This window comes from Salegentibacter echinorum, assembly GCF_900129445.1.
Lineage (GTDB): Bacteria > Bacteroidota > Bacteroidia > Flavobacteriales > Flavobacteriaceae > Salegentibacter > Salegentibacter echinorum.
In genome coordinates this window covers 1-115,343 of record NZ_FQVT01000004.1, presented here as the reverse complement: position 1 = coordinate 115,343, position 115,343 = coordinate 1, and the positions used below count along the sequence as shown (strand labels likewise).

Annotated in this window: 114 protein-coding genes, 1 pseudogene and 1 riboswitch (1 of these 116 running past the window's edge); of the genes and pseudogenes, 38 read left to right on the top strand and 77 right to left on the bottom strand. The window is 37.8% G+C overall.

Going from position 1 to position 115,343, the window contains the following annotated elements:
- The 11 genes from aroA to BUA71_RS08355 form a co-directional block, all read right to left on the bottom strand.
- A protein-coding gene (aroA, locus tag BUA71_RS08405; protein ID WP_072878617.1) for a 3-phosphoshikimate 1-carboxyvinyltransferase crosses the window boundary here: on the bottom strand, positions 1–278 show its 5' portion. 952 nt of this gene lie to the left of the window's left edge; the window shows 278 of its 1,230 coding nt (coding positions 1–278); it begins with the start codon at positions 276–278; its stop codon lies off the left edge, out of view.
- Positions 279–284: 6 nt separating this feature from the next.
- On the bottom strand, positions 285–551 hold the full coding sequence (locus tag BUA71_RS08400) for a hypothetical protein (RefSeq protein ID WP_072878615.1): 267 nt from the start codon (positions 549–551) through the stop codon (positions 285–287).
- A complete protein-coding gene (locus BUA71_RS08395) occupies positions 551–877 on the bottom strand; it encodes a nucleotide pyrophosphohydrolase (protein WP_072878613.1) in 327 nt (108 codons plus the stop codon). The genes BUA71_RS08400 and BUA71_RS08395 overlap by 1 nt, the downstream gene beginning before the upstream one ends.
- Position 878: 1 nt before the next feature.
- Positions 879–1,331: a D-aminoacyl-tRNA deacylase gene (gene dtd / locus BUA71_RS08390; RefSeq protein WP_072878611.1), complete on the bottom strand. Its 453-nt coding sequence runs from the start codon at positions 1,329–1,331 to the stop codon at positions 879–881.
- Positions 1,328–2,278: a ribosome small subunit-dependent GTPase A gene (gene rsgA, locus BUA71_RS08385; RefSeq protein WP_072878610.1), complete on the bottom strand. Its 951-nt coding sequence runs from the start codon at positions 2,276–2,278 to the stop codon at positions 1,328–1,330. Before rsgA ends, dtd begins: the two co-directional genes overlap by 4 nt.
- 137 nt (positions 2,279–2,415) lie before the next feature.
- A complete protein-coding gene (locus BUA71_RS08380; RefSeq protein WP_072878609.1) occupies positions 2,416–2,826 on the bottom strand; it encodes a putative toxin-antitoxin system toxin component, PIN family in 411 nt (136 codons plus the stop codon).
- The gene (locus BUA71_RS08375) at positions 2,807–3,034 is read right to left on the bottom strand and encodes a hypothetical protein (protein WP_072878608.1); all 228 of its coding nucleotides are present in this window, start codon (positions 3,032–3,034) and stop codon (positions 2,807–2,809) included. The genes BUA71_RS08380 and BUA71_RS08375 overlap by 20 nt, the downstream gene beginning before the upstream one ends.
- A gap of 163 nt (positions 3,035–3,197) precedes the next feature.
- Positions 3,198–4,280, bottom strand: coding sequence for a bifunctional 3-deoxy-7-phosphoheptulonate synthase/chorismate mutase type II (locus BUA71_RS08370; protein WP_072878607.1), 1,083 nt, complete (start codon positions 4,278–4,280; stop codon positions 3,198–3,200).
- 20 nt (positions 4,281–4,300) lie between these two features.
- Positions 4,301–5,149, bottom strand: coding sequence for a prephenate dehydrogenase (locus BUA71_RS08365; RefSeq protein ID WP_072878606.1), 849 nt, complete (start codon positions 5,147–5,149; stop codon positions 4,301–4,303).
- Positions 5,146–6,294 carry a pyridoxal phosphate-dependent aminotransferase gene (locus BUA71_RS08360; protein WP_072878605.1) on the bottom strand — a complete coding sequence of 383 codons (1,149 nt, stop codon included), beginning with the start codon at positions 6,292–6,294 and terminating at the stop codon, positions 5,146–5,148. Before BUA71_RS08360 ends, BUA71_RS08365 begins: the two co-directional genes overlap by 4 nt.
- Complete coding sequence (locus tag BUA71_RS08355; RefSeq protein ID WP_072878604.1) at positions 6,294–7,118, bottom strand: prephenate dehydratase; 825 nt, start codon at positions 7,116–7,118, stop codon at positions 6,294–6,296. Before BUA71_RS08355 ends, BUA71_RS08360 begins: the two co-directional genes overlap by 1 nt.
- Before the next feature lie 540 nt (positions 7,119–7,658).
- Here BUA71_RS08355 and gldA point away from each other — a divergent pair.
- Positions 7,659–8,576 carry a gliding motility-associated ABC transporter ATP-binding subunit GldA gene (gene gldA, locus BUA71_RS08350; protein WP_072878603.1) on the top strand — a complete coding sequence of 306 codons (918 nt, stop codon included), beginning with the start codon at positions 7,659–7,661 and terminating at the stop codon, positions 8,574–8,576.
- A 68-nt stretch (positions 8,577–8,644) separates the two neighbouring features.
- Here gldA and BUA71_RS17800 read toward each other — a convergent pair.
- The 8 genes and pseudogenes from BUA71_RS17800 to BUA71_RS08310 form a co-directional block, all read right to left on the bottom strand.
- A pseudogene (locus BUA71_RS17800) lies at positions 8,645–8,779 on the bottom strand (type II toxin-antitoxin system mRNA interferase toxin, RelE/StbE family); the annotation flags it as partial.
- 106 nt (positions 8,780–8,885) lie between these two features.
- Positions 8,886–9,140, bottom strand: a complete 255-nt coding sequence (locus BUA71_RS08340) for a hypothetical protein (protein WP_072878602.1) — start codon at positions 9,138–9,140, stop codon at positions 8,886–8,888.
- Positions 9,141–9,204: 64 nt separating this feature from the next.
- A complete protein-coding gene (locus BUA71_RS08335; RefSeq protein WP_245812557.1) occupies positions 9,205–9,966 on the bottom strand; it encodes a head GIN domain-containing protein in 762 nt (253 codons plus the stop codon).
- Between the two features lie 5 nt (positions 9,967–9,971).
- Positions 9,972–11,075, bottom strand: coding sequence for an acyloxyacyl hydrolase (locus BUA71_RS08330; RefSeq protein WP_072878601.1), 1,104 nt, complete (start codon positions 11,073–11,075; stop codon positions 9,972–9,974).
- A gap of 66 nt (positions 11,076–11,141) precedes the next feature.
- A complete protein-coding gene (gene metF, locus BUA71_RS08325; RefSeq protein ID WP_072878600.1) occupies positions 11,142–12,095 on the bottom strand; it encodes a methylenetetrahydrofolate reductase [NAD(P)H] in 954 nt (317 codons plus the stop codon).
- A 92-nt stretch (positions 12,096–12,187) separates the two neighbouring features.
- Positions 12,188–15,331, bottom strand: a complete 3,144-nt coding sequence (locus BUA71_RS08320; RefSeq protein ID WP_072878599.1) for a vitamin B12 dependent-methionine synthase activation domain-containing protein — start codon at positions 15,329–15,331, stop codon at positions 12,188–12,190.
- Entirely contained in the window at positions 15,328–16,344 is a 1,017-nt protein-coding gene (locus BUA71_RS08315; RefSeq protein ID WP_072878598.1) for a homocysteine S-methyltransferase family protein, read from the bottom strand. The genes BUA71_RS08320 and BUA71_RS08315 overlap by 4 nt, the downstream gene beginning before the upstream one ends.
- Positions 16,345–16,397: 53 nt before the next feature.
- Positions 16,398–16,505, bottom strand: a riboswitch (SAM riboswitch).
- A gap of 362 nt (positions 16,506–16,867) precedes the next feature.
- Positions 16,868–17,290 (bottom strand): OsmC family protein, encoded by a 423-nt coding sequence (locus tag BUA71_RS08310; protein ID WP_072878597.1) that lies wholly within the window; start codon positions 17,288–17,290, stop codon positions 16,868–16,870.
- A gap of 346 nt (positions 17,291–17,636) precedes the next feature.
- On the opposite strand from BUA71_RS08310, the gene BUA71_RS08305 reads away from it, so the two are divergent.
- Genes BUA71_RS08305 through BUA71_RS08295 form a run of 3 tightly spaced genes read left to right on the top strand, consistent with a single transcriptional unit; the run spans position 17,637 to position 20,274 of the window.
- The gene (locus tag BUA71_RS08305) at positions 17,637–18,449 is read left to right on the top strand and encodes a DNA adenine methylase (protein ID WP_072878596.1); all 813 of its coding nucleotides are present in this window, start codon (positions 17,637–17,639) and stop codon (positions 18,447–18,449) included.
- Positions 18,446–19,039: a hypothetical protein gene (locus tag BUA71_RS08300; protein WP_072878595.1), complete on the top strand. Its 594-nt coding sequence runs from the start codon at positions 18,446–18,448 to the stop codon at positions 19,037–19,039. Before BUA71_RS08305 ends, BUA71_RS08300 begins: the two co-directional genes overlap by 4 nt.
- Positions 19,036–20,274: a DGQHR domain-containing protein gene (locus BUA71_RS08295; RefSeq protein ID WP_072878594.1), complete on the top strand. Its 1,239-nt coding sequence runs from the start codon at positions 19,036–19,038 to the stop codon at positions 20,272–20,274. Before BUA71_RS08300 ends, BUA71_RS08295 begins: the two co-directional genes overlap by 4 nt.
- A gap of 217 nt (positions 20,275–20,491) precedes the next feature.
- On the opposite strand, the gene BUA71_RS08290 is transcribed toward BUA71_RS08295, so the two are convergent.
- The 14 genes from BUA71_RS08290 to BUA71_RS08225 all read right to left on the bottom strand — a co-directional run bounded on the left by BUA71_RS08290 (position 20,492) and on the right by BUA71_RS08225 (position 34,200).
- Positions 20,492–21,553 (bottom strand): NAD(P)/FAD-dependent oxidoreductase, encoded by a 1,062-nt coding sequence (locus BUA71_RS08290; protein ID WP_072878593.1) that lies wholly within the window; start codon positions 21,551–21,553, stop codon positions 20,492–20,494.
- Complete coding sequence (locus BUA71_RS08285; protein WP_072878592.1) at positions 21,546–22,139, bottom strand: precorrin-2 dehydrogenase/sirohydrochlorin ferrochelatase family protein; 594 nt, start codon at positions 22,137–22,139, stop codon at positions 21,546–21,548. Before BUA71_RS08285 ends, BUA71_RS08290 begins: the two co-directional genes overlap by 8 nt.
- Before the next feature lie 9 nt (positions 22,140–22,148).
- Complete coding sequence (gene cobA / locus BUA71_RS08280) at positions 22,149–22,961, bottom strand: uroporphyrinogen-III C-methyltransferase (protein WP_245812556.1); 813 nt, start codon at positions 22,959–22,961, stop codon at positions 22,149–22,151.
- Entirely contained in the window at positions 22,927–25,020 is a 2,094-nt protein-coding gene (locus tag BUA71_RS08275; protein ID WP_072878590.1) for a HEPN domain-containing protein, read from the bottom strand. The genes cobA and BUA71_RS08275 overlap by 35 nt, the downstream gene beginning before the upstream one ends.
- Positions 25,021–25,173: 153 nt before the next feature.
- Positions 25,174–26,418, bottom strand: a complete 1,245-nt coding sequence (locus BUA71_RS08270) for a sulfate adenylyltransferase subunit 1 (RefSeq protein ID WP_072878588.1) — start codon at positions 26,416–26,418, stop codon at positions 25,174–25,176.
- A 12-nt stretch (positions 26,419–26,430) separates the two neighbouring features.
- On the bottom strand, positions 26,431–27,330 hold the full coding sequence (gene cysD / locus BUA71_RS08265) for a sulfate adenylyltransferase subunit CysD (RefSeq protein ID WP_072878587.1): 900 nt from the start codon (positions 27,328–27,330) through the stop codon (positions 26,431–26,433).
- An 11-nt stretch (positions 27,331–27,341) separates the two neighbouring features.
- Positions 27,342–27,971, bottom strand: coding sequence for a phosphoadenosine phosphosulfate reductase domain-containing protein (locus BUA71_RS08260; RefSeq protein ID WP_072878585.1), 630 nt, complete (start codon positions 27,969–27,971; stop codon positions 27,342–27,344).
- Between the two features lie 28 nt (positions 27,972–27,999).
- Positions 28,000–28,248: a DUF2061 domain-containing protein gene (locus BUA71_RS08255; protein ID WP_072878583.1), complete on the bottom strand. Its 249-nt coding sequence runs from the start codon at positions 28,246–28,248 to the stop codon at positions 28,000–28,002.
- A 126-nt stretch (positions 28,249–28,374) separates the two neighbouring features.
- On the bottom strand, positions 28,375–28,791 hold the full coding sequence (locus tag BUA71_RS08250; RefSeq protein WP_072878581.1) for an RrF2 family transcriptional regulator: 417 nt from the start codon (positions 28,789–28,791) through the stop codon (positions 28,375–28,377).
- Positions 28,792–28,884: 93 nt separating this feature from the next.
- Positions 28,885–30,048, bottom strand: coding sequence for a trans-sulfuration enzyme family protein (locus BUA71_RS08245; RefSeq protein WP_072878579.1), 1,164 nt, complete (start codon positions 30,046–30,048; stop codon positions 28,885–28,887).
- A gap of 14 nt (positions 30,049–30,062) precedes the next feature.
- Positions 30,063–31,133: a homoserine dehydrogenase family protein gene (locus BUA71_RS08240; RefSeq protein WP_072878577.1), complete on the bottom strand. Its 1,071-nt coding sequence runs from the start codon at positions 31,131–31,133 to the stop codon at positions 30,063–30,065.
- Positions 31,134–31,277: 144 nt separating this feature from the next.
- Complete coding sequence (locus BUA71_RS08235; RefSeq protein ID WP_072878573.1) at positions 31,278–32,318, bottom strand: alpha/beta fold hydrolase; 1,041 nt, start codon at positions 32,316–32,318, stop codon at positions 31,278–31,280.
- 126 nt (positions 32,319–32,444) lie between these two features.
- Positions 32,445–32,903 (bottom strand): OsmC family protein, encoded by a 459-nt coding sequence (locus tag BUA71_RS08230; RefSeq protein ID WP_072878571.1) that lies wholly within the window; start codon positions 32,901–32,903, stop codon positions 32,445–32,447.
- 4 nt (positions 32,904–32,907) lie between these two features.
- Positions 32,908–34,200 (bottom strand): O-acetylhomoserine aminocarboxypropyltransferase/cysteine synthase family protein, encoded by a 1,293-nt coding sequence (locus BUA71_RS08225; RefSeq protein ID WP_072878569.1) that lies wholly within the window; start codon positions 34,198–34,200, stop codon positions 32,908–32,910.
- A gap of 942 nt (positions 34,201–35,142) precedes the next feature.
- Here BUA71_RS08225 and metK point away from each other — a divergent pair.
- From metK to BUA71_RS08210, 3 genes are all read left to right on the top strand, one after another.
- Positions 35,143–36,399 carry a methionine adenosyltransferase gene (gene metK / locus BUA71_RS08220; protein WP_072878567.1) on the top strand — a complete coding sequence of 419 codons (1,257 nt, stop codon included), beginning with the start codon at positions 35,143–35,145 and terminating at the stop codon, positions 36,397–36,399.
- Between the two features lie 53 nt (positions 36,400–36,452).
- Positions 36,453–36,677 carry a putative signal transducing protein gene (locus tag BUA71_RS08215; protein WP_072878564.1) on the top strand — a complete coding sequence of 75 codons (225 nt, stop codon included), beginning with the start codon at positions 36,453–36,455 and terminating at the stop codon, positions 36,675–36,677.
- 190 nt (positions 36,678–36,867) lie between these two features.
- Entirely contained in the window at positions 36,868–37,347 is a 480-nt protein-coding gene (locus BUA71_RS08210) for a regulatory protein RecX (RefSeq protein WP_072878563.1), read from the top strand.
- A gap of 262 nt (positions 37,348–37,609) precedes the next feature.
- Here BUA71_RS08210 and BUA71_RS08205 read toward each other — a convergent pair whose 3' ends face one another.
- Positions 37,610–38,494, bottom strand: coding sequence for a cupin-like domain-containing protein (locus BUA71_RS08205; RefSeq protein WP_072878562.1), 885 nt, complete (start codon positions 38,492–38,494; stop codon positions 37,610–37,612).
- A 2-nt stretch (positions 38,495–38,496) separates the two neighbouring features.
- Positions 38,497–39,363 (bottom strand): cupin-like domain-containing protein, encoded by an 867-nt coding sequence (locus BUA71_RS08200; protein WP_072878560.1) that lies wholly within the window; start codon positions 39,361–39,363, stop codon positions 38,497–38,499.
- Between the two features lie 505 nt (positions 39,364–39,868).
- Here BUA71_RS08200 and BUA71_RS08195 point away from each other — a divergent pair.
- Both BUA71_RS08195 and BUA71_RS08190 read left to right on the top strand, forming a co-directional pair.
- Positions 39,869–40,126 (top strand): UPF0175 family protein, encoded by a 258-nt coding sequence (locus BUA71_RS08195; RefSeq protein ID WP_072878559.1) that lies wholly within the window; start codon positions 39,869–39,871, stop codon positions 40,124–40,126.
- Complete coding sequence (locus BUA71_RS08190) at positions 40,119–40,598, top strand: PIN domain-containing protein (RefSeq protein WP_072878558.1); 480 nt, start codon at positions 40,119–40,121, stop codon at positions 40,596–40,598. Before BUA71_RS08195 ends, BUA71_RS08190 begins: the two co-directional genes overlap by 8 nt.
- Before the next feature lie 38 nt (positions 40,599–40,636).
- Here BUA71_RS08190 and BUA71_RS08185 read toward each other — a convergent pair whose 3' ends face one another.
- On the bottom strand, positions 40,637–41,056 hold the full coding sequence (locus BUA71_RS08185; protein ID WP_072878556.1) for a putative signal transducing protein: 420 nt from the start codon (positions 41,054–41,056) through the stop codon (positions 40,637–40,639).
- A gap of 155 nt (positions 41,057–41,211) precedes the next feature.
- Here BUA71_RS08185 and BUA71_RS08180 point away from each other — a divergent pair, with 155 nt between their 5' ends.
- Positions 41,212–41,646 carry an MgtC/SapB family protein gene (locus BUA71_RS08180; protein ID WP_072878554.1) on the top strand — a complete coding sequence of 145 codons (435 nt, stop codon included), beginning with the start codon at positions 41,212–41,214 and terminating at the stop codon, positions 41,644–41,646.
- A gap of 6 nt (positions 41,647–41,652) precedes the next feature.
- Here the strand turns inward: BUA71_RS08180 and mnhG are convergent, their stop codons facing one another.
- The 7 genes from mnhG to BUA71_RS08145 form a co-directional block, all read right to left on the bottom strand.
- Complete coding sequence (mnhG, locus tag BUA71_RS08175) at positions 41,653–42,081, bottom strand: monovalent cation/H(+) antiporter subunit G (protein WP_072878552.1); 429 nt, start codon at positions 42,079–42,081, stop codon at positions 41,653–41,655.
- Complete coding sequence (locus BUA71_RS08170) at positions 42,078–42,353, bottom strand: cation:proton antiporter (RefSeq protein ID WP_072878550.1); 276 nt, start codon at positions 42,351–42,353, stop codon at positions 42,078–42,080. Before BUA71_RS08170 ends, mnhG begins: the two co-directional genes overlap by 4 nt.
- The gene (locus tag BUA71_RS08165) at positions 42,350–42,826 is read right to left on the bottom strand and encodes a Na+/H+ antiporter subunit E (protein WP_072878548.1); all 477 of its coding nucleotides are present in this window, start codon (positions 42,824–42,826) and stop codon (positions 42,350–42,352) included. The genes BUA71_RS08170 and BUA71_RS08165 overlap by 4 nt, the downstream gene beginning before the upstream one ends.
- Positions 42,826–44,349, bottom strand: a complete 1,524-nt coding sequence (locus tag BUA71_RS08160) for a proton-conducting transporter transmembrane domain-containing protein (RefSeq protein ID WP_072878547.1) — start codon at positions 44,347–44,349, stop codon at positions 42,826–42,828. Before BUA71_RS08160 ends, BUA71_RS08165 begins: the two co-directional genes overlap by 1 nt.
- The gene (locus tag BUA71_RS08155) at positions 44,346–44,699 is read right to left on the bottom strand and encodes a Na+/H+ antiporter subunit C (protein WP_072878545.1); all 354 of its coding nucleotides are present in this window, start codon (positions 44,697–44,699) and stop codon (positions 44,346–44,348) included. The genes BUA71_RS08160 and BUA71_RS08155 overlap by 4 nt, the downstream gene beginning before the upstream one ends.
- A gap of 3 nt (positions 44,700–44,702) precedes the next feature.
- Positions 44,703–45,116: a Na+/H+ antiporter subunit B gene (locus tag BUA71_RS08150; protein ID WP_072878544.1), complete on the bottom strand. Its 414-nt coding sequence runs from the start codon at positions 45,114–45,116 to the stop codon at positions 44,703–44,705.
- Positions 45,117–45,202: 86 nt separating this feature from the next.
- Positions 45,203–47,512 carry a putative monovalent cation/H+ antiporter subunit A gene (locus tag BUA71_RS08145; protein WP_072878542.1) on the bottom strand — a complete coding sequence of 770 codons (2,310 nt, stop codon included), beginning with the start codon at positions 47,510–47,512 and terminating at the stop codon, positions 45,203–45,205.
- Between the two features lie 249 nt (positions 47,513–47,761).
- On the opposite strand from BUA71_RS08145, the gene BUA71_RS08140 reads away from it, so the two are divergent.
- Together BUA71_RS08140 and BUA71_RS08135 are read left to right on the top strand one after the other, a co-directional pair.
- Positions 47,762–48,331: a DUF2975 domain-containing protein gene (locus BUA71_RS08140; RefSeq protein ID WP_175545947.1), complete on the top strand. Its 570-nt coding sequence runs from the start codon at positions 47,762–47,764 to the stop codon at positions 48,329–48,331.
- Between the two features lie 2 nt (positions 48,332–48,333).
- On the top strand, positions 48,334–48,537 hold the full coding sequence (locus BUA71_RS08135; protein ID WP_072878540.1) for a helix-turn-helix domain-containing protein: 204 nt from the start codon (positions 48,334–48,336) through the stop codon (positions 48,535–48,537).
- On the opposite strand, the gene BUA71_RS08130 is transcribed toward BUA71_RS08135, so the two are convergent.
- From BUA71_RS08130 to BUA71_RS08105, 6 genes are all read right to left on the bottom strand, one after another.
- The gene (locus tag BUA71_RS08130) at positions 48,534–49,463 is read right to left on the bottom strand and encodes a DMT family transporter (protein ID WP_072878538.1); all 930 of its coding nucleotides are present in this window, start codon (positions 49,461–49,463) and stop codon (positions 48,534–48,536) included. The genes BUA71_RS08135 and BUA71_RS08130 overlap by 4 nt on opposite strands.
- A gap of 227 nt (positions 49,464–49,690) precedes the next feature.
- The gene (locus BUA71_RS08125) at positions 49,691–49,987 is read right to left on the bottom strand and encodes a FoF1 ATP synthase subunit delta/epsilon (protein ID WP_072878537.1); all 297 of its coding nucleotides are present in this window, start codon (positions 49,985–49,987) and stop codon (positions 49,691–49,693) included.
- A 69-nt stretch (positions 49,988–50,056) separates the two neighbouring features.
- On the bottom strand, positions 50,057–51,577 hold the full coding sequence (atpD, locus tag BUA71_RS08120) for a F0F1 ATP synthase subunit beta (RefSeq protein ID WP_072878536.1): 1,521 nt from the start codon (positions 51,575–51,577) through the stop codon (positions 50,057–50,059).
- 483 nt (positions 51,578–52,060) lie between these two features.
- Positions 52,061–53,908 (bottom strand): glutamine--fructose-6-phosphate transaminase (isomerizing), encoded by a 1,848-nt coding sequence (gene glmS, locus BUA71_RS08115; protein WP_072878534.1) that lies wholly within the window; start codon positions 53,906–53,908, stop codon positions 52,061–52,063.
- A gap of 43 nt (positions 53,909–53,951) precedes the next feature.
- Positions 53,952–55,547, bottom strand: coding sequence for a BamH family beta-barrel-assembly machinery protein (locus tag BUA71_RS08110; protein ID WP_072878533.1), 1,596 nt, complete (start codon positions 55,545–55,547; stop codon positions 53,952–53,954).
- 13 nt (positions 55,548–55,560) lie between these two features.
- Positions 55,561–56,373 (bottom strand): glycogen/starch synthase, encoded by an 813-nt coding sequence (locus tag BUA71_RS08105; RefSeq protein WP_072878531.1) that lies wholly within the window; start codon positions 56,371–56,373, stop codon positions 55,561–55,563.
- Positions 56,374–56,484: 111 nt separating this feature from the next.
- Here BUA71_RS08105 and panC point away from each other — a divergent pair, with 111 nt between their 5' ends.
- From panC to radA, 5 genes are read left to right on the top strand one after another with little or no spacing between them, the layout of a single operon-like run.
- Positions 56,485–57,336: a pantoate--beta-alanine ligase gene (gene panC / locus BUA71_RS08100; RefSeq protein WP_072878530.1), complete on the top strand. Its 852-nt coding sequence runs from the start codon at positions 56,485–56,487 to the stop codon at positions 57,334–57,336.
- Positions 57,337–57,346: 10 nt separating this feature from the next.
- Positions 57,347–57,697: an aspartate 1-decarboxylase gene (gene panD / locus BUA71_RS08095; protein ID WP_072878528.1), complete on the top strand. Its 351-nt coding sequence runs from the start codon at positions 57,347–57,349 to the stop codon at positions 57,695–57,697.
- A gap of 37 nt (positions 57,698–57,734) precedes the next feature.
- Complete coding sequence (locus BUA71_RS08090) at positions 57,735–58,700, top strand: lysylphosphatidylglycerol synthase transmembrane domain-containing protein (protein ID WP_072878525.1); 966 nt, start codon at positions 57,735–57,737, stop codon at positions 58,698–58,700.
- Positions 58,701–58,734: 34 nt separating this feature from the next.
- Positions 58,735–59,883 (top strand): alpha/beta hydrolase, encoded by a 1,149-nt coding sequence (locus BUA71_RS08085; RefSeq protein ID WP_072878524.1) that lies wholly within the window; start codon positions 58,735–58,737, stop codon positions 59,881–59,883.
- Between the two features lie 47 nt (positions 59,884–59,930).
- Positions 59,931–61,295, top strand: a complete 1,365-nt coding sequence (radA, locus tag BUA71_RS08080; protein ID WP_072878522.1) for a DNA repair protein RadA — start codon at positions 59,931–59,933, stop codon at positions 61,293–61,295.
- A gap of 9 nt (positions 61,296–61,304) precedes the next feature.
- Here radA and BUA71_RS08075 read toward each other — a convergent pair whose 3' ends face one another.
- Positions 61,305–62,339, bottom strand: coding sequence for an AI-2E family transporter (locus tag BUA71_RS08075; protein WP_072878521.1), 1,035 nt, complete (start codon positions 62,337–62,339; stop codon positions 61,305–61,307).
- A 410-nt stretch (positions 62,340–62,749) separates the two neighbouring features.
- Between BUA71_RS08075 and BUA71_RS08070 the strand changes: the two genes are divergently transcribed.
- Positions 62,750–63,910: a M23 family metallopeptidase gene (locus BUA71_RS08070; protein ID WP_072878520.1), complete on the top strand. Its 1,161-nt coding sequence runs from the start codon at positions 62,750–62,752 to the stop codon at positions 63,908–63,910.
- On the opposite strand, the gene BUA71_RS08065 is transcribed toward BUA71_RS08070, so the two are convergent.
- From BUA71_RS08065 to BUA71_RS08035, 7 genes are all read right to left on the bottom strand, one after another.
- The gene (locus BUA71_RS08065) at positions 63,907–64,944 is read right to left on the bottom strand and encodes an NADP(H)-dependent aldo-keto reductase (protein ID WP_072878518.1); all 1,038 of its coding nucleotides are present in this window, start codon (positions 64,942–64,944) and stop codon (positions 63,907–63,909) included. The two genes, BUA71_RS08070 and BUA71_RS08065, sit on opposite strands and share 4 nt — an antisense overlap.
- A gap of 26 nt (positions 64,945–64,970) precedes the next feature.
- Positions 64,971–65,927, bottom strand: a complete 957-nt coding sequence (locus BUA71_RS08060; protein ID WP_072878517.1) for an OmpA/MotB family protein — start codon at positions 65,925–65,927, stop codon at positions 64,971–64,973.
- Between the two features lie 74 nt (positions 65,928–66,001).
- Positions 66,002–66,772, bottom strand: a complete 771-nt coding sequence (locus BUA71_RS08055; RefSeq protein WP_072878515.1) for an exodeoxyribonuclease III — start codon at positions 66,770–66,772, stop codon at positions 66,002–66,004.
- 41 nt (positions 66,773–66,813) lie between these two features.
- Positions 66,814–67,365, bottom strand: a complete 552-nt coding sequence (locus BUA71_RS08050) for a DinB family protein (RefSeq protein ID WP_072878513.1) — start codon at positions 67,363–67,365, stop codon at positions 66,814–66,816.
- 5 nt (positions 67,366–67,370) lie between these two features.
- Entirely contained in the window at positions 67,371–70,346 is a 2,976-nt protein-coding gene (locus BUA71_RS08045; protein ID WP_072878511.1) for a T9SS type A sorting domain-containing protein, read from the bottom strand.
- A gap of 274 nt (positions 70,347–70,620) precedes the next feature.
- Positions 70,621–72,159 (bottom strand): glycine--tRNA ligase, encoded by a 1,539-nt coding sequence (locus tag BUA71_RS08040; protein ID WP_072878509.1) that lies wholly within the window; start codon positions 72,157–72,159, stop codon positions 70,621–70,623.
- Between the two features lie 159 nt (positions 72,160–72,318).
- On the bottom strand, positions 72,319–73,203 hold the full coding sequence (locus BUA71_RS08035; RefSeq protein ID WP_083572060.1) for a hypothetical protein: 885 nt from the start codon (positions 73,201–73,203) through the stop codon (positions 72,319–72,321).
- 59 nt (positions 73,204–73,262) lie between these two features.
- On the opposite strand from BUA71_RS08035, the gene BUA71_RS08030 reads away from it, so the two are divergent.
- Positions 73,263–73,943, top strand: a complete 681-nt coding sequence (locus BUA71_RS08030) for a ComF family protein (protein ID WP_072878505.1) — start codon at positions 73,263–73,265, stop codon at positions 73,941–73,943.
- Positions 73,944–74,148: 205 nt separating this feature from the next.
- Positions 74,149–75,762: an Ig-like domain-containing domain gene (locus BUA71_RS08025; protein WP_072878503.1), complete on the top strand. Its 1,614-nt coding sequence runs from the start codon at positions 74,149–74,151 to the stop codon at positions 75,760–75,762.
- Here BUA71_RS08025 and BUA71_RS08020 read toward each other — a convergent pair.
- Positions 75,749–76,528, bottom strand: a complete 780-nt coding sequence (locus BUA71_RS08020; protein WP_072878501.1) for an amidohydrolase — start codon at positions 76,526–76,528, stop codon at positions 75,749–75,751. The two genes, BUA71_RS08025 and BUA71_RS08020, sit on opposite strands and share 14 nt — an antisense overlap.
- A 136-nt stretch (positions 76,529–76,664) precedes the next feature.
- Between BUA71_RS08020 and BUA71_RS08015 the strand changes: the two genes are divergently transcribed.
- The gene (locus BUA71_RS08015; protein ID WP_072878499.1) at positions 76,665–77,174 is read left to right on the top strand and encodes a DUF1440 domain-containing protein; all 510 of its coding nucleotides are present in this window, start codon (positions 76,665–76,667) and stop codon (positions 77,172–77,174) included.
- Between the two features lie 126 nt (positions 77,175–77,300).
- Here the strand turns inward: BUA71_RS08015 and BUA71_RS08010 are convergent, their stop codons facing one another.
- From BUA71_RS08010 to BUA71_RS07995, 4 genes are all read right to left on the bottom strand, one after another.
- Positions 77,301–79,781 (bottom strand): ligase-associated DNA damage response DEXH box helicase, encoded by a 2,481-nt coding sequence (locus tag BUA71_RS08010; protein WP_072878498.1) that lies wholly within the window; start codon positions 79,779–79,781, stop codon positions 77,301–77,303.
- Positions 79,782–80,069: 288 nt separating this feature from the next.
- Positions 80,070–80,444, bottom strand: a complete 375-nt coding sequence (locus BUA71_RS08005) for an endonuclease domain-containing protein (RefSeq protein ID WP_175545946.1) — start codon at positions 80,442–80,444, stop codon at positions 80,070–80,072.
- Between the two features lie 232 nt (positions 80,445–80,676).
- Positions 80,677–82,272 (bottom strand): ATP-dependent DNA ligase, encoded by a 1,596-nt coding sequence (locus tag BUA71_RS08000; protein WP_072879063.1) that lies wholly within the window; start codon positions 82,270–82,272, stop codon positions 80,677–80,679.
- 74 nt (positions 82,273–82,346) lie between these two features.
- Positions 82,347–83,375: a ligase-associated DNA damage response exonuclease gene (locus tag BUA71_RS07995; protein ID WP_072878496.1), complete on the bottom strand. Its 1,029-nt coding sequence runs from the start codon at positions 83,373–83,375 to the stop codon at positions 82,347–82,349.
- 245 nt (positions 83,376–83,620) lie between these two features.
- Between BUA71_RS07995 and BUA71_RS07990 the strand changes: the two genes are divergently transcribed.
- Positions 83,621–84,049: a TerB family tellurite resistance protein gene (locus BUA71_RS07990; protein WP_072878494.1), complete on the top strand. Its 429-nt coding sequence runs from the start codon at positions 83,621–83,623 to the stop codon at positions 84,047–84,049.
- A gap of 368 nt (positions 84,050–84,417) precedes the next feature.
- Here BUA71_RS07990 and fbp read toward each other — a convergent pair whose 3' ends face one another.
- Entirely contained in the window at positions 84,418–85,428 is a 1,011-nt protein-coding gene (fbp, locus tag BUA71_RS07985) for a class 1 fructose-bisphosphatase (RefSeq protein WP_072878492.1), read from the bottom strand.
- A 212-nt stretch (positions 85,429–85,640) separates the two neighbouring features.
- On the opposite strand from fbp, the gene BUA71_RS07980 reads away from it, so the two are divergent.
- The 5 genes from BUA71_RS07980 to BUA71_RS07960 all read left to right on the top strand — a co-directional run bounded on the left by BUA71_RS07980 (position 85,641) and on the right by BUA71_RS07960 (position 90,665).
- Positions 85,641–86,123, top strand: a complete 483-nt coding sequence (locus BUA71_RS07980; protein WP_175545945.1) for a GNAT family N-acetyltransferase — start codon at positions 85,641–85,643, stop codon at positions 86,121–86,123.
- 70 nt (positions 86,124–86,193) lie between these two features.
- Positions 86,194–86,664 (top strand): GNAT family N-acetyltransferase, encoded by a 471-nt coding sequence (locus BUA71_RS07975; RefSeq protein ID WP_072878490.1) that lies wholly within the window; start codon positions 86,194–86,196, stop codon positions 86,662–86,664.
- 6 nt (positions 86,665–86,670) lie between these two features.
- A complete protein-coding gene (locus BUA71_RS07970) occupies positions 86,671–87,921 on the top strand; it encodes an aspartate kinase (protein WP_072878488.1) in 1,251 nt (416 codons plus the stop codon).
- Positions 87,922–88,117: 196 nt separating this feature from the next.
- Positions 88,118–89,923 carry a GNAT family N-acyltransferase gene (locus BUA71_RS07965; protein ID WP_072878486.1) on the top strand — a complete coding sequence of 602 codons (1,806 nt, stop codon included), beginning with the start codon at positions 88,118–88,120 and terminating at the stop codon, positions 89,921–89,923.
- Between the two features lie 91 nt (positions 89,924–90,014).
- On the top strand, positions 90,015–90,665 hold the full coding sequence (locus tag BUA71_RS07960; RefSeq protein ID WP_072878484.1) for an SDR family oxidoreductase: 651 nt from the start codon (positions 90,015–90,017) through the stop codon (positions 90,663–90,665).
- Positions 90,666–90,890: 225 nt separating this feature from the next.
- On the opposite strand, the gene BUA71_RS07955 is transcribed toward BUA71_RS07960, so the two are convergent.
- The 9 genes from BUA71_RS07955 to BUA71_RS07915 form a co-directional block, all read right to left on the bottom strand.
- Complete coding sequence (locus tag BUA71_RS07955) at positions 90,891–91,871, bottom strand: 2-hydroxyacid dehydrogenase (RefSeq protein WP_072878482.1); 981 nt, start codon at positions 91,869–91,871, stop codon at positions 90,891–90,893.
- A gap of 482 nt (positions 91,872–92,353) precedes the next feature.
- The gene (gene mgtE / locus BUA71_RS07950; RefSeq protein WP_072878480.1) at positions 92,354–93,706 is read right to left on the bottom strand and encodes a magnesium transporter; all 1,353 of its coding nucleotides are present in this window, start codon (positions 93,704–93,706) and stop codon (positions 92,354–92,356) included.
- Positions 93,696–94,517, bottom strand: a complete 822-nt coding sequence (rsmA, locus tag BUA71_RS07945; RefSeq protein WP_072878478.1) for a 16S rRNA (adenine(1518)-N(6)/adenine(1519)-N(6))-dimethyltransferase RsmA — start codon at positions 94,515–94,517, stop codon at positions 93,696–93,698. The genes mgtE and rsmA overlap by 11 nt, the downstream gene beginning before the upstream one ends.
- Entirely contained in the window at positions 94,514–94,828 is a 315-nt protein-coding gene (locus BUA71_RS07940) for a DUF4286 family protein (protein ID WP_072878476.1), read from the bottom strand. The genes rsmA and BUA71_RS07940 overlap by 4 nt, the downstream gene beginning before the upstream one ends.
- A gap of 21 nt (positions 94,829–94,849) precedes the next feature.
- Positions 94,850–96,628, bottom strand: a complete 1,779-nt coding sequence (locus BUA71_RS07935) for a tetratricopeptide repeat protein (protein WP_072878474.1) — start codon at positions 96,626–96,628, stop codon at positions 94,850–94,852.
- Positions 96,629–96,707: 79 nt separating this feature from the next.
- Positions 96,708–97,052: a putative signal transducing protein gene (locus BUA71_RS07930; RefSeq protein WP_072878472.1), complete on the bottom strand. Its 345-nt coding sequence runs from the start codon at positions 97,050–97,052 to the stop codon at positions 96,708–96,710.
- Positions 97,053–97,153: 101 nt separating this feature from the next.
- Positions 97,154–97,414: a 50S ribosomal protein L27 gene (rpmA, locus tag BUA71_RS07925; RefSeq protein ID WP_072878470.1), complete on the bottom strand. Its 261-nt coding sequence runs from the start codon at positions 97,412–97,414 to the stop codon at positions 97,154–97,156.
- A 30-nt stretch (positions 97,415–97,444) separates the two neighbouring features.
- Complete coding sequence (gene rplU, locus BUA71_RS07920; protein ID WP_072878469.1) at positions 97,445–97,954, bottom strand: 50S ribosomal protein L21; 510 nt, start codon at positions 97,952–97,954, stop codon at positions 97,445–97,447.
- Positions 97,955–98,259: 305 nt separating this feature from the next.
- On the bottom strand, positions 98,260–98,724 hold the full coding sequence (locus BUA71_RS07915; RefSeq protein ID WP_072878467.1) for a DUF4199 domain-containing protein: 465 nt from the start codon (positions 98,722–98,724) through the stop codon (positions 98,260–98,262).
- A 267-nt stretch (positions 98,725–98,991) separates the two neighbouring features.
- On the opposite strand from BUA71_RS07915, the gene BUA71_RS07910 reads away from it, so the two are divergent.
- The 3 genes from BUA71_RS07910 to BUA71_RS07900 all read left to right on the top strand — a co-directional run bounded on the left by BUA71_RS07910 (position 98,992) and on the right by BUA71_RS07900 (position 102,959).
- Positions 98,992–100,320, top strand: a complete 1,329-nt coding sequence (locus tag BUA71_RS07910) for a M16 family metallopeptidase (protein ID WP_072878466.1) — start codon at positions 98,992–98,994, stop codon at positions 100,318–100,320.
- A gap of 68 nt (positions 100,321–100,388) precedes the next feature.
- Complete coding sequence (locus tag BUA71_RS07905; protein WP_072878465.1) at positions 100,389–102,455, top strand: M16 family metallopeptidase; 2,067 nt, start codon at positions 100,389–100,391, stop codon at positions 102,453–102,455.
- Between the two features lie 66 nt (positions 102,456–102,521).
- Complete coding sequence (locus BUA71_RS07900; RefSeq protein WP_072878464.1) at positions 102,522–102,959, top strand: hypothetical protein; 438 nt, start codon at positions 102,522–102,524, stop codon at positions 102,957–102,959.
- A 29-nt stretch (positions 102,960–102,988) separates the two neighbouring features.
- Here BUA71_RS07900 and gldD read toward each other — a convergent pair whose 3' ends face one another.
- Both gldD and BUA71_RS07890 read right to left on the bottom strand, forming a co-directional pair.
- On the bottom strand, positions 102,989–103,564 hold the full coding sequence (gene gldD / locus BUA71_RS07895) for a gliding motility lipoprotein GldD (RefSeq protein WP_072878462.1): 576 nt from the start codon (positions 103,562–103,564) through the stop codon (positions 102,989–102,991).
- 315 nt (positions 103,565–103,879) lie between these two features.
- On the bottom strand, positions 103,880–105,202 hold the full coding sequence (locus BUA71_RS07890; protein WP_072878460.1) for a gliding motility-associated protein GldE: 1,323 nt from the start codon (positions 105,200–105,202) through the stop codon (positions 103,880–103,882).
- Between the two features lie 149 nt (positions 105,203–105,351).
- Here BUA71_RS07890 and BUA71_RS17710 point away from each other — a divergent pair, with 149 nt between their 5' ends.
- Together BUA71_RS17710 and BUA71_RS07885 are read left to right on the top strand one after the other, a co-directional pair.
- Entirely contained in the window at positions 105,352–105,729 is a 378-nt protein-coding gene (locus BUA71_RS17710) for a DUF4372 domain-containing protein (protein ID WP_217653610.1), read from the top strand.
- Positions 105,692–106,516, top strand: coding sequence for an IS4 family transposase (locus tag BUA71_RS07885; protein ID WP_245812563.1), 825 nt, complete (start codon positions 105,692–105,694; stop codon positions 106,514–106,516). The genes BUA71_RS17710 and BUA71_RS07885 overlap by 38 nt, the downstream gene beginning before the upstream one ends.
- 15 nt (positions 106,517–106,531) lie before the next feature.
- Here the strand turns inward: BUA71_RS07885 and BUA71_RS07880 are convergent, their stop codons facing one another.
- Positions 106,532–107,005, bottom strand: coding sequence for a single-stranded DNA-binding protein (locus BUA71_RS07880; RefSeq protein ID WP_072878459.1), 474 nt, complete (start codon positions 107,003–107,005; stop codon positions 106,532–106,534).
- Between the two features lie 98 nt (positions 107,006–107,103).
- Positions 107,104–108,159 carry an A/G-specific adenine glycosylase gene (mutY, locus tag BUA71_RS07875; protein ID WP_072878457.1) on the bottom strand — a complete coding sequence of 352 codons (1,056 nt, stop codon included), beginning with the start codon at positions 108,157–108,159 and terminating at the stop codon, positions 107,104–107,106.
- A 126-nt stretch (positions 108,160–108,285) separates the two neighbouring features.
- Between mutY and BUA71_RS07870 the strand changes: the two genes are divergently transcribed.
- From BUA71_RS07870 to BUA71_RS07845, 6 genes are all read left to right on the top strand, one after another.
- Entirely contained in the window at positions 108,286–108,594 is a 309-nt protein-coding gene (locus BUA71_RS07870; protein WP_262506751.1) for an HU family DNA-binding protein, read from the top strand.
- A 297-nt stretch (positions 108,595–108,891) separates the two neighbouring features.
- Positions 108,892–110,430, top strand: a complete 1,539-nt coding sequence (locus BUA71_RS07865) for an Rne/Rng family ribonuclease (protein ID WP_072879059.1) — start codon at positions 108,892–108,894, stop codon at positions 110,428–110,430.
- A gap of 222 nt (positions 110,431–110,652) precedes the next feature.
- A complete protein-coding gene (locus BUA71_RS07860) occupies positions 110,653–112,017 on the top strand; it encodes an acyl-CoA dehydrogenase family protein (RefSeq protein ID WP_072878453.1) in 1,365 nt (454 codons plus the stop codon).
- Between the two features lie 28 nt (positions 112,018–112,045).
- The gene (locus tag BUA71_RS07855) at positions 112,046–112,975 is read left to right on the top strand and encodes a 2-hydroxyacid dehydrogenase (RefSeq protein ID WP_072878451.1); all 930 of its coding nucleotides are present in this window, start codon (positions 112,046–112,048) and stop codon (positions 112,973–112,975) included.
- A gap of 87 nt (positions 112,976–113,062) precedes the next feature.
- Positions 113,063–113,512: a universal stress protein gene (locus BUA71_RS07850; protein ID WP_072878449.1), complete on the top strand. Its 450-nt coding sequence runs from the start codon at positions 113,063–113,065 to the stop codon at positions 113,510–113,512.
- A 185-nt stretch (positions 113,513–113,697) separates the two neighbouring features.
- Positions 113,698–114,636: a pyridoxal-phosphate dependent enzyme gene (locus BUA71_RS07845; protein ID WP_072878447.1), complete on the top strand. Its 939-nt coding sequence runs from the start codon at positions 113,698–113,700 to the stop codon at positions 114,634–114,636.
- On the opposite strand, the gene BUA71_RS07840 is transcribed toward BUA71_RS07845, so the two are convergent.
- Positions 114,617–115,150: a DinB family protein gene (locus tag BUA71_RS07840; protein ID WP_072878445.1), complete on the bottom strand. Its 534-nt coding sequence runs from the start codon at positions 115,148–115,150 to the stop codon at positions 114,617–114,619. The genes BUA71_RS07845 and BUA71_RS07840 overlap by 20 nt on opposite strands.
- Between the last annotated feature and the right edge of the window lie 193 nt (positions 115,151–115,343).

The window sequence follows — 115,343 nt, the reverse complement described above, 5'->3', positions numbered from 1 at the left end:
TTACTTCCTGTGAGCACAACTTCCCGGCCTTCAGCAATTGCATAATAGGCCGTGAGGAAACGCATCGCGGTACCGGCGTGATGAATATCTATAAGCTCTGCTTCACTTTGTAGCGCTTGTTGCAGGTATTTTGTATCATCGCTATTAGAAAGATTACTAATTCTTAAAGTAGGATATAATGCCTGTAAAATAAGCAATCTATTTGATTCACTTTTAGAACCGGTAATTTTAATATTTCCGGAAAGATTTTTTTCAGCATTTGAAATCTTCACATTCATTACAGACTATTTTTTATCTTTATCTTTCTTGCCCCTCATTCTAAATTGACCAAACGCAATGATAAATCCGTAGGAAAAAGCTGCTAAAAGTTGTCCCAGGATAAAACGGAAAAGTTTTCCATTTTCAGTACGTTCGGTGAAAAAGCGGTTAAAATCAAACCCCCCATATTCAAACAGCATACTTACCAAATTATAAACGATAAGAAACCCCACTCCCAGGAGCACCACCGATTTCCAAAAAGCTTTTTTAGCAATCATTTCTTTGAACTTCATTACTTTAACTTTTCGTTATTATGATGCCTGTCGTGATCCCTTTTTGTTTTAATATCCAGCTTTTTATCAAAAGCTTCCTGTAGGTTTACCCCGGTTTGATTTGCCAGGCAAAGCACTACAAACATAACATCTGCCAACTCCTCTCCCAGGTCTTTGTTTTTATCTGATTCTTTTTCACTCTGTTCTCCATAACGTCTTGCGATAATACGCGCAACTTCACCCACTTCTTCGGTGAGTTGTGCCATATTGGTTAACTCATTAAAATAACGAACGCCGTGTTCATTTATCCAGTCATCAACCGCTTGCTGGGCATTTTCTATTTTCATTTTATTCTCTTTGTTTTGAATCTATAATGATTGTCACGGGGCCATCATTGATTAATTCTACATTCATATGGGCACCAAATTTCCCGGTTCCCACTTCTTTTCCCAGGCATTCTTTTAACTTCTTTGCAAAATCTTCATAGAGAGAAAATGCCATATCTGGTTTTGCAGCTTTTATAAAACTTGGCCTGTTCCCTTTTTTTGTGGAAGCGTGTAATGTAAATTGACTCACTACAATGGCATCGCCCTCAACATCTAATAAACTAAGGTTCATAGCATCGTCGTCATCATTAAAAATACGCATTTTTACAATCTTGTTGCACAGCCAATCGATGTCCTCTTGCGTATCTTCTGCTTCTATACCCAATAAAATCAACAAGCCCTGGCGCATGACCGCATTAATTTCCTGGTTTACACTTACCGATGCTTTTGAAACTCTTTGTAAAACTACTCTCATTTTTTTGGATAAATATCTGTTCTATAATTGTCTTCTTCTCCTTCCAGAATCTGCAAATAACTTTTATACCTGCTCCAGGCGATCTCCCCGGCTTCCAGGTCTTCTTTAACCGCACATTTAGGCTCTTCCAGGTGCAGACAATTATTAAATTTACAATTTTGCTTTCTACTAAAAAATTCCGGAAAATAATCTCCCAGCTCATCACGGTCTATCTCTACTACACCAAAACCTTTAATTCCCGGGGTGTCAATAATCCTTGCATCAAATTTTAAATCGAACATTTCTGCAAAAGTAGTAGTATGCTGCCCTTGTTTATGCTGCTCTGAAAGCGCCGAAGTCTTTAAATTTAACCCCGGTGCAATGGCATTGATGAGTGTAGATTTTCCCGTGCCACTATGCCCGGCAAACATACTGGTTTGCCCTAGCATCAATTCTTTGACCTTAGCTACATTTTTGCCATTTTTTGCTGAGATCCCTATACATTCATAACCGGCATTTCTGTAGATTGCCGCGAGGTATTTAACCTCTATCAACTCTTCTTCGTTATATGTATCTGTTTTATTAAACAGAATTACAGCTTTTACACCATAGGCTTCCGCAGTGACTAAAAACCGGTCTATAAATGTGGTTAAAGTAGGCGGATTGTTCAATGTTACCAACAGGAAAACCTGGTCTATATTGGCTGCGATAATATGCACTTGCTTAGAAAGATTTACCGATTTACGAATTATATAATTCTCACGGGCCTCAATTTCTTTGATCACTCCCTGGGCCTCGGCATCTTTATCTTCAAGATCAAATTCTACGCGATCGCCTACAGCCACGGGATTGGTACTTTTAATACCCTGAATTCTAAACTTACCTTTAATTCGGCAATTATAAAATTTTCCTTCCTCACTTTTTACCTGATACCAACTGCCGGTAGATTTGTACACGGTTCCTTTCATTCACAATGTGGGTTTTATTAAACCTCACAGGCCCAATAACTAATCGAGACTGTGAGATTTGCTAAAATAGCAAAAGCAAGAATTAATGTTCAGCCAATTCCGATAAAATTATTATACAATTTAACTTCCTTATAGATTTATTTATACTTAAACCAATATGTCCTGGGAGTGACAATTCTTGTAGCGTGATAAGATTCAAAGTTGAAATCCCTAGTGTTTCCCGTTATAATAAAACTGGCTTTAGAAATATGTGCCAATTCTAAAAACCTATTATCGGGATCATCTTTTATGAGTTGTATTCGTTTCTTAGGTTTATATATCTCAGCAATCTCACTTAAACGCATCAATAAAAATTCAGCATTATTTTTAAAATCAGGAAATCTGGCAAACTTTGGTCTTTGGAGCACTTCAAAATATTCCTTTAAAATCGCTTCCGAAAGACAAATAATTGCGTTTTTGTCAAAACAATGTTCAACAATCAAATGAGGATAATTCTTTTGAATGAGGGACGAGATCAATACGTTAGTATCAAGAATGATCCTCTGCATGTCGATAAGCTCTTACTTCCTCACTAATTTCTTGCATAGTCATATTGGAAAGTTCGTATTTATCGGCTAATCGAATACTATTTTTTAAAGTTCGCTTGTTAATTTTTCGCTCTATAAGCTCCACAAGTTCAGAAAAAGAAACTTCCGTCTTATCCAAACCTAATTGATCGAATTCCGCTTCTGAAATTTGAATATTTAAAGATTTCATAGTTTTAAAATTTGGTTTAACTTCCAAAGCAAGTATTCTCTATGTAAACCCACCCGTTGTAAGGCGGGCAGGTTTAACCTTATCCATACGATTTTTGCGGATAAACTTCATTAATTCCTTATCAATTTACAAAATCTTAAGCTGATATTCCGGTTTTGATACCTTAAGACTTCATAATTTTTTCCTGGTGATTAATAGATTCCTGGTGAACGGCTTTAAACAAACGTAAAATAAACTCCTCACTTAAACCGTGTTGTTCCCCTTCCAGTACCATTTTTCCAAGAATCTCATTCCATCTTTTGGTTTGTAACACCGATACATTTTGAGATTTTTTAACCCGACCAATCTCATCTGAAATTTTCATTCGTTTAGCCATTAACTCAATAAGTGTATTATCGGCTACATCGATTCTCGCTCTTAGATTGCTTAATTTATTCTGAAACTCTTCACTTTCTGAAACTTCCTTTCTAATCTTTAAATCTTTCATGATTTGGATAAGTCTGGCCGGCGTGATTTGCTGTGCAGCATCGCTCCAGGCATCATCTGGCGTATGATGTGTTTCTACCATTAGGCCGTCATAATTAAGGTCTAAAGCGGTTTGACAGAGATCAAAAATAATATCTCTGCGACCGGCAATATGTGACGGATCCAGGATTAGCGGAAGATCTGGAAATTTATTTTGCAGTTCTATCGCAATTTGCCATTCCGGGTTGTTTCTGTATTTGGTCTTTTCGTAAGCAGAAAATCCGCGGTGAATTACCCCCAAGTTCTTGATATCGGCCGTGTATAATCGCTCTACAGCGCCCAACCACAAGGAAAGGTCTGGGTTTACGGGGTTTTTAACCAATACCGTTTTATCTGTGCCTTTCAGCGCATCGGCGATTTCCTGTACAATAAAAGGAGAAACCGTGGTCCTGGCGCCCAACCAAAGAATATCTATATCATTTTCTAAAGCCAGGTCAACGTGATGCGGATTTGCTACTTCGGTAGTGGTTAACATACCGGTTTCTTCTTTCGCTTTTTTAAGCCATTTTAACCCAAGGGCACCTACGCCTTCAAAGTTTCCGGGCCTGGTTCTGGGTTTCCAAATTCCTGCTCTTAATACCGTAGCATCGCTGTCTTTTAATTGATGAGCAATTTTTAATACCTGTTCTTCGGTTTCTGCGCTACAAGGTCCCGCGATTACCAAAGGATGGTCTAATTTAAAATCGTCCAGCCAGTTTCTAAGTTCTTTCTTGTTTTCCATAATTTAAAATTTAATCCTGATTAGTTAATTCCGTTTAAAATTGATTTTATATGATTGGTTCTTTGCATCTCATTGTAAACCTCCTGAAAATCTTCATTTTCTATCAGCTCTTTAAAATGCGTGAGGTTATTTATGTATTCATTTAAAGTTTCTAAAACATTTTCTTTATTTTCTTCAAAAATGGGAGACCACATCGCGGGGGAACTTTTTGCCAGCCGTACGGTAGATTCAAATCCACTGCCGGCCAGGTCGAAAATATCCCGTTCGTTTCGCTCTTTATCCAGTACCGTTTTCCCTAGCATAAAGGAGCTAATATGCGAAAGATGTGAAACATACGCGATATGCCTGTCGTGAGATACAGGATCCATATAGCGAATTCTCATTCCAAGATTTTGAAAAATATTAAGGGCCCTTTCCTGTAACCTAAAAGCAGTTTTTTCAACTTCACAAATAATGTTTGTTTTATTCCTGTAAAGATCTGGTATTGCTGCCTGGGGACCAGAAAACTCTGTTCCGGCAATAGGATGCGCTGCTAAAAAATTGCGCCTGTTTTTATGATTTGCAATAGCTTTACAAAGTCCAGATTTTGTAGATCCTGCATCGAGCACCAGGCTTTGATCCCCAACCTTATCCAGCGTTTCGCTAACAACCTTGGTTGCAACATTCACAGGTACCGCTATAAAAACAACATCTGCATCCTGTAATTCTTTAGTGGTAGAAAATTGATCTATCAACTTAAGCTCTTTCGCTTTTTGGAGATTTTCTTCACTGGCATCGCTGCCATAAATTTCTGTTTCGGGAAATGCCGCTCTCATGGCCAGTGCAAACGAGCCACCAATAAGTCCTATTCCAATTATATGAACTTTCATTTTTCTATTCTTTTAATTGCCCGCTCAATATTCTCTTCGGTGGCACACAGGGAAAATCTAATATAATCTTCTCCATTACTTCCAAAAATAAACCCTGGTGCGGTAAAAATGTGATATTTGTTCAGTAGAAAATCTACAAATCCTTCTGCCGTTTTTCCCTGCGGAATTTTAGCCCAAACGAACATACCAATTTGGTCTTTTTCTGGCACACAATCTAAAGCTTTCGCTAGTTCTAAAACTTTATTTTTTCGTTGTTGATAGATTTCATTTTGAGAACTAAACCAATTACCATTAAGCCGTAGCGCTGAAGCCGCCCCCGCCTGCAATGGATAAAACATACCGCTATCCATATTGGTCTTTACTTTTAAAACGGTGTTTAGGTTTTTCTCACTTCCGCAGAGCATCCCTATTCGCCAGCCAGCCATATTAAAACTTTTGCTCAAAGAATTGAGCTCCAGTACCACTTCTTTTGCTCCCTTAGCCTTCAAAATACTTTTAGGATTATCGTTAAGGATAAAACTATATGGATTGTCGTTTACAATGAGAATTTCATGCGCTTTGGCAAAAGCCACCAATTCTTCAAAAAGTGAATCGTTTCCAGAAGCCCCGGTAGGCATATTCGGGTAATTTACCCACATGATTTTTACCTTGCTTAAATCTTTTTGCGCCAGGTCTTTTAGATTGGGCATCCAATTACCTTCGGCATTCAAATCGTAATAAACAGCCTTCGCACCAACCAGTTCGGTAACCGAGGAATAAGTAGGATACCCGGGATTGGGGATCAATACCTCGTCGCCTTCATTTAGAAAAGCCATAGAAATATGGGTAATCCCCTCTTTACTTCCCATTAAAGGTAAAATTTCTTTGTCTGGATCTAATTGTACCTGATAATGATTTTGGTAAAATTCGGCAATGGCCTCACGAAAATCCGCAGTTCCTTTATAGGGTTGATATTGATGGGCGCCGTTATTTACCAATGCTTCGTTTAAAGCCGAAATCACTTGTGGCGGTGGCGGTAGGTCTGGACTACCAATGCCCAGGTTAATTATATCTTTTCCGGCGGCTGCCATAGCACGTACTTCTCTTAGTTTTGAAGAAAAATAGTACTCTTTTACCTGGTTTAACCTGTTGGCCTGTGCTATCATTACAAACTATTTTTGTAGGTTCCTAATATTGTTAATCGTTCGGTCATCACTTCCAGAATCTTCATTGCCTTTTCAAATTCGGTGTAATCATCAAAGGTCACATCTATAAAAAATGAATATTTCCAGGGAAATTCTATAATAGGCATACTCTGGATCTTGGACATATCGAGATTAAAATCCCTTAAAATGTTTAATACTGAAACCAGGCTGCCTCGCTTACTTTCCAATTCAAATTTTAAAGAAGCTTTATCTATTTTTTCACCATTAGGCTCTTTTTTCTGCTTGCTAATTATTAAAAATCGAGTTGCATTGCTCTTTTTGGTGTGAATACTTTCAGCAAGAATCTCCAAATCAAAGAGATGTGCCGCGGCTTTACTCGCTACTGCCGCTACTTTGGTACTTCCTTTTTCGGCAATTCTACGGGCCACTTCTGCAGTATCGGCGTCCTCAATTAATTTGATATGCGGGTGTTTTTTAAAAAACTCCTTACATTGCAATAAGGCCATAGGGTGTGAATACACTTTTTTGATCTCTGAAATGTTTTGTCCCGGCACTGCCATAAGATTCATATCGATGGGAATGTAGTGTTCGCCTACCACCTTTAACTTATTTTCATCTATAAGCGCATAATTTGGTAAAATAGAGCCGGCGATCGAGTTTTCTATAGCCATCACCCCTTCTGCTGCTTTGTTTTCCATAAGGCTTTTAGTGAGTTCTGAAAAAGACATACATTCTAAAACCGGAATTTCCCTGCCATAGTATTGCTGGGCTACCAGATGATGAAATGAGCCTTGCACTCCCTGAATTGCGATAATTTTTTCCATTTAATTCTTTTATAAATCTCACTTAGTGCTAAAAAAAAAGTCCCGATTTCACATCGGGACTCTTAAATATAATTTCTTAATTAATTACATAGCATTCCCGTTCCTATTCCAGAAATAGAAATAAAAAAAATAAAATGCGTTCCAATTAATTAAGCTGTTCATTACTTCTTTGTTACAGGGCTAAATTAGAATATAATTTCCTAATGAAAAACCATTTCTCTTACTTTTTTAAATTTTTAGTGAAGTATTTTGTTTTTGACTATAAAATTAAGGATTATATAATTTTAGCTAAAAATATAGGGGATGGATTCTGAAAATTACAATAAAGCTTCGAACCAAAATTGAAACTGTCAATCGAATTTAAAGTATTGAAAACAATATAGTAGCGATTTAAACCAAAATAAATATTCTAGACAGCAGATTGCGTTAACCAAATAAATTAGATTACTTTATTTAGTCTTAAAAAATGATTTGATATTTATGAAAATAAGCTTTGTCTTTAATAGCAACAAAAATCCTTACTTTTGAAAAAAATGTTTTATGTCTATTTCTGTTGAAGCGATTTCTAAATTTTATGGCGAGCAAAAGGCGCTTGATTCAGTTTCTTTTAAGCTGAATAAAGGAGAAATAGTTGGTTTTTTGGGACCCAACGGTGCCGGAAAATCAACTTTAATGAAAATCTTAACCGGATACCTCTCTGCTTCAGAAGGAAAAGCAATTGTAAACGGAATTTCCCTGGAAGAAGATTTACATAAAATTCAGCAGCAAATTGGTTATTTACCCGAGCACAATCCCTTATACACCGAAATGTATGTGCGGGAATATTTAAATTTTAATGCGAAAGTTTATAAAACCGATACTTCCAGAATCGAAGAAGTGATTGAGCTTACCGGATTAAAACCAGAGGCCAATAAAAAAATAGAACAACTTTCTAAAGGTTATCGGCAACGAGTTGGCCTAACTACCGCACTTCTTCACGATCCCCAGGTTTTAATCCTGGACGAACCCACAACGGGATTAGATCCTAACCAACTCGTGGAAATTAGAAACCTTATTAAAAATATTGGAAAAGAAAAATCGGGCAAAACCATTTTTCTTTCTACCCATATTATGCAAGAAGTAGAGGCGCTTTGTGACCGGGTGATTATTATTAATAAAGGAAAAGTAGTTGCCGACAAAAAATTAGAAGAGCTACGGCAAAATAACGAGCAGGTAATTCTTGTAGAGTTTGATTATCGCATTGAGCAAATTGCCTTAAATAGGTTACCTAACCTTGTAAATTCTAAAAATGTTGGCGGCTTTGCTTATGAACTCACCTTCAACACACAAAAGGATATGCGTCCTGTTGTCTTCGATTTTGCTCACGATAACGGATTAAAAACCCTTCAGCTAAATCAAAAAACTAAAAACCTCGAAAGCCTTTTTGCCGAATTGACTAAAGCAACAATAGCCCCCTAACCCCCAAAGGGGGAATCACTGCAATGCTTACTTCTACTTAAAAAGGTCGCTGTGTGTGTCGGTGCGCACTAAGGTAATTTCTTTGTTTCATCATCCTGTAACCAAATTAACAGCCAGTCTGGTTTAATATGGCATTCCCAGTACCCTTTATAATTTCCGCTTAATTTATGTGGCTTGTAGCTGTTTGGCAGTTTACCTTTTTCAGCTAGTTTTAAAACCGTTTTTCTTAATAGGGCATACTCATACCCTCTTTTTTTTACAAATTTTTAGATCCTTTTTTAAAACGATTTTGATTTGTAATTTTATACATTACCAACTATCCATTTCTTTTAGGAACTCATCTACCTCTTTTGGTTCAGAGACCCCAATCCCTTTTTCAGCTTCCTTCATTCCTTTGCGCGTTATGGCATTCGGGGTATTTTTAGAAACGGGGTATTCTTTCGCGCTGGGATTATTTACCGGTTCAACAATTTTCACTCCTTTTTCTTTATCAGAAAAAAGCTTTACCAGTTCTAAAATAGCTTTTCCGGCCTTTGTTCTTTCGTTTACTTCTATCGTCACCATATCGCTCCTTATTTTTCCTTAGTTCATAAATATAAACAAAACTACGAACAAATCCTGAACTAAGTTATGGCGTCTCAAAAATAAGCTTTCCGGTATAAAAACTTTCTACGGAAACTTCAGTAGGGCGGTTTATACTAATTACATCACCACTACTTCTAATTTCCCCGGAAAGCGTTTTTATTGGATTCAGAAACATTTTATTAGTGCCACGGTGAAAAATATCGTAATGCTGAACCGCAAGTTCCCTTGCTTCCAACCTACCATCTCCGGCGGCGAAAAAAACATTAAAATTCTCCACGACTCCCTTCAGAAAATAATTGGAATAGTTATCGTTGGTAATCCTTAAATTCCCTACATCCAGGCTCAGTTTGAAATCGCCATCGGTATGAATGGATAAATCGTCTTCCTGGTTTACCGATCGCAACCACAAATTTTCCTGCTTTAAAGTATTTAAAGTTTCTATGGCACTACCGCTGCTATTTTGCAACCAGGTTAAATTGGTTACCGTCACATACACTTTGGTCACTTCATAATCCCTAAACAGGTTACAGGCATTATTGTTGCGAATATTCAAGCGGGAGTCTGTTACTTCCACTGAAACTTCTTCTTTTAAATTTTTCCCGGTCTCTATTTTTATCTTTTGTTTGTCTCCCTGTTCAATAAAAAGTTTTACCCGCTCATAAACCATGATTTCATTAAACGGTGCTACCTCAACTTCATAGGTTACAATATCCCCTGCACCTTTTAAACAAGTCCCGGCTTCATCTGGACTACATCCCAGCACAAAACTTAAAATAATTCCTATGGAAAAAATCTTTTTTATCATACTTCTTACAATCTATAGCCTAAAGAAAGTTCTACCGCTTCGGCATTCGCGCCGTGGGACCTTACCGTAATCGAAGTCCACCAATTTTCTGTAAGTTTCCTTCTTAATCCTACTCGATTATACAATTGATCTACGTATTCTGTATATGGATAATACACATAAAAACCAAGCTGGGTAATTAGGGACATTTTATTAAAATTTAATTGATGCCCTACAAAAATTCCAACTCTATTTGCATCCTCATCGCCACTGGTATGACCGGAAGGAAATGCTACCGATTGGTAATAAATATACTCTTCTAAAGCCCGGGAGTAAAAGAATTCTGCCCCCGCCTGTAAAGTACTTTTTTTATTGATCACCTTATCTGCAAAAGCGGCAGCTGTAAAAAATGGATACTGCGCAGAACCAATAACCCCGGTAGTATTTATTCCTCCCCGCAATACAAAATTGTAATGTATGGGTTCGGTATATCTTTTTTCTTTAGGGTCTTTTGGAACATAAGCCGGTTCATTTTCGTGCTCTAAAAGATAATTCACCCCCAGGTTAAAAGTAAAAGTATTAGTACTATTATTGGGCGATTTAAAATCGGCGTTAGAGTAATGGATCACCGAAACCCCGGCCTGTAAGCCAAAACCTTTAAATATATTCTTTTTATAATAATTGGCCATTAAATAGGTGGAACTCAAAATGCGTGAACCATAGGCATTGTTAATGTAATTCTTATCGGGATGATAAGGATTGGTAGCATAAGCCAGTCCCTGACCTATGCGCAGCATTAATTTTCGATTTAGAGCATAGAAGTTAAAATGCGCGTATAGACCATAATTCTCTCCCAGGTATTTATTTTTCATATCCTGATACGTAAAGGAGTAACCAAAATCGGGGTAATTATAGCGACGCTCCCAAGCTTTGAGCCCATAAGTTTTTTGCTGAAAACCAAGGATCACCCCGGTAGGATGACCAGTAATAAGATGGGCTATATCTGGATTGTGTTCCAGAATGCTTCCGTAGAAATAATTGGCATCGAAAGCATAATATTTCCTGGATTTTTCTTGCCCAAAATTTATAAAACAGGAAAATAAGAAAAGGAGCAGTAAAAGTTTTTTCATACGGGGAGCAAATCTACTATAATTACGCTAAAAATAACGATATGGTTTATTTCTCCCCGGTATTTTTTAAAATACTTCCTTTGCAATTTTCTGGATATTACTACTTTTTCCCATAGAATAATAATGTAGTACCGGCGCACCAAATTCCATTAGTTCTTTAGATTGCTGAATGCACCATTCAACCCCCACCTGTCGCACTTCGGCATTTGACTTGCATTTTTCGACTTCAAAGATGAGTTCCTCCGGTAGGTCTATTTTAAAAACCTGTGGTAATATTTGAAGGTGACGTTTAACGGCTATTGGTTTGATCCCCGGAATAATAGGTACGCTAATCCCCGCCTCTCTCGCATCTTCTACAAACTTGAAAAACTTTGAATTGTCAAAAAACATTTGTGTCACAATATAATCTGCCCCCTCTTCAACCTTCTCTTTTAAACGTTTCATATCTGTCTTTAAGGAAGGTGCCTCCAAATGTTTTTCGGGATATCCGGCCACCCCAACACAAAAATCTGATTTATGATCTACTTCCACTACATCGTGCAGGTATTTTCCATTATTAATCCCCCTTATTTGGCGTACCAATTCGCAGGCATAATTATGCCCGCCTTTAGACGGTTCAAAATATTTTTGATGGCTCATCGCGTCTCCTCTTAAGGCCATCACATTTTCTATCCCCAGGTAATGACAATCTACCAGGAGGTACTCGGTTTCCTCTTTGCTAAATCCACCACATAAAACATGTGGCACGGTATCTACATTATATTTATGTTTAATAGCCGCACAAATCCCCACCGTACCGGGTCGCATCCTCGTAATATGCCTATCTAACAAACCATCTTTCTCCAGGTAAACATACTCTTCCCGAGAGGTGGTAACATCTATAAACGGCGGTTTGAATTCCATTAACGGATCTATATTATCATATAATTCCTGAATATTCTTACCTTTTTTTGGCGGAATGATCTCGAAGGAAAACAAGGTTTTCCCATTTGCTTTTTCTATATGCTCGGTAACTTTCATATATTGTGGTAAACTGAATACTATATAGTGTAAACTATAATTTAATTATACTATTTTCATTCCTCCCCTTTGGGGAGGTTAGGTGGGGCTTTTTAATCTGCAATATTAGGGTTTAACCACTTTTCGGCCTTTTTTAAGGAAATGCCTTTTCGCGTTGCGTAATCTTTAACCTGGTCCTCCTTAATTTTTCCGAGGCCAAAATACCTGGCTTCAGGGTTTGCAAAATAATAACCACTCACGCTGGCTGCTGGCCACATGGCAAGACTTTCGGTGATTTCAACACCTATTTTCTCCTTTACCTTTAACACTTCCCAAATGCTTATTTTCTCCAAATGATCTGGACAGGCAGGATAGCCGGGCGCCGGGCGAATGCCTTTATAACTTTCTTTGATTAATTCTTCATTGCTTAAATTTTCTTCGGAAGCATACCCCCACTCTTCTATTCTTACTTGCTTATGAAGATACTCAGCGAAAGCTTCTGCCAGCCTATCGGCAAGGGCTTTAATCATTATGGCATTATAATCGTCCAGATCCTCTTCAAATTTTTTGGCCAATTCTGCAGTACCAAAACCTGTTGTTACACAAAAACAACCCATATAATCCTGAAGTTCATTTCCCTTTGGAGCAATAAAATCTGCTAATGCGAAATTTGGTTTTTCACCATATTTCTTTAGTTGCTGCCGCAGGGTTCTAAAAACCATTACTTTTTCTTCAGACCCCTCCTGATACTTTATTTCAATATCATCATTATTAATGGTATTCGCCTCAAAAAGCCCAAATATAGCCTTTGCTTTTAACAGCTTTTCATCCAAAACTTTTTGCAATAGCTTTTTCACATCTTCAAACAACAAAGTTGCCTGTTCCCCAACAACCTCATCTTCCAAAATATTTGGGTACTTACCGTGTAAATCCCAACTTCTAAAAAATGGGCTCCAATCAATAAAATCCAGTAATTTATATAAGTCGAAATCATCAATTACCTGGATTCCTAACTTATTAGGCTTCTTAATAGAAGTTTCTTCCCAATTAATTTGATACCTGTTTTTTCGGGCTTCTTCAATTGGCAGGTAAGATTTTACTTTACTTCGTTTTTTAAAATTAACCCTGAATTTATCATATTCGGCTTTAAGATCGCTCATGTATTTCTTGCGGGTATCTTCTTTTAAAAGATCGCCAATTACCGTAACCGCGCGGGAAGCATCATTTACATGGGCCACGGCATTTCCATATTGCGGGTCTATCTTTACCGCAGTATGTGCCCGTGAAGTTGTTGCCCCGCCAATTAAAAGCGGAACATCAAATTCCTGTCGCTGCATTTCTTTGGCCAAAAACACCATTTCATCCAAAGAAGGTGTAATTAGTCCACTTAAACCAATCGCATCTACATTTTCGGCTTTGGCAGTATCAATAATTTTTTCAGGAGGTACCATTACGCCCAAATCGATGATTTCATAATTATTACAGCCCAAAACTACGCTCACAATATTTTTTCCAATATCGTGTACATCTCCTTTTACGGTGGCCATTAGAACTTTGCCTGCCCCCCCCGCCCCCGAAGGGGGAGCCTTTTTCAGTGTGCGAAAAATCTTACTCAATACATCATCCAAATTGGAAAGCACCTCATTCCTGCTAAATTTGATTACCCTGAATTCCTGTTGTCTTAACCAATCCGCTCTTTCTTTATCACTTTTTTTATTCTCTGGTAATTGATGAATTAGACCTTCTATTTCAATGATAAGCTTCTCTTCCAGACAGACGAAATCGGCAATATAGCTTCCAATTATTTGTTGTTTTTTAAACGAATATCCTTCCAGTTGTTTATTACTTAAAGCATTCCAAAGTACAGTTTCCGCATCTGTAGGATTATTATTTCTTCTATCCTGGGCAAACCTCTTCATCGTTTCGTGCAATTCCGGGTCAGTCTTTTGCCAGTATTGCTCCCCCTTTGGGGGCTGGGGGGCTTCTTTCGCTTCTTCAATATAAGGAAGTAGGTAAGCCACTGCTTTTTTCATTACCCGCGCCGATTTCACTACCTGGGGTAAGAACATTTTTCCACTTCCAAATAGATCGCCCACTACATTCATTCCAATCATCAAATTACCTTCAATAACTTCTATGGGTTTGGTAGCAGCCAGCCTCGCTTCTTCTATATCCTCAATTATATAAGAATCAATACCCTTCACCAGGGCGTGGGTAATTCTATCCTGAAGCGGATTTTCCCTCCAGGAAAGATCGGCTTTCTTAGCTTTTTTAGAACCTACTACAGTTTCCGCAAAATTCAATAAGCGCTCGGTAGCATCTTCGCGTCTGTCCAGGATCACATCTTCTACATGTTCTAAAAGATCTTTTGGGATATTATCATAAACCTCCAACAAGGCAGGATTTACAATTCCCATATTCATCCCGGCCTTAATCGCATGGTACAGAAAAACAGAATGCATAGCTTCCCGCACGGGATTATTTCCGCGGAAAGAAAAAGAAACATTGCTCACGCCCCCGCTTATACTACAATGCGGTAAATTTTCTTTTACCCAGCGCGTACCTTCAATAAAATCTATAGCATTTCTCTTATGCTCATCCATCCCGGTTCCTACCGGGAAAATATTAAGATCGAAAATGATGTCTTCGGGAGGGAAATTCACTTTGTTGACCAAAATATCATAAGAACGTTTAGCAATTTCTACCCGGCGTTCATAATTATCGGCTTGCCCCACTTCGTCGAAGGCCATGACAATAACTGCAGCGCCATAACGCTTTATTTTTTTGGCATGCTCCAGGAATTCAGCTTCTCCTTCTTTTAAACTAATGGAATTTACAATGCATTTTCCCTGTACCACCTGTAGCCCGGCTTCTATAATTTCCCATTTCGAACTATCTATCATAATAGGAACACGGGCAATATCGGGTTCAGAAACAATAAGGTTTAGGAACTTTACCATGACCTCTCTTCCCTCAATAAGGCCATCGTCCATATTGATATCTATAATCTGGGCGCCTCCTTCTACCTGGTCTCTGGCTACCTCCAGGGCTTCTTCAAACTTTTCTTCTTTAATTAACCGAAGGAATTTCTTAGACCCCGCCACATTGGTTCGTTCTCCAACATTTACAAAATTACTATCTGGCGTAATTACCAGGGGTTCCAATCCAGATAATTTTAGCGGACGAATATCTGCTTTCAATTTTTTGGAAGAAATAATTTCTTCAGAGGTCTTATTTTTATCTTTTTCAACAATCATAAAACGGTAGAGTAATCTGGTTCATGTAATTTTCTTGGCTCATACTGTTCGGCGAGTTTTGAAATTTCGGCTATATGCTCTGGCGTGGTACCACAACAGCCGCCTAAAATATTCACCAGGCCTTTTTCTAAATATTCTTTTACCTGGCTCGCCATTTCTTGCGCATCCTGGTCGTATTCCCCAAAGGCATTTGGCAATCCTGCATTGGGATAGGCCGAAACGCCCGAGCTGGCAAACCGGTTTAAAACTTCAAGATGAGGGGTGAGTTGTTTCGCCCCCAAAGCACAATTAAAACCAATACTCAATAGTGGAATATGGGAAACCGAAATTAAAAAGGCTTCGGCGGTTTGCCCGGAAAGCGTACGTCCCGAAGCATCTGTAATTGTACCGCTTACCATAATGGGAATATCTAACTGAAGTTCCTCTTTTAGCTCGTCTATGGCAAAAAGGGCAGCTTTGGCGTTTAAAGTATCAAAAACAGTTTCTACCAATAAGATATCCACGCCCCCTTTAATTAGGGCACGGGCCTGCTGTTTATAAGCCTTACGCAATTCATTAAAAGAAATAGCTCTGAAGCCGGGATCGTTCACATCTGGGCTCATACTGGCCGTTTTATTGGTTGGTCCCATGGCGCCGGCGACAAAACGGGGTTTATCGGGGTTTTGTGCAGTGAGTTCTAAGGCTACTTTTTTTGCAATTTTAGCCGACTCGTAGTTAAGTTCATCTACCAACTCCTGCATTTCATAATCGGCCATTGCGATAGTGGTAGCAGAAAAAGTATTGGTTTCTACAATATCGGCCCCTGCGGCAAAGAATTTACGGTGTATTTCCTCAATCGCTTCGGGCTGGGTAAGGGATAACAAATCGTTATTTCCTTTAACTGAAACCGGCCAGTCTGTAAAACGTTTTCCACGGAAATCTTCTTCAGAAAATTTAAAATCCTGAAGCATGGTACCCATAGCACCGTCTAAAATGAGTATTTTTTTATGAAGTTGTTCTTCTAATTTCGACATATAATTACAATTATATTCACTATCAAAAAAAGAAGAAAGGAAAGTATTCTTTTCTGTTATCTATCTTCGCCAAAACGAAGTAGAAGGTAGCACCTTCTCCCATTACAGGAGGGTTGCCAAGGCTTCATTGGGTCCAATCCCTCAACCTTTCTTGATAACGATATTATAAAAATGAACTGAATTTTCAAAGATAAGACTAAGCTCCTAATTTGCAAGTTATTCAACAGAACTTTTAGAAAGAATAAGTCTTATACTTTTTATATTGAATTTTTACTGAATATCTGCGAATGGCAATAAAACTTATAAAGTTTTTCTATTCTAAAGCCGCTACAAAAGACCTGAGTATGAGAGTCCTCACAGTCCCGATAGCTATGGGAGACTGTAAGGGCTAATGTAATGCGGTTTCGTTTATTTTATAAATGAAAAAGCAAAATTCTCAGTAAGTAATACTTTAGGCTTTGCTCTTTTGTCTTGCAGCGTCCCCGAAGGCTATCGGGATTGCTCTAACCAGACAATACTAATTTTAATTTATAAACTCGTCGTTAAGAATAATCGCGTAATTAATTTCGGCCGATTTTTCGAGCATTTTAGAAACCGAACAGTACTTTTCCATAGAAAGATCTACAGCCCGTTTTACTTTGGCTGATGGTAAATCTCCTTTTAACACAAAATTAAGTTGAATCTTCTTAAAAACATTGGGAATAGCACCGTCTTCTCTAAAGCCCTCCACCTCTACCTGGAGATCGTCTAATTCTAGATGTTGCTTTCTTAAAATCATTACAATATCGATACTACTGCACCCGGCAATAGCGCGAAGCAACAGGTCCATAGGACTGGCTCCTTTTGGTTCGGCATCGGTTTTATTGTCTAATTGAACAATATCTCCGCGTTCGTTTACAGTTTCAAAATGATAATCTTTATTGAGTCTTTTAAGTGTAACTTTCATAGGAATCGTGTTTTAAACAAATTTAAGTAAAGCAAATTAGAAAACCTCATAGTTCTAAAGCTTATACCCATTTAGGGTTTTCTATAAAGGCCATTAACAAATTTTTAATAGATTTACAGAAAGCTTAGAATAAAAACTTTTATTCTGAATACGAACTTTTCTATAGTTTGGAAAAGCTGGGGATAAAAGAAATTGTTAATAATTTGAACTATTGTAGAAACGGTGCCATTGAACAAAGTTTTACTTTTAGAATAATTAATCTAACTTTGAGGTCGTCTAAAAATAATTTTTAAAAATTGATATTAACCCTGATATGAATGGAAGACTTCTAAACCTATAGTTCAATATGACAAAACCTATTTTAAGATGGGCAGGAGGTAAAAGGTGGCTTATCAAACAAATTAACGATTATCTCCCAGGGAATATCAATAATTATTATGAACCATTTGCTGGAGGATTATCTATACTAATTTATTTGTTAAATAATCAAAAAATTAGAAATATATCAACTGCATCTGATACCAATCCACATCTTATCAATTTTTATAATACTCTTAAACAGGATCCTGAGAGATTAATAAATTCACTCAAATCCTTTAAAAATACAGAAGATAATTATTACAAAGAGAGGGCAAAAAATAGAAGAACAAATCATACTAGAGCTGCAAAATTTTTGTATCTAAATAGAACATCCTTCAATGGAATTTATCGTGAAAATTTAAAAGGTGAATATAATGTGCCTTACGGTAAAAAGTCATACGATCAATTATTTGATTACGATCAAATCTATTATTTGAGCGAAATATTTCAAAATACACTTTTTGAAAATGAAGATTTCGCTCACATCGATAATTTTGCAGAAAGAGATGATCTTGTGTTTCTTGATCCTCCCTATACCGTAGCACACGAGAATAATGGCTTTGTAAAATACAACCAAAAAATCTTCTCATGGGAGGATCAAATTAGATTAAAAGATATGGTTGAAAGACTTGATAATAGAGGTGTAAACTACATCCTCACAAACGCAAAACATATCTCTATTGAGCACTTATATCAAGGAATAGGGAACATTCACAATGTTAGTCGTTCTAGCCTAATTGGTGGTAAGGGTGCAAAAAGGTCAAAGTATAATGAGATTATAATTACAAATGCGATATGAGTAATACTTGGGAATCTATTTTATATACAACCGTTAGTGTCATTGGTAGTATCATACCATTCCTTCTTCTAGCTGCTCTAATTTACTTTAATGGACAGGATATTCCAGAATATAGAAAATTGATTGGTAATGGAGAATTAGCAATCGTTTGTATTAGTCTCGGAATTGGAGTGATTTATACATTAATTGGTAACGCCTACAAAATTGGAAGTGCAGTTTATAAAACAGCTTCTTATTTTGGACTTCATTTAATTTTTTGGCCAACATTATTACTATTTATAATTGGAGTTTCAATTTACACATCCTCACTTATGGATATATATATTGCTAATTCCCATAATAACACAGAGTATTCTCAAGGTTATGAATCTGGTAGATATAATACTTCCTTCACAAGAGAAGAAAAAGCGGAAAATGAAATTTCTGCAGCCGAAAAAGGTCAAAATAGAATTGTTACCTTTTCAATAGGATTTTTTATTTGGATTGTTGTTGCCGTATTTGTCTCAAGAATATTTGACAAAATGGACATAAGATTTGTTGAGGAAAGATCTAAAGCCGTAAATAACCTACAAAAAAGAGTAGAAAAATGAACAACTCAGAATACATCGAAGTTCCTTTTATAAAAATCCAACAACCAATAGGTACATTTTACGTCTGCAAAATGTCATGGCAACAATTGATAGATATATCCTACGCGGATATAAGGGATATTGACGAATCAAGTAAGAATAGTGAATTTGACGACTACCTAGGTATTCAAAGGAAAGTCTCAAAAGGCAGAATAAAAGAGATTTCCAGCTATGTCACGAATTTGGACGCAACTTTTCCTACTTCAATTATTTTACATATTAGATCAACCTCATTATTCCACAAAGGTGAACTCCTTGAAAACTATGATGATCAATTTATTCAAGATAATGAAAGCGAAATTGAAGAAATGACTAATGTGAAAATTGAGGATAACAAAATTTACATTAGACGGAGTGAGCAAATAGCAAAAATTTTAGATGGCCAGCATCGAATTGAGGGATTTCGAAACGCAATTGATAATGGTGAGACAATAGAAGATTTTGACTTTAACGTTACTGTTTTTGTCGACTTAGACTTAGATGATCAAGCTCAAATATTTTCTGTTATCAACAAAGCTCAAACTAAAGTTAACAAATCTCTAGTTTATGATCTGTATGAATATGCAAAGCACAGAAGTCCACAGAAAACAGCTCACGATATAGTTCGAGTTTTAAATAAATCCGAAAAGAGTGCTTTATATAAAAGTGTGAAAATTTTAGGAACAGCAAAGGACAAGGAACTTGAAACTATAGCTCAAGCAACATTAGCAGAATTAATCATTGATAGTATTTCAAAACAGCCAATGGTTGATAGAAATTTGTTAAGGAAAAAATCAATTTTTAATTCTTCCGGATTAAAAAAGGAGACAGATAGAAAGGAGTTAGAAAGAAGAATTTTTAGAAATTTATTTATTGAAGAGGATGATGACACGATATATTTTATTATTAACAACTTCTACAATGCTGTTTCAAGAAAATGGTCCAGAGCTTGGAAAAATTATCCAATTATTGAAAAGAATATTTTAAAAAAATCAACCGGAATAGTAGCTTTATTTAGATTTATGAGATATTTATATAACTACAAAAATAAAGTTGACGAAAATATGTCGGAAAGTGAATTTTCGGAACAATTAGAACTTATCGACATTCCCGATACACAATTCACAACAGAATTTTACAAACCTGGTTCTAGTGGGCAAAGTCAGTTATTTAAAGATTTGGTATATCAGCATAAGGAAAACTATATGTTGGATTAATATCTTTTCAAAACTGCTTACATCGGTTAATAGCAAATAGCCGGAACCGTTAGAAAGAAAATAATTAAACTGACTAATTGAAAGGCTTAAACACCCCGGCCTATCGACAACCCCTTCTTAAAAAGAAGGGGAGCTAATAAGCTTTAAAAAAATCTTACTTATTTAATTAATTCCCCCTTCGGAGCCTGTCCCGAATTTACTTCGGGAGGCCAGGGGCCTATCCAATACTCTGCACCACTTCTTTTTTGGCTTCTTTTTTAGAGCCGTCAAATCCGGTTACGCCACCCACGGTGGTATATTTAAGTACATATTTTTTATCTGGAAAAATTCGCTGATAAGCACTTTGGCACATAATCGCAGCTTCATGGAAACCGGAAAGGATAAGTTTAAGTTTTCCTTTATACGTGTTTACATCCCCAATGGCATAAACTCCCGGGATATTAGTTTGGTAATCGTAAGAATTATCAACTTTTATGGCATTCTTTTCAATCTCCAGCCCCCAACTTCCCAGCGGACCAAGCTTAGGAGAAAGTCCGAAGAGCGGGATAAAATCATCTATTTCACGAAACTCTTCCCCACGTGCTTCATCTTTATGCCTAATTACTACTTGCTCCAGTTTATCCTCCCCTCTTAAACCAACCACCTCGGCATTGGTAATCATTTCTATTTTCCCAAGTTTAGACAGTTCAGAAACCTGTTCTACAGAATCCAATGCACCGCGAAACTCTGCCCTGCGGTGTACCAGGGCAACCTCTGCAGCAACATCGGCCAGGTAAATCGCCCAATCTAAGGCCGAATCCCCGCCACCGGCAATCACTACTTTTTTATCGCGGTAAACTTCCGGGTCTTTTATAAAATAAGACACGCCTTTGTCTTCAAAATCGGTGATATTTGAAATTGGGGGTTTTCTGGGTTCAAAAGAACCTAAACCTCCTGCAATGGCCACTACTTTAGAGTGATGTTGGGTTCCTTTATTGGTGGTCACGATAAAAGTACCATCATCTAATTTTTCTAAAGTTTCGGCGCGTTCACCCAAAGTAAATCCCGGTTCAAAAGGCTTTATCTGTTCCATAAGGTTTCCTACCAAATCCCCCGCCAGAATTTCGGGAAAAGCGGGAATATCGTAAATTGGTTTTTTGGGATAAATTTCAGAACATTGTCCGCCCGGCTGTGGCAGGGCGTCTATCAAATGAGTTTTTAATTTTAGTAAACCCGCTTCAAAAACGGTAAATAATCCGGTTGGACCGGCTCCTATTATTAGAATATCAGTTTTAATCATCACGCTTATTTTTAACTTTTAAAGTTTCGGTTATATTATTCATTTGTTCTACTTTGGCTTCAAAATCGCCTTTTATGGTACTTCGGTATTCATTGAGGTTTTCTACCATCTCGTTTACATTTTCCGGAATCACCTCCTCAAAAAACTGACGCAACCGTTTGGCTGCCGTTGGGGATTTTCCATTGGTAGAAATACCAATTTTCACATGCCCTTTATTTACAATCCCACCCATATAAAAATCACAAAGCTCTGGCGTATCTGCGATATTGGCCAGCAAATAACGCTTTTTAGCATGGCGGTGTACCTTTTTGTTCAGTTTAGCATCATTGGTGGCCGCAATGACAAAGTGTTTTTTCTTTAGATATTTCTTTTTATAACGACCTTTAACGAGTTTTGCGCCGTGCTTTTTTGCCAGTTCTTCGGTTTCCGGTAAAAAGTGTTTTGCTACAACTTCCACCTTCGCATTGGGGCTGGATTTAAACAAGAAATGAAGCTTTTCCTGTCCTACATTTCCGCCGCCAACTACCAGGATATTCAACTTGTTTACCTTTAAAAAAACCGGGTATAATTCGTTTCTATCTTCCATAAGCCACCCCTAGCCCCCAAAGGGGGAATTTATAATTACTGATTCCTGAATTGCGTTCTGCATTACCGCCTCTAATTTTCCGCTTTCCCGAACTACTTCGCCAATAACGATAATTGACGGCGCGGTAAGTTGTTTTTCAGCAACTACTTTTTCTATACTTTTAATCGTTCCAAAACCCGACTTCTCATTATCGGTAGTGCCATTTTGAATAATGCCTACCGGAATATTTTCCTTTCCGAAGTGGTTAAAAACCTTTACAATCTCTCCCAGTTTTCCCATTCCCATGAGGATTACCACCGTTGCGGTTGACTGTGCAGCCAGCTTAACATCATTAGACAATTTACGTCGTGAAGTAGTTCCCGTGATTACCCAGAAACTTTCTGAAACTCCTCGTTGCGTAAGCGGAATTCCAACATTTGCCGGTACTGCAATTGAAGAAGTAATCCCCGAGATTACTGCGGTTTCCAAACCTTTGCGTTTAGCAAAAGCTAACTCTTCAGAACCCCTTCCGAAGACAAAAGGATCACCACCTTTTAATCTTACCACGTGACCTCTTTCCAAAGCATATTTCACGATAAGTTTGTTGATCTCATCCTGGGAATACCTGTGTTTATCCTTTCGTTTTCCAACAAAAATATGCTCGGCTTGAGGCGCGTATTCTAGTAATTCGCGATTAATAAGCGCATCATAAAGCACCACTTTGGCATCTTTTAAAGTATTTAGTGCTTTAATCGTGATCAATTCCGGGTCTCCAGGCCCTGCGCCTACTACGCTTAATTTTGGAATATTAAGCATCCTGTACCTCCTTTGTTCTATAAGCATCTACCCTTTTCAAAAATAAATGCGCGTCTTCTAAATATTTGTTTGCGAAAGTTTCGCCGGGTTCATTTTCGTTCATTTGATAAGCAAATTCTTTAAAGGAAGTTGATAATTCTATTTTACCGGTTTGCACAAATAACTCGTCGAACTGAGAAATGATTCCGGCCTGTGTATTGGTCTTTACATCTTCGGCCAACAATAAAGCCTTGGCTGAATTCACAATAGAAGTGTAGGAATGGTAAATACTGTCTGCCCAGGATTTTCTTTGCAAGGCTGTTTTGGCATTATCTATCTTTTCTTCACTTTCAAAAAGCAATGTTGCGATAAGATCTATTACCACACCGGCACATTCGCCAACCCCAATAGCTTTTATATAAGGCGCATCGTGTCCCCAGTCTATAAATTCATCCTGACTTAACTTAGAAGTATCGGACAGGTCCTTTAATAAATCGTAAAAATAAGTTTTGCCCTGTCTTTCGTAATATTCGGTAAAACGTTCACCTTCTCCAGACTCCTTTTCAAAATCGTTAAGCAATCTCCTAAACGCATGGGGGCCACGTTTACTGGGTATTTTTATTACTTTGTCGGCAAAGCGTCCTTTTCCGTCTCCAAATTGTCCGCCACCCAACAAGACTTGAAGTGCAGGCGCCACGCTCTTGCCCGATTTCACTGTCATTCCCTGAAAACCAATTTCGGCCATATTATGCTGGCCACAGGCATTCATACAACCGCTTATTTTTATGGTAATGTCCCGTCCATTTACAAAATGCGGATATTCCTCTTTTAAGAGATCTTCTAAAACAGCGGCAATCCCGGTGCTACTTGCAATTCCCAAATTACAGGTATCGGTACCCGGGCAGGCGGTAATATCTACGGTTTTATTATAACCGGCTTCTGCAAATCCCAGTTTTTTAAGCTCGGTATAAAAAAAAGGCAGAAATTCTTCCCGCACATGGCGCAAGAGAATATCCTGGCGCAGGGTAAACCGCATCTCATTCCCTGCATATTTTTTAATTAAATCGGCCAACTTTCTAGCTTCGGGGGTGTAAAAATCGCCCAGGGAAACCCTAATTCCAATAGCAAACAAGCCTTGCTGTTTTTGCGGAATTACATTAGTGCTTTTCCAGGTTTTAAATGCTTCGTCGTCATCTATTTTCACTGCGGGTACCGTCACATCCTGCAGAGGCGGTGCAGCTTCATATTTTTCGGTTTCAAATTTTGGCACTACCCCCGAAAGGGCTGTTTTCTGCTCTTCCACCAATTTCATAAAAGCATCTTTCCCAATTTCTTTGATAAGGAATTTCATTCTTGCTTTCATACGCTTAGAACGTTCTCCATAACGATCAAAAACCCTTATTACCCCTTCTATTAATTCAATTATTTTTTTGGCTTCTATAAAATCATAAAGCTCATCGGCGTGTCTTGGTTGCGAGCCGAGTCCGCCACCCAAAACCACTTTAAAGCCGCGTTTTCCATCTTTTAGCTTAGCAATAAAACCTAAATCGTGAATATAACTTAGCGCTGTATCCTCTTCAGAAGAAGAAAAGGAAATTTTAAATTTCCTGCCCATTTCCTGGCAAATGGGATTTCTTAGAAAAAACTGAAAAGTAGCCCGGGCATAGGCCGAAACATCAAATGGTTCGTTCACATCTATCCCAGCGGTAGGAGAAGCGGTTACATTTCTTACCGTGTTGCCGCAGGCTTCCCTTATTGTCACATCGTCTTTAGCAAGTTCTTCCCACAGTTGCGGGGTTCGTTCCAAACTCACGTGATGTATTTGAATATCCTGGCGGGTGGTAATGTGCAACCGTCCCCGCGAATACTCATCAGATACATTGCATATTTTATGAAGCTGCTCTGAAGTTACCCTTCCAAACGGCAATTTTATGCGCACCATTTGCACCCCGGCCTGGCGTTGACCGTAAACGCCTCGTGCCAACCGTAGGCTCTTAAATTTGTCGTCGCTTTCTTTTCCTTCTTTAAAAGCTCTAATCCTTTTTTCCAGTTCCAGGATTTCTTCTTCTACAATTGGGTTTTCCAATTCAGTTCTAAAGCTTTGCATAATATTTATGATTTAAAAAAAAGCCCTTTTTAGAAATTTCTTAAAAGGGCTTTTATAATTGAATTTATAAAATGGACTTTTAAGTGTTAGATAAATAACACATACGCATGTAAGACAAAATGTTCATCATTATTATTTTCATTTTTATCTAAACTATTTAATAAAACCTACTCCGGCAGTGGTGTTGGTTTGGGTATCTACTAAAATAAATCTTCCGTTGGCGCGATTTGAATTATAACTATCAGCAAAAATACATTTGCTTAATTTTAGCCTTACATTGCCAATATCATTCAATTTAAGATTAGGTTCCTGGCTTACTACTTCTGGATTTGTATTTACATTTCCTTCAACCTTATCAATCTTTGCAAGAACGCTATTAGTATTGTGCTGTATTACATATTTTGCACCTGGGATTAGCGGTTTGTTATCCATCCAGCAAACGGTGGCATCCAGTAATTTCTTTTCATTGGGAACTTCTGAAGTTTTCACTAACATATCTCCCCTGGCGACATTAATATCGTCTGTAAGACTAATGGTTACCGAGCTTCCTGCAGGAGCTTCCTTAAAGGATTCGTTGAAGAAATGAATTTCTTTTATTGTAGATTTAGTCCCGGAAGGCAGTACAGTTACCTCATCACCAATATGAAAACTGTTTCCACTAATTTTCCCGGCGTAGCCTCGATAATCGTGAAATTCGTCGGTTTTTGGTCTAACTACTGTTTGCACCGGAAATCTTGCCTGGGTTTGCTCTACAAAATCTTCTGTTTTTAGATCTTCTAAATGTTCAAGAATGGTTTGACCATCGTACCATGACATCGCATTAGATTTTTCAGCAATATTTTCTCCCCATAATGCACTTACCGGTATGAAAGTAAGCTTCTGATCTTTAAAATCACTCCTGGCCTTCAATTCCTCAAAATCCTGAATAATGTTATTAAAAACCTCTTCGGAATAGTTAACAAGATCCATCTTGTTAATAGCCACAATCACCTCTTTAACCCTCAACAAATTATTGATATAAAAATGCCTATAGGTTTGTTCAATTACTCCCTTTCTCGCATCTATGAGAATAATAGAGGCTTGAGAGGTAGATGCTCCCGTCACCATGTTTCGGGTATATTCAATATGTCCCGGGGTATCTGCAATTATGTAGCTTTTTTTTGGGGTAGAAAAGTAAATATGGGCGACATCTATGGTAATTCCCTGCTCTCTTTCGGCTACCAGGCCATCTGTTGCCAAAGAGAAGTCTAAATAATCCAGACCATTCTTTTTGCTTAGCCTATCTATGGCTTCAATTTTATCTAAAGTTAATGATTTAGTATCGTAAAGCAGTCTTCCTATTAAAGTGCTTTTACCATCATCTACACTGCCTGCTGTTGCTATTTTTAAAACTTCCATATCAATTTTTTTTTAGAAATAACCTTGTTGTTTTCTGGTTTCCATTGCGGCTTCAGATCTTTTATCATCTATCCTGGCACCGCGTTCTGATATTGCTGAATCCCTTATCTCTTCAATTATTTTCTCGATGGAATCTGCATTGGATTCTACAGCAGCGGTACAACTAATATCCCCCACAGTTCGAAATCTCACCCTTTTGGTTTTTGTAATTTCATCTTCATCTTTATACACATATTTAGAAGCGGTCCATATCAATCCATCCCTTTCGAAAACCTCCCTATCATGGGCAAAATAAATTGAAGGTATCTCAATATTTTCCCGTTTTATGTACTCCCAAACATCTAATTCGGTCCAGTTTGAAATTGGAAACACCCTAACATTCTGTCCTATATCTATCTTTCCATTTAGCATATCAAAAACTTCCGGACGTTGATTCTTTTCATCCCACTCTCCAAAATCATTTCTTATGGAAAAAATTCGCTCTTTTGCCCTTGCCTTTTCCTCATCGCGGCGTGCTCCCCCAATGCAAGCATCAAACTTAAATTCGTCTATAGCATTTAATAGTGTATTGGTTTGAAGTAAATTCCTGCTGGAGTATTTTCCTTTTTCCTCCACAGAAATACCTCGATCTATATCATCCTGAACGCTGCGAACAATAAGTCGCAACCCCAGCTCTTCAACAAGCTGATCCCGAAACTTGATAGTTTCTGGAAAATTATGTCCCGTGTCTATATGCATAAGAGGAAAAGGAATTTTTGCCGGATAAAAAGCTTTTTGAGCCAACCTTACCAGGCTAATAGAATCTTTCCCTCCCGAAAATAATAAGACAGGATTGTCAAATTGTGCCACTACTTCCCGAAGGATATAAATCGCCTCGCTTTCAAGTGAATTTTGATTTAAAATTGAATTCATATATCTTTAATTTATGCGTGTAAACCACATTCTCTATTATCTAATACTTTGGTAGGATCAAAATATTTAAACTCGTTGGGTAAGCTGTACTGCTCCAGGTATTTATCCAATTTCTCATCACTCCAGTGATAAAATGGACTCACTTTTAAAATACCGTCTTTGCTATAGCTTAAAATATCTATGCTATCCCTAAAATTGGTCTGCCCCTTTCTTAGGTTGGTAAACCAAACATCGGGATCTTGTTGACGCATGGCACGTTGAAAAGGTTCTAGTTTTACCTGTCTCGTAAACTCTTCGTGTTGCGGATTATTAATATCTGGGATACCTCCAAATAGTGCATCCCGGTAGGCAGCCGTTTGCTTTGGGGTGTAAAGTTTTACATTTAAACCTAACTGATCAATCAACTGCCTGGCGTGTTTATAGGTTTGCGGGGTATTATAACCGGTGTCACACCAAATTACTTTTATAGCCTCATCTATTTCTGAAACCGCGTGCAGAAGTGCCGCTTCATAAGGTCTAAAATTTGTGGTTACCACTGGCTTTGCCGCATTAGATATCACCCACTGTACAATTTCTGCCGGAGTAATCCCTTTAAATTGCTGATTTAAAACCTTTAACTCTTTCTCGTTATATCGTTTCATTTTTCTAGTTTTCTTAAATGGATAATTTTTATTTTCCAAAAGGAATTAAATTCCAAACCCGCTCGTGCGCAAAATACAGGATCATTTTAGTCACCAATTCTACCGAACCAATGGCTAGCGCAGTTTCAATTTGCCCGGTAAGCACCCACGATATCACAACAGTATCTATAGTCCCTATAATTCTCCAACTCACCGTTTTTAAAATACTGCGCAGTGGTTTTTCTGAAGTGCGGTCCTTTTTATAAGTGCTTTTCGTTTTTAGGTGATCCAATATCATTATTATTCTATTTAATTCTATTAACCTATAGGTTTACTAGGAATTAGACTCAAAAGTAATTTTGTTTTTTTAGTACACCAATTAATTTTTAGGTTAATTTATAAATTTAACATCTTTCCCGCTGGCTTATTTTGTAGCAGCAACATCGGCTAAAGTGTTATCGCCCAGCACTTTTAAAGTACTATCTCTAACCTGCACCATCAACTTATTTACAGAGCAGGCTTTTTCATCGGGACAGTCGTCACACTTTTCATAGTAATTAAGACTCACACAAGGTACCATCGCTATTGGTCCTTCCAGCACCCTTATCACCGCTGTCATACCGATATCTTCGGGCTCTTGTATAAGATAATATCCTCCACCTTTTCCTTTTTTAGAGCCTAGAAATCCAGATTTTCTCAATTCTAATAAAATACTCTCCAAAAACTTTTGAGAAATATTCTCACTTTTAGCAATTTCTGAAGTCTGTACTGGTTTTCTATCTTTTTTCCTGGCAATAAACGCCAGGGCTTTAATTCCGTATTTAGTCTTTTTTGAAAGCATACAGCGAATATACTTAAAGTTTGACTTTTCAGCATTTTAAAATACATTCTCACCGCAATTATATCAAAACCGGGATCGCTACAATTCTCTCACTCAAATTAATTTTAAAGCCTGCTGTAAATCTGCAATAATATCATCTACGTGCTCCAGCCCTACCGAAACTCTCACTAAACCCGGTTTGATCCCGGCCTCCAACCTATCTTCTTCACTAAGCCTGCCGTGGGTTGTCGAAGCAGGATGCGTCACTATACTGCGGGTATCTCCCAGGTTAGCCGATCTCGAGCAAAGCTTTATCGCATTTATAAACTTTCTGCCTGCTTCAATTCCACCTTTAATTTCAAATGAAACCACATTCCCACCTTTTTTCATTTGTTTTTTAGCAATTTTATATTGTGGATGCGACTTTAAAAAAGGATATTTTATATTTTCAGCATTCGGTTCGGTTTCCAGAAACTCTGCAACTTTTAAAGCATTATCACAATGCTTGTCTAATCGCACCGGCAAAGTCTCCAGACTCTTGGATAAAACCCAGGCATTAAACGGCGACAAAGCCGGCCCGGTATTTCTTGAAAACAGGTAAATCTCCCTAATTAATTCTGCATTCCCCACGGTAACGCCGCCAAGCACCCTGCCCTGCCCATCGATTAATTTTGTAGCCGAATGAATCACTAAATCTGCACCAAATTTTATAGGATTTTGCAACCAAGGCGTAGCGAAACAATTATCTATAATCAAAATAAGTTGATGTTTTTTAGCAATTTCTCCCAGCCGCTCCAAATCCAATACATCTACCCCGGGATTCGTTGGGGTTTCAGCAAAAATAATCTTTGTTTTTGGCGTAATTAAGCTTTCAATCTTATCGACCTCATCTACCTTAAAATAGTCGTGTGAGATATTCCATTTAGGAAAAAACTTAGTAAACAAGCTATGGGTAGATCCAAAAATAGAACGTGCAGAAATGATATGATCATCACTATTTAAAAGAGCTGCCAGGGTAGAAAACACCGCACTCATTCCTGTAGCAAAAGCAAAACCGGCCTGCGCACCTTCCATCTTTGCCATCTTTTCAACAAATTCTGAAGTATTGGGATTTGTAAAGCGGCTGTAAATATTACGTTCTTTTTCTTCAGAAAATGAAGCCCTCATCTCTTCGGCATCCTCAAAAACATAGCTGGATGTTAAAAATAAGGGCGTAGAATGCTCCTGGAACTGGGTGCGTTCACTTTGTGTTCTTATGGCTTCGGTTTCAAAATGCATTGATTTTCTAAATTTTATAGTTGTTGTGCGATTTTCAATACATCACTTACCACGCCTCTTGCCGTCACAGCTGCGCCGGCGCCCGCTCCCTGGATTACCAGCGGCTGGTCACCATAAGATTCAGTATAAATTTCAAAAATATTATCGGCGCCTTTAATTTGTCCCAGTGCAGTATTCTTTGGCTCTGAAATTAATTTGGCTTCCAAAGCCGCCTTTTTCACTTCTATTTCGCCAATATAACGCAGCACGTGATCTGTATCCTGATCTTTTTTTCGCTGTTGGAATATTTCATCCAAATCCCCTAAATTCTCCTGAAATTCTTCTGCGGAAGTCTCCCCGTTTAAGTGCTCTGGAATAAGCGATTGGATCTCCACTTCTTCAAATTCTTTTTCCAGCTGAAGCTCCCGGGCCAAAATTAAAAGTTTTCTTCCCACATCATTTCCCGAAAGATCTTCCCGTGGGTCTGGCTCGGTGTAACCCAGCTTATCGGCTTTCTGCAGAACTTCAGAAAAACGCTCTTTATTGGTAGAAAAAGTATTGAAAATATAGCTTAAAGAACCAGAGAAAACCCCGCGTACTTTAGTGATTTTTTCTCCTGCCTGGTGCAATCCCTGTATAGTTTGTACAATAGGTAAACCGGCGCCAACATTTGTTTCATAAAGAAAATGTTTGCCGTGATACTCCAATTCTTTGCGTAATTTCTTATAAAAATCGGCCGATAATGTATTCGCCACTTTATTGGCAGCCACAAGGCTAAAGCCATTTTGCACCAACCGAATGTAGATCTCTACAAACTCTTTACTCGCTGTAGCATCTATAGCGATGAGATGCTCAAAATCATTTTCTTTGGTAAAGTCCAGGATATCTTCCAGTTTGTAAGCTTCGGCAGATTTTTTGAAATCCTTTTCCCAGTTTTCATTAATTCCTTCAGCTTTAAATAGAGCCTTCGTAGAATTTGCGATTACCGGGATATTTATAGAAGCTCCAAAATGTTCCTCCCATTGTTTTTTTGTGTCAAATAATTGCTCAATTAAGGTACTACCTACATTACCTATTCCAAACAAGATGATGTTTACTTTCTTCATTAATTTAAAATTTAACCCCAAATTTGGGAATTTGTAACAAAACTATTTACAGAAACCTGTTTAAACAACAACCTCGAACCAGGATACAAGGTATGCTTCCGGAAAAAATCTTATATTTCGAGGCCAGCCCCGGGGAATTAAACCCTAGGCTATTGCCCCGCGATTAAAACTTTTTGCTCCCAGCTTTAGACCGGATTCATTTGCTTTAGTATTGTTATTATTGTTTATAAAAATTGGCTTTAAAAACCTGGCCAGCTGCGAAGCTTCTATTAAAAAGGCATCGTGCCCGTGAATAGAACGTATTTCATGAATACTCACATTCTCTTTTATTAAAGATAAGTTTACATAAGTATCCCAGTTTTCATCTGCCAGGAAAAACCAGTCTGAATTTACAGTAACTATATGGATATCCCCTTCAATTTTCTTTGCAGTTTCCAGGTATTTCCCGCTGCCTTTGCTAATATCGATTGTCGTTAAAAGGTGGTTCATAAATTTGTAGGAAGCCAATTGAAAACGTTCTTCTAACTTATCCCCGTGATATTGTAACCAGCCTTCAACTTTATAGCAGGGCTTAACATCTTCCTTAGTCCTGTTAAATTTCTTACTTAACGACTGTGGGGTGCGATAAAAAGTCATTGCGTGCATCCTGGCATCTTTCACCGGCGTGGTAGAGTTATTTAAAATTTGCGCCTGCACCTGGCAATTAGCCAGAACCCAGTCTGTAGCCTTATAATCTGTCGCGATTGGGATAATATGAGTAGCAAGCTCTGGTTTTAAAGCAGCCAATTCCCAGGCCAGGGCACCGCCAATAGATCCACCAATAATAGCGAACAATTTTTCTATTTTAAGTTTTTCTAAAGCCAGGGCCTGTATCCTCGCAATATCACCTAAAGTAAATTCTTTGTAATTATCTATTAGATTCTCTTTTTTTCCGTTAAAACCATTTCCCGGAATATTAAAAGCCAGAATACTAAATTCTTTGGTATTAATGGCTTTTTTAGGCCCTACCAGGTTAGACCACCAACCGAGTTTCCCGGTAACCTGTGAGTTTCCGGTAAGAGCGTGGTTCACTAAAACCACCGGCGCATCATGGGGATCCCTTCCAAATTGCTGAAAACTTAAAGAGATATCCTGTACCGTTCCCGCAGCGTTTTTAAAGTTTGTAATATAGAGTTCCTGAAGCATTTTATTATTTTTTGGAAGTTGTTTTTAGCAGGCAATTAGTGTGATAATCGCCTGCTATAACAACCGGAAAAAAATCCTTTTCTTTTCCTATTTATTTTCACAAAACGAATAAGACCCGGCAAAGCTTTACGCTAATGCAGGTTCTTTTGGTTGGCGCCCAAGTTTAAGGGAGATTGGCGTTGCATTTAAAAGATTATCCTGAACAGGACATCTACTTTCAACAATCTCTATCCACTCATTTATCGCTTCACTGGAAGCGTTTGAAACGGGTTGCACATTAACCTCGATTTTCTGAAAACCGGCACGTTCTTTAGATCCCAAACCAAGGTATTTATCTGTATTTAAATCTCCCGATATCGAAATCTTTAATGATTCAATTTCAATATTGAGTTCTTTGGCAACTATCCCACCAACTATGTTTAGGCAACCCGCGAGGCCGGCTAGGATATACTCAACAGGACAGGGTGCATCCAGGTCTGCATTTTCCCGGTTTTCCCCAATTCTAATTTCAAAATTTTGTGCATTTACAACCAATTGCTCATTTGGCTTTGCATTTGCCGATATATTTATATTTGTAAGTCCCATTTTTTTAAACAGTTTTTAGATTTTTAATACTTTTAAATGCTTCTTTAAGATCATCTTTTAAATCTTCAATATCCTCCAGTCCCACAGAAAGCCTAACCAGATCCTGGGTTACGCCGGTAGATGCCTGTTGTTGTTCATCTAATTGTTGGTGGGTAGTACTGGCGGGATGGATTATTAGCGATTTGGTGTCACCAATATTGGCCAGTAAGGAAAAGATTTTAGTTTCATCGGCAACCGTTTTCGCCGACTCAAAGCCACCTTCCAGTCCAAAGGTTACAATCCCACTTTGGCCTTTAGGAAGATATTCCTGCGCCAGGCTATTGTATTTACTACTTTTTAAACCGGGGTAATTAACCCACTTCACCTGCTCCTGCTGTTCAAGCCATTCTGCCAGCTCCAGGGCGTTCTCACTGTGTTGTTTTACCCGTACACTTAAAGTTTCCAGCCCCTGTATAATTTGAAAAGCATTAAACGGACTTAAAGCTGCGCCGTGATCTCTTAAGCCTTCTACCCTCACTTTTGCAATAAAAGCTGCTTCTTTTAATGCATCGTGATATATCAGGCCGTGGTAACCGGGAGAGGGTTCGGTGAACTCCGGGAACTTGCCATTAGCCCAGTCGAAATTACCGGCGTCAATAATAGCTCCTCCCAGGGCAGTACCGTTTCCATTAATATACTTAGTAAGGGATTCTATAACAATATCTGCCCCGTGTTCTATTGGCTTCAATAATGCCGGGGTCGCTACGGTATTGTCAACAATAAAAGGTACTTTAAAGGCTTTGGCTTCCGCAGAAATCGCTTTAAGGTCTAGCACATCCAGCTTGGGGTTCCCAAGTGATTCTACGAAAAAAGCGCGGGTATTTTCCTTTGCAGCTTTTTTGAAATTCTCAGGATTTTCGGGGTTTACAAAAGTTGTAGTAATTCCAAACCTGGGCAGGGTTACATTAAGCAGGTTGTAAGTACCACCGTATAAACTGTTAGAAGCCACAATATGATCACCGGCTTTTAATAGCGTTAACAATGTGGTATTTATGGCAGCCATTCCCGAGGCAGTAACTACTGCACCTATTCCTTTTTCTAAAGCTGCGAGACGTTGTTCTAAAATATCGTTGGTAGGATTGTTTAAGCGCGTGTAAATATAACCGGGCTCGGCCAGGGAAAACACATTTGCGGCGTGATCGGCATTCTTAAAAACATAAGAAGTGGTGAGGTATAATGGTACCGCACGGGTGCCGGCGTGGGCGTTAAAATCGTGACCGGCGTGAAGGGCATCTGTTGAAAAATTTGGCTTACTCATAATTTCTATTTTTTTTAAGTTTTGCTTCTATTTTAAAGAAGCTTGATTCTTTTTTTTTGATTTCCGCATTTGCGAAAGTGAAAATTTGCTAAATAAAAAAGTCCCCTTAAGTAGCTATTACCAAGGGGACTTAAAATCAAACTCTAAACAAAGTAAGTTAGATCCTGTTTTGGCAATAGCGCGTCATTTGCATACACATCATCATAGTGTTGCGCATCATCATATTTTGCATTGCCATTATATTTTTCATTTTTTAATTTTTAATTTTTAATTTTTAAATCTTACTCGATTTTATTTCACTTTAGATTTTCTCTATAAAAATCTACTTTTAACTTTTACTCATAAAAAAACCGCTGCGGTAGGCAGCGGCTTTTTGCAATTTATATCGTTTCAGGATTAAGCAATAGAGCGCGCTGCGGAAGTCATCCACATCATCATTCGCATCATATTGTTAATTACCTGGTACATTTTTCGTTTTGTTTGACACAAAGATAAGGGTAGATTTTTTTAATATCCAAACCGGAAGTGCATTTTTACGAATAATTTTATTTGAAATCATTTTATTTGCATTTTAATACTCAAACAGCCTTCTTAATGAGAATTATGTATTCTTTGCAGCTTCATATTCTTCAGCTTACTAACAACAGGCTTTAATTTTTGTCCAACAGCTATAAAAAACCTGGTCGCATTTTGAATCTAATCCCAACTATCTCTCTAGAGAAGCTAGCCAACCTTATCAAAATAAAAAATAACGTTAAAGCAAGTTTGGGTTCTGCTTATTTTCATACATTTGCAAATGAATTATTTAAGGGAAGGATTTGACTGATTGCAACCCTGAAATATGCATAAATGCGTATTAAAAATGCTAAAGCAGTAATAACTTCAGCTTTGCTTTTCCCGTCAAATTCAGCCCGTATTTTTAAATCAATTATAATTTAAAATATGGCTTACTTATTTACTTCAGAAAGTGTTTCTGAAGGACACCCAGATAAAATCGCCGATCAAATAAGCGATACACTACTCGATAATTTTCTTGCGTTTGACACTAACTCTAAAGTTGCCTGTGAAACCCTTGTAACTACCGGCCAGGTAGTACTTGCCGGGGAGGTGCGTAGTGACACCTATATAGATGTACAACACATTGCCCGCGAGGTAATAAATGACATAGGCTACACTAAAGGAGCTTATAAATTTAGTGGGGATTCCTGTGGCGTGATCTCTTTAATCCACGAACAATCTGATGATATTTACCAGGGAGTAGATAAAAAGGAGAAACAGGAACAGGGAGCCGGCGACCAGGGCATGATGTTTGGCTACGCCACTAATGAGACCGAAAACTATATGCCCCTGGCTTTAGATATTTCTCACAAGATTTTAATAGAATTGGCCAAATTGAGACGGGAAGGTAAAGAAATCCCTTATCTAAGACCAGACTCTAAAAGCCAGGTAACCATTGAATACAGCGATGAAAATGTACCGCAAAAGATCGTAGCCATTGTTGTCTCTACCCAGCATGACGAATTTGATGAGGATGATGAGGTTATGCTGAAACAAATTAGAAAAGACGTTGAAGAGATTCTTATTCCTCGGGTTAAAGATCAATTCCCGGAATACGTTCAGAAATTATTTAATGACGATATCACTTTTCATATCAACCCAACCGGAAAATTTGTAATTGGCGGCCCCCATGGGGACGCGGGGCTTACGGGAAGAAAAATTATTGTTGATACCTACGGCGGAAAAGGCGCCCACGGCGGAGGAGCTTTCTCTGGAAAAGACCCAAGTAAAGTAGATAGATCTGCCGCTTATGCCTCCAGGCATATTGCAAAAAACCTTGTAGCTGCAGGACTTGCCGATGAGGTACTGGTGCAGGTTTCTTATGCGATTGGCGTGGTAGAACCCACTTCAATTTCAGTGGAAACCAACGGCACTTCTAACGTAAAACTGAAAGACGGAGAGATCGCCAAAAAGGTTACCGAAATCTTTGATATGCGCCCCGCTGCGATTGAGGAACGCTTAAAACTTAGGAATCCTATCTACCGTGAGACAGCGGCATATGGCCATATGGGTAAAGACCCGAGAACTGTTACAAAGATTTTTAAAAGCCCTTACTCTGGGGAAGTTAAAAAGGAAGTGGAATTATTTACCTGGGAAAAACTGGATTACGTAGATAAAATAAAAGAGGTTTTTGAGTTGTAAAATTTAAAGACACTTTACGTTGACACAAATATTCCTGTTAAACCCTTAATGAAATGAGCGGATCAAACAATTACATCAACTTTTATTCTGGAACCGAAATCGAGGTACTCCGAATAAAAGACCTTTTGGAGGGAGAAGAAATTCCATCCATTATTCAGAATGATTTCCAGTCGGGGAATATTGGCGGGTTCATTGGAGGAACTCCAAGCACAATACGTCTAAAAGTAAGGGAATCTGATGTGAACAAGGCTAACACTTTATTAAAAAACCTGGGATAATAGCAGATTAGGAAAGGTAAAAAAACACTGAGAGAGCTATCGATGAAATAAACACGCTAAATCAGTTTCCCATAGAAAGTTTGTGTTCGCTGCTTACAGGGTATTATGGTTCTGCGTGCAATCAAGCCCGCAAGTTTTCACTATTTTTAGACGACACGTTGGCAAACTTGTGTTATAATCAAATTTAGCTTTGAAGGAAAACCAAAAATCTTATAGTGTAAAAGAAGCTACTGTAAAATTAATGCAATATTGCGCTTACAGGGATAGATGCCACAAAGAAGTTGAAGAAAAGCTAACCGAACTGCGTATGATTCCCGCAGCTAAGGAGCAAATTATCATTCAGCTCATGCAGGAAGATTTTTTAAATGAAGAGCGTTTTGCCCGAAGCTTTGTGCGAGGAAAGTTCAGGATAAAAAAATGGGGAAAAATAAAGATTACACAAGAGCTTAAATCTAAGGAGGTTTCCGCGCCTATTATTAAGTTAGGTCTTACTGAAATTGATAAGCAAAAATATATTGCAACGCTTTATGATATTGCCGAAAAGAAATTGGAACAGCTTAAAGAACCGAACCCCTACAAGAAAAAGCGCAAATTAATAGAATTCCTGCTGCGCCGGGGTTATGAAAGCGCATTGGTTTATGATGTTGTAAATGAGGTTTTAAAATCATAGCTTTATAGAACCATATTCATTGTTACGAAGACTCCACGACACTAAAAAATACCAAAGCAACTTGGTACATCTTTGAGCTTTCCTCTCATGGCATTAAACAAGTCTGGCATTTACTAATAATAAAAAAATTCGTGTATTAGTGGCAACTTTTTTACGCTTCCAACTTCCATCCTCGCCCATTGGGATACAAAGAAAGTTTTTAGTTTAATGTTCTATATTTTAAAACTATAAATCCTAACGCCAAAAGGGCTTTATCTCTAAGTTAAACCTGAATATTATTCTTTTTATGTGTGGCTTTTACAGCCCGCTCATTTTTATAATCTATCCACTTTTGTCCTTTCCATTTACGCATAAAATTATCGAAATTGCGCATCACCACCAGGTTATAAACTGCTTTGGAAAAATTGGTGAGATTACGCGGCGTTGCCCTAAGGCTCATTGAAAACCCCGGCGTTAGGTAGGTCATTTGGTGCCAATAACCTTCTGGCATATACAGCGCTTCTCCGTGATTAAGCTCGGTTATAAAACCTTTTGCATTTTTTAGTGCCGGAAATTTTTCAAAATCGGGGTTATTAAAATCGATGTCTTCGCGGGAAATTAACGCGTGCGGCACTTTGTATAAGTATTTACTTTCTGAAGGCGGATAAATAATACATTGCTTTTTTCCGTGGAAATGAAAGTGCATAATATTGGCATAATCGATATCGTAATGCATAAAGACTTTCGCATTTTCACCTCCAAAGAATAAGGTTGGTAGTTGTTTTAAAAACCGGATCCCGAGATCTGGAAAGTCAAAATCCTTCTGTAATTCTGGAACTTCTTTTAGTAAATGATAGAGGAATATACGATAATTGGTAGGACCAGCTTCCAGCAAATCTATGTACTGGGCCATCTTCATTTTAGTGTGTGGTTCGTTAAACTTTTGCTTTGAAGTAATAGGCCTGTCGTCATAAAGAGGCACCACTTTATCTCCAGCAAGTTTTTTTATATAATCCAAATCCCACTTTTGCGTAGCCGGCCAATCATCTACCAAATGCTTTATCACAACCGGCTTTTGTGGCTTCACATAATTCTCCTTAAAATCTTCTTTCGAGATATTCTCCAACCTTGGAATTGGCGCCAATTGTAATTTATTCTTCGTTTTCATGATTAAATTCCCGCATTTTTATGTGTGTCTCTCACCGCTTTTTCGTTTTTATAATCTATCCAGTCCTGTCCCTTTATTTTTCGCATTAAATTGTCATAGTTACGTGTAAGCAAAAGGTTTTTGAGCACCTCGACTATCCTTCCCGGCTTTTTTGGTAACGATCTTAAAGTCATGGACAGGCTGGCTGACTCATATTTTATGTAATGCCACCATTTACTGGGGATGTAGAGTGCTTCTCCGTGTCCCAGATAGGTTTCAAACCCCCGGGCTTTTGCCAGTGCCGGATATTTTTCGAAATTAGGATTATCCATATTTATAACTTCCATACTCACAATAGAATGAGGAACGTGATATAAATATTTTGTTTGGGAAGGTGGATATAAAATCACCCGCTTTTTGCCAACAAAATTAAAGTGAAAGTTGTTGGCCAGGTCCATATCATAATGCATCACCACACTACTGCCCTCACCGCCAACAAATAAAACCGGAAGTTTTTTAAAGAATTTCACGCCCAAATCTGGATATTCAAAATCGTTAATTAATTCGGGGCAGTTTTGAAGCAAGTTAAAGAAGAACATTCTTAAATCTGTAGGGCCTTTTTCTAGCATATCAATATACTCTTTCATAGGCACCTTCATCACAGGACCATGGGAGTTTTCGTTTGCTTTGGCAGGTTTTCCGTCGTAGAGTGGGACTACCACCTCACCCGCTTTTTCTCCAAAGTAATCAAAATCCCATTTTTGAACCGCAGGCCAATCTTTGGAAAGATTTTCAAAAACCACTGGTTTTTCGGGGATAAAATAGTCTTCCTGGAACGCTTCCTTTGAAAGGCTCTTTACTCGTGGAATATCCTCTAATACTAATTTCAAAATTATAGGAATTTAAATAAAAACGGTAAAAACATTTCAACATTTTAAAGACTTCCCGGAACTATCCTGCTATTAAGAAACTCTTTAATTATTTCGGTTATACTGAAAGTTATTACCAACAAATCTTTATCTTCAAAATTAATGAAAACTAGACGGTAAAGGGAAGTTTTACCGCGAAAAGTTCACGATCTCTTGTAGTTTTGACATTGCTTTACAACAGCTAACCATTAATAAAGAATCACTATCGTCCGCTTATAGAGCCAATCCGATATTATAGGGACGCTTTGCTGTAAGAAAAAAGACTAAGCTGTAATTAACTGAAAACTTCTGTTTTTCAGAAATAATATTTCTCAACTAACTTTTTTTGAAGATATCAAATAGCAAGAGGAATATTATGAAATCCCCTTGAGAGATTCCTATAAGAGAAATTTTGTTAATTAATCTTGTTTTTACCGGATATAAGTAACTTTATATTTTAAAAATTGTAATTTTATTAAAAAGTATTATGGAAAAAAACATATCCATCACTTATCCCAGGTCACTGGCTTCTTCCTTAAAACTAGCAAAAAAGGAATTTGAGAATGAGATGAAAATTGTATCCTTGGTAAAACTCTATGAATTAGGGAAGGTTTCATCTGGAAAGGCTTCAAAAGTTTTAGGAATTAATCGCATTGAATTTCTAGAGTTAATTGGTAAATATCAAGTTTCTATTTTTAATTTTCAGAATGAAAAGGAACTAAATGACGAAATTTCCAATGCCTGATATAATATCTGATACTACCCCGATCATTTCATTATTAAAAATTAATGAATTGGAAATTTTGCATAAAGCTTACCAATCTATTATTATTCCCGAAGCAGTTTTTAAAGAAATAGAAAGAGGTAAAAATAAAGACTATTATACTGATATTTCTAAACTCGACTGGATTAAGGTTATGGAAATAAAAAACAAAAATGCAGTTACTAACTTAAACTATTTAGATTCTGGGGAAGCTGAAGTTATTATTCTTGCCAGGGAAATTAGAGCTGATTTAGTGATAATTGATGAAATTCTAGGCAGAAAATTCGCAAAAAACGCAGGTTTAATAGTTACCGGAACTATTGGTGTTTTAATCAAAGCAAAAAAGATGAAATTAATAAATAATGTTTTACCACTTTTGGAAGAAATGCAAAATAAAGGAATATGGATCGATAAAGGTTTGAAGGAAAAAATCTTAATTATGCTGAATGAATAGATTCAATTCACAACACTTTATATCTTCAGACCATGCTTTTAATCCCGGTCTAAATTAAAATTTTCTCCGCAGTTTTCACAATGGTAATCGTAGCTGGTATGAATAGGAAGCGTAAAGGTTAAGAAAGAAAATAAAAACGGCAGGAAAGATCGCATATCCCTTATGTGGGTATAAACTTTAACCTCATCACTATTACAATTGGGACAAACAAGGCTATTACCGGCATCGTCAATCGAGTAGTTTTGGATGTCTTCCAAAATAGCACTAGCCCTGGCAGCATCTTCCTGTCGTACGTCTAATTTTATTCCCCCAATCGCCTGACTTACTAAAGGGTCTGTATCTATTAAAACCTGATCTACAAGAAAAACCGGAATTCCTTCGGACTGTAATTTCCCCTTTACAATTTGTGCTTCAGAGGAATATTGATACCTGGCCAGGGTTACAAAAGTATTTTTCATTCTTAAAGATAGAAATTCTTTTTAGTTTTTACCTTTTGAGTCTTAATTTAAAACGAAAGCAATGTTTATTTCCCACTTAAAAATATGGATAAATTATTCATCCATATTTTGTAAATTTATTTAAAAAAATAGCTTTGTAATTCTAAAACTGAAATATGGAACTCGCAGAATTTAGCCTAAGAATAGGTTTAGCCGCTATTGCCGGACTTTTTATAGGTATGGAACGAGAATTTAGTGGAAAAAGCGCAGGTTTAAAAACCAATGCTCTAGTAGCCCTTGGATCTTGCGTGTTCATACTGCTTTCTCTTAGGTTTGAAGGCGAAGAGTTTGTAGATTCAACCCGGGTAATAGGCCAGGTGGTCACAGGAATTGGTTTTATTGGCGCGGGTACTATATTACAACACGGTAAAAATGTAAAAGGATTAACTACAGCCGCAACCATTTGGTGCAGTGCCGGGGCCGGCGGGCTTGCTGCTCTTGGATTATACTGGGAGTTATTAATAGTGGGTGGTACTATCGTGTTGATAAATATTATCTTCAGTTTAATTCAAAAAAAGATGATTAAAGGAAAAAAGCACCAGGAAGATTAATTATAGCTATTTCACATCTTCATCTATGCGGGTATGAATATCATTCTTGGTGTGATCTATATTATCGTGTGGCGTATCATCGGTTTTACTTTTTAAAACGTACGAATGTTTTTGATATTTCCCCCTTAGATCATCCATCACAGATTTATCCCATAATTTCACTCCCATAAAATAAGAAGCCCTGCCTATTAAATGTGCACTCACTGGCGCAGTTAAAAACACGAAAAGAATAATTACCAGAGCCCGGGAGGTTGTGGAAAGATCGTTAAAAAAGATTGCCGTCCCTACTAGAACCAACCCAACCCCAAGGGTTGCCGCTTTGGTATTCACCGATATCCTCAAATAAGTATCGGGCATACGCAATAAGCCTATAGCTGAAAGTAGGATAAACAATGTTCCCAGGGTTACCAATATTCCTATAATTATTGAAGTCATTTTTTTCTATTTCTTTTTTCCAGGTAATATGAAAATGCAACCGTACTCAAAAAGGCAATTAGAGCCAGTATTAAAGCAGTATCTAAAAACGTAGATCTACCGTGAGTGATGCTATAAACGCCTATAATACCAATTCCCGTAGTAATTAATACATCCAGGGCAATAATTTTATCGGCCATACTGGGGCCTTTAATAAAGCGGTAAACAATAAGCAAGACCGCGATACCAAGCACCGGCAAAATAATATATGATAAGTATTCGTTTAATGTCATTTCAATATATCCAAAATACGTTTCTCAAATCCATTTTTTATTCCGTCTATAAACTCCTCCTTATCAGTTATATACATCGCGTGTACATATAAGACTTTTTTATCATTAGAGACGTCTAAACTAAGCGTCCCAGGGGTTAAGGATATCATATTTCCTAACATGGTAATACCCAAATCACTTTGTATGGTAAGTGGCACTTTCACAATCCCCGGAGTCATCTTGAGATTTGGTGTAACCACCTCGTATGCCACCTGTAAATTCGCTTTAAAAAGTTCCCAAAGAAAGAAGAAAAACAATGCTATTAATTTTGGAATGATCGTAAAATATTTTGCATCGCTATCTCCCCGGGTAATTACCCATAATATAAAAAAACTAAGTACAAAGCCGAAAAAATAATTAGCAAACGTAAAGTTTCCTGTAAGGGCTACCCAAACAAAGGTGAGTAATAAATTTGATACAAATCTGCTCTTCATTATTCGGTTATTTGTGAGTTGTTGAGTACCGCATCTATATATTGCTGACTATCCATTAATTCTGAAGCAATTCGTGCTGAAAGTGTTTGTACATGTTCTGCTCCAAATCCTATATACAGTGTTACTAAGCTAAGAAATATGATGGGCACTACCATCTCTACTCTTTTTATATTTTTAACTTTATGAAAATAACGAAACCTGGGACGTTCGGGAATTTCCTGAGCATCTTTCCAAAATACTTCGGCCCAAAGTTTTGCAATAACCACCAAGGTAAGAAAACTTGCAAAGATAATTGCTGCCAGACTCCAGTAACTTTCAGAATTAAAAGTAGCAGTTATCAAGGATATTTTAGGCCAAAAACCAGATAAAGGCGGAATTCCAATAAGGGAAAACAGGGGGATAAATATCAACAAACTAAGTTTAGGATAATTGGCATAAAAACCGCCCAACGCCCGCATACTGTTAGATCCTTTAATTCGGTATATGAGTCCGCTTACCATAAACAGGTTAGTTTTAATCATAATATCGTGAATTAGATAAAAAACACCCCCGGCAATCGCAACTTCGGTGTACATTCCCAAGCCTATAATCATATAACCTATATGAGAAATGATAAGGTAAGAGAAAATCTTTCTAATATTGTTTTGTACCAGGGCGCCCAATGCACCGCTAAACAGCGTAAAAATAGCCAGCACTAAAAGGATTTGATCTAAAAATACATCTTCCACAAAAATTAGCGTGAAGACACGTATTAGGGCATAAACGCCAACTTTAGTCAACAAACCTCCAAAAATGGCTGAAACGGCAGACGGTGGAGTGTGATAAGAAGCCGGCAACCAATAATACAAGGGAAACAATGCCGATTTAATTCCGAAGCCAATAAGAAATAAAATCGCAGTAATCTCTACCAAAGCCCTATTTTCTACCGCGGCCACTTTATTGGCAAGATCGGCCATATTTAAACTTCCGGTTAGGCCATAAAGTACGGCAATTGCCGTGAGGAAAATCATTGAAGCCAGGAAATTGAGCGTAAAATATTTCACAGCTCCTTCCAGCTGGGCTTTTTCCCCACCAATAGTAATTAAAACAAAAGAGCTAATAATAATAATTTCAAACCATACATAGAGGTTAAAAATATCACCCGTAAGGAAAGCCCCGGTTAGTCCTAATAATAAAAAATGATAAATGGGAAAATACCCAAATTTTAAACGACCACTAATTACCGAGCCGGCAGAAAAGACCGAAACCGCAAAACCGGCAATAGAAGTTAACAGCACCATAGTTATCGCAAAAGTATCGGCAATAAACGTAATCCCAAATGGAGCTTCCCAGCTACCCGCCTGTAAGGTCTGGGTGCCATTGTTCCAAATATAAGCGAACACCACAATACTCACCACTAAGTGAATGGCACTACCTACCATACTTATTACACGCTGGGCTTTAATTTTGTTCCAGAAGAACATGAGCAAAATAGCCAGTAGTAATTGCAGCAGTAAAGGATATAAAATAATTTGTTGTGTCATGAATCTTCGTCTGTTGCGTTCATTTCATCTAGATCGTCGGTTTTCACTACTTTGTGAGCTCTTTTCACCAGGATTATGGCAAAAGATTGTAAACCAAAACTAATCACGATTGCGGTTAATATTAATGCCTGCGGAACAGGATCTGCATAAGCTTCGGTGAAAACACTGGAATCTTCAGGAATAATAGGTGGTGCCCCTTCGGTAATCCTTCCGAGGAGAAAAATAAGAAGGTTCGCCCCATTCCCCAGCAAAATAATCCCGATAATAAGCTTCACTAAACTTCTTCGCAGAATCATATATACACCGGCGGCATAGAGAATTCCAATAATTATCGCTAAAAGAACTTCCATAGTTTAAGCTGATTCTGAAATTGTAAATATTATAGTAAGCGTAACTCCTATCACCACGAAATAGACTCCTATATCAAAAAATAATGCAGACCCCACGCTTCCAAGCACTGGCACATCATAAGGTAGCCAAAGCCCGGTCATAAAAGGATCATCAAACCCAAGTACCGGGGCGAGACCGCTTAAAAATGCGAGCCCTAAACCTACCGGCATTAAAAATCCCGGGTGAAACTGAAGTAAACCTTTAGTGTTTTTTAAGCCATTGGCAAAAGCGTGAAGCACAAAGGCGATCGCCGCTATAAGTCCGCCTACAAATCCACCACCGGGCAGATAATGTCCCCGCAATAAAATAAATACGGAAAACACCAATAGCACCGGTAAGAGATAAGCAGAAGCGGTTTTTAATATTAAGGTTTTCATAATTTTAAAAATTTACTCACTTAGTGAGACATAATCTTAATTCTGGATTTTTTTAGCCGATCAGGCCATTCTAAGCTTGCCTATTTTTATTGCGTTCTATCTGTACTTTTTAACCGCAATTTTAAAAGTCCGAATACGCCTATGGCAGCAATTGCCAATACCGAAATTTCTATTAAAGTATCAGTACCCCTAAAATCTACCAGGATCACATTTACCACATTTTTTCCGTGTGCCAGTAAGTAAGCGTTTTTAGCATAGAAATCCCCAATTTCATTATTCGCCGGTTCTGCCAATACCTGTAGCGCCAGGACACATATTATAGTACCAAGAGCCAGGGAAAGTACTCCATCCCGAAGCCGCATTTTATAATCTGACAAGCTTAAATATTTTGGCAGTCTATACAGCACTAGCACAAACAGGATTACCGTTAAGGTATCTATTGAAAATTGCGTCATCGCCAAATCTGGCGCACTATAGAAAACAAAAATTAGACAGATAGACAAACCTACCACGCCCATTGCTGCCACGGCAGCCAATCTTGATTTTGTAAAAACTGTGTAAAGCACCCCAGCTACAAGAATCAATGCAACTACAAGCTCATAAGCCGTTATCTCGGCAAGCTGGGAATGATCTATCACCAACCTTTGGTGCCCAAATAAAATGTAACCTACAAGAATTACCAAAAACAATATAATGCTGGTCACATAATTTCTTAAATATCCATTCTGAAAAACATTGGTCCAGAAACGCGAAAATATTACAAAATAATAATTTCCTTTCTCCATAATACTACGCGGAGAAATGAACTCTAATTTGGCAACTTTTTGTTCTAATTTATTAGAAGGTCTCACTAGAAAATAAAGCAACAAACCAACTCCTATGGTAACAGCACTTAATAACAATACGGTATTAAAGCCGTGCCATAAGGCCAGGTGGTCTTCTGAAGCATCTGCACCAAGGGCAAAAACCATTGGTTTAACGATTGCCGATTCAATTAAGGAAGGAAATATACCAAAAAGAATACTTAATACTGCCAGGATTATAGGTGGGAACCACATTAATAAACCAGGCATTTTTGTTTCCTTTTGTGCTTCGGGGAGTTTTCCCATAAAAGGTTTTATCCCGGCTGCAAAGCCGGCCCAAAGTAAAAATATTTTTGTAAGCACTATGGCAATCACGATAATGATCGTCCCCGTGCCAAAGTTTAAACTCGCTTCATACGTGAGTTCTTTTCCCAGGAATCCAATAGTAGGTGGAATCCCGGCACTGGAAATAGCCGCCAGAAACCCGGCGATTGCCACCGGCATCATAACTTTTCGAAGTCCCGCAAGTTTGGTCACATCACGCGTACCGGCTTGATGGTCTATAATACCGGCAACTAAAAACAATGTCGCTTTATAAAGCGCGTGAACCATAATAAAAACAGCTGCAGCCAAAAAAGCCGCTTTTGTACCCAGCCCAATTAAGAACACTAAAATCCCAAGGGCTGAAATAGTAGAATAAGCCAATATGCCTTTAAGATCTGTTCTAAACAGCGAATGTATGGCTGTGTAAACCATAGTAATACCTCCAACAATGATAAGGGTATTATTCCAAAAAGGATGATCTCCTAAAATTGGAGTGAAACGCATAAGTAAATAGACTCCCGCTTTAACCATAGTTGCAGAGTGCAAATAAGTAGAAACCGGCGTTGGTGCTTTCATCGCTGCGGGCAACCAAAAATGGAAAGGAAATTGTGCCGATTTAGTAAACGCAGCAACAAAAAATAAGCTGGCAGCCAGAATATAATACTCGCTCCCCGCAATAGCTTCCTGCATGCTAAGCATTTCGGTAATATTATAGGTACCGGTCATGCTACCCAGGAGCAAAACACCCGATAATAAGAAAAAACCACCCAGCCCGGTAATGCCCAGCGCAGTTAAAGCCGACTTCCTGGAAGCTGCGCTATCGTTATTAAAGCCTATTAGAAAAAAGGAGCTAATACTGGTTAATTCCCAAAAAACAAAAAGCGAAATAATATTATTTGAAAGCACCAGGCCAAGCATTGCCGCCATAAAAACACTAAGGTACCCATAGAAACGATCTAAGTATTTATGTCCTTTAAGATAGGAAGCGGTATAACTAAAAACCAGAAAACCAATCCCGGTGATCATCAATGAAAAAAGTAAAGAGAGTCCGTCTAATTTAAAACTTAAATTCACCCCAAAGGCCGGCACCCATTCATAAGTTTTTGTAATAATTTCGCCGGCACTAATTTTTGAAATAAAACTTGCAAAATAAGCGAACAATCCGGCAGGAATTAATGCAGAGAGAACAGCTAGTTTTCCTCTAAAAAATTTCCCTGTAAAGACCAGGAATAATGCGAATAAAAAACCTAATAGTATTGCTGTTAGCATATATTTTCTCTCAAAAAGTCCGTTTCCAGCAAATATAAGAGATATTATTTAAGTTTAATACTCCAAACATCACTTTAGAGCACTAAAATGCCGGATTTCAAAACTTCACATATTTCTGGATTTTTGCTGACTTAATTTTAATTTTTCTCTTAAAGGATTAAAAGAAAAATATTCTAATTTAATAGACAATTACTGTTTTTCGATAATTTTAAATATATTTGTTATTGATAAACGATAATAATGGTGATTATGAATAAAAACTCCCTATTGAGCATCGTTAATTTTTTCTGTAATTTCTTCAAATTATTAATTGGAATTTTGATTATTGCTATTACTATAGCTTTTATTCATTTTCAATTTGATAGGGATTTTTATAATGAATGGAGTATGGAAAAACCAGAGAACGATTCTGTGATACGTTTTGAAACAGAAGCATTTTTAGGACAAAATGCTCAAGATTTTGAAAAGTTAAAAGTAACAGAGTGGAAAACTATCTCTTTATATTTCACCTATTTTAAATTCACAGCTACTTTAATCTTGTTTTTCTTAGCGATACATCAATTTGGTAAGGTATTGCAATCGGTGCGGAGATTAAAGACTTTCAAAGCTATAAATGTATGCGCCTTTAGAAAAATTGGCCACTATTGCCTGGGCATTGCCGTACTTTCCTTTTTTAATTACTGGAATTTTGAAAAATACACTAAAAGTAGCATTGCGGCTCCCCTGGATGTTATACTTATTGCTCTAATTGCTTTTATTCTTGCAGAAATTTTTAAAGAAGGAAATACTTTAATGGAAGAAAACCAATTAACCGTTTAATTATGCCAATTCTAATAAATCTAGATCTAATTTTAGAAGAAAAAGGTATGCAAAGTAATGAACTTGCCGCAAAAATAGGTATTACTACGGCAAACCTTTCAATCCTAAAAACAGGTAAAGCAAAGGCAGTAAGATTCTCTACTTTAGAAGCGATATGCGAAGCTTTAAATTGCCAACCGGGAGATATTTTAGCGTATCAACCTTAATTCAACTTTCGCTTTAGCTTACTTTTCTTTTTAATTTTCGTTAATAATTTGGAGAAATTAATATTATCAAAAATCAAACCTGTAACTATAAATACAAGCCCTATAACGGTAGAAAGGAGGATATTTTCACCCAACACAAAATAGATTACTATTAATGAGAGAAAAGGCACCAGGTAAATAAACTTGCTGACCTTCGCTGTATGAGAAGATTTTTTTAATGCTAAAGACCATATCGCAAAGGTAATACCCATCTCAAAAAGACCCACGTAGGCCGCTGCACCAAAATATTTAGGCGAGAATTCAGGAAAATCGGAAAATATAAATAGAGATATGCTGATGTAAAACATTCCGAAGAGAAAGTTAAGAAACAACTTACTTATCTCATCCCGTTTATCTTTAATGTTGAAGATCCAAAACAAAGCCCAGATTATTGCTGAAGCCAAACCTAAAAGTGCCCCAATAGGGTTACTAAAAGAGAAGCCCAGGATGTCACCTTTTGTAGATATTACTGCTACCCCCAGGAAACTAATCACAATGGCAATAAAATTCTTGATGGTGATCTTTTGCTTTAAAATTGGAATAGACAATAAGGTTATCATTATGGGCCAGGTGTAATTTAATGGCTGGGCTTCCTGGGCCGGTAATAAAGAATAAGCCTTAAATAACACGACATAATAAACAAAGGGATTCACCAACCCAAATACTGCCGATCTCAAATAAGCTTTACGCTTAAACCTAAAAATCTCTTTTAGTTTATTTTGCGAAACTAAAATGAAAAACAAAGCTATTAGCGATGCAAATACTGCAAGAAAGAGGAGTTGCAAATAATCAAAATAACCCAACGCCAATTTCATTGCTGCAGCAACCGTACTCCATAGTATCACCGCAATAATGGCATATAAATAAGCTTTATTTTGTTCTTTCATAACTCAAGACATTTAGTTCGCGGGTAAAATTCTTATTCAAAATAATTATGATTTAGAGAAAAACTTTTTCCGAAGAAATAAAAAGCTGAAATTAATTTTAAACCAGACTTCTCCGGTTTCTCTTTAGTGGCAAAAATTGCTATTTCTTTAAACCTTTTTAAAATACATAAACTAAAAAACCGGGCGATTGCCCGGCTTATATTTATTATGATAATGCTTTCAAAAAGCTAATCGGCCAGAATAATTGCTTTATTATCCTTCATCTCTAATACTCCACCTTTAATAGTGTAATAATAGACATTGCCCTTGCCAGATTCTTTTCTAAAAGCATCAGAAAGTTCTTCTTCAAATTCTGCATTCGCGGCAGCAGCTAATTGAATTTTCACATCACCTTTAGTTAATGTTGAGACTATAGGTGCGTGATCGTTAAGCATTTGAAACTCTCCTTCATTTCCGGGAACCTTTACCGCATCAACTTCAGCTTTAAAGACTACTGCTTCAGGAGTAACAATTTCTAAATACATATTTTCTGGTTTAGAGTTTGCAATTTGCAGTTAGCATATGCTAATGCCACTAACAATTTCCTTTATTTTTTAGTTTTCTTCAGCTTCAGCCAACATTTTCTCTCCGGCTTCAATAGCATCTTCAATAGTACCTTTAAGGTTAAAGGCAGATTCTGGCAGGTGATCTAACTCACCATCCATAATCATATTAAAACCTTTAATAGTATCCTTAATATCTACCAAAACTCCTTGAAGACCGGTAAACTGCTCTGCCACGTGGAAAGGCTGAGAAAGGAAACGTTGCACCCGTCTTGCACGGGATACAGCCAATTTATCTTCCTCAGAAAGTTCTTCCATCCCAAGAATAGCAATAATATCCTGTAGCTCCTTATAATGCTGTAATAGCTCTTTTACACGTTGCGCACAGTCGTAATGTTCTTGCCCTAAAGTTTCGGCATTTAAAATTCTGGAAGTAGATTCTAAAGGATCTACCGCAGGGTAAATACCAAGCTCGGCAATTTTACGGGAAAGTACCGTAGTGGCATCTAAGTGAGCAAAAGTTGTCGCTGGAGCGGGGTCTGTCAAGTCATCGGCAGGTACATAAACAGCCTGTACCGAAGTAATAGATCCATTTTTAGTGGAAGTAATTCGCTCCTGCATCGCCCCCATTTCTGTGGCCAAAGTAGGTTGATATCCTACCGCAGACGGCATACGCCCAAGTAGTGCAGAAACCTCTGAACCGGCCTGGGTAAACCTAAATATATTATCCACAAAGAAAAGTACATCTTTCCCCTGGCCTTCCCCGGCTCCATCCCTAAAATACTCAGCAATGGTCAATCCAGAAAGTGCCACACGAGCACGAGCTCCCGGTGGTTCGTTCATTTGTCCAAATACGAAAGTTGCCTTAGAATCTTTCATGGCTTCTTTATCTACCTTTTTAAGGTCCCAGCCACCTTTTTCCATAGATTTTGTGAAATCCTCACCGTATTTTATAATACCAGATTCCAACATCTCTCTAAGCAGGTCATTTCCTTCACGGGTACGCTCTCCCACCCCGGCAAATACAGATAATCCACCATGGCCTTTCGCAATGTTATTAATTAATTCCTGAATAAGTACAGTTTTACCAACCCCGGCACCACCAAAGAGACCAATCTTACCACCTTTTGCATAAGGCTCAACGAGGTCAATCACTTTAATACCGGTAAATAAAACTTCAGTAGAAACAGATAAATCCTGAAATTTTGGAGCTTCCCGGTGAATCGGCGATCCGTGTTCTCCAGTTTTTGGCAATTCGCCAAGACCATCTATAGCGCTTCCCACTACGTTAAACAAACGCCCATAAATATCTTTACCAATTGGCATTTGTATAGGAGCACCGGTTGCGACTACTTCTACCCCACGACTTAAACCATCTGTAGAGTCCATGGAAACTGTTCGTACGGTTTCTTCTCCTACGTGCGATTGCACTTCTAAAACCAAGATGGAACCGTCTTTTCTGGTAATTTCCAAAGAGTCGTAAATCTTTGGTAATTCAGCATTCTCTGAGTCGAAAACAACATCAACTACAGGGCCAATAATTTGGGAAACTTTACCTGTTACTTTAGACATTATCTAATTCTTTAATGTTTCTTATTTTAAAATATCTTAAAACCCCAAATGAATAATTCACAACAAATTAAATTCATGAAATGGCATTTTAAGGCTGCAAAGATAGTTTTTTCTTTATAAAATCACCCCTCTGTGAAATAAGTTTTTTATGCTTTCTAAAAAGTGCTTTATTTCGTGCTTTTCAGGACAATATATACCTGAATATTTTAATCAAAATAGGCTTAAAATGAAGACGGATTTTTACTAAAAAGCTTATGCTAACAAGTTTAAAAATTGAGGACGGCCGGGGAAGAATCTTTATTTTAAAAGAAAGGATTCTTCCTACCTCGGGATGAGAGCTGATTGCAGCTATAATAGCTCATTCAAACTACAGCTATTCGCATAAACAAAAAAGGCTGAACCAGAATTAAAAAAATACCCGGCTCAACCTTTAAATTTATCCAACAATCGAAAAATAATTTCCCAATGATTATTGCTGAAATATTACTCTACCGTAACCGATTTTGCCAAATTCCGTGGCTGATCTACGTTTTTCCCTAGCATTACCGCAATATGATAGGATAATAATTGAAGCGGAATGGTAGTCACTAACGGGGTAAGCGGCTCTATAGTTTCCGGCACCTCGATCACGTGATCTGCAAGTTCTCTCACTTCAGTATCACCTTCAGTAACAATGGCGATGATTTTACCTTTTCTAGATTTAATTTCCTGGATATTACTTACCACTTTTTCATAATGACCTTTCTTGGTTGCAATTACCACCACCGGCATTTCTTCGTCAATAAGCGCAATAGGACCATGTTTCATTTCGGCTGCCGGGTAACCCTCGGCGTGGATATAAGAAATTTCTTTTAGCTTAAGTGCGCCTTCTAAAGCTACCGGAAAGTTAAAACCTCTACCTAAATACAGGCAATTCCTGGCATCTTTATAAATATCAGAAATATATTTTATGTGTTCATCGGCTTCCAGGGCTTTCTCAATTTTCCCTGGCACTAACTCCAATTCCTGTAAATAAGTTCGAAAATCTGTATTTGAAATCGTACCGTTATGTTTTGCCAACTTTAGTGCCATTAAAGTAAGCACTGTGATTTGTGTGGTAAAAGCCTTGGTAGAAGCCACTCCAATCTCTGGACCAGCGTGGGTATAGGCACCCGCATTTGTCTCTCTGGAAATAGAAGAACCAACTACGTTACAAACGCCAAAGGCAAAAGCACCTTTTTCTTTAGCCAACTTTATAGCCGCCATAGTATCTGCCGTTTCTCCACTTTGTGAAATGGCAATAATCACATCTTTTTCTGAAATAATGGGATTACGATACCTAAATTCAGAAGCATATTCTACCTCAACCGGAATCCTCGCTAATTCCTCAAAAATATATTCGGCCACAAGCCCGGCATGCCAACTGGTACCACAAGCTACAATAAGAATACGCTTGGCATTGGCAATACGCTCCAGGTTATCATCTACCCCGGCCATTCTAATTAGGCCTTCATCTGGCAACATTCTTCCGCGGTAAGTATCTTTTATAGCTGTAGGCTGTTCGTGGATTTCCTTTAGCATAAAATGATCGTACCCCCCTTTTTCTATCTGCTCCAGGTTCAATTGTAATTCCTGAAGATAAGGATCTACCAAAGTATCATCCTGAATTTTACGCACTTTAACCTCCTTATTTCTTCTAATCACCGCCATTTCCCCGTCTTCCAGATAAATCGCGTTTTTAGTGAACTCAATAAATGGAGAAGCATCAGAAGCGATAAAAAACTCGTCTTCCCCTACTCCAATAGCCAGGGGACTACCCAAACGGGCAACTACGATCTCGTCTGGTTTGCTCTTATTGTAAACCGCAATCGCGTAGGCCCCAATAGTTTGGTTTAAAGCAATTTGCACTGCTTTTCCCAGCTTGACATTCTCTTTTAAGATCACATCTTCGATAAGATTGACCAAAACCTCGGTATCGGTATCACTTTTAAAAGTATAGCCCCGGGTTTGTAACTCTTTTTTTAAGGCATCATAATTTTCAATAATTCCATTATGAATTATTACAAGATCGCCCGAGTTAGAATAATGAGGATGGCTGTTTACATCGTTAGGAACACCGTGAGTTGCCCACCTGGTATGGCCTATTGCCACATTACCATGGGTAGTTATGGTGTTTTCCAATTTTTCTTTTAAATCGGCTACTTTACCTTGTGTTTTACAAAGTTTTAGCTCTTCGCCATCGTAAATAGCGATTCCGGCACTATCATAGCCGCGATACTCCAGTCTTTGGAGTCCTTTTAAGACAACGGGATAAGCATCCCTATGTCCAATATAACCTACAATTCCGCACATAATGTAGTTCTATTAGATTAAGTTAAATTAGTTATGGTTTGTTCTATTCTGTCTCTGTATAGTAAATTCTTAATTTTAAACGTTTTTCTTCATCATTTGCCAGGTTACCGTAAAGCACCGTACCCTCTGGTGTTAACACTGTCTCAACAGGCAAGGTCTCGACAGAATCAACACCTTTCACCCCAGTTTGAATGGGCAATATAGTACCATCCTGGTTCTGGGTAGCTACATTATTAATATTATCGACAATTACTAATCCCAATTTCACGTTATCTGCATCATTTTCAATGATATTTGCTACGTGTTGGGTGATATTCACGGTGTAACTATAATCGCCAGATTCTTCATCTTCCTTTATTGGAGCCGAGAAAGATTTTAGTGAATTTAAAGGTTCTCCAGCGATGTAGTCGCCTACAAAATTCCTAGCGAAACCATAATCTGCAAGGAAAGTCCCATTGGTAAGATCATATAAATACAACCTGTTGTTTTCATTCACATTATTAACAAAATCACGATTTACGTGAAAAATGAGGTTCGCTTCATTAATTAACCAATTATTTTCCTTTAAATCTTCAATTTGCGTCTTAGAATCAAATAATTCTATTACAGCCATACTACCTTCTCCTCCTTTTAAGAAGAGGTTTTCTGCACCTGTTTCTTCATTAGAATCGTTGATCGCCTGTAGAATATCGCTGGGGTAATCCCCTTCAAAAGTATTTACAATGCTATTCCCAAAACCTAAGGTGTAATCGCGCTTTTCCCGAGTGGTCTCCTCTTCACCGTCATCGTTTGTTCCTTTTACTTCAGAAGTATAATAAAGCTTAATATCGCCGTTTTGTCTTAAGTTTTCCAAAAGCATCATAGTACCGTTTTCTCCGGTAGCTTCAGCTTTTATAAAAAGTCCCCTTAAATAATTTCTAAAGTTGTTATTGTTACTCAGCACATTAGAGCCTTCCCTATCGATAATCTTTTCTTTAAAGTAAGCCGTTGGCAATTTTATTCTTAGAGCAGGAGCTTTGGTAATAGTATCTTCCACGCCATCTTCATTCTTCTCATAAGAAACTATAGCTTTTTCAGAAGGTACAAAATTAGCATCTTCATAAATCACATTCCCAACCAGGTTTTGCTCAAAAAGTTCCTGTTGATTGGAATAGTACTTACTATTATCAAAACCAGCATCGGGATCCAAATCGTTTAGGAAATAATTTGATTCCTGAACAGTGATTTTAATAGGCTCGCTTCCGTAAATTGAATCTAAGCTATATTCCAAATTACCGTCTTCATCCAATTCTCCTTTTGTACTAAAGTATGGAATAGTCATGACCACGCTATCCAATTCTGGCTCTATTCCAAAAGTGGGGTTTTTAGTACTTAGTGAAATTTGTGAAAGAATACTCGCCGTAGATTGCCCATACACAGGGTGGCTATATACTCCTAATAAACTATTATTAAGGGTATTGGTTTGTACCGCATTAAGCTTTTTATTATAAGCGAGAACTTCTACCTCTTTTACTTCCAGGTCGCTGGGGTTTTCTATAATATCACCCCCAACATTACTAAACTCGTCATCACATGCCGCAAAAACAAAAACAACACCAAGTATAGCTGTTGCTTTAGACATTACTTTCTTAAAATTCATTCGGTATTTTTTACTATTCAGATAAAACTTTATCGGTATAAAAATCCTGATAAGCCTGGTTAAATTCTTCTTTGTTTTTATAAGGAAGTACTGGTTTCTTAAGCTTCTTCACATAATCTGTAATTTCGTCTGGCAAATCTTCACTAGCCATAATAATAGCATCGGAATGCAGGGAAGCAAGCTTCATTAGATTTTCGAAATTAGGCGTTTTTAAATGTTTAACGTCGGAATTTTCCATCCCGTCAAACAAGACTTTCTCCTGCATCTCCTCATCTAACGTTCCTTCAAAGCCTTCATTGTAAATAGAAGTCACAATTTTTGCTTTATTAAATAATGGCTCATTACCGTAATATCGTCTTAGGTATAATGGCAACAGGGAAGCCAGCCAACCATTCACGTGAATAATATCTGGCGACCAATTTAATTTCTTTACGGTTTCTATTACTCCTTTGGCAAAGAAAATAGCTCTTTCGTCATTATCGTCAAATAAATTCCCATCTTCATCGGTCAATGTGGCTTTTCTTTTAAAATAATCTTCATTATCTATAAAATAGACCTGCATGCGCTCTTTGGGAATGGATGCTACTTTAATAATTAAAGGCATATCCAAATCGTTGATTACAAGGTTCATCCCAGAGAGCCTTATCACTTCGTGCAATTGGTGACGACGTTCATTAATGTTACCAAACCGGGGCATAAAAATCCGAATTTGCCCACCAAGATTGTTTACCATTTTAGCAGCTTCAAAAGAAGTAGATGAAATTTCGGTTTCAGGTAGGTAAGGAATAACTTCAGATGATACGTATAATATCCTCTTGTCTTTCATATAATTGATTACTTTAATTGCGGTTGCGAACAAAAATCAAGCAAAATTACAAAATTTTATGCAGATTGCTGGTAATATATTAAGTTTGCACGCTGTTAATTTTATAATAAAATGAAGGTTTTCAAGGAAAAAACCCCATTACAATCGGCTGTAAAAGCCGAGAAATCTCAAGGAAAAACACTGGGTTTAGTGCCCACAATGGGTGCATTACATCACGGCCATATTTCGTTGGTTAAACAAGCTCTAAAAGAATGTGACCGCGTGATAATCAGTATCTTCGTGAATCCAACTCAGTTTGACAACCCAGAAGATCTTGAACGATATCCTCGCACTTTAGAGCAGGATATCCAGATGTTAAAACAAACCCACGAAAACCTTTGGGTTTTCGCTCCTACTGCGAACGAATTATACGGGGAAAATATCGCTTCAGAACACTTTAATTTTGACGGTTTGGAAGGTGTAATGGAAGGAAAACACAGAAACGGACATTTTGACGGAGTAGGAACCATTGTTAAAAGACTGTTTACCATTATAAAACCTGATAAGGCATTTTTTGGAGAAAAAGATTTTCAGCAATTACAAATTGTAAAAAAGTTAACCGAAAAAAACAACCTGCCGGTAGAAATAATAGGCTGTCCCATTTTAAGGGAAGAGAATGGTTTAGCGCGCAGTTCTCGCAATGAAAGATTAACTGCCAGCCAAAGAAACCAGGCAGCCTTTATTTATAAGACTTTGCTTAAAACCAGGGAATTATTTGGCACAAAAAGTGCAGAATATATTGAAGATTGGGTGATTAGCGAATTCAAAAAACAACCGGACCTGGTTCTGGAATATTTTGAAATAGCCAGCACCCGAACCTTAAAGAAAACAGTTAGTAAAGAAAAAGACGAGGATTATAGGGCTTTTATTGCTGCTTATGCCGGCGAAATAAGACTTATAGACAATATCGCCTTAACAAATTAAATACTATAACATGCAAGTTCACGTAGTAAAATCTAAAATACATCGTGTAAAAGTTACCGGCGCCGATCTCAATTATATAGGCAGCATTACCATAGATGAAGATCTCATGGAAGCTGCCAACATTATTGAAGGCGAAAAAGTTCAAATTGTAAATAATAATAATGGCGAACGTTTGGAAACCTACGTTATACCCGGGCCAAGAAATTCTGGAGAAATCACTTTAAATGGTGCGGCAGCCAGGAAAGTAGCCAAAGGAGATATATTGATTCTTATCGCCTATGCAATTATGGACTTTGAAGAGGCCAAAGCATTTAAACCTTCACTGGTTTTTCCAAATGAAGAAACCAACCTAATAAGCTAATTATAATAGCTTAATTATATAAACCCGCTTCAGGTCCTTGAAAAAAAAAACGCTTAAAATACTTAAAATTGCACTCCCACTATCCCTGGGAGTTTTTTTAATATGGTATTCTCTAAGCAGCGCCACCCCTGAAGAAAGAGCTCAACTTTGGCAAAATATTTCTAATGCCAATTGGTGGTTTTTAATCTTATCTTTCACTTTTGGCGGGCTTTCACATCTTTCCCGTGCCTATCGTTGGAAATTTTTACTGGAACCACTAGGCTATAAACCAAAGCTTGCAAATAGCTTTATGGCAGTAATGGCCGGTTACCTAGCTAATCTTGGGATTCCAAGATCTGGTGAAGTACTTAGAGCGGCCAGTTTATCCAGCTATGAAGAAATCCCTTTTGAAAAAACCTTTGGTACTATTATTTCTGAAAGGGTAGCCGATGTTGTAGTGATGCTTACAGTAACGGCGATCACATTTCTTATGCAAACCGAACACCTCCTGGCTTATTTTAAAAGCCACGATATAAACCCCTTATTAAGTGCAGGAATTCTAGCTATATTATTGCTATTTGGCCTTCTAATTCTACAATTTATAAAAAGATCTAAGCTTTCTTTCCTGGTTAAGATCAAAAAAATGGCAAAAGGTCTTCTGGAAGGAATGCGAAGCATTTTTAAAATGAAACAAAAATGGGCATTTATCTTCCATACTCTCTTTATTTGGATCATGTACATTCTTATGTTTTACGTAGTGATCTTTGCCGTACCCGGAATGGAAAAAACCAACCTTTCTGTAATAATGGGTGCCTTTGTAGTTGGTTCTTTTGTGGTCTCGGCAACCAATGGCGGGATTGGTGTTTATCCCGTTAGTATTGGCGCATTTATGCTTTTGTTTGATATATCAAAAGAACACGGGGAAGCCTTTGGCTGGCTTACCTGGGGCACTCAAACTCTATTGGTAATTCTTCTCGGCGGACTCTCTTTCATATTTCTTCCCATTTTCAATAGAAAAAAATAATAACTACCTTGTCTGGGTTAAAACAGAAACACCTATGATAAAAAAACTACTCCTATTTGTGATACTTAACATTCCCTTGTTGAGTTTTTCACAAACTATTTATGAAACAATTTCTTCTGAAAAATTAGACGAAACGCGAGAGTTAAAAATCCAACTTCCACGTAATTATGAAGAAAACACCGAGAAAACCTACCCAATAATGCTGGTTTTAGATGGGGATTACCTTTTTGAGCCTATGGCGGGAAATGTAGATTACTATTCTTATTGGGAAGATGCCCCAGAAATGATCGTAGTAGGCATTAATCAAAGCAGAACTCGTATGGACGATGCTTATTATGAAGATATGAATTTTCTTCCGGCAGATAAAGGCGCTGCATTTTTTGAGTTTCTAGGCATGGAATTAATGACCTATCTCGACGAGAAATATCGCACGGCAAATTTTAGGGTAATAGTTGGCCACGATTATACCGCCAATTTTATTAATTACTACCTACTGAAATCACACCCTATTTTTGATGGGTACATAAACTTAAGCCCAGATCTCGCCCCAAAAATGGCCGATCGCATAAGCAGTTCCCTGGCAAAATCTGAAACTAAAAAGTGGTTTTACCTTGCTACCGGCAGCAATGATATCCCAGGATTAAAGGAGAATATTAAAAACTTCAATAACCAATTGGCTGCAATAGATAATGAACTGGTAAGTTATAAATTCGATGATTTTCAACACGCTACCCATTATACTTTAGTTGGAAAAGCGATTCCTTCTGCCCTGGAGAGCATGTTTACGGTATTTAGGCCCATAAGTGAAAAAGATTACAATGAAATCTTGTTGCAAACTTCTTTGTCGCCTTTAAGCTTTTTGCAAGATAAATATGAAAGTATTTTACAGCTGTACGGCATAGAAAAACAAATTAGGGTGAAAGATTTTATGGCCATCTACAACGCTATTGAAAAAACCAGGCGCTGGGATGATTACAAAGGCTTAAGTAAACTTGCTTACGATAATTATCCCGAAACCATGTTGGGCACTTTTTTTGAAGCCCGGTATGAAGAAGAAACCGGAAATCCCAAAAAAGCCATGCGTATTTACCAAAATGCCTACGGACAGCAAAAGATTGCTTTCCTGAACACCGATTTCATGTTGGAAAAAGCTGAAGCGATTAAAAGGGATTTTGGTTATTAGTCTGGTTCAAGGTTCAAGATTTAAAACAAAAAATAGATTTATAGAAGATGGCGAAGGTTAAAACAACTTTTTACTGTCAAAACTGTGGCAGCCAATATTCAAAATGGCAGGGAAAATGCAGCGCTTGCGGGGAATGGAATACCATTGCAGAAGATATTATAGAAAAACCAGATAAAAAAGACTGGAAATCTCCGGCTGCAAAAGAAGCAAAGCGCACCGCAAAGCCATTGAAAATTGCTGAAATTGAGAATAGTCCGCAAAATCGATGGAATACCGGCAATAATGAATTAGACCGGGTGCTGGGCGGCGGCCTCGTACCGGGTTCCCTCACTCTACTCGGCGGGGAGCCGGGAATTGGAAAAAGTACATTGCTGTTACAAATCTCGCTTCAGTTAAATTACAAAGTCTTATATGTTTCAGGAGAGGAAAGTCAGCAGCAAATAAAAATGCGGGCTGAGCGTATTAATCCTGTTGCTGCCAATTGTTATATTCTTACCGAGACTAAAACTCAAAATATTTTCAGGCAAATTGAAGCGATTGAGCCCGAGGTGATTATTATAGATTCCATACAAACCCTGCACAGCGATTATATTGAAAGCGCGCCGGGTAGTATTTCTCAAATTAGGGAATGCACTGCAGAACTGATAAAATTTGCCAAAGAAACCAATACCCCGGTGATTTTAATTGGTCATATCACAAAAGAAGGCAGCATCGCCGGCCCCAAAGTTCTGGAGCATATGGTAGATACTGTTTTACAGTTTGAAGGCGATAGAAATCACGTATATAGAATTTTGCGGGCGCACAAAAACCGCTTTGGCTCTACCCACGAACTTGGCATTTATGAAATGCAGGGCAGCGGACTTAGGGAAGTGAGCAATCCTTCCGAAATACTTATCTCTAAAAATGATGAAGATTTAAGCGGCACGGCAATTTCGGCGACTTTAGAAGGAATGCGCCCATTAATGATAGAAATCCAGGCATTGGTAAGTACGGCCGTTTATGGTACGCCCCAACGTTCGGCTACCGGTTATAATGTAAAACGACTTAATATGTTGTTGGCTGTTTTAGAAAAACGGGCAGGTTTTAGATTGGGGGCTAAAGACGTTTTTTTGAATATTACCGGCGGGATCAGTGTTGATGATCCCGCGATAGACCTGGCAGTTATCGCCGCCATCCTTTCCTCCAACGAAGATATTGCTATTGAAAAAGATATTTGTTTTGCTGCTGAAGTTGGCCTGGCGGGAGAAATTAGACCCGTTACCCGCGTAGAACAACGAATTACTGAAGCAGAGAAACTGGGCTTTGCTGCTATCCTGGTTTCAAAACAAAGTAAAATCTCAAAAGCCAATTTTAATATTAAAGTGGTAAAAGTGGCTAAAATTGAAGATGTGGTAAGTCATTTGTTTGATTAGATTTTATTATTATTTTTTTGGCTTTTTTAATAGATAAGCATAGGCTTCTAAGCCTTCGGTATGTTGAAACACAACTTTTAAAACCCCCACAATAGGCAAGGCGATGATAGCCCCAACTATTCCCCATAGGCTGGAAAATAAAATAACGCCAAAAACGGTAATAAACGGATTCAAATCTATCTCGTCCCCAATAATCCAGGGGGTTAAAATGTAATTTTCTATTAATTGAGTGGCAGAAATCACTGCAACTACAATTAAGGCAGGAGTGGCGCCGGCATATAGATAAGACAAAATAACTGCAACCCCACCACCAATAATATTCCCCACATACGGAATAATAGAAAATAAGGCCGCAAATAGCGCTAAAAACAAGGCATAAGGAACTTGTCCTACTTTAAATCCTATAAAATAGATTACAAACAGAAAAAACATAATTTTCACCTTACCCAGGAGGTATCCGCTAATAATTTGAGCCGAATCTTTTAAAATATTAGCGGCGCCGCTGTTATTTTTAACAAGTTTTTTAAAAAACCGGATGAAAAAATCTTTCTGCATTAAGAACAAAATGGTATAGATTAAAACAAGAAGGGAACTTGTAAAAATGTTTGTAACCGAAGACAAAAAACCTTGCGCGAGGGTTCGCAATTGGTTAAAGAAATCTACATTTTTATTAAAAACCTTTCTGGGATTTACCTGAAAATTACTTTGCATCCAGGAGCTGAAAAGCTCAAATTTCTCCATCGCCTTTTCCCGTATTACCGACCAATCGTTTGCAATATTATTTACCTGCGAGCTAATTAACCAAAATAATAAAATAAAGATTATAGCAGTAATAAGGATAGAAATACTAATGGCCAGCCAGGAAGGGAATTTCCACTTTTTCATCATCTTCGTGGGCTTATCCAATAAGGTAGCGATGATGACCGATACCAAAATTGGCAAAATAAGAGCAGAAGCATAAGTGAGTATTACCCAAACTAAACTTATAATTCCTAAAAATTTAATGACGTATTCCCCGGATATATTAATTTTTGAATTTGTCATATTTTTATCAGTATTATTAATTTAAACCTAACCTTATTACAGAATTAAAATTACTAATCTACAATTTATGGGTTCAACACCATTCATTTTTAAAAAACTTAACAAAAAGATTTTTCCAAAACTGAATTCTCTTCACTTCAAAGCATAATATGTAAAAATTGCCTGCTTAGACTAACAAACTTCCCTACTTGCTCAACGATCATGTGAAGACCAAACTTAGTTTGTTGTATATAAGTGCATTAAAAAAAATCCGATTATGAAATATTAGTAGGCTCTAGAAAATAAAAATTGGTAATCAAAAGCGTGCTTTTGAAGCTGTAAAAAATAAACCTGAAAACTATTATTGCGTACTGAAATTTTGAAAATATCTGGTATAATTTCTGCTTTATATTCCCTGGAAACGAATTTCTATGAAGCAGTTGAAAACCTTAAGCTTATTATTTACCCTGATTATCTGCGGCTGTTCGCACTTGGATAAAGCATCAGATTTTATAACTAATCCAACCGCAAAAGAACAGTATAAACGCAATTTTAATATTTCAAATGAATTGTTTGAGATTTGGGAGAATTCGGCTAAAACCGCTTTTCAGGATAGTGTTAGTGTAACGCTTCCTTATGCTGAAACCGGTAAATTCTTTCCCAAAAGTTTCCCGGTTTATTCTTATGAAATTCATTTACAGCCTGGCGAAGTGCTCGATCTTAGTATAAAAACCGATTCCGTAAACCAACTAATTTTTGCTGAACTTTTTGAAAAAACCAATGACAGCATTCCTGAATTTAAGAAAGTTACCGGCACCGATTTTCAGAAGAAAAATTTAAAATTTGAAGCAGAAAAATCGGCGACTTACAAACTAGTCATTCAACCTGAAATTGAAGCACATACCAGGTTTGTCATAGAAATAGAGAAAAAACCTGCTTATCTCTTTCCGGTAAGTGGAGCGAACAATGCCAATATTCAAAGTTATTGGGGTGCAAATCGTGACGGTGGCGCCAGGAGCCACGAGGGAATAGATATTTTTGCCAGGCGCGGCACTCCCGTATTAGCCGCCACCGACGGTCGAATTGGTTTTACCGGGGAAAAAGGATTGGGAGGCAAACAGGTTTGGCTACGCGACCGCAAACGCAGGCAATTGCTTTATTATGCCCATTTAGATAGTATTGCCAATGTTTCAGGAAATGTAAAACGGGGCGACACCTTAGGTTTTGTTGGGAACACGGGAAACGCAAAAACCACCGCTCCTCATCTCCACTTTGGTATTTATAAAGGCTATGGCGGTGCTATAAACCCCTTGTACTTTGTTTACAAAACTGAAAAAAGCGAGACTAATCAGTCTATTTCAGAAATTACAGCTCTCCACTTAATTGTGGGCAGTAGTAAGGCTAATCTTAGAAACCGACCAACAACTGCTGGTTCGGTAATTTTAAACACCGCGAAGGCCGGTGACACCTTACAGCTTCTCGGAAAATCTAAGAATTGGTTTCATATTAGAACTTCAAACAATCAAGCTTCTTTTATTCATGAGAGTTTGGTGAGATTCCAAAATCCACTGTCACAGGAATCTATAAATTAGGGTGCTGGATTAGGATAAGTTTCGTGTATGCTATTGATCTCTTTTAATATTTCTTCGGAAAGCTCTAAATTTATACTGTCAATATTTTCTTTAAGTTGTTCTAAAGAAGTCGCTCCAATAATATTGCTGGTCACAAAAGGACGCGTATTCACAAACGCCAAAGACATTTGGGCAAAATTTAGATTGTGCTTTTTTGCAATTTCACTATACGCCCTGGTTGCTTTTACCGCCTGTTCACCAGAGTATCTCTTATACTGCGGAAACAAACCTAATCTCGAGTTTTCCACAACCCCGTTTAAGTGCTTTCCACTTAAAGTGCCCATTCCCAGCGGGGAATAGGGAAACAAACCTATCTTCTCGCGGTGTAAGACTTCGGTAAGACCAATTTCATCCTTTCTGTTAATTAAATTATAGGGATTCTGTACGGTAATCATTTTTGGAAGATTGTGTTTTCTCGCCTCTTCCAGAAACCGCATCACTCCAAAGGGAGATTCATTAGAAAGTCCAACTTGTCGTATTTTTCCCTGTTTTATAAAATGATCTAAAGTTTCCAAAACTTCTTTAAAATTGTCTTCCCAGGCTTCATCTGGCTTGTGCTCATAACCTCTTTTTCCAAAGAAATTACTATTTCGCTCGGGCCAGTGCAATTGATACAGGTCAATATAATTGGTTTGTAGTCGCTTTAAACTTTTATGCAAGGCATCCCTAATGCCTTCTTTCGTGAAGCCCAGGTTCTCGCGAATATGCTTCATTCCTTCACTGGGACCGGCCACTTTTGAAGCCAACACTACATCTTCCCTTTTCCCTGTTCTCTTAAACCAGGTGCCAATAATTTCTTCGGTGCGGCCCTGGGTTTCGGCTTTAGCCGGCACGGCATACATCTCTGCCGTATCTAAAAAATTTATTCCTTTTTCGCGGGCAAAATCTATTTGTGCATGACCTTCGGCTTCAGTATTCTGTTGTCCCCAGGTCATGGTTCCCAGGCAAATTTTACTAACTTTAATATCGGTGTTGGGAAGGCTGGTGTATTTCATTAATTTTTCTTCAGCAATTATTAATATTATTCTTCGTTTAGCAATTTAGTAACCTCATCCAATTTTGGTGTTAAAATCACCTCAATTCTTCGGTTTTTTGCCCGTCCCGCAGCTGTTTCATTAGTTGCCACCGGTGCATATTCCCCGCGACCGGCGGCGGTAAGGTTTTGCGGATCTATATTATTGTTCTCTTTTAATATTTGAACGATAGACGTCGCTCTTTTGGTAGAAAGGTCCCAATTATCTTTTAGTGCTCCGCTTCCGTTATAGGGTACATTATCGGTATGACCTTCAATTAAAACCGCAATGTCTGAATTTTGCGCTAAAACCTGCCCTAATTGCTTTACTGCCTGCCTACCTTCAGCATTTACCGCCCAGCTGCCCGAGCTGAACAGTAATTTATTTTCCATAGAAACATACACTTTGCCATCCCGCTGTTCTACGGTTAAACCTTTGCCTTCAAAATTGGTTAAAGCTTTGGAAATCGCGTCTTTTAAAGCGTTCATTTTAGCATCTTTGGCAGCGATAAGGCTTTCTAACTCATCAACTCTTTTAGACCGAGCTTCCAAATCGCGTTTAAGCTTTTCTAATCGTTCCTGCTCTTTAGATAAAGCCTCTTCCTTTTCTTCCAGCTGTGCCAGTAACTCCCTATTTTGCCGGGAATTCTCTGAAATAGCGGCAGAACTGTTTTCCTCTAAAGCATCATAAGAATTTTTCAGGTTTTTATAGCTTCTCTCCGTACTTGCTAGCTCATCTTTTAAACGGTCCCGTTCTGCGGCTGCCGCTTTATAGTCTTCTTCTAAATTAGAAAAATCCTCCTCCAGGTTTTTATATTTTTCCATATCGGCCTGCAAATCTCGATTTTCCCTTTTTAAATCGGCGTGCCTCCCTTCCAGGGATTTATAATCTTTAGGAGAAACACAGGAGTTCAACATAAAAACTCCTGAAATCATTAAAACACCTAATTTTCTCATCTTGTTCATTTTTAATATAAGTCGGTATTCATAAAACTATAAAGCATACCCCGCAAATTAAATCTCTGTCTATCGCCCCGCGATTAAAATTCGGAAGCCAATTCTACCAAAACAGGACAATGATCGCTGTGTTTTGCTTCCGGTAATATAACGGCGCGTTTTAGTTTTTCTTGTAACGGCTCAGCAACCAAATTATAATCTATACGCCAGCCTTTGTTATTGTTGCGGGCATTGGCGCGGTAACTCCACCACGAATAGTTATCGCCTTCTTTATTAAAATGCCTAAAAGAATCTATAAAGCCGCTTTTCATAAAATTATCGATCCATTTGCGCTCTACCGGCAGGAATCCCGATGTGTTTTTAAGCCTAACAGGATCGTGAATATCTATGGCCTCATGACAAATGTTATAATCTCCTGAAATTATTAAATTGGGGAAATCTTGTTTTAAATTGTCTATATATTGCTGAAAATCATCCATAAACTGCAGTTTATGTTCCAAACGTGCGATATTAGTACCCGAGGGTAAATACAAACTTATCACCGAAAAATCCTCAAAATCGGCACGGATTGTACGGCCTTCAAAATCCATATAATCTATGCCGGTGCCATATTCTATATGCAAAGGCTTATGTTTGCTTAAAATCGCCACGCCGCTATAACCTTTCTTTTGCGCGGGGTACCAGTAGTGATAAGGATAACCGGCTTCTTCAAATTCGTCCAGATTTAGCTGTTCGGGTTGGGCTTTTATCTCCTGAAGACAAACCACATCTGGATTCGCCTGTTGTACCCAATCTAAAAAGCCTTTTCTTACAGCTGCCCTAATTCCGTTTACGTTGTAGGAAATAATCTTCATTAAAAATCAATTTTCCCCAAAAATAAGGCTAAAACTAAGATTTACAAGTGGGATTGCTCAATTTCAAGTACTCTTTTGGCTTGCTGAAAATGACGTTCTTCGTGTGCCACTAAAATTTGAAAAGCCGTTTCTAAACGATAGACAATAAACTTATTGGCCGGGGATGAGATGATTGCTTTTTGATGAAGCAGAACTTCAGAATTCTCAATATGATTCTTCAAAGCTTCCTGAACTTCGTTAAACTCAATCAATATTTCTTCTGAAAATGTTTCTTTTGCAGGTTTCCAACCCGGGACAGTGCTGGATTTCTTTTTTGTTTCCGGTTGTACCGACTTTAAGAGCGTTTTTCCGAAGAAATTTACCACGAATCCTATTCTTCCGGTTACAGGAAGCGAATATTTCCCCTCCTGAAGCTGCGTAAATAAAGGAAAATAAGATTCGTTTACTTTTATTAAATGAGCCAGGATCTGAGCAATACTCCAGGATTTTTCATCGGGCTTAAAATTTAGTGTAGCAAGATCACAATGACCAAATTCTCGGCTAAATTTTATACTAAGCTCTTCTACGCGGTCTATAAATTCCTGAGTTTTCAATCTATTTATTTTACTATAAAGCGCTTTACTTTTCCTACTTTCCTGGTTCCAACCCTAACAAGATAAACACCCCGGGCGGCGTATGACATATCGAGTTCATAAACATAACCGGAACCATTATTTTCCACCTGATTTTCTAATAATTTCTGGCCCAAAATATCGTGAACAGTAATTCTTAAGGTTTCCTCATAATCGGTTTCCATGATAATCCTAAACTGTTTGTTCTTCCCAGAAACCACAACCAGTTCTGCTTCCTCTAAAATAAAGTCTTCAATATCTAATGTTGAATCGGTGATATTTACCGAATAATCATGCGTTGTACCATATTCCATAACTTCACAGGGATTGTTTAAATCGCCATCATAACTGGTATCACCAGCCCTAATGCGCAATAAATGTTGCCCTAATTTTGCGTCTTGTGGCAGACTAAACTCATAAGAGAACCAGGTATTCGCCTCTGGAATTACTTCAGCATTAATTAAAAGCTCGTCTTCGCTAAAAACAGCATCATCATTAAGGTCTATCCACAGCGAAAATTTTTCATCATTAGGTTTCGTGGTTTCTCCAAATAGGGATTGTAGTGAAACCGTAAAATTACTTTTAGACCTATCTAGATTTGCAGTTAAATCAATAAAATCTGCATAACCGTTACCGCAAGGAATACGCTCATTTAAAATTTCATTTAGCTCGAAAAAAGCAATGCCGTCACCAAAACTACAATCGGCGCCCTCTGGAATACAATCTAAATTGGCCACACTTTTTACAGTATTATCATTGGTAGGATCAAAATCATTCTCTAACCTGGTGCCTGCAGTGATTTCATAACTCCCCGAGGGTGAAATATCTGCAGTTTGATTAAAAGTATAAACGACAATCCCCCCTACCGGTAGGCTTTCAGTAAAAGTCTCAGTTATTGGCGCATTGTTTCCTATTTGATAGAAAACCGTAAAATCTTCTTGTGGTTCTCCACCAAAATTCTCTATACTTACGGTAATTTCTTCAGAAGTACCTAAATTTTCTTCGGTTTGCGGGGCGTCAATAGAAGTGACTCCTATATCTTTTGGCGGCAGGTTCTTAATCTTCTTAACTAAAGTATCATTCTCTCTATTAGCATCATTCTTAAGACTGGTGTAAAATTGAAAATTATAAGTTTCTCCAACTTCCGAAAGATCTAATTTTTCAGAAAAAGTAAACTCTACGGCACTCGTAGCCGGAATACTTTTAGTAAAAGTTTCGGTTACTTCTGCTCCATTATCCAAACGATAACTCACCTCAAAACCTGATTGCGCATTACGTCCAAAATTTCGAATCTTTACAGTGAGTGCTTCATTGGCACTAAGACTGGAGTTGTTTGGCGCTACCAGACTTACTATCCCTAAATCGTTATCAAAATCGGGGGCAAGTTTAAACACCCCTACCCGGTTTTTTCTAAGGGTCCCAACAAAATACTCACCATTATACCAAAAGGTGAGTCCGTCGTCTGCATCTACGCTAAGGTGAGAATAATCACCATACCTCGTGTTGGGATTGGGACTTTCGCCTTCAACTATACTTTGCTCCTCAAAGGTCATCACTCCAACGGGATCGTCCGCATACCTCCCGGTATAACGCAGCGATGGAAAAACGGGGTTAGCAGGATTGTCATTTAGAACGGTATAGCCCATGGCTATATTTCCATTGGCATCCATACCAATACTGGCGCTAAAACGATCGCTGTTATCTGGAGCATAAGTCCCTTCCTGATATACCTCCCAGGGACCACCATCTTGTCGCTGTCTCAATTCATACCAACGAATCGCCGCGTGTTCTGCAGCGGTTGGATCTATGTCTACTACAAAATTCATAACCACCGAATTATAATTAGGAAATTTCCGATAGGTTGTCATATACATCATAGTGGCCTGTAGCACATCAACATCTGGCGTATCGTCCCCCGGCTGGGAAAGATTGGAAAATGCACCACCATCAAAAGTCGCTGTAAAGGCACTCACACCTTCTGCACTTGCCAGCTCTTGTGACTCAGCAATGTTAGAGTTTTCAGGATTATTCCAATCTACATTAATTAACCAAATTTTTAAATGATCTTCATTTACCCCTGCCCAGGCGTCGTCCTGTAAATAAACGATAGGCGAATTGCCACGCGGTGGAATATTTTCACCGATTCCAGAGAAGCCCGCCGGACTGTAGAAGCCGTTGGTTCTAATCCCGGGCAAAGGAAAAGACAGAAATTTGGCTGTTTTACCTGCCAGGATCGCATCACGTTCAATTGCATAAACCACGGGACTCTCAGAAGCGGTTTTTGAAGATTTATTAGTAGTAATATAATAAGCATCTCCCCACACCGAGATCTTGGGATAATCTGGTAAAACACCATTGGTAGTAAACCTATAAGTGTACCAACCGTCTGTAACAGGATTTGGGCCTTGTGAAATAGCGACGAGAAAACTTTCTGGCGTATCGCTAAATTGAGAGATGATAAAGCGATCGGCAAATTCATCGTATAGAATAATGGGATCGCCTAAAGTTTCATTAGTGAATTCACCACCAATACTAGCCAGGGAACTAGGTGGTAAAATTTGTTTTCCGGATTTATCGAAAATTGAAAATGCCGAATTCCATCCATTTACGTAATGATTGGGACCTGCCGATCCGGTGGGATCTGTAGGAGTTGCCTGGGTAGAAACAGCTTCGAAAGTAAATTTTGGTGATTTTAGGGGGATTTCCCCCATTTTTGTTTGAATAGCCTCATCTTTGGTTTTAGGTAGCCCTTTTCCCGGAACTATCTTGTTTATCCCTCTATTCCGCGGATTGTATATTTTAAACTTTTTGGAAGGCGGAATTATTTTTCGTTTTGTCATGGAAAACGAGGGTACTACCCTGGCAGAGTCTATATGCACAGGCCCGGAGCTTTCTCTGTCCTGTCCGAAAGCTGTAATAAAGAACCCAAAAATAAAGATTAAAAGAAGATAATAGTGTTTCATTCCAAGATGTTCAAAGCTATGATGTTTTAAAAATAAACAAACTAAACTTATTCCACCTTGTTCCGTTGAAAATTATCTCGGGTTTTGGATTTTTAGCGATATTGCTAATGGAAACGGAATACTACATTTCCTTATTAATGCTATAAAAATTGTCACTGAAGAAGCAAAATATTATTCAATAAAAAAGGAGCGACTAATTACTTAATCGCTCCACTTTATCTAAAAAATACATTCTAAAAATTCAGAGAATTGCTATAACTAATTAGCCAAAAAATCACTTTTTTAACCAATGTTTAAAATCTATTTCTTGTTGAATAAGTTCTTTTAATTCTGAAATCGCTACTCGTTTTTGCTCCATAGTGTCCCGGTAACGAATCGTTACTTTCTTGTCTTCCAAAGAATCGTGATCTACAGTGATACACAATGGTGTTCCCGCAGCATCCTGGCGACGGTACCTACGGCCAATCGCATCTTTTTCATCATACTGAACTCTAAAATCCCATTTTAATTCCTCAACAATTTCGTTAGCAAGCTCTGGCAAACCATCTTTCTTCACTAATGGAAGCACGGCTGCTTTGGTTGGGGCTATCACTGCCGGTAGTTTTAAAACTGTTCTGGTTTTTCCGTCTTCCAGTTCTTCTTCCTTTAGAGAACCTGAAAATACAGCGAGGAACATACGATCTAAACCTATGGAAGTTTCAATTACATAAGGCACATAATTCTCTTTCATTTCAGGATCATAGAAACGTAATTTCTTCCCAGAATGTTCTTCGTGTGCTTTTAAATCGAAATCTGTTCGGGAATGAATTCCTTCCAATTCTTTAAACCCAAAAGGAAAGTCAAACTCTATATCTGTAGCAGCATTAGCATAGTGCGCCATTTTCTCATGATCGTGAAAACGGTATTTTTCTTCACCCAGTCCTAAAGAAGAATGCCATTTTTGTCGAGTTTCTTTCCAATGCTCAAACCATTTTAGTTCTTCCCCGGGGCGTACAAAAAATTGCATCTCCATTTGTTCAAATTCCCGCTGGCGGAAAATAAATTGGCGCGCTACAATTTCATTTCTAAAGGCTTTCCCTATTTGGGCAATTCCGAAGGGAATCTTCATTCGTCCGGTTTTCTGCACATTAGAGAAATTCACAAAAATACCCTGGGCAGTTTCGGGACGTAAAAAAAGATCTGTAGCACTATCTGCCGATGCTCCTAACTTTGTCCCAAACATGAGGTTAAATTGCTTTACATCTGTCCAGTTTTTAGAACCGGTCTCGGGACAGGCGATTTCAAGCTCTTCAATTAAAGCCTTTACATCTGCCAAATCTTCATCGGTGAGGGATTTTGCCAGGCGTTCAAGTATTTCTTTTTCTTCTTTTTTATAACGAATCACCCTGGGATTGGTGTTTACAAACTCTTCTTCATCAAACTTATCCCCAAAGCGTTTTTTCGCTTTTTTAATCTCTTTTTGTGCCTTCTGGTTGATTTTTTCAGCGTGATCTTCTACTAAAACATCGGCCCGGTAACGCTTCTTGGAGTCCTTGTTATCAATTAAAGGATCATTAAAAGCATCTACGTGCCCGGAAGCTTTCCAGGTGGTAGGATGCATTAATATCGCGGCATCCAGGCCCACAATATTCTGGTGCAATTGCACCATACTTTTCCACCAGTAATCTTTGATGTTTTTTTTGAGTTCGGCTCCATTTTGTCCGTAATCATAAACCGCGCTAAGTCCGTCGTAGATTTCACTAGACGCAAAAATATACCCATACTCTTTAGCATGGGATATTACATTTTTAAAAAAATCTTCTTGTTTTGCCATATCACAAAAATAGAAAAACCGCGCTAAAAAGCATTAGCGCGGACTTCAAAATTATTTTTATCCTTTCACTATAAAGGATGATTATTTTTTTACTGTTTAATTAATCTATAAACATAAGAAAAATTGGTCAATTTTTCTTCTTAAACCTACTATTATTGATTACCTAAGATTAAAAGAAGCTGTCCCCAGAAGATTGGCTTCAGCATAAACATACACTTTATAGGTTCCTTCTTTCAATTTGTCTTCAGCAGTATTAGAAAGAATACATACATCTAACTCATTATTTTCGTAGTACACCTTAGAAGATGCGCTGTAAACCATTGGCCCGCCTTCATGCTGCACCACTATTTGATCTCCCACCAGTTCATTGTCTGGGTTATAAACCTGTACATACATATTGCGTTCTCCAGGGCCGGCAAGATCATTGGCACTTATGGTAAAGCAAGCCCTAATTTGATCTATACGCCTGGTTCGATCATTTACAATCAGTTTTCCGCTATTGCGAACTATCACTCCTTCCCCACGTAAACTTGTAATTTTTAGTTGCGAAGCTCTATCTACTTTATTGGCAAGATCCTGATTGGTAGTTTGTAACGAATCTGATAATTTTGTTCGTTCTTCTAAAACTACATTGGTACTGTCTAAAGTTTGGGACATCATTTGGTTTTGGCGGTTTAAGCTATCAACCACTCTAAACAAACGTTCCTTTTCGGCTTTTAGATTGCCAATTTCCCTTCTATACCGAGAAATTAGAACAATATTAGCTTCATTATCTTTTACTGAATCCAGCAACCTGTCTATCCTCGCCCGGGCATCAACCAGATTTTGATCCATAATTTCATTTTCATCAATCGCCTCATCATATTTTACAATTAAATCATTGAGCTCATCCTCTATCACTGCTTTTTCTTTGGTGAGAATGGCTTTATTTTCCTTTTCTTCGTTATAAAATTTAATTGTGTAGATACCCAAAGCCAGTAGTGCTACTGCTAAAACCCCGGTTAAAATTTTAAGCGCGGTATTGTTTTTCTTTTCGGTCATCATATAAGTATTTGTTTTGTAAATTTAGGATTTTCGGAAGGTAACAGGTAATAACTTAACAAATGTTTCACGATTTACTCAATTTGTTCTATCCGCAAATTTGTAATTGCTGTGATAAACCTTTATTAAAGCATGAAGCTGTAATATGTACGCTTTGTTTGCATCAGCTCCCCCTTACCGGTTACCACAATGATAACGAAAATGCGACTAAAAAAGTATTTGATGCCCGACTTTCCCTGGAAAATGCAACTTCACTACTTTATTTTGGTAAAAAAGGTCTTGTACAATATTTAATTCACAACTTAAAATACCGAAAACAGGAAGAAGTTTCCGCTTTTCTGGGACGTTGGTTAAGCGAAGAACTAGCCTATTGCTCCAATTTTAGAGAAGTAGATTGTGTAGTACCGGTGCCTTTACATCGCAAAAAATTAAAAACTAGAGGATTTAACCAGGTGGCCGGCTTCGGAAAAGAACTGGCCAGTAGTCTAAACGCAACATATATTGACGATGTATTGGTAAAAAAATCATCTTCCCTAACGCAAACTTTAAAAAAACGCGTTGGAAGATGGGGAATGCTGGAAGAAACTTTCATGTTAAAAAACAGGCAGAAATTAGAAAACCGTCATATTCTATTGGTAGATGATCTCGTGACTACCGGGGCTACTTTAGAAGCCTGCGGAAATAAATTATTGACTATCAAAAACACTAAACTGAGTATCGCAACGATGGCTATTACACATTGAAGGAGAAATATGGACGCTAAGACTAAAGGAGAAAAAACTTAATTACAACTCACCGGAAAATTTTATTCTTTCAGAAATAAAAAATAATGAGCATTTTCTGCACTTTATAAATTTACTGGTTCCGTTTAAATAAGAAACAAAAGAATGTAGCTACCAAAAAACCTAAAATAATTGTTTCTTTGTCTTTCTATTTCATTTTATAATTATGCTAAAACGAACTCCAGGTATAATCATCGTTGCTGCGCTACTACTTTTATGTGTGCAATGTGCTAAAAAAGGGATGCCAGAAGGTGGTCCCGAGGATGAAGAGCCACCAAAGTTTATTAGGGCAAATCCTGAAAATTACAATACCAATTTTAGCGCAAATGAGATTAGGATCTTTTTTAACGAATATATAAAACTGGAAGATGCGCGGCAGCAAATCGTGATTTCCCCTCCCATAGAACCCCGTCCCAGCATTATGCCTATGGGAACGGCCCGTAAAGATGTAATGATAGAGAACCTGGATTCATTACAGGAAAATACTACGTACACGATTAATTTTGGTAAAAGTATTGTTGATAACAATGAAGGTAATCCCTTACCTTATTTTAAATATGTTTTTTCTACCGGGGATTACCTGGATTCTTTATCGGTTTCGGGTAATGTTAAGGATGCTTATCTAAAAGCTCCTGCCGAATTTATTTCCATTTTCTTATATCCTGTAGATAGCACTTTTTCAGATTCCCTGGTTTATAAGGAGACCCCAAGATATATTACTTATACCTTAGATAGCAGCGTTAATTTTAAATTGGAAAACCTTAAAGAAGGGACTTACCAAATGCTGGCCATAGAAGATAAAAATGACAATTATCTTTTTAATCCTAAGAATGAAAAAATAGCTTTTTTAGAAGATTATATTACGTTACCTACAGACAGCACTTATCAATTAACCCTATTTAAAGAAAATTTGGCTTTTGAACCTAAACGCCCTAAGTTATTAAAAGGCAATCAAATACTTTTTGGTTATGAAGGGAAGAAAGGAGTAGATAGTGTTAAAATTAATCTACTCACTCCAAAACCTGCCGGATATAAATCCAGGATCGTAAAAGATGAGAAAACAGACACCCTTTATTATTGGTACAACATTAGACCTGAAACTGACAGTCTTTCTTTTGAAGTGGTAAGCCCGCAACGACGCGATACGTTATTTACCAAAATTTCTAAAGCCGATAGGGACTCCTTACGGGTCACTACTGAACCCACCGGGAATATTGAATTTGCCCAGGATTTTAAATTGAAAGCCAATACGCCAATCACAAGTTTTGATGAAGATTTTATAACAATTAGAGACAAAGATTCTGTTTTGGTCCCTTTCACGACAAAAATGCGCAGGCTTGAAAACGAAATTATCATTTCCTTTGAGAAAGAGGAAAGTGCCAAATACCAGGTATTGGCTCTGCCGGGAGCAGTCACAGATCTTTTTGAAGAAACCAATGATACGATTAGGCAAAGCCTTAGCACCAAAGCTTACTCAGAATATGGTAGTATTATTTTACGATTGCAAAACGTAAAAAAATATCCCATCCTCGTTCAACTTTCTAATGAGAAAGGAGAATTACAGGCAGAAAAAGTTTCTAATGGAGAAAACAGTTTTCATTTTAGATTTTTAAAACCGGCAAAATACCTCATTAGGGTTATTTATGATGATAACGCTAACGGAAAATGGGATACCGGAAATTATTTAGAAAAACAACAACCGGAAGAGATCCAGTATTATAACGACACCATACAGGTACGGTCTAATTGGGATATGAACGAAAATTTTATTTTAAAATAAAATCATCGCGATCCTGTAAAAATTTAAACTTTCCACGGGTTTCACTTATATGAGCTTTTTCAAGAACTATTTCTTTAACAAAAGGCTTTTCCAGGTTTAGTTCGGTGATGTTTTGACCAAGTGCATCATAAGCGGCAGTGTGTCCGTTATATTCATAGCCATCGCCATCTTTTCCAGTTCGGTTTACGCCAATGCAATAACTCATATTTTCAATAGCCCTGGCCCTTAAGAGATTGTCCCAGGCAAACACACGTTTGCTCGGCCAGTTAGCTACATAAATCAATAAATCATAATCTTCGGTATTTCTGGAGAAAACGGGGAAACGAAGGTCATAACAAATTAGCGGACAAATCTTCCAGCCTTTATATGTTACAATTAAACGCTCTTTCCCTTCGGTAAAGGTTTCATCTTCTTTTGCAAAACTAAAAGCGTGACGTTTATCGTAAGTTTTATAGCTACCATTGGGAAAAACAAAAAATAGCCTGTTATAATACTTGCCATTTTCTGTAATAATCACGCTTCCGGTAACGGCGGCGTCTTTAAGTTTCGCCATTTCGCGCATCCATTGTAAACTAAGGCCATCGGTTTCCTCAGCCAATTCTGATGCATTCATACTAAAGCCGGTGGTAAACATTTCCGGAAGAATTATTAGATCGATATCTTCAGAAAGCGCCTTTATTTCTTTCGAAAATAAGCTTCGGTTCTCCTGGGCATCTTCCCATTTGAGATTCACTTGTAACAATGCGGTGTTTAGTTTTTGTGCCATACCCAAATTTACCAAATTTTAAATTCTTGCTGCTAAATCCTTGTTAAAACAATTGCTCAAAAATACGATAATTGATAGTTTTAATCCCGCCAGCTAATTAAACCTATAACTTCTGGCACTTTAAAAATTTACTAAGATGAATGTACAGACTTTAATGCAAAAAGATTCTTTTTCTTCGGCCGCAGGCAAAGGTTTATTGGCAGGTATCATTGGCGGACTCGCCGGTACAGCTATTAAAAGCCTTGTAGAACATTTTTTACCGGTAAGGGAAGTTGAGCAAAAATCTGCACAACTTGAGATTGTAGATGACCTTTCTACCAAAATAACCGGTTCCCCGGTAAGTGTTCAAAATGAAGAACTGGCCGAACAGTTGGTAAATTTCCCGATTGGTGCTAGCGTAGGTGCTGCTTATGGTTATAGCAAGAGAGATGATGAGAAATTGGACATTAAAGCCGGAATTATACTGGGTAGTTCCACCTGGATCACCACCCACGAAACTTCCCTGCCTATTTTAGGACTTGAGCCAAAACCCATAGATGTTCCCATTAAAATGCAATTAAACGAATTGTTTGCCCACGTTTTATTCGGAATCACCGCAGAAGTAGTGCGAAGCAGCGTATTAAAAAGTTTAAAAGAACAGGAATAAAAAACTCGTTGTTTGGTGTTTTTTGTTTGGCGTTTTCATCGATTTCGGTTAAAAATTTACTGCTTACTGTAAACAGAGACTGCTCACTATTGAGTGATACCTGCACACTGCGACTGCCTACTGACATTATTGCTCCAAACTCTTTAGCATTTTTCTTATACGATCTTCCACTTTTTCTGAAGACAATTTTTCCCGCAACCTATCGGTAATAATAGGAAAAGAAAACGGCGTGGGTTTTTCGCAGTTTTTCCAAACTATTTTTTGCCCGGAAATTCGATCTAAGGCTAGTCTTAAACGGCCTTCTTCCAATTGATGCTCAAAGGTCTCTCGAAAAGATTGCAGGTATAATAAATTATCGGCTTCATAATCCCTAAAAACACTAAATAACAACTGCGAACTGCTTTGTAGATGCTTACTTTTAATCATTTTATTGGGATAACCGGTAAAAACCATGCCGGCAATTACCGCTATATCTCTAAATTTTCTTCGTGCCATTTCGGTAGCGTTCAAACTTTTGTAAAGATCGTCCATTAAATATGCTTCAGAAAAAAGATTATTGTCCAACACCTGTTGCATATCAATTTCCTGGTCTGAAAGCAACTCGAAACCATAATCATTAAAAGCGATGGAAAAAGTGATGGGTGATAGTAAACTAATACGATAAGCCAGCAAACTTCCCAGGGCTTCGTGTACAAAACGACCCTCAAAAGGATAAAAAATAGCGTGATATCCTTCCCTGGTTTTAAAAGTTTCAATTAAAAACTCGTCTTGCTTCGGAACAATAGATTCCTTCAACTGTCTATCTAAAATTGGCCGCAAAGCTTTCAATTCCTCTGATTTCCCAGCTGCGTTCGAGGTGACAGTCGAAGAAGCTGAAGCCGCATACATTTCTTCTCTCAACAATTCACTCATTTGTGCCGAAAACGCCATTCTGCCGCCCATCCAGCTGGGAACTTTGGCTGTCTTTTTTTTAGATCTACGCACCAACACCTGCATACTTTTAATATGAACGAGTTCTAAATTTCGGCCGGCAAAAGTAAATACATCCCCCGGTTTCAATTTGGAAACAAACCATTCTTCAATAGTACCTATATAACCACCCTTCATATATTTTACACTCAACATCGCATCGCTCACAATAGTGCCAATTTGCAAACGATGTCGCATAGCAACCCCGCGGTTATTTACCTTAAAACGGCCATCTTCTTCAATCTCAATTTTTTTATATTCATCGTAAGCCTGTAAGCTCTGGCTACCTTTCGTGACAAAATTAAGCAACCAACGCCATTGTTCTTTAGTTATTGTTTGAAAACAAAATGTAGCTTTTACCTCGGGCCAGATATCATTCGGAAAAAATCCGTTGGACACCGCCAGGGTCGTTAAATATTGCACCAGGACATCAAAACTCAGCAAATATGGAATTCGATCTTCAACCGCCTGTTTTTTCACCGCTTTTTGCAAGGCTGAAGCTTCTATGAGTTCTATCGCGTGGGTAGGCAAAAAATAGATCACACTTTCCCCACCCGGTTGGTGACCACTTCTCCCGGCACGTTGCATAAACCGCGCAACCCCTTTGGGGCCACCAATTTGAATAATGGTTTCTACCGGCGCAAAATCAACGCCCAAATCAAGGCTGGAAGTACATACCACGGCTTTTAAAGTTTCGTTCCTAATGGCCTGCTCCACCCACAGCCGGGTTTCTTTGTTAATACTCCCGTGATGCATAGCTACCTCTCCAGCAAATTCGGGATATTTCGACATTAATTTCTGGAACCACAATTCACATTGTGAACGGGTATTGGTAAACAACAGCGTTGTTTTAGAATTTTTGATAATTGGCACTACCTCATCCAGCAAGTGTAAACCAAGGTGCCCCCGCCAGGGAAAACGTTCCATTTTTTTAGGAATAATAGATTGCACCTTGATTTTCTTTTTTAGCCTGGCTTTTATTAATACTGAATTTTCAAATGCTTCGGAATTTGGGCCAAGCAATACTTCCCGTGCCTGCTCCAAATTTCCAATCGTCGCTGAGATTCCCCAAATTCGCAATTCTCCTGAAACTGTTTTTAAACGCGAAAGCGCCAGTTCCATTTGCACCCCGCGTTTAGTGCCCAGCAATTCGTGCCATTCATCTACCACTACCGCTTGCAGATTTTTAAAAGTTTTATCATAATCTTTTGAAGCTAATAACAACTGCAAACTTTCGGGAGTGGTTATCAATAGATCGGGCATTGATTTTTTTTGAGCAGCCCTAATTTTTTGTGGTGTATCGCCGGTTCGAATTCCCACGCTTAGTCCGCTGTCAATTTCGTTAGCAAAACGCTGCGCAGCCTGTTCAATTTCTACTGAAAGTGCCCGAAGCGGCGTAATCCAAATTGCTTTTAAGCCTTTTCTATGTTTAGTTTTATAATTTGGGTTTTGTTTAAGATAAGCCAGTACAATAGGAATCCAGAGCGCATAAGTTTTTCCGCTTCCCGTGGGCGCATTTAAAAGTCCGTTTTTACCTTTAAGAAAAGCATCCCAGGTTTGTTTTTGAAAAGCAAAAGCCTTCCACCCCTGATTGGAAAACCATGTTTCTGCTATGTTGATGAGTTTTTTTTTGTTCATGATTGTGTCCTTTTTGACCCTTCCCTCATATTCTGTAAAAACAGAATATGCTACCTTCCCTTAAAAAAAGGGAAGGAGCTACTTAAATTTAGCTACCTAACTGAACAAGCTCGCTCCCCTACTTTTTAAGGAGGGGTGCCCGATAGGGCGGGGTGGTTTTTCAAAATTTAAATACAATTTCACCTCTCAACCCTTCCGACTCCTTCCGCTATCGCAGAAGAAGCCACCTTCCCTTCAAAGGGAAGGAGCGTTTGCTAATATCATTCGTAACTTAACAAAGCCAATATTTTATTGCTTTTTAAAATTATCTGCAATTTCCTTTAAAACTGATGGCAAAAAATCAAACACCATTTTATTCTCAAAATGTAATACCTTAAAACCTAAAGCTTCCAATTTCTCTGTTCGTTTTTTATCCCTTTCTTCAGCTAAAGGATTATTATGGATATCTCCATCCAGTTCTATAATTAATTGCTCTTTAGCACAGTAAAAATCGACTATGAAATTTTCAATACTATGTTGTCTTCTAAATTTTCTACCTTCAAATTTTCGGTGTTGCAACTGTTTCCATAAAAAAGCTTCTGCCGGAGTTAGATTTTCTCTTAGCGTTTTACGATACGACTCAAGATATTTTTTATTATGATTTGCTTTTTTCAAAATCCACATTTCAATTAAGTTTTTAAGCTTTTCTCATAAATTCCACTTAGCAACCAAAGAGGCCCGCTCCCCTACTTTTTAAGGAGGGGTGCCCGATAGGGCGGGGTGGTTTTTCAAAATTTAAATACAATTTCACCTCTCAACCCTTCCGACTCCTTCCGCTATCACAGAAGAAGCCACCTTTCTTTAAAGGGAAAGAGCGCTTGCTGATCACCTTTACTAATTTTAAACCGAAAATAATTTAATCGGGAATCAAATCTTTTAAATCATCTAAATTGTTTGCTTCGTGTATATTTTTATCGGTGCGCCAGCGAACCATCCTGGGGAACCTGGTGGCAACACCGCTTTTATGTCGTTTAGATTCGGTAATTCCTTCAAAAGCAATTTCAAAAACGTGATGTGGCGTGACACTTCTCACGGGACCAAAACGTTCTAAGGTATTTTTCTTGATCCAGTTATCTAATTTTCTGAACTCGGCATCGGTAAGCCCCGAATATGCTTTTGCAAAAGTGACCAGTTCCTTTTTTTCTTCATCCCAAAGTCCAAAGGTATAGTCGGTAAATAAATTACTGCGCCGTCCATGGCCACGCATGGCATAGGTTAAAACTGCATCTATGGTTAAGGGATCTACTTTCCATTTCCACCAATCGCCTTTTTTCCTTCCCACTAAATAAGGCGAGCCCAGCTTTTTAAGCATCAAACCTTCCGATTTTTCTTCTCGCGCCCGCTCCCGTTCTTTGGCTACCTCATCCCAGCTTTCAAAGGAAATACGCTTTGATAAATGCAAGGGGATTTCTTCCGAAGAAACTTTTTTGAATAATTTTTCCAGGATTTTTCGTCTTTCAGCAAAAGCTTTATCCCGAATATCTTCTCCCTGCCATTCCAAAACGTCGTAGGCTTTTAAGATCACCGGAGTCTTTTTTAGCAGCTTTTTAGAGATATTTTTTCGGCCAATTCGGGTCTGCAGGTCTTTAAAAGTCCCGATTTTCCCTTCTGGAAATGGTAAAATTTCACCGTCTAAAACGGTTCCGTTTGGAAGCAAGTCTACAAATTTTTCAAATTCAGGATACTTATCGGTTACCAGTTCTTCGCCCCGGCTCCACACAAACAACTCGTTATTTCTTACAATCACCTGGGATCTAATCCCATCCCATTTGTGTTCTGCACTCCAGCCAGCAACATCGCCCAGCTCTTCTACCTCGCCATCTATGGGGTAAGCCAGGTAAAAAGGATAAGGTTTAGACAAATAATCTTCCTCATGCTCTTCCAGGATCAACTTGGAAAAACTAATCTTATCGGGTTTCCAATTACCCATCATTTTATAAGCCAGAATATCTTCATCGATATTGGTAGCTTTTGATAACGCCCGGGTCATTAGTTTTTGACTCACGCCTATTCGGAAACTACCAGTGATTAATTTTGTAAATACAAAACGCTCATAATAATTAAGAGCAAGCCAGTTTTCCTGTAAATAAGCTTTCTTTTCTTCTTCACCCTTTGCTTTTAACGCGATTATTTCCTGAAGAAATTGATGAAGACTTTTATCTGTAGCCTCTTTTGCCGCCGGGATTACCAGGGCTATAGTTTCTGCTAAATCTCCCACGATATGATAAGATTCTTCAAACAACCACAACGGAATATTGGCCAGTTCAGACGCCCAGCTACGCATTAAAGTGGTATTTACCGGCCTGGGCGGCCGACGATGGGATAAAATTGCGATAGTCCAGACTTTATCTTTATCCCGGGCATTTTTGAAATAATGGGTTAACGCAGCTACCTTTAAGTTAGTTTTGTTAGTACTGTCTAAAGTTTTTATAAGTTGGGAGAAGTCTCTCATACCACCTGCAGAGACAGGTGAAATTACCTCATTTTCATCTTTCTTTTTCATATTCATAAATTATTTTGAGGACTTTATTTAATTCCCTTCCCCTTGGGGAGGGTTAGAGAGGGGCTTTCATTCTCTTCTTCATATTGAGTTTCTTCGGTGCGGGCATCATAACCCAATTCCCCAAGGTAACGGGAAAAAATATCAGTATAACCGTGAGTGCAAATCACCTTTTCGGCTCCCGTAGCTTTTATGGATTTTAAAAGCCCCGTCCAATCGCAATGATCAGATAATACAAAACCACGATCTATCGCTCTACGTCTTCTGGCCCCACGAAAAGTCATCCAACCGCTGGCAGAAGCTGTAATGTATGGTGTCATTTTCTTTATCCAGGTACTACCGTGGGCACTGGGTGGCGCTACTACAATATTGCCTTTAAGATCGGCTTTTTTTGTATCGCGTGTAATTCTCGTGGTTTTTGGCATTTCGCATAACGGCCTAATTACATCGGTCATATTCTCAATAGCACCGTGGGTAAAAATCTCACCAATAGAAGTGTCGAGATGTTTTAAAAGCCTTTGCGCCTTGCCTAAAGAATAGCCAAAGATTACCGAGGTTGTGCCTTCATCTTTATTTTGTTGCCACCAATTATTAATTTCTGAAAACACTTCTGTTTGCGGCTGCCATTTAAAAGCAGGGAGTCCAAAGGTGCATTCGGTAATGAAGGTGTGACATTTTACAGGTTTAAACGGAGTCGCTACACCATCTACCTCATCTTTATAATCACCGGTAAAAACCCAAACCTCTCCTTTATAGGCCACTCTAATTTGTGAAGATCCTATTATATGACCAGCAGGATGAAGAGAAAATGTGACCCCATTAATTGTAAAAGTTTCTTCCCAGGCTACGCCTGAAACCTTGATATCGCCAAGCCTATGTTTAATTATCGGCACGTTGGTATGATGTGTAATATATTTCTTGTGGCCCCACCGGGAATGATCTGCGTGCCCGTGGGAAATAATCGCCTTATCCACGGGTTTCCAGGGATCAAGATAAACCCCCGCCTGCTCGCAGAAAATTCCCTTTTCATCAAATACCAGTAATGGTGTTTTCATTTTTTTCTTTCTGAAATTAATAAAATTGAAAAGCCTGAAGAAAAGATTAAGAAAAGATTAGCGACCTGTAACTTTTAGAAAAGTGAATATTTATGTTCATTGTCCAGGTTTTATGCACTACGGTTTTATATTTATTATGATTGCAAAGGCTTATCTTAATCTATTACATTAAATGCAAAAATTTTAAAAGTATTTTCGATAGTAATAATTTTGGCTTTACCTATATTTGCTTTAAAACATTACAAATGGCTTATTCAGATTTATTTCATTCCGGGGAACACCTTAGAAATGTGAACCATTTTGCTGCTATAGTTAATTTAGCCAGCGTAGATGGAGAGATTAATGAACAAGAAAAAATAGTAGTAGATCGTTTCGCCCGTAAATTAGATATTACCGAACAAGAATATAAAACTATTGTTGAAAATCCTCAGGAATTCCGGGTTAGCTCTTATAATAGTGAAGAAAAGCGTTTGGAACACTTGCACGACCTTTTTAAAATTATTTTTGCCGATAATGTAATCGACAAAGAAGAAGAGGAACTTATTAAGCGTTACTCTATAGGTTTGGGCTTTTCCAGCGAAATTTCAGAAAAAATTATAAAACGCTCTATCGAAATATTTTCAGGACAACTTGATTTCGACGATTATCGTTATTTGCTGAAGAAAAATGCGTAGTTTCAGTTGGCAGTCTCAGTTGTGAGTTCTCAGTTTTTAGTTTAACAGTTAACTGGTTGTTTGATCTTGCGTTTTATTTTAAACGCTATTTTTCTTTGTGAGCTTTGCGGAAAACTTTGCACTTTCTTTGCGTGAAAAACAGGTGGCAGTTTTCAGTTGCGAGTTAACAGTCCTAATTATCTGTGGCCAGACTAATTCGTACAATGAGATTCAAAACTTGAACCCTCGCAACCGTAACAGGTCACACAAAATCACTAATTAAAAAAAGATTGCCACGCTCCTTCGTCGCTCGCAAGGACCAGCGAGTTTTCTCCACACCCGCAACTCGCAACACGCAACCTTGAACCTTGAACCTTGAACCTTGAACTTTAAGAACTGAATTCTTCCATAAAAGCTTCAGCCTTTTCGACCATTTTTTTACTTCCGCAGAAAAAAGGAGCGCGTTCGTGCAATTTTTTCGGTTGAATATCTAGAATTCTTTGATAACCATTACTGGCTTTTCCGCCGGCTTGTTCTACAATAAATGCCATAGGATTACATTCATAAAGCAAACGCAATTTTCCGTTATTTGCTTTAGAACTTTTTGGATAGATAAAAATACCACCTTTAATCATATTACGGTGAATATCTGAAACCATGGAACCAATATATCTGGAAGTATAAGGCCGGTCCTCCTGCTCCTCCTGGCAATATTTAATATATTTCTTTACACCTTCAGGGAAATGCACATAATTCCCTTCATTGATAGAATAAATCTTACCGCTTTCAGGAAACTTCATGTCTGGATGGGATAAATACCAGGAGCCCAAAGCGGGATTTAAGGTAAACCCGTTTACGCCGCAACCGGTAGTATAAACAAGCATTGTAGAGGTGCCGTAAATAATGTAGCCTGCCGCGACCTGTTTGTTGCCCGGTTGTAGAAAATCTTCGGCAGTGACCGGCGTGCCAATGGGCGTAACCCGGCGATAGATAGAAAATATAGTACCTACAGATACATTTACATCTATATTACTACTGCCATCTAAAGGATCCATTAAAACTACGTACTTATTTTTATTGTCGTTATTCTTACCTGAAATTGTAATGAAATCATCATTTTCTTCGGAGGCAATCCCACATACAATTTCACGATTTATTAAAGTCTGGATAAATTTTTCATTGGCATAAACATCAAGTTTCTGTTGGTCTTCACCCTGCACATTGGTCTCCCCATGCAGACCTAAAATATCAACTAATCCTGCTTTATTTACTTCGTGGTTAACCACTTTTGCCGCAAGACGAATAGATCTTATCAACCTGGAAAGTTCTCCCGAAGAATATGGAAAAGCTGCCTGATTTTCTATAATAAACTCACCTAAAGTCTGATTTTTTTTAACCATTATTTACTAATATCGTTATTTGCTTCAAAAATATTCATTTTTATCACTTACTACAACGTTTTAGCTAAAGAATGTTGAACAAGACTAAAATTCGGAGGATTTACTTAAACTTCAGTTTTCATTTTAAAAGTCTCCTTCCCATTAAAATTACCGCCAGAACAATTGATTGTAAAAAAATCTATTGCCTATTTTTGCTTTAAATGCTATAAACTATGAACATCAATATTAGAAAAAGTACTAAAGAAGACATGCCCGCCGTTCTGGAGCTTATACAAGAACTGGCTGAATTTGAAAAAGAACCTGAAGCGGTTATTATTTCTGCGGAAGATCTCGTTCGGGACGGTTTTGGTGAAAACCCTTCTTTCACCTGTTTTGTCGCCGAAGTGGAAGGTAAAATTGAAGGCATGGCTTTATGTTATTTTAGATATTCTACCTGGAAAGGAAAAACTGTACATCTTGAAGATTTGGTTGTTCGCGAAAAAATGCGCGGCAAGGGCCTGGGAAATGCCCTTTATACCAGGGTTATAGAATTTGCAAAAGACCAGGGCGTTGAACGGGCCGAGTGGGTAGTTTTAGACTGGAATAAACACGCCCGCGACTTTTATCAACGCAGTGGAGCTAAGGTTTTCACAAACTGGTGCACGGTACAAATGGATGGACCGGCGATAGAAGATTTTCTAAATAAAGGACGTTAATAATATCCAAAGGGCTTAAAAACTAAGTTACTTTTTAAATTCTATTCTTATTTTTGTGGAAAACAAACTTATGGAATACGTTATACGAGAAGCCAGGCGGGATGATATGCCCGAAGTTTTAAAGCTAATAAAAGAGTTAGCGAGCTATGAAAATGCCGCAGACCAGGTAGAAATTAGCGTTGATGATCTAGAGCACGAGGGATTTGAAGAGAAGAATTTTAAATGTTTTGTAGCCGATGTTGATGGCAAGATAGAAGGAATGGCATTGGTTTATTTTAGATTTTCTACCTGGAAAGGACGCACTGTTCACCTGGAGGATCTTATTGTTAGAGAAAAAATGCGAGGAACAGGCCTGGGTGGCGCTTTGTATAAAAAAATCGTGCAATATGGTCATGACAACAACGTTAAGAGGGTAGAATGGGTAGTTTCTGAAGGTAACAAAAATGCCCAGGAGTTTTATGAAAATACCGGTGCAGACATTAAAAAGAATTGGTACACGGTGCACATGGACGAAACCGGGATCAAGAAAAATATCGAATAACAAATAATGAAAGTTTTTAAGTTTGGAGGCGCTTCAGTAAAGGATGCGGCAGGAGTAAGAAATGTTCAAAACGTATTACAACAAACGGGGAACGGCCCCAAGCTTATCGTAATTTCGGCAATGGGAAAAACCACCAACGCCCTGGAAATTGTTGTAAAGGATTATTTGTTTTCTAAAGAAGTTCCTGAAAGCCTGCAAGCGATAGAAGATAGTCATTTTCTAAATTTAGAAGCTCTTTTTCAAAATACCAATCATCAGGTTTTTGGCAAGGTGCATCAGTTATTCAGGGAGTTGAAGAATTTTCTTCAGCATAATAAATCTGAACAATACGATTTTGTTTACGACCAGGTTATTTGTTACGGGGAGCTACTTTCTACAACAATTGTTAGCGAGTACCTCAACAGTCAACAACTTAAAACTAATTGGATAGACGCCAGGAAGTTTATAAAAACCGATAGTGTTTACCGTGATGCCGCAGTAGATTGGGAAGAAACCCACGAAGCAATTTTAGAACACCTGGATGTTGATCAAGTTAATATTACGCAGGGCTTTATCGCTTCTGATGCTAATAATTTCACCACCAGCCTGGGACGGGAAGGTAGCGACTATACTGCTGCGATTTTCGCTTATTGCCTAAATGCCGAAGAAGTGACAATTTGGAAAGATGTGCCGGGCGTACTCAACGCCGATCCACGAGAATTTAAAGATCCAGAACTACTACAGCAGCTTTCCTATGAAGAGGCTATTGAACTCGCTTTTTATGGAGCCTCGGTAATTCATCCAAAAACTTTGCAACCTTTACAGCAAAAGGAAATTCCGCTTTTTGTAAAACCTTTTTTGAATCCGCAGGAGGAGGGAACCCGCGTTGGAAAAGGCGAATTAATTTTCCCAAAAATCCCCTGCTTTATTGTAAAAAAAGACCTGGTGTTAATTTCACTCTCCACACTCGATTTTTCTTTTATGGTAGAAGAAAACATTAGCGAGGTATTTAGATTATTCCATCAATATCAAATGAAGGTGGACCTTATCCAGAATTCGGCAATTAGTTTTTCGGTTTGTGTAAACAATAAATTTAATCAACTAGACAAGCTTATTCAGCATTTAAAGGCCAGGTTTAAAGTGAGTTTTTTACCGGGCGTTAGTCTTTTTACCATTAGACATTTTAATGATGAAGCTATTGAAAAGTTGGAGAAAGACAAGCAAATTCTATTAAAGCAGCTCACACATAACACCCTGCAAATTGTAACCAGGGATTAAATTCTGCTAAAGCATTTTTTAGCTTCGGAAATAAACACGCTGTGCTATAATAGAAAAAATAATTTAAGTTTGTCTATAATCTTAAGCTTCAAAACTGAAGCACCGGGCATGCAGTTTATGTATGTTTTCCTGAATCGAGGAAGTAATTGCATCAAAAGTGTTTAATTTTAATTATAATTAAAAAACTAAAGCCTACATGGGAGTAGTAAATGCCAAGGAAGTCGCTAAAGTCATGAACCTGGATAAATTAGGTCCATTGGGCACCTCTATTGGCTGGCTAATATTAAGGACAACCAAGCTTTCCAGAATAAATAAAGAGTATGAAAAGCGCGAGAACCTGCAAGGCTTAGAATTTATAGACTCCATTCTTGAAGGTTTTGAGATTGACTTTGAAATTTCAAAAAAAGATCTAAAACGAATCCCAAAATCGGGAGCATTCATTACTATTTCCAATCATCCCCTTGGCGCTATAGACGGTATAATTTTAATGAAATTATTACTTGAACAGCGGGAAGATTATAAAATCATAGCCAATTTCCTGTTGCATCGCTTAAAACCTTTGCAGCCTTATGTAATGCCCGTTAATCCTTTTGAAGAGCACAAGGACGCCAAGTCCAGTTTAGGAGGTATAAAACAAGCCATCGCCCATTTAAAAGAAGGAAAACCTTTAGGGATGTTTCCCGCCGGTGAAGTTTCTACTTATAAAGACGAAAAAGTTATTGTAGATAAACCCTGGGAACCATCGGCAATGAAACTTATTAAAAAAGCAAAAGTACCGGTTTTACCAATCTATTTTCACGCAAAAAACTCCACCTTTTTCTATCGCCTGGCTTCGATGAACGATATTTTTCGCACAGCAAAACTGCCCAGCGAAATGCTCACTCAAAAACGACGCAAGATAAAAGTGCGTATTGGTAATCCTATTTCAGTAGAAGATCAAACTGAACACGATAATTTAGAAGCTTTTACCGCTTTTTTACGTCGAAAAACTTATATGCTCGCTAATGTTTTTGAAAAGAAGAATCTTTTTGAAAAGCTGCCAAAGAACTTAAAATTACCTAAAACTCCCAGCAAAATTGCCACAGAAACGGCCGAAAATCTAATGGAAACGGAAATAGAAAACTGTAGAAAATTAGACAAACGCTTGTTGGCCAGTCGAAATTATGAAGTCTTCCTGGCAAAAAAAGAGATTATCCCCAATATTCTTACAGAAATGGGCCGGCTGCGGGAAATCACATTTAGGGCCATTGGCGAGGGCACTAATAATGCTACCGATCTGGATAAATTTGATGACTATTATTACCATCTATTTTTATGGGATAACGAAGCAAAAAAAATAGCGGGAGCCTACAGGATGGGTATGGGTTCTGAAATTTTTGAAGCACATGGCATTAACGGATTTTACCTACAGGATCTTTTTAGGTTTGAGCCAGAGTTGTATGGCATGATGAATAATTCTATTGAGATGGGACGGGCATTTGTCACAAAAGAATACCAGCAAAAACCAATGCCCCTGTTTTTACTTTGGAAGGGAATTGTACATTGTACCTTGCGCTTCCCAGAGCATAAATACTTAATTGGCGGAGTAAGTATTAGCAATAAATTCTCTAATTTCTCAAAATCTTTGATGATAGAGTTTATGAAATCCCATTATTACGATCCTTATGTGGCGCAATATATTAAGCCGAAAAAAGAGTTTAAAGTAAAATTAAAAGACGCAGACAAAGATTTTGTTTTTGATGCCAGCGAAGCCGACCTCAATAAATTTGATAAAATTATTGATGAAATAGAACCTGAAGGCTTAAGAATGCCAATTCTCATAAAAAAATACATTAAACAAAATGCTAAAGTAATTGCCTTTAATGTAGATCCTTTATTCAATAATTCGGTAGATGGATTGATGTATATAAGAATAGCCGATCTCCCCGAAAGCACCGTTAAACCGGTCATGGAAGAGTTTCAAAAAGAATTGGAAGCCAAATACAATAACAACTCCCGGTAGCCTGTTAATTTCTTGTTATACTAAACAAATGATTATGATGATCTTTAATTCATCCTTATCTTCAATTTGATTTTAATTAAAAGATTAAGAAATGGAAAAAATATTGATAGCCGGAGCTACCGGACAAACAGGAAAAAGAGTTGTTGAAATTCTTAATAATACTGAAAATTTTAAACCGGTTGCGATGATTCGCAAAGAAGAGCAAAAGCAAATCTTTGACGATATGAACGTAGAAAGTGTAATGGCAGATCTTGAAGGTGATATAGACCACGCTTTTAAAGGAATAGACCGGGCTATTTTTGCTGCGGGCTCTGGTGGAAGTACCGGCCCGGAAAAAACTACCGCTGTAGATCTGGAAGGCGCTAAGAAAATGGTAGATGGAGCTAAAAAGCATAAAGTAAAAAAATTCATTATGCTTAGCGCCATGGGTACAGATGAACCAGAAAAAGGTGGCGACTTACAACATTACCTTGAAGCTAAGAATGAAGCCGATGAATATCTTGTAGATAGTGGAATTGTGTACACTATTGTGCAACCGGGCGCGCTAACAGATGATATGGGGCTAGCTAAGGTGAAACTTGCTCCCAAATTAAATGAGCGCGGAGAAATTTCCCGTGACGATGTGGCCTTTTTATTAGTAATGTGCCTGGCCGATCCATTAGGAAAAAATATGGCTTTCCAGGCTTTAGAAGGTAAAGAGTCTATAAAATCGGCACTAGTCGAGCTAAGTCAAAACAATTAATTAATTAGATTTATAAACCTAAAAGACTGTGTAGAAAGCTAAGATAAAGCGTCATTACGTCTCGATAATTATCGGAAAAAGTAGAGTAATCTGCTTAGTAAAAATTAGAGATTGCTTCGTGCCTCGCATTGATGAATCTTAGTATTTTTGAAACAGTCCCTTTGGTATCAAATAAAAAACCTCACGATTTCTGTGAGGTTTTCTATTTAATTTTCCGAAAAAAAATTATTTCTCCTCTCCTTTTCCAAACTTATCGATAATTTTATTTGCGATTACGCTAGCCAGGCCTTTGTGAGATTCTACAGTCCAACCGGCTACATGCGGACTCAAAATAACATTGGGCAGAAACATAAGCTCCTGCATAGCTTTTGGGATGGTTTCGTGAGCACTTACCGAAACATTCTTTTTATTGGAAAAAAGACTTTCGAAAGAAGCTTTTTCATATTCCAAAACATCAAGCCCCGCACCAAGCACCTGGCCTTCTTTTAGCGATGCAACCAAATCTTCGGTTACCACATTTTTACCTCTTGCGGTATTGATAAACCAGAACGGTTTTTTATAAGCATCAATAAATTCTTTATTGACCATTTGATCTGTATCTGGTGTCCATGGTGTATGCAGGCTAACAACATCACATTTTTCCCTAAATTCCTCCAAATTTACCTGCCTGGCGTTTTCATCACCTACATTATCTTTAATATCATAACAGATAGTTTCTACATCGAAACCTCTTAATTTCCTGGCGAAAGCTTTTCCCATATTTCCATAACCAATAATCCCTACAACCTTGCCATCTAATTCTAAACCGCGGTTTTCTTCACGGTGCCAAAGTCCTTCACGCACCTCTCTATCGGCCTTGTTTAGCTTATTGAACAGCGATAGCAGCATTCCCAGACTGTGTTCTCCTACAGCATTGCGGTTACCTTCAGGAGCAGAAAAAAGGGTGATTCCATTGGCTTCAGCATAATCTACATCAATGTTTTCGAGACCTGCTCCCACCCGGGCGATAAATTTCAAATTGGGTGCAGCATCTATAAAATCCTTATCAATTGTATAACGGCTTCTAATCACAATACCATCATACAAATGCTGGTTCTCCAAAGTCTCCTCCCTGGTTTGCGTATAGCCTTCGATATTGTGATGCCCGGCTTCCTCCAGTTGCTTAAGTAATGTTGGATGATTGGTATCTGAATGTAAAATAATCATTGCTCTAAATTTGAGTTTTTAATTTTATGTATAGATGATCACCTTCAAAAGAAAATCTTGTATTGATTGTTTTTGAAGTAATTTTAATGCAATTTCTTTTATAAATAGGTGGTTTCATCTTTTTCGCGAAGCATGCAAAGTTATGAAATCATTTCAATTCAGGAAGCTGGGAGCTGTTAACTTCGGCTTAATTAAAATTAAACTAAATAAGTTATACTGTTTTGAAGTATATTATCGTCGGAATTATATTGAATACCAAATTTTTTTAATTTATGAGAATAGACTGAATTGGAGCCTCTAATTTTATTAAATTATGTATATAACAAGAAAGCGCTCCCTCCCTTGAAAGAAAGTGTCTTCTTCGACGATAGCTGAATGAATTGAAAGGGTTGAGAAGTGAATTCCACCCATTACTACTTAAACATTAGAAACATTAATACTTGTGGATTCGTGGCAAATTCCACCACGCAGGTAGATTAATTTTAAAACCCTAAAATAGCTTTCGCTATAAGAAAGTAAGTTAGTATCCCAAAAATATCGTTACTGGTGGTAATAAATGGACCGGTTGCTACCGCCGGGTCAATATTATTTTTATCTAACATAAACGGGATTAAGGTACCAATGGAAGCTGCTATAATGATTACAGACATAAGCGCAATCCCAATACTAACAGATTCATTATAACTGGTCTCAAACCAAAAACTACTTATAATAAACACTATTATAGCTATAGATAAACCATTTACCAGGGCTAGTATAATCTCTTTAAATAATCTACGGAATATATTTCCTTTTAGAGTACCATTGGCAAGGCCTTGCACTACAATCGCGCTAGACTGTACTCCTACATTTCCCGCCGTTGCCTGAATTAAAGGAACAAATATTAAAAGCTTGGGAAAGGTTGTCATAATAGTTTCAAACCCATTAATTATACTTGCTGCTCCCAAACCGCCAAACATTCCAATTAACAGCCAGGGTAAGCGTGCCCGGGTTTGTCTTAACAGCCCTGTATCTGCTTCTACAGATTCAGAAATACCCGAAGCCATCTGATAATCTTTTTCAGCCTCTTCTTTTATAAAATCAACAATATCATCAATAGTAATCCTACCTACCAGACGTCCCATTTCATCTACAACAGGAATCGCTTCCAGGTCATATTTTTGCATAATTCGGGCTACTTCCTCCCCTTCGGTATGCACATTCACATAATCTACCTGAGGAATATACACATCCCTGATATTAGAATTGCTCGGTGCGGTAAGTAAATCTTTAAGAGAAAGCCGTCCTTTAAGTTTGTTGCGATCATCTACCACATAAATAGAATGCACCCGGGTCACATTTTCTGCCTGTTCGCGCATCTCTGTCATACAGCCGGTAACGCTCCAGTTTTCATTAACCTTCACCAACTCTTTTGCCATAAGTCCACCGGCAGAATCTTCGTCATACCTAAGCAGCTCCACAATATGATCTGCGTGTTCTTCGTCAACGAGTTCGGCGATAACGCTTTGTTGACGTTCTGGGGTAAGTTCAGAAATGATATCGGCGGCATCATCGGTATCCATTTCTTCCAGCTCCTGGGCAATTTCCCGCGGATTGAGCAATTGAAGAATACGTTCCCGTGCATCTTCATCCAGTTCAATAAGCGCTTCGGCTGTTTTTTCGTGGTCCAGCAGCTTTATTAAATAAGTAGCTTCTTCCAGTGAGAGTTCGGTAAGAATTTCGGCAAGATCGGCATGGTGCACGTCTTCCAGATGCAACAGAATTTCTTCGTTGTTGTTCTCTTCTATGAGAAACCGTATTTTCTCAATTAATTCGCTACTTATTTCAAATTGCATAAGGCTGAATTTTAAGCGTCAAATTTATAAACTCCTGAAAACCGAGTTGTTCAGGTCGACGGCCAAAGATAGTATCTTCTCGAATATTATCGGGTAAATTGAACGTTTTTAAGCTATTTCGCAAGGTTTTTCTACGCTGCTGAAATGCAGTTTTTACTATCCTAAAAAACAATTTTTCATCACAGGCAATGCTAAAATCTTCTTTCCTGGTTAGTCGTAAAACACCACTATCTACTTTTGGCGGCGGATTAAACACCGAGGGTGGTACTGTAAAGAAATATTCAGCATAATAAAAGGCCTGCACCAAAACTGAAAGTATTCCATAAGTTTTACTTCCCTGTTTTTCACAAATTCGCTGTGCCACTTCCTTTTGGAACATTCCCGAGAATTCAGGAATTTGCTCTTTCATCTCTAAAACTTTAAAAACAATTTGAGTGGAGATATTATAGGGAAAATTACCAATAACCGCAAAAGCTTCCTCTTTAAAAACCTCCTGCAAATTGTATTTTAGGAAATCCTGTTGATGTATCCTTTCCTGTAATTCAGCATAATTCTCCTGAAGGTAAGTAACGCTTTCGGTATCAATTTCTATCACGTGTACCTCGGCATCCTGTTTCAATAAAAACTTAGTGAGCACGCCCATGCCGGGCCCAATTTCCAGCACATTATTATACCCGGAAAAACTTAGGGTTTTCGCAATTTTTTCGGCTACATTTTCATCGGTTAAAAAATGTTGCCCCAGGTGCTTTTTGGCTCGCACCTCCCCTTCCCGATGTCCTGGTTTTTTGTTCTTCCTCTTGTATTTGCTCATACTTTCTGTTCGCTAACCACCTGCATTTCTGTTCTAAAAGCAACAAATTTACCTTCAAAAGCTTTACTCTTCTTTTTTAATATAGCAGCATCTTCTTCCTGGTACTTTTCGATATCTGCTTTATTTTTAGCGGTGTATTGTACCGAATAGGTAATTCCACCCATCTGTTCGTTCACCATCACTCTGGTCATTAAAGCTTTTACAAATTTCCCGGTACCCAACATTTCAGGAATATGTTCGGTTTTCATCCATTCCAGCCATTCGTCATGAACTCCTTCTTCTATATTTATAGTAACATTATATATATACATCTCAATTATTTTAGTGTTATTCTACTTATCGCCCCGAAGTGAACGGAATTTTTTACGGGCTTCCACGAAGTAAATACTGTCGGCAAAGTTAAAAATAATTTCTTCGTATGCTGCTTTGGCTTTTTCGGGTTCATTTAACTCATTAGCATATAATTCGGCGAGATAAAAATAGGCGTTGTCTGCCAGGATATCGGCTTTAAAGAACTTTATGATTCGTTGGTAATTCCCCGCTGCCTTTTCAAATTCCCCTGTTTTCTCAAAAAGTTTTGCTTGTTTTAGCAAAGCTTCATCCTCAATTTTTTCGCCCTTATGTTCATTTAGAATGTCTTCTAATAACTTTATGGCTTCTACATCTTGTTCCTGGAAAGCAAGTAAATCTGCCCGGGCATATTTTTTTAAGGCTACCTGTGTGGTATCTTCAATTGTATTGTCTTCAATAAGCAAGCTTAACTCCATAGCGTCGTTGGCGATAAGCTGTGATGTAGAAGATTTTAGAACATCCAACTGCTGTTTCGCCCATTCAAAATCGCCTTTAAAATAACTGGTTTTCGCCACTTTAAAACGGGCATTTTGCGAGATTTTATCATTTTTCACCAAATTTTGCACCTGCGAATAATAAATAAGCGCTTCATTAAATTTCTCCTGAAGCACTAAAATATCAGCCAGTGCCAGTTTTACCATAGCTTTATTAAAATCACTGTTTGTTTTTTCTGAAAGCTCTTTTAACAAGCTTACTCCGCGCTCCTTTTCACCTTTTTTAAAGGCTAAAAAATTGGCAAAATCAATTTGAAGCGCCAAAGTTTTAATTCCGGTACCAAATTGTTCTAAAAGTGCTTCATATTTTTTGATGATTTCGGCTGCGGCTTCCCCCGTTTCCTGTTCCACCTGGATATTTAGCAAGAACTGGTTTCCCTGCAAAATCAAATTTTCAGAATTTGACTGTGAAATTACATATTCAACAATTTTTTGGGCTGCTTCAAAATCCTTCGCTTTCCGCGCTGTTACCGCAAGTGTCAATAAATTTTGCAAACTTTTACCACCTCTTTTGTAAATAGCTTTTTCCTGCGAAAATGCCCTGGAATATTTTTTCTCCTGAACAAAAAGCCAGCTCAGCATTTTATTATAAAGTAATTTAGGGTTCTGCTGAAGTTTTGTGAGTAATAGTTTTCTAAAAATAGTATTGGCTTCGGCTGAAGCATCTTCAGAAATATACTTTCCAAACTCCCTGTTGGCAATATTAAAGAAATCGGGATTGGCTTCTATCAACTCCAGGTAGTTGGCAAACATTTTTTCAGTTTTACCCTGCTCCCCATAAATTCTTGCTAATTGCAAATTATAATTTTGATCCTCACTAAGAACCATGGCTTTTTCATAGGTGGCCGCGGCTTTGTCTAACAAGTTGTATTTTTCGAAAGTCCGTGCTATAGAAAATGCATAATTAGGTCGGCCCTCAACCGCTGCTAAAGCTTCATTATAAAATTGTTCTGCTTTTTTTTGCTGTTCCTGAAGTTCATAATTGTGTCCCAACTCAATAAGTAAGGTGGGATTATTGGCCGAATTGTTAAGTCGGTCGCGCAATAACTCTTCTGCTTTGGCAAAGTTTTCCAATTGCTGCTCACTTTCTACCACGCCAAAAAAATACCTTATATTTTGCGGATTTCCTTTCACCAACGTCTCATATGTTTTTAAGGCCTTCTCAAATTCTCCCTGTTCAAAAAAGTTACGCGCCAGCGATTCAGACTGTGCAAAACAACCTGAAATAAAACTTAAAAAAAAGAATAGCATTAAAAGAATACGCATCCTGTAAAGGTAGGGTTTTGCGATGGGAATTGGAATGTTTAGAAATTGAAGAAATTTAAACAAAATAAGCTTGCGCAAACTATCCATTCATAAACCAAACAAAAAGCACAATCGCAATAAGCATCACTAAGGCAGCGAGCACCACAATTATCCAGTTTCCTGTTTTTGGCATTCTACCCGTTGGTTTTTCGGCTTCCAGTGGTTGTTTTACAAATCCGCTGTGTTCTATTATTGTCATTGCTCTTTGCCGCTCACTTTTTTCTACTTCTATTTGTAAACCATAATTTCCCATTCCCCCAATATTCGCGGCGCTGTCCATAGCTTCGCCTTTGGTGCGATAAGCTATTTCAGCATCATCAAAAAGGTTTTTAATGATTGCGAGTTCATTACTATCTGAAGTGCGAAAAACATTTACGTATTTCATAAACTTAGGCTTTACCTAAAGATACGAAAAAACCCCTTCCGAAGTACGAAAGGGGTTTTTATATAATTCTACCTGCCCCCTTTGGGGGCTAGGGAGCATATTTAAGCTTCAAACGGCTCTATAGAAACATAAGACTTATTATTTCTAGTCTTAGTGAATTTTACGAGACCATCAACTTTAGCGTGTAAAGTATGATCTTTTCCTGCATACACATTATCGCCTGGATTGTGTGCAGTACCTCTTTGTCTAACTATAATATTTCCAGCTACAGCAGCTTGTCCGCCAAAAATCTTCACACCTAAGCGTTTCGATTCTGACTCTCTACCGTTCTTGGAACTACCGACTCCTTTTTTGTGTGCCATTTTATTTTAGGTTTTAAGTAGATTAATAAATTAACTTAAGGCTTCAATTAATTCAGCTTTCTTCATAGAAGAATAACCTTCCAGCCCGCGTTCTTTAGCCATTTCCTTTAGCTCTGCTACAGTATGTTGGCTTAAATCTTCAGATTTTTTATCTGATGATGCTTCCTTTTTAGGTTCTGCTTTTTTAGGAGCCTCTTCTTTTTTAGTAGAAGTTGCTTTTTGCCCACCTTTTACATCGATGTTTTCAATCACGATCTCGGTTAAAGCCTGGCGGTGACCATTTTTCTTCTTATACCCTTTACGTCTTTTCTTTTTGAAAACAATCACTTTATCTCCTTTAAGATGACGGGTGATTTTCGCTCCTACAAGAGCTCCATCTATAGCCGGGGCGCCAAGTGTTACATTGTCTCCGTCGCCGGTAAGAAGAACTTTATCAAAAGAAATACTATCTCCTTCTTCCCCGCTTAGACGGTTAACAAACACCTTTTGGTCTTTTGCAACTTTAAATTGCTGCCCTGCTATCTCTACAATTGCATACATAGTGTTATGATTAATTAATTTATGCTAAAAAATTACACTTACTTTTTTCGCAAGCGGGTGCAAATATACTTCTAAATAATTAATTCACAAAGCCTGGCAAACTTTTCTACCAAATTTTAAAGCGGCAGGCAGGTTCAGTAAGTAGTCGCAGTCTTCAGTGCTCAGTGGGCAGTCGCAGTAGGCAGTGATTAGAACAACGAAAAAGACTGGCAAAAATATTATCGCGCTCTTAAATTATGGGCGATGATGAGACTGCAAGCTGTCAACTGAGACTGCCCACTGTGATGACTGCAAACTGAGCACTATCAATACGTATGCTTCTTCCCTTCTTTTGTGTTCCAGGAATCTTTATATAATTGCATAAACGCAAGCGTTAGCACAAAGCTTGTGGCAAATCCCATGATCGCCACTACAAAAAGTACAATTCCAATACCGGTATCATAATCGTTGCGCCACATGGTAATTAGGTTATCCAGAAAGTCTGGATTTAACTCGGTGGCATAGATTCCGAAGAATATAGTGAAAATTAGGGAAGCATTAAAGCCGGTAAATAAACTAGCCATAAAAGCTTTTTGGTATTTAAACTTTGTTCCCTTAGCTAAACGGTAATGTTTAATAGCCTCCCACATTCCATAAGCCATAATCACCCCATTAAATAAACTAAAAATTGGGTTGATATGAGCATTAAATAGAGACAGAATTAAAAAATAAGCAATAAGACCCGCTGCAATAGCAAGACCATACTTAATTGGAATACTTAAGTTTTTCATAGTTTAGTTAGTTATTTTTTTAATTAGGCGCCTTTTTAAAGCTCGTCTTTTTCATTGAACTTCTCATTTTAACAAGAGATATAAGGCTTTCAAATCTTTCTTCAGGTAAATTTCTAAAAAACGTATTGGTTTTTAGCCTAAAGGCTTGTTAATATTAACAGTTTTCGCATAAAGCAATGATTTTACACTAAAAATATAAAATTCTTTGTAACAAACAGACCAAATTAAATACTTATCCATTACATTCATAAAAAATCCACATAAAAAATGATTAAACACCTAAAGATGGCTGCCCTGGCATTAGTTTGTAGCGCAGCGGGAACTGCCCAGGAGGTAGAATTTACCGAATACAACCTGGACAATGGCTTACACGTTATCTTACATCAAGATAACACTACACCGGTAGTTACAACATCTGTAATGTATGATGTAGGCGGAAAAGATAGAATAAACGGTAAAACCGGTTTCGCTCATTTCTTTGAGCATTTATTATTTGATGGAACCGAGAATATCCCCAAAGGAAAATGGATGGATATTGTAAACGCTAATGGAGGTACTAATAATGCTAATACGTCTAATGATCGTACTTACTATTATGAAACTTTTCCATCCAATAATCTGAAACTTGGTCTATGGATGGAATCTGAAAGAATGCTCCATCCAAAAATAACTCAGGAAGGAGTTGACACCCAAAATGAGGTTGTAAAAGAAGAAAAACGATTAAGAATGGACAATGCGCCTTATGGCCAATTTCTTTCCAGTGTAAGCGAAAACCTATTTAAAAAACATCCTTACAAAGATCCTAATATTGGCTATATGGACGATCTTGATGCTGCTACCTTAGATGAATTCAATCAATATTTCGATCAATATTACGCGCCCAACAACGCAGTTTTGGTGGTTGCCGGAGATATAGATATTAAGGAAACTAAGAAAATGATTGAAGATTATTTTGGACCAATCCCCTCGGGAAAAAAGGTTTCCAGAAACTTCCCAGAAGAAGATCCAATCACCCAGCAGATAAATGCCAAAACATACGATTCAAATATTCAAATTCCAGCGTTAATTCAAGCCTATAGAACACCAGGTTTTCAAGACAAGGATTCTTATGTTTTAAATATGATCTCTACCTATTTGAGCGATGGAAAAAGCTCTGTGCTATACAATAAATTAGTAGATGATGAGAAAATAGCCCTTCAGGTTGGTGCACAAAATTTAGAACAATCAGATTATGGTATTTATTTCATATTTGGTCTGCCCCTGGGAGAAAACAGTTTAGAAGCCGTAAGCAATTCTATTGATGAAGAAATCGCAAAACTTAGAACTGAATTAATTTCAGAAAAAGATTTCAAAAAAATTCAGAATAAAGCAGAAAACAATTTTGTGAATTCCAACTCAAGTATTGCCGGCGTGGCAAATTCCCTGGCCAGAAATTATTTGCTATATGGCGACACAGATCTAATTAACGAAGAAATTGAAATTTATAGAAATATCACCAGGGAAGACATAAGAAGAGTGGCCCAGGAATATTTAAAGCCTAACCAACGGGTGGTATTGGATTATCTACCTGAAACCGAAGACAATAAAACAGAATAATTAAAATAATATAAAATCCTTTCTCTACATTACTAAAAGTTAGAAAAAGGTTACTAAACTTTATATAGATGAAAAATAATTTTTTAGCTCTTTTCGCATTGCTTTTTATTGCGACCGGAGTGAACGCTCAAATAGACAGATCCCAGCAACCAGAGCCGGGACCCGCACCAAAAATCAACCTGGGAGAACCAGATGAATTTACTTTAGATAACGGTTTAACGGTTATGGTAGTAGAAAACCATAAACTACCAAGGGTTTCTGCTTCCTTAATTATTGACAACAAACCACACGCTGAAGCAAAACCGGCCACGGCCGACCTGGTTTCTGCTTTAATGGGGACCGGTACTGAAAATATTTCTAAAGATGACTTTAATGAAGAAGTTGACTTTTTAGGCGCTAGAATTAGCTTTGGGGCCGAAAGGGCTTCTGCTAGCTCATTGTCTAAATTTTTCCCCCGTGTGATGGAATTAATGGCTGAAGGTGCCTTAAGACCAAAATTTACTCAAGAAGAATTTGATGCCGAAAAAAACAAGCAGATTGAAGGTCTAAAATCAATGAATAAAGATGTAGGCGCAATTGCAAGCCGTGTTAGCGCTGCCCTGGCTTACGGTGCAAAACACCCTTATGGCGAATTTGCAACGGTAGAAAATACCGAGCAGGTTGAATTACAGGATGTAAAAGATTTCTACAACAATTATTTTAAACCAGGAAATGCTTATTTAGTTGTTGTAGGTGATGTAAAAACCAAGGATGTTAAAAAGTTAGCTAAGAAAAACTTTGGGGATTGGAAAGCTGGAGCTCCAAACGAACAAGAACTACCGCAAGTTGCCAATGTTGATGGAACACAAATTAATCTTATAGACCTTCCCAACGCAGTGCAAAGTGAGTTGAGAATTCAAAACACCATTAATTTAAAAATGGGAGATAAAGACTATTTTCCGGTATTGGTTGCAAATAGAATTCTTGGAGGCAGTGGCAGTCTGGGCAGCTATCTAAACGCCAATCTTCGAGAAGATAAAGGATATACTTATGGCGCTTATTCAAGCACTGGGGCAGATAAATATGCATCCCGGTTTGTTGCTAATGCTAGTGTGCGAAATGCGGTTACCGATAGCGCAGTCGTAGAGGCGTTAAAAGAAATTAAAAGAATTAGGACAGAAAAAGTAGATCCGCAGGTTTTAGAAGATGCGAAAAATAAATTTGCAGGTAGTTTTGTACTGCGTTTAGAACGCCCATCTACCATTGCAAACTATGCGCTAAATATTAAAACAAACGATCTATCTGAAGATTTTCATAAAACTTTCCTCGAGAAAATTAATGCCGTGACGCAAGAAGACATAAAACGTGTAGCTAATAAATATTATCAAACCGATAATATGCGAATTATCGTTGCCGGAAAAGCTTCAGAAATTGCTGAAAATCTTGAAAAAATTGAATTTAACGGAAAAACAATTCCTGTAAAATATTTTAATAAATATGGTGAGGAAGTAGAAAAACCTCAAGAAAAGCAAGTTGATGCTTCTGTAACTGTTGAAAAAGTATATCAGGATTATCTGGAAGCTATTGGCGGCAGGGATGCTGTTGAAAAGGTAGAAAGCGTAGTAATGAGAGCGGAAGCAACCGTACAGGGAATGGCTCTAAACCTTATTATGAAAAGAACCACAAACGGGAAACTAAATCAAGAGGTTTCAGTAGGCGGTAATGTAATGAGCAAGCAGGTTTTTAACGGGGAGTCTGGATTTGTGATGGCGCAGGGGCAAAAAATCCCTTATACTGAAGACCAGGTTAAAACTGCAAAAATAGACGCCAACCCGTTTCCAGAACTTAAAGTTGGTAATGAAACTTTGGAAGGAATTGAAACTGTTGAGGGTACCGATGCTTATGTTATTGCACTAAACGAAAACTACAAAGCTTACTACAGTGTAGATAGCGGATTAAAACTACAGACAATGCAAACGGTTTCCCAGGGCGGGCAAACTATGAGTATCCCAACCGGGTACAGCGACTACCAGGCGGTAGAAGGTGTTAAATTTCCTTTTAAAATGACGCAGGCCGCAGGCCCACAAACTTTTGAATTTACAGTTAACGAAATCCTTATTAACGAAGGTGTTTCGCCAGAAGATTTTGAAGAATAGTGATTTTCTATTAATGTTAGAAAAAACCGGCCTTAGGGTCGGTTTTTTTTAAATTTAAGCATACTTATGAAATTTGATCCCAACAAAAAACTTCTACCAACTTATTTTAAAACAATAGCTTATGCAATAGCAGGTCTCTCTGTAGTGCTGGGTGTACTAAGCTATGTTGAACAAGTAAATTTAAACAAAGATATATTTATCCCGTTGGCCAAATATTTATTCTTATTAGCCTTGATATTCTTTTCATTTTCAAAAGAAAAAATTGAAAGGAAACGGTACATTGAAATTAGGTTAAAAAACCTGGTTTCAGGCATATTATTTATAACCTTATTTTTTCTTTTTGATGCCGCAATGGAACTACCCCGTTCAATCGAAAATCGCGAAAATAAGACGGGTTTTGAATTATTGATGTTATTTCACATCTATTATCTTATAATGTTTCAAAGAGATAAAAGTAAAATGCTAAAGACTCAAAAAACAAAAGTTATGAATGAGAGTCACTAGAAACTCTCAATTCAATAAAATTTAAAGGACTAATCGGTTTTATCCTGCCATTGCATGGTTTCTATCATTCTTTTCATATCCTTTTTTAGATAGGCGGCCGCGGGAACGATAGAATCGTAATTTGGCTTGGTTTTAAAATAAGCCGAAGCGGTAAGAAAGTGATTTATACTATCGGTTAAATAAAACTGTGCCTGCGAGGCTGCATCGCCAGATACTTCATAAAACATACCATATACATTACGCTTTGGGTTCGTATAAATATCTCCTTCTATTCCATCGGCTTTTATAGTATGTTGTAATGGTAAATTTTGCGCATCGGTAAGCAGGGAATCTAAATTTCCATGAACCGGTTGATAAGTAACAAATATGGTTCCCTTAAGGTTCTTATATTCTAAATCTATCCAACAGGGAATATTATTGCGAGAGGGCTTTACCCGGGCATTAGTATTTATTTCAAAATTATAAGGACAATCAAAGTTGGTAAACTTATACTGTGCTTCCGGATAATCTAAAGCCAGGAATCCGCGGGGTTTTGGTTTGGTTTCTTCTTCCCCACATGCTACAATCAAAAACATCGCCGCTATCACAACCCAACATTTTCTCATCTGTTTATAATTTTAAGCATTCCTGTCTTATTCCTTTAACTTTAGCCAGACCTATTGGCTATACAATCATCTTCCAAAACGTCTCCCTGTCTTTCGTATCACGTGCAATCAACAGTGGCTGTCGCAAAAGCAAGACATAACGTCCTTACAAACGAAATGAAGTAATCTACTTTATTGATTTCCAAGTATCGGTTGATTGATTCGTTTCTCATAATGACAAACCAAAGTGCTTTCCAGACCCTCACTTGCTTCCGAAAAAATTCTTCTATTTTGAGAAAAAACCGGGGAGTTAAATCCCTGGCTATTGCCCCGCGATTAAACCGGGGAGATATTCACTTTAATTTGTTTAATACGCTTGTCATCTATTACCTCTACCACTAGACTATAATTCAAAAAGTAGATCACATCATTTTTACTGGGAAAGCCTCCGGAAATTTCCAATAAAAAGCCCGCCAGGGTATCGGCTTCTCCCTTTTTTTCCTCAAAAGCCTGCGGATCTTCCACTTTCATGATTTTATAAAAATCCTTAAGAGGAGTTTTACCTTCAAAAACAAAAGTATTTTCATCTAGTTTGGAAAAAACCAAATCTTCATCATCAAACTCATCACTAATATCACCAACAATTTCTTCAATAATATCTTCCAGGGAAATCAAACCACTGGTTCCTCCATACTCATCTACCACAATGGCCAGGTGATTTTTCTTCAGCTTAAAATCATTAAGAAGATCGTCTAACTTCTTATTTTCTGGCACAAAATAAGGTTTACGTAATAACCCGGTCCAATTAAAGCTTTTTTCATCCAGATATGGCAAAAGGTCTTTTACATAAAGAATCCCAATCACATTATCTATATTCTCACGATATACTGGAATCCTGGAGTATCCATTTTCAATAATTTCAGGGATAATTTCTTTGTAATCCTGGTTTTCATTAAAAGCAAAAATATCCATACGAGGTCGCATGGCTTGTTTGGTATCTGTATTTCCAAAAGAAACAATTCCCTTAAGTATCTTTTGTTCCTCCTGGGTAGTATCTTCTTCACTGGTAAGCTCTAAAGCCTGCGACAACTGATCTATACTAATAAAGGAACGCTGTTTTCCCAGGTGCTTATGCATAAAAATAGTCACTGCCCGCATTGGCTGACTTAAAGGTGTAAAAATAGTATCTAAAAAATTAAGTGGACGCGCCATAAAATTAGAGAACAACACATTGTTTCTACTGGCATAAACTTTTGGTAAGATTTCTCCAAACAGTAAAATCACAAAGGTAACCACCCCTACTTCTACTATAAACTTTAGGTTAATTCCGTAGAAAACAATATTGATATCTCCAAAAAGATCTTCTGTAATACTATCAAACAACAGCACGATAGCAATATTGATAAAGTTATTGGCTACGAGAATAGTAGCCAACAATTTTTTAGGCTTATCGAGCAGATTTACAACAATTTGCTGGGCTTTGCTGCGTTTTCCATCTTCGGTAATAATATCGGCCGGGCTAAGTGAAAAGAAAGCCACTTCGGCCCCAGAAATTAGGGCAGAACAAAGCAACAGCAATAATAGAACCAGGTAGCTTATTAGCTGTGAAAAATCTAAAACGGCCCAAAATAAAATTAAACTGGGAGGTTCTGAATCCAAATGACGCGGTTTAAATTATACTTAAAAACATTAGTGTCCATTAAAAATTTTAATTGTTCTTTGAAATTACTGATAATCTATACTTTACAAGCTTAATAGGCGCGTGACGATTTGAATTGATTAGGTTTAGCCTCTAAAATTTGGCGACCATGAATCAAGGAAAATACGTTTTCTCCCAATTGACGGGATATTTACCCCAACGAGTTTTTGATAGGTTTGTCAAAAAGCATGATGGAAACAGGTATGTGAAACATTTTACTTGCTGGAATCAACTACTTTGTATGCTATTCGGTCAGCTGACTAATCGAGAAAGCCTCCGAGACCTAATCGTTGCGCTTGATGCTCATAGTGGAAAATCGTATCATCTTGGATTGGGCAAAAGTGTTACCAGAAGTAATTTTGCAAAAGCCAACGAAGTTCGCAATTCAAAAATTTTTGAAGATTTTGCCTATCATCTGATCGCTATAGCCCGGGAATTGCATTCTAGTGATGATTTTAAAATCAAAGGAAAACATTTATGCCTTTGATTCCTCCACCATAGATCTTTGTCTAAATGTCTTTTGGTGGGCGAAATTTCGCAAGGCAAAAGGAGGAATCAAACTTCACACTTTATATGATGTAAACACCCAGATACCAGCCTTTCTGCATATTACCCCTGCTAACGTTCATGACGTGAAGGCAATGGATGAGCTGGTTTATGAAACGGGTGCCCACTATATATTTGATCGTGCATATCTTGATTACACTAGGTTGTACAAAATAGAACGTTGCTCAGCCTACTTTGTAGTTCGGGCAAAATCGAATACCAAATTCAGGCGGATGTACTCTAATAAAGTTGATAAGCTAACTGGGATCCGATGTGACCAGATTGGAAAATTAAGTGGTTTTTATACCTCCCAAGAGTATCCAGAAAAACTTCGCAGAGTGAAATATTATGATAAAGAGTCAAACCGAACCTTTATCTTTTTGACAAACAACATGAAGGTTACTGCCGAGGAGGTTGCCTTACTGTACAAAAAAAGATGGCAGGTGGAACTTTTCTTTAAATGGGTCAAGCAACACTTGAAAATAAAATCCTTCTGGGGAACATCTGAAAATGCCGTAAAAATCCAGATCTACTGTGCGATAAGTGCTTACTGTCTGGTCTCTATTGTGGCAGATAAACTAAAATTGGAGCGTTCAACCTACGAAATATTACAGGTTTTGGGCATCTCATTATTAGATAAAACCCCTATAAATGAGCTTTTTATGAATATAGATTATAGTAATGTCAAAGAACTTGATTATAACCAACTGTCACTCAGTCTATTTTAACTGGACAGTAGTGACTTAAAAAGGCAAATCATCTTCCTCTTCTTCTTTTGCCATAGATTGACCGGCAAAATTATCATTTTTAGCTGTGTTTTGTTGATTTTGCGCCGGGGAATTTTGCTGCTGCGAATATCCGCCGCTGTTGTCACTCTCTCCCTTTGGTGTTAAAAAGGTAAATTCGGTGCAATGAATCTCTGTAGTATAGCGATCATTTCCCTTGTCATCCTGCCATTTACGGGTTTTTATTCTTCCCTCTATATAAACCTTGTCTCCTTTTTTAAGGTATTTTTCGCAAATTTCGGCACCTTTATTTCGCACTACGATATTGTGCCATTCGGTATTGGTAACGCGTTCGTTTGTGCTTCTGTTAGTATAAGTTTCACTGGTAGCCAACGGAAAACGACCGAGCATTCCGCCACCTTCAAAATAATGCATTTTTACATCATCACCCGTATTTCCAATAAGCATTACTTTATTTAATGTACCTGCCATCTCTTTATGTTTTTGCCATTTAGGCTATTTAATTATACTCTAAAATACTGAAAAAATTCTTGCTATTTAAAACGAAAATCAATAAAACTTTAATTAATTTACAGGGAATAGTTTTCCAGAGCCGTCTCTTCAAGGAAATTAGCGATTAAAACCGGCACAGGATATTCCAAAATTTTTTGCAAAGGTACGGCTTCCACACCCAGGTTTTCCATTTTTACCATCCAAAAATGGGTGTAAATATGTTGATGTGAAAGTTTATGAATCACCGGTTGTTCATTATAAAGACTCAAAGTGTAATTTTTAGTCCCTACAAGTTCATTGATTTTTTCTTCGGAAAGAGTTACCCCAGGCTTCCAGGCTTCTTCTGTTTCAATGAGGGGGAATTCATAGAGCCCATGCCAAATACCTTTACCGCTGCGTTGCTTAATAAGGGTTTCATTTTCTTCAGAAATAGGCACCAAATAATTAAAATAGCGTTTTTTAACTTTCGTTTTCTTCAGCTTAACCGGCAATTCTTTTATCTTACCATTTTTTAAAGCTAAACAGCCCGAATTTAATGGACAACTCTCACACAGAGGATTACGCGGTTTACACTGCAGGGCACCAAACTCCATAATAGCCTGGTTAAAATTGGAAGGGTTGTTTTTATCCAGTAATTCTGAAGCAAGCTCTTTAAATTCTTTAATACCGGCGGTGGAATTTATAGATGTTTCCACCTCAAAAAAACGAGAAAGCACCCTATACACATTTCCATCTACAACAGCTACCGGCTCATTATAAGAAATAGAAGCTATGGCCGCTGCGGTATAATCCCCTACTCCCTTAAGTTTTTTGAGTTCTTTAAAGGATTTTGGAAACTTCCCGTTAAACTCTGTCGCGACTTTTTTTGCCGTTTCGTGCAGGTTTCTGGCGCGCGAGTAATAACCCAAACCCTGCCAGAGCTTAAGTACTTTTTCCTGTGGAGCTTCAGCCAGATCAAAAACGCTGGGAAAAGCGGCAATAAACTGATTGTAATATGGTAATCCCTGTTCAATTCTGGTTTGTTGCAGCATGATTTCACTAAGCCAAATGCGATATGGCTCCCGGGTTTTGCGCCAGGGCAGGTCACGTTTATTTTTTAAATACCAGGAAATCAATATTTTAGAAAACACCATCTATAAATAAGAGTTTGTGCAATATTAAAAGTTTATTCCGTTATTATTTAATGAATTAGGCTTGAAATATTGTATATTTAATTCATATATTTGCGCCCTTGAAAAATTGGAAACCCCAATATTATAATATTAAATAGTACGAAAATGACGAAAGCAGATATCGTAGCAAACATTTCAGAAAAATTAGGAATGGAAAAAGGTGATGTACAGGCTACTATTGAAACATTTATGGAAGAGGTAAAAACTTCTTTAGAAAGTGGAGATAACGTATATTTAAGAGGATTTGGAAGCTTTGTGGTAAAAACAAGAGCAGAAAAAACCGGAAGAAATATATCTAAAAACACCACTATTAAGATTCCTGCACACAACATTCCTGCATTTAAACCTGCCAAAATCTTTGTTGAAGGGGTTAAATCTAACGTAGAAGTTAAGTAATTTGAGGTAGTAATCACACCGCCTCTATTTAAAATAATTTATTAATTAAAAAGGAACACTATGCCAAGTGGAAAAAAGAGAAAAAGACATAAGGTAGCGACGCATAAGCGTAAAAAGCGAAACAGAGCTAACCGACACAAGAAAAAGTAGTTTCACACTACTTTTTTTATTTAAAATGTTCATTGAAATCGAAACCCTGCTCACCTAATTCGTTTAGGGTTTCTTCAGGATTAAAAACCCTGTGATAAAATAATGTTTAATCCATCCCGATTACTTTCGGGACAAAAATCTAATAGAGTGGACAAAGAATTAATTATTAGGTCCGAAACCTCTGCTGTAGATTTTGCCTTATTAAAAGATGGAAAACTTATTGAACTCAACAAGGAAGAAGACAGCAACAAATTTAATGTTGGCGATATTTTTATAGCCAAAATTAGAAAAGCTGTTCCCGGGCTAAATGCCGCATTTGTAAATGTAGGCTATGAAAAAGATGGTTTTTTACACTATCACGATCTAGGCCCGCAAATTTCTTCCATGCTTAAGTTCATAAAACGTGTAAGCACAGGTAAATTAAAAGATTATTCCCTCAAGAATTTTACTTTTGAAAAAGATATTGACAAGAATGGGGTTATCACCGATGTTCTAAAGTCAAATCAATCGCTACTGGTTCAGGTAGTAAAAGAACCTATTTCCACCAAAGGTCCCAGGATAAGCTCAGAGCTTTCTATTGCGGGTCGTTATATTGTATTGGTCCCTTTCTCAAATCGTATTTCAGTTTCACAAAAAATTGATAGCAAAGAAGAGAAGGACCGGTTAAAAAGACTGGTGAAGAGCATTAAACCCAAAGGTTTTGGGATTATTGTAAGAACCGTAGCACAAGGCAGAAAAGTAGCAGAACTAGACAGAGACCTACAAAATTTAATGGGTCGCTGGACGGGAATGTGTAAAAAAATGTATAAACCGCATCACCCCTCTAAAGTACTGGGAGAATTAAACAGGGCATCTTCCCTGTTAAGAGATATCTTTAACGATACTTTTACTTCTATTACTGTAGATGACGAAACGCTATATACACAAATTAAAGACTATGTGGGCGAGATCGCCCCTAGCAAAGAATCGATTGTAAAATTACATCAATCCAATGTTCCAATTTTTGAAAAACACGGTATCGAAAGACAAATAAAAACTTCATTTGGGCGCACCGTTTCTATGAGCAAAGGCGCCTATCTGGTAATAGAACATACAGAAGCCATGCACGTTGTTGACGTGAATAGTGGCAACCGTTCCAACAAATCTAAAAACCAGGAAGATACCGCACTGGAGGTGAATTTAATTAGTGCTACAGAAATTGCCCGGCAATTGCGTTTACGCGATATGGGCGGCATAATTGTAGTAGATTTTATAGATATGGGCAAAGCAGCAAACCGCAAAGCCCTCTATGATCACCTAAGAAAAGAAATGAGTGACGACCGCGCAAAACACAAGATTTTGCCACCGAGTAAATTCGGGTTGATACAAATTACAAGACAACGCGTAAGGCCGGAAATGAATATTAAAACCCGTGAGGAAAACCCCAACGGAAATGGTGAAATTGAAGCACCAATACTTTTAGTAAACAAAATTAAAACCGACCTGGAAAAGCTACTTAAAAAGGATCAAAAAAAGATCACTTTAAGTGCGCATCCATTTATTGCAGCCTTTCTAACCAAAGGCTTTCCATCTCCCCGTTCGCAATGGTTTTTAGACCATAAACGATGGGTGAAAATTTTACCAAGAGACGCTTACACGTATATGGAATATCATTTTCACGATCAAGAAGGAAACAAAATCCTTTAAAAGAAACGCCTTTCGTTAATTCGGAAGGCGTTTTTTTATGCCCAATATTTTCGGTAGATTTTGAGGTTTTCCAGGGAATCTTAACCCGTTATTTTTAAATCCAAATCACATGAAACTGAAAGATCCGTTAAAACAGTCCTATTTTCTCTTTTCTTCGGAAAGCTTTAACAGCCAGACACTATTTTAATTCCTATTTTTAAAGTTACACCAATCCATTAGTATATGTCTGTTTTCAAAAAGGTAAAAAACACTTTCAACTTATTAAAATCGGTCGATTTAGATCAATTAGCAAAGATAAATAAGCAAATAGATCTTGCCGAAGCCATGAAAAAGCTTGGAGAGTTAGATGAGTCCCAACTCAAAGGCTTGATGAAGATGTTAAAAACCAAGCGCAAAAAAGGTCAAAGTGAACTTCCTCCAATTAGCGGTGATTTCTACAATCTAGACCTTAAACTAACCGATGAGCAGCGCAAACTACAAATGGAAGTGCGTAACTTTATGGAAGATGAAGTACGCCCTCTGGTAAATGATCATTGGAATAAGGCCAAATTTCCTTATGAAATAATTGAAAAGTTTAAAAAATTAAATATCACCGGCGTGCCTTATGAAGGTTACGGCTGTCCTAACCTACCTTTTTTAATGGAAGGAATTATTGCGCAGGAAATTGCCCGGGTAGATGTTTCCATTTCAACCTTCTTTGGCGTACACAGCGGCCTGGCTATGGGCTCCATCTATCTTTGTGGCAGTGAGGAACAAAAACAGGAGTGGCTCCCTAAAATGCAAAAACTGGAAAAAATAGGTGCCTTTGGTCTTACCGAACCAAATGTAGGTTCTGGCGTGGCAGGAGGCCTGGAGACCACCTGTAAATTTGATGGTGAAAACTGGATCTTAAACGGACAAAAGAAATGGATTGGTAACGCAACCTTTGCCGATGTCATTGTTATTTGGGCAAGGGATGAAGATAGCAATCAAGTTAAAGGCTTCCTGGTTAGGAAGGAAAATCCGGGCTTTGAAGCAAAAAAAATGGAGGATAAAATGGCCTTGCGTATTGTTCAAAACGCCCTTATTACCTTAACTGACTGTAAAATCCCCGAAGGAGACCGGTTGCAAAAAGCAGACTCCTTTAAAGATACCGCCAAAGTATTAAAAATGACCCGGGCCGGGGTAGCCTGGCAGGCAGTAGGCTGTGCCAGGGGTGCTTATGAAAGCGCTTTAAAATATACCAGAAAAAGAGAACAATTTAACAGGCCAATAGCATCCTACCAATTAATACAAAACCATTTGGTAGAAATGGTATCCAATCTTACCGCCATGCAAACCCTGGTATTTAGATTGTCTGAAATGCAGGACGAAGGTTTACTGCAAGACGAACACGCATCTTTAGCTAAGGTATTTTGCAGTATGCGAACCAGGGATGTAGTGAGCAGGGCAAGAGAAGTCATGGGCGGCAATGGGATCTTACTGGAGCACGATGTTGCCAGGTTTGTAGCCGATGCCGAAGCCATTTATAGCTATGAAGGTACAAAAGAAATAAATTCACTAATTGTGGGGCGCGCCATTACCGGCTACAGCGCCTTTGTAAATTAATATTAACCATTCCAAAAAAATAAAAAGAATGTCATTACTAGTTATTAGCCCGGGTAAAGATCCAAAAGCCTGGGTTGAAGAATTAAGAAATCAAAATCCCGGATTAGACGTTATTGTCTATCCCGAAGATCATGATAAAGAAGAAGTTGAATTTGCCTTAACCTGGAACCATCCACGCGGTATTTTCCAAAATTACCCAAATCTTAAAGTTGTTGCCTCCATGGGCGCCGGGGTAGATCATATAACCAGTGACCCCGAACTTCCCGAAGATGTAAAAATCACAAAGGTTGTAGATAACCGGCTGGAAGAGGACATGGGAACTTTTGTTCTTACACTTATTTTAGCACACCAAAGAAATTTGTTACACTATCGTGAAAAACAGCTTCAGGAAGAATGGGATCCAATTCCTTATACCCGTAATAACGAAATTAAAGTGGGGATTTTAGGACTGGGGAATCTAGGACAAAGTGTTGCCAGCTTTCTACTTAAACACGATTTCCAGGTAATAGGTTATTCAAAATCTAAAAAGGAAATTGAAAATATTGAGAGTTTTGCAGGGGAAGATGAATTAGATGATTTCCTGGAGCAGTCTAATATTCTTGTAAACATGCTACCATTAACGCCAGAAACAGAGCAAATACTAGATGAAGAACTCTTCGAAAAACTACCTAAAGGAGCCTACTTCATTAATGTGGCGCGAGGAGAACATTTAGTAGAGCACGACCTGCTGGCAAAAATAGACGATGGTCACTTATCTGGTGCTGCATTAGATGTATTCTGGGAAGAACCCATTAGAAAAGAACATCCATTTTGGACTCATGATAAAATTAGGGTAACTCCACATGTGGCGAGTGTTACGCATCCAAAATCTGTAGTTCCTCAAATTTTAGAGAATTATGAGAATATGCAGGATGATAAAACACTTAAAAATGTAGTAGAGCGCGATAGAGGGTATTAATTTTTAATACTGAAGTTGTTATTTAAAAACTTCCCTTTTGATTTCAAAATTCCATCTGTAAAACATTAACCACTAATTTTAAATACGATGAAAGTTTTAAAAAACATTTTAGTAGCAGTAGATTTTAATGACACAGTGGGGGAATTAATGTCTTATGCAGAGAGTTTTGCAGAAAAACACGGGGCAAAATTATGGGTGGTCCACGTGGCCGCCCCAAACCCCGATTTTGTAGGATATGAAACGGGACCACAATATATAAGAGACCTGCGAGCAGATGAGTTACAGGATGAACATAAAAAACTGCAGCAAATTTGTGAAATGTTCATAAAACCAGAAATTGACTCAGATGCGCTGTTAATTCAGGGTTCTACCGTAGAAACGGTGCTGGAAGAAGCTAAAAAACTAAAGGCCGATTTACTTATTGTTGGCACACATCAACGCAGTTTTTTCTATAATTTGTTTGATGAAAGCGTATCGATAGAATTGTTTAAAAATGCCAAAATACCATTACTCTCTATTCCCATTCAGGAAGTTTAATTCAGTTGTCGGTTGTGAGTTTTGTGGGTTATCGGTTTGAGTTCTGAGCTTGTTATTTTTAAGGACTAAAGACAAGGCAGTTTATTAACTCCTGGTTTATTGTTTATAGTTTGGTGTTCTATCAACTGCAAACTGCATATTACGACTGTTCACTGAAAAAAATTCAACCTTTAATTCCGCATAAAATGATCACAGAAAAAGAATTTTCAAAACTTCACAAAGACATTTCCACCTATATACACCGCACCCCGGTTTTACAATCCCGACTCTTAAACGGGCTTGCTGAAACCGAAGTATATTTTAAATGTGAGAATTTTCAAAAAACAGGATCTTTTAAGATGCGCGGCGCAACTTCGGCAATGCTCGCTTTAACAGCTGAAGAAAGGGAAAAAGGGGTGGTTACACATTCTTCAGGTAATTTTGCCCAGGCAGTATCATTAGCAGCAAAAAGTCTTGGGATTCCCGCTTATATCGTGATGCCTTCTTCAGCTCCACAAGTGAAAAAAGATGCCGTTAAAACCTATGGCGGAAAGATAACAGAATGCGATCCCAATATTAAAGCACGGGAAGAAGCTGCGGAAAAGATTCAGAAAGAAACCGGTGCAACTTTCCTACACCCTTCTAACGATTTAAACGTGATTTACGGGCAGGGAACTGCTGCAAAAGAATTTTTAGCAGAGTTTCCGGAATTAGATATAATCCTCGCCCCGGTTGGCGGCGGCGGTTTATTGGCCGGCACTGCCCTGGCAGTAGATTTTTATGGTGAAGATTGCACCACCATAGGCGTAGAGCCTTTTAAAGCAGATGATGCTTATAGATCTATAAAAAGCGGGAAAATTGAATTTAATGAAACTACAAATACCATCGCCGACGGACTTAAAACACACCTGGGAGATAAGAATTTTCCCGTAATAAAAGATAAAGTGGCAGAAGTCATTCGCGTGGAAGAAGATGAGATTATTAATGCGATGAAATTGCTATGGGAACGCTTAAAAATTGTTGTAGAGCCGTCTTGCGCCGTTCCATTTGCGGCGGTATTGCGTGAGAAAGAAAACTTTCGCGGAAATAGATTGGGAATAATTCTTAGTGGCGGAAATGTAGATGTTAACAACCTCCCATTTTAAACTGCTCAATTTCTTTTACAAAACTTATGGTCACCAGGAGTTGCCCCACGTGCCGTTGGCTATGTTCTGCCGCATGAAACAACAAGCCTATAAGACTTGATGGTAGTTCTTTTCTACCCACCGGTCTAAATGTTGTTAATTCTCTCGTTGGTGTATTTTCGAGAAAAACTATAGCTTCTGCCACCTTACTTTTAAAGTTCTGAACTAGAATATCTACACTAATTTCTTCATCGGGTTTCCCTTCGCTTTCCAAATAGTCATATTGCGCTTTAGATAGTTTTTCATTTTTAGCATAACTTAACATTCTATCTACTACCCCCGTTAGATGTTCCAAATGAAATGCTACCGATGCCCTATTTCCTGGCTCCTTCCAAAGTAATTCTTTGGGGAAATCCTGCATATAGTTTACTACTTCTTCTTTAGATTGTAACAAGGCGTGAGCAGCGGGTTGCAGTAAATCTGGTATCCCAGGCAACTTTCCTCTTAACCATACTTCCGGTTTATTTTTGGTCATTTTTAGCAATTTTATTCAGAAAGCGTATAAAACAAACTTAAGGGAAATGATTACATTTTCAAGATCATTTTTGAAGTAGTTTAAATCTTATTACGCAACTGTATATCCGTAAACATTCCTAAATACCGGAAAATATCCTATATTTGATTAAATATTTAGATTTAACATTATGGATATATTTTCCTTTGGCGTC

Coding starts and splice junctions, on each gene's coding strand:
- BUA71_RS08400 (WP_072878615.1), bottom strand. CDS start 551: ATGAAGTTCAAAGAAATGATTGCTAAAAAAGCTTTTTGGAAATCGGTG.
- BUA71_RS08395 (WP_072878613.1), bottom strand. CDS start 877: ATGAAAATAGAAAATGCCCAGCAAGCGGTTGATGACTGGATAAATGAA.
- dtd (WP_072878611.1), bottom strand. CDS start 1,331: ATGAGAGTAGTTTTACAAAGAGTTTCAAAAGCATCGGTAAGTGTAAAC.
- rsgA (WP_072878610.1), bottom strand. CDS start 2,278: ATGAAAGGAACCGTGTACAAATCTACCGGCAGTTGGTATCAGGTAAAA.
- BUA71_RS08380 (WP_072878609.1), bottom strand. CDS start 2,826: ATGCAGAGGATCATTCTTGATACTAACGTATTGATCTCGTCCCTCATT.
- BUA71_RS08375 (WP_072878608.1), bottom strand. CDS start 3,034: ATGAAATCTTTAAATATTCAAATTTCAGAAGCGGAATTCGATCAATTA.
- BUA71_RS08370 (WP_072878607.1), bottom strand. CDS start 4,280: ATGGAAAACAAGAAAGAACTTAGAAACTGGCTGGACGATTTTAAATTA.
- BUA71_RS08365 (WP_072878606.1), bottom strand. CDS start 5,149: ATGAAAGTTCATATAATTGGAATAGGACTTATTGGTGGCTCGTTTGCA.
- BUA71_RS08360 (WP_072878605.1), bottom strand. CDS start 6,294: ATGATAGCACAGGCCAACAGGTTAAACCAGGTAAAAGAGTACTATTTT.
- BUA71_RS08355 (WP_072878604.1), bottom strand. CDS start 7,118: ATGGAAAAAATTATCGCAATTCAGGGAGTGCAAGGCTCATTTCATCAT.
- gldA (WP_072878603.1), top strand. CDS start 7,659: ATGTCTATTTCTGTTGAAGCGATTTCTAAATTTTATGGCGAGCAAAAG.
- BUA71_RS08340 (WP_072878602.1), bottom strand. CDS start 9,140: ATGGTGACGATAGAAGTAAACGAAAGAACAAAGGCCGGAAAAGCTATT.
- BUA71_RS08335 (WP_245812557.1), bottom strand. CDS start 9,966: ATGATAAAAAAGATTTTTTCCATAGGAATTATTTTAAGTTTTGTGCTG.
- BUA71_RS08330 (WP_072878601.1), bottom strand. CDS start 11,075: ATGAAAAAACTTTTACTGCTCCTTTTCTTATTTTCCTGTTTTATAAAT.
- metF (WP_072878600.1), bottom strand. CDS start 12,095: ATGAAAGTTACCGAGCATATAGAAAAAGCAAATGGGAAAACCTTGTTT.
- BUA71_RS08320 (WP_072878599.1), bottom strand. CDS start 15,331: ATGATTGTTGAAAAAGATAAAAATAAGACCTCTGAAGAAATTATTTCT.
- BUA71_RS08315 (WP_072878598.1), bottom strand. CDS start 16,344: ATGTCGAAATTAGAAGAACAACTTCATAAAAAAATACTCATTTTAGAC.
- BUA71_RS08310 (WP_072878597.1), bottom strand. CDS start 17,290: ATGAAAGTTACACTTAAAAGACTCAATAAAGATTATCATTTTGAAACT.
- BUA71_RS08305 (WP_072878596.1), top strand. CDS start 17,637: ATGACAAAACCTATTTTAAGATGGGCAGGAGGTAAAAGGTGGCTTATC.
- BUA71_RS08300 (WP_072878595.1), top strand. CDS start 18,446: ATGAGTAATACTTGGGAATCTATTTTATATACAACCGTTAGTGTCATT.
- BUA71_RS08295 (WP_072878594.1), top strand. CDS start 19,036: ATGAACAACTCAGAATACATCGAAGTTCCTTTTATAAAAATCCAACAA.
- BUA71_RS08290 (WP_072878593.1), bottom strand. CDS start 21,553: ATGATTAAAACTGATATTCTAATAATAGGAGCCGGTCCAACCGGATTA.
- BUA71_RS08285 (WP_072878592.1), bottom strand. CDS start 22,139: ATGGAAGATAGAAACGAATTATACCCGGTTTTTTTAAAGGTAAACAAG.
- cobA (WP_245812556.1), bottom strand. CDS start 22,961: ATGCTTATAGAACAAAGGAGGTACAGGATGCTTAATATTCCAAAATTA.
- BUA71_RS08275 (WP_072878590.1), bottom strand. CDS start 25,020: ATGCAAAGCTTTAGAACTGAATTGGAAAACCCAATTGTAGAAGAAGAA.
- BUA71_RS08270 (WP_072878588.1), bottom strand. CDS start 26,418: ATGGAAGTTTTAAAAATAGCAACAGCAGGCAGTGTAGATGATGGTAAA.
- cysD (WP_072878587.1), bottom strand. CDS start 27,330: ATGAATTCAATTTTAAATCAAAATTCACTTGAAAGCGAGGCGATTTAT.
- BUA71_RS08260 (WP_072878585.1), bottom strand. CDS start 27,971: ATGAAACGATATAACGAGAAAGAGTTAAAGGTTTTAAATCAGCAATTT.
- BUA71_RS08255 (WP_072878583.1), bottom strand. CDS start 28,248: ATGATATTGGATCACCTAAAAACGAAAAGCACTTATAAAAAGGACCGC.
- BUA71_RS08250 (WP_072878581.1), bottom strand. CDS start 28,791: ATGCTTTCAAAAAAGACTAAATACGGAATTAAAGCCCTGGCGTTTATT.
- BUA71_RS08245 (WP_072878579.1), bottom strand. CDS start 30,048: ATGCATTTTGAAACCGAAGCCATAAGAACACAAAGTGAACGCACCCAG.
- BUA71_RS08240 (WP_072878577.1), bottom strand. CDS start 31,133: ATGAAGAAAGTAAACATCATCTTGTTTGGAATAGGTAATGTAGGTAGT.
- BUA71_RS08235 (WP_072878573.1), bottom strand. CDS start 32,318: ATGCTTCAGGAACTCTATATTACAAACTTTAAAAACGCTGCGGGAACG.
- BUA71_RS08230 (WP_072878571.1), bottom strand. CDS start 32,903: ATGGGACTTACAAATATAAATATATCGGCAAATGCAAAGCCAAATGAG.
- BUA71_RS08225 (WP_072878569.1), bottom strand. CDS start 34,200: ATGAGTAAGCCAAATTTTTCAACAGATGCCCTTCACGCCGGTCACGAT.
- metK (WP_072878567.1), top strand. CDS start 35,143: ATGGCTTACTTATTTACTTCAGAAAGTGTTTCTGAAGGACACCCAGAT.
- BUA71_RS08215 (WP_072878564.1), top strand. CDS start 36,453: ATGAGCGGATCAAACAATTACATCAACTTTTATTCTGGAACCGAAATC.
- BUA71_RS08205 (WP_072878562.1), bottom strand. CDS start 38,494: ATGAAAACGAAGAATAAATTACAATTGGCGCCAATTCCAAGGTTGGAG.
- BUA71_RS08195 (WP_072878559.1), top strand. CDS start 39,869: ATGGAAAAAAACATATCCATCACTTATCCCAGGTCACTGGCTTCTTCC.
- BUA71_RS08190 (WP_072878558.1), top strand. CDS start 40,119: ATGCCTGATATAATATCTGATACTACCCCGATCATTTCATTATTAAAA.
- BUA71_RS08185 (WP_072878556.1), bottom strand. CDS start 41,056: ATGAAAAATACTTTTGTAACCCTGGCCAGGTATCAATATTCCTCTGAA.
- BUA71_RS08180 (WP_072878554.1), top strand. CDS start 41,212: ATGGAACTCGCAGAATTTAGCCTAAGAATAGGTTTAGCCGCTATTGCC.
- mnhG (WP_072878552.1), bottom strand. CDS start 42,081: ATGACTTCAATAATTATAGGAATATTGGTAACCCTGGGAACATTGTTT.
- BUA71_RS08170 (WP_072878550.1), bottom strand. CDS start 42,353: ATGACATTAAACGAATACTTATCATATATTATTTTGCCGGTGCTTGGT.
- BUA71_RS08165 (WP_072878548.1), bottom strand. CDS start 42,826: ATGAAGAGCAGATTTGTATCAAATTTATTACTCACCTTTGTTTGGGTA.
- BUA71_RS08160 (WP_072878547.1), bottom strand. CDS start 44,349: ATGACACAACAAATTATTTTATATCCTTTACTGCTGCAATTACTACTG.
- BUA71_RS08155 (WP_072878545.1), bottom strand. CDS start 44,699: ATGGAAGTTCTTTTAGCGATAATTATTGGAATTCTCTATGCCGCCGGT.
- BUA71_RS08150 (WP_072878544.1), bottom strand. CDS start 45,116: ATGAAAACCTTAATATTAAAAACCGCTTCTGCTTATCTCTTACCGGTG.
- BUA71_RS08145 (WP_072878542.1), bottom strand. CDS start 47,512: ATGCTAACAGCAATACTATTAGGTTTTTTATTCGCATTATTCCTGGTC.
- BUA71_RS08140 (WP_175545947.1), top strand. CDS start 47,762: ATGAATAAAAACTCCCTATTGAGCATCGTTAATTTTTTCTGTAATTTC.
- BUA71_RS08135 (WP_072878540.1), top strand. CDS start 48,334: ATGCCAATTCTAATAAATCTAGATCTAATTTTAGAAGAAAAAGGTATG.
- BUA71_RS08130 (WP_072878538.1), bottom strand. CDS start 49,463: ATGAAAGAACAAAATAAAGCTTATTTATATGCCATTATTGCGGTGATA.
- BUA71_RS08125 (WP_072878537.1), bottom strand. CDS start 49,987: ATGTATTTAGAAATTGTTACTCCTGAAGCAGTAGTCTTTAAAGCTGAA.
- atpD (WP_072878536.1), bottom strand. CDS start 51,577: ATGTCTAAAGTAACAGGTAAAGTTTCCCAAATTATTGGCCCTGTAGTT.
- glmS (WP_072878534.1), bottom strand. CDS start 53,908: ATGTGCGGAATTGTAGGTTATATTGGACATAGGGATGCTTATCCCGTT.
- BUA71_RS08110 (WP_072878533.1), bottom strand. CDS start 55,547: ATGAATTTTAAGAAAGTAATGTCTAAAGCAACAGCTATACTTGGTGTT.
- BUA71_RS08105 (WP_072878531.1), bottom strand. CDS start 56,373: ATGAAAGACAAGAGGATATTATACGTATCATCTGAAGTTATTCCTTAC.
- panC (WP_072878530.1), top strand. CDS start 56,485: ATGAAGGTTTTCAAGGAAAAAACCCCATTACAATCGGCTGTAAAAGCC.
- panD (WP_072878528.1), top strand. CDS start 57,347: ATGCAAGTTCACGTAGTAAAATCTAAAATACATCGTGTAAAAGTTACC.
- BUA71_RS08085 (WP_072878524.1), top strand. CDS start 58,735: ATGATAAAAAAACTACTCCTATTTGTGATACTTAACATTCCCTTGTTG.
- radA (WP_072878522.1), top strand. CDS start 59,931: ATGGCGAAGGTTAAAACAACTTTTTACTGTCAAAACTGTGGCAGCCAA.
- BUA71_RS08075 (WP_072878521.1), bottom strand. CDS start 62,339: ATGACAAATTCAAAAATTAATATATCCGGGGAATACGTCATTAAATTT.
- BUA71_RS08070 (WP_072878520.1), top strand. CDS start 62,750: ATGAAGCAGTTGAAAACCTTAAGCTTATTATTTACCCTGATTATCTGC.
- BUA71_RS08065 (WP_072878518.1), bottom strand. CDS start 64,944: ATGAAATACACCAGCCTTCCCAACACCGATATTAAAGTTAGTAAAATT.
- BUA71_RS08060 (WP_072878517.1), bottom strand. CDS start 65,927: ATGAACAAGATGAGAAAATTAGGTGTTTTAATGATTTCAGGAGTTTTT.
- BUA71_RS08055 (WP_072878515.1), bottom strand. CDS start 66,772: ATGAAGATTATTTCCTACAACGTAAACGGAATTAGGGCAGCTGTAAGA.
- BUA71_RS08045 (WP_072878511.1), bottom strand. CDS start 70,346: ATGAAACACTATTATCTTCTTTTAATCTTTATTTTTGGGTTCTTTATT.
- BUA71_RS08040 (WP_072878509.1), bottom strand. CDS start 72,159: ATGGCAAAACAAGAAGATTTTTTTAAAAATGTAATATCCCATGCTAAA.
- BUA71_RS08035 (WP_083572060.1), bottom strand. CDS start 73,203: ATGATGACCGAAAAGAAAAACAATACCGCGCTTAAAATTTTAACCGGG.
- BUA71_RS08030 (WP_072878505.1), top strand. CDS start 73,263: ATGTTTCACGATTTACTCAATTTGTTCTATCCGCAAATTTGTAATTGC.
- BUA71_RS08025 (WP_072878503.1), top strand. CDS start 74,149: ATGCTAAAACGAACTCCAGGTATAATCATCGTTGCTGCGCTACTACTT.
- BUA71_RS08020 (WP_072878501.1), bottom strand. CDS start 76,528: ATGGCACAAAAACTAAACACCGCATTGTTACAAGTGAATCTCAAATGG.
- BUA71_RS08015 (WP_072878499.1), top strand. CDS start 76,665: ATGAATGTACAGACTTTAATGCAAAAAGATTCTTTTTCTTCGGCCGCA.
- BUA71_RS08010 (WP_072878498.1), bottom strand. CDS start 79,781: ATGAACAAAAAAAAACTCATCAACATAGCAGAAACATGGTTTTCCAAT.
- BUA71_RS08005 (WP_175545946.1), bottom strand. CDS start 80,444: ATGTGGATTTTGAAAAAAGCAAATCATAATAAAAAATATCTTGAGTCG.
- BUA71_RS08000 (WP_072879063.1), bottom strand. CDS start 82,272: ATGAGAGACTTCTCCCAACTTATAAAAACTTTAGACAGTACTAACAAA.
- BUA71_RS07995 (WP_072878496.1), bottom strand. CDS start 83,375: ATGAAAACACCATTACTGGTATTTGATGAAAAGGGAATTTTCTGCGAG.
- BUA71_RS07990 (WP_072878494.1), top strand. CDS start 83,621: ATGGCTTATTCAGATTTATTTCATTCCGGGGAACACCTTAGAAATGTG.
- fbp (WP_072878492.1), bottom strand. CDS start 85,428: ATGGTTAAAAAAAATCAGACTTTAGGTGAGTTTATTATAGAAAATCAG.
- BUA71_RS07980 (WP_175545945.1), top strand. CDS start 85,641: ATGAACATCAATATTAGAAAAAGTACTAAAGAAGACATGCCCGCCGTT.
- BUA71_RS07975 (WP_072878490.1), top strand. CDS start 86,194: ATGGAATACGTTATACGAGAAGCCAGGCGGGATGATATGCCCGAAGTT.
- BUA71_RS07970 (WP_072878488.1), top strand. CDS start 86,671: ATGAAAGTTTTTAAGTTTGGAGGCGCTTCAGTAAAGGATGCGGCAGGA.
- BUA71_RS07965 (WP_072878486.1), top strand. CDS start 88,118: ATGGGAGTAGTAAATGCCAAGGAAGTCGCTAAAGTCATGAACCTGGAT.
- BUA71_RS07960 (WP_072878484.1), top strand. CDS start 90,015: ATGGAAAAAATATTGATAGCCGGAGCTACCGGACAAACAGGAAAAAGA.
- BUA71_RS07955 (WP_072878482.1), bottom strand. CDS start 91,871: ATGATTATTTTACATTCAGATACCAATCATCCAACATTACTTAAGCAA.
- mgtE (WP_072878480.1), bottom strand. CDS start 93,706: ATGCAATTTGAAATAAGTAGCGAATTAATTGAGAAAATACGGTTTCTC.
- rsmA (WP_072878478.1), bottom strand. CDS start 94,517: ATGAGCAAATACAAGAGGAAGAACAAAAAACCAGGACATCGGGAAGGG.
- BUA71_RS07940 (WP_072878476.1), bottom strand. CDS start 94,828: ATGTATATATATAATGTTACTATAAATATAGAAGAAGGAGTTCATGAC.
- BUA71_RS07935 (WP_072878474.1), bottom strand. CDS start 96,628: ATGCGTATTCTTTTAATGCTATTCTTTTTTTTAAGTTTTATTTCAGGT.
- BUA71_RS07930 (WP_072878472.1), bottom strand. CDS start 97,052: ATGAAATACGTAAATGTTTTTCGCACTTCAGATAGTAATGAACTCGCA.
- rpmA (WP_072878470.1), bottom strand. CDS start 97,414: ATGGCACACAAAAAAGGAGTCGGTAGTTCCAAGAACGGTAGAGAGTCA.
- rplU (WP_072878469.1), bottom strand. CDS start 97,954: ATGTATGCAATTGTAGAGATAGCAGGGCAGCAATTTAAAGTTGCAAAA.
- BUA71_RS07915 (WP_072878467.1), bottom strand. CDS start 98,724: ATGAAAAACTTAAGTATTCCAATTAAGTATGGTCTTGCTATTGCAGCG.
- BUA71_RS07910 (WP_072878466.1), top strand. CDS start 98,992: ATGATTAAACACCTAAAGATGGCTGCCCTGGCATTAGTTTGTAGCGCA.
- BUA71_RS07905 (WP_072878465.1), top strand. CDS start 100,389: ATGAAAAATAATTTTTTAGCTCTTTTCGCATTGCTTTTTATTGCGACC.
- BUA71_RS07900 (WP_072878464.1), top strand. CDS start 102,522: ATGAAATTTGATCCCAACAAAAAACTTCTACCAACTTATTTTAAAACA.
- gldD (WP_072878462.1), bottom strand. CDS start 103,564: ATGAGAAAATGTTGGGTTGTGATAGCGGCGATGTTTTTGATTGTAGCA.
- BUA71_RS17710 (WP_217653610.1), top strand. CDS start 105,352: ATGAATCAAGGAAAATACGTTTTCTCCCAATTGACGGGATATTTACCC.
- BUA71_RS07885 (WP_245812563.1), top strand. CDS start 105,692: ATGATTTTAAAATCAAAGGAAAACATTTATGCCTTTGATTCCTCCACC.
- BUA71_RS07880 (WP_072878459.1), bottom strand. CDS start 107,005: ATGGCAGGTACATTAAATAAAGTAATGCTTATTGGAAATACGGGTGAT.
- mutY (WP_072878457.1), bottom strand. CDS start 108,159: ATGGTGTTTTCTAAAATATTGATTTCCTGGTATTTAAAAAATAAACGT.
- BUA71_RS07860 (WP_072878453.1), top strand. CDS start 110,653: ATGTCTGTTTTCAAAAAGGTAAAAAACACTTTCAACTTATTAAAATCG.
- BUA71_RS07855 (WP_072878451.1), top strand. CDS start 112,046: ATGTCATTACTAGTTATTAGCCCGGGTAAAGATCCAAAAGCCTGGGTT.
- BUA71_RS07850 (WP_072878449.1), top strand. CDS start 113,063: ATGAAAGTTTTAAAAAACATTTTAGTAGCAGTAGATTTTAATGACACA.
- BUA71_RS07845 (WP_072878447.1), top strand. CDS start 113,698: ATGATCACAGAAAAAGAATTTTCAAAACTTCACAAAGACATTTCCACC.
- BUA71_RS07840 (WP_072878445.1), bottom strand. CDS start 115,150: ATGACCAAAAATAAACCGGAAGTATGGTTAAGAGGAAAGTTGCCTGGG.